At 28.9% G+C, this 115,343-nt stretch carries 88 protein-coding genes, 2 tRNA genes, 1 other RNA gene and 1 pseudogene (2 of these 92 running past the window's edge); 25 read left to right on the forward strand and 67 right to left on the reverse strand.

What is annotated here, in order from left to right; translation table 4 throughout:
• The 4 genes from Q349_RS02300 to Q349_RS02315 form a co-directional block, all read right to left on the reverse strand.
• Positions 1 to 8,375: the 5' portion of an SGNH/GDSL hydrolase family protein gene (locus tag Q349_RS02300; protein ID WP_036464670.1), read on the reverse strand. It extends 4,015 nt beyond the left edge of the window; 8,375 of the gene's 12,390 nt are visible here — the first part of the coding sequence; its start codon is at positions 8,373 to 8,375; the stop codon falls past the left edge of the window.
• A 123-nt stretch (positions 8,376 to 8,498) separates the two neighbouring features.
• On the reverse strand, positions 8,499 to 9,638 hold the full coding sequence (thiI, locus tag Q349_RS02305; protein WP_036464672.1) for a tRNA uracil 4-sulfurtransferase ThiI: 1,140 nt from the start codon (positions 9,636 to 9,638) through the stop codon (positions 8,499 to 8,501).
• A gap of 1 nt (position 9,639) precedes the next feature.
• The gene (locus tag Q349_RS02310; protein ID WP_036464675.1) at positions 9,640 to 11,178 is read right to left on the reverse strand and encodes a hypothetical protein; all 1,539 of its coding nucleotides are present in this window, start codon (positions 11,176 to 11,178) and stop codon (positions 9,640 to 9,642) included.
• Positions 11,178 to 12,032, reverse strand: a complete 855-nt coding sequence (locus Q349_RS02315) for a Cof-type HAD-IIB family hydrolase (RefSeq protein WP_036464677.1) — start codon at positions 12,030 to 12,032, stop codon at positions 11,178 to 11,180. Before Q349_RS02315 ends, Q349_RS02310 begins: the two co-directional genes overlap by 1 nt.
• A gap of 156 nt (positions 12,033 to 12,188) precedes the next feature.
• On the opposite strand from Q349_RS02315, the gene Q349_RS02320 reads away from it, so the two are divergent.
• The 9 genes and pseudogenes from Q349_RS02320 to Q349_RS03470 all read left to right on the forward strand — a co-directional run bounded on the left by Q349_RS02320 (position 12,189) and on the right by Q349_RS03470 (position 19,117).
• The gene (locus Q349_RS02320; protein ID WP_036464680.1) at positions 12,189 to 12,659 is read left to right on the forward strand and encodes a hypothetical protein; all 471 of its coding nucleotides are present in this window, start codon (positions 12,189 to 12,191) and stop codon (positions 12,657 to 12,659) included.
• 64 nt (positions 12,660 to 12,723) lie between these two features.
• The gene (locus Q349_RS02325) at positions 12,724 to 13,062 is read left to right on the forward strand and encodes a hypothetical protein (protein ID WP_036464684.1); all 339 of its coding nucleotides are present in this window, start codon (positions 12,724 to 12,726) and stop codon (positions 13,060 to 13,062) included.
• Between the two features lies 1 nt (position 13,063).
• Complete coding sequence (locus tag Q349_RS02330; protein ID WP_036464687.1) at positions 13,064 to 14,479, forward strand: Mbov_0396 family ICE element transmembrane protein; 1,416 nt, start codon at positions 13,064 to 13,066, stop codon at positions 14,477 to 14,479.
• Complete coding sequence (locus Q349_RS02335; protein ID WP_036464690.1) at positions 14,466 to 15,998, forward strand: hypothetical protein; 1,533 nt, start codon at positions 14,466 to 14,468, stop codon at positions 15,996 to 15,998. Before Q349_RS02330 ends, Q349_RS02335 begins: the two co-directional genes overlap by 14 nt.
• 399 nt (positions 15,999 to 16,397) lie before the next feature.
• Positions 16,398 to 16,727 (forward strand): hypothetical protein, encoded by a 330-nt coding sequence (locus Q349_RS02340; protein WP_156932522.1) that lies wholly within the window; start codon positions 16,398 to 16,400, stop codon positions 16,725 to 16,727.
• Positions 16,728 to 17,087: 360 nt separating this feature from the next.
• Positions 17,088 to 17,228: a hypothetical protein gene (locus tag Q349_RS03385; RefSeq protein ID WP_156932523.1), complete on the forward strand. Its 141-nt coding sequence runs from the start codon at positions 17,088 to 17,090 to the stop codon at positions 17,226 to 17,228.
• Positions 17,229 to 17,417: 189 nt separating this feature from the next.
• On the forward strand, positions 17,418 to 18,023 hold the full coding sequence (gene dcm / locus Q349_RS03425; RefSeq protein ID WP_198763713.1) for a DNA (cytosine-5-)-methyltransferase: 606 nt from the start codon (positions 17,418 to 17,420) through the stop codon (positions 18,021 to 18,023).
• 146 nt (positions 18,024 to 18,169) lie between these two features.
• Positions 18,170 to 18,376, forward strand: coding sequence for a DNA cytosine methyltransferase (locus Q349_RS03465; RefSeq protein WP_281171157.1), 207 nt, complete (start codon positions 18,170 to 18,172; stop codon positions 18,374 to 18,376).
• A 121-nt stretch (positions 18,377 to 18,497) separates the two neighbouring features.
• Positions 18,498 to 19,117: pseudogene (locus Q349_RS03470) on the forward strand (hypothetical protein).
• A 38-nt stretch (positions 19,118 to 19,155) separates the two neighbouring features.
• Here the strand turns inward: Q349_RS03470 and Q349_RS02360 are convergent.
• Positions 19,156 to 19,365: a hypothetical protein gene (locus Q349_RS02360; RefSeq protein ID WP_036464699.1), complete on the reverse strand. Its 210-nt coding sequence runs from the start codon at positions 19,363 to 19,365 to the stop codon at positions 19,156 to 19,158.
• A gap of 197 nt (positions 19,366 to 19,562) precedes the next feature.
• Here Q349_RS02360 and Q349_RS02365 point away from each other — a divergent pair, with 197 nt between their 5' ends.
• Positions 19,563 to 20,051 carry a hypothetical protein gene (locus Q349_RS02365; RefSeq protein WP_156932524.1) on the forward strand — a complete coding sequence of 163 codons (489 nt, stop codon included), beginning with the start codon at positions 19,563 to 19,565 and terminating at the stop codon, positions 20,049 to 20,051.
• 815 nt (positions 20,052 to 20,866) lie between these two features.
• Here Q349_RS02365 and Q349_RS03300 read toward each other — a convergent pair.
• The 15 genes from Q349_RS03300 to mutM form a co-directional block, all read right to left on the reverse strand.
• A complete protein-coding gene (locus Q349_RS03300) occupies positions 20,867 to 21,280 on the reverse strand; it encodes a hypothetical protein (RefSeq protein WP_051616768.1) in 414 nt (137 codons plus the stop codon).
• Positions 21,281 to 21,772 carry a DUF4231 domain-containing protein gene (locus Q349_RS02375; protein ID WP_036464705.1) on the reverse strand — a complete coding sequence of 164 codons (492 nt, stop codon included), beginning with the start codon at positions 21,770 to 21,772 and terminating at the stop codon, positions 21,281 to 21,283. It abuts the gene before it with no gap.
• Positions 21,765 to 22,235: a DUF4231 domain-containing protein gene (locus Q349_RS02380; protein ID WP_036464707.1), complete on the reverse strand. Its 471-nt coding sequence runs from the start codon at positions 22,233 to 22,235 to the stop codon at positions 21,765 to 21,767. Before Q349_RS02380 ends, Q349_RS02375 begins: the two co-directional genes overlap by 8 nt.
• A 73-nt stretch (positions 22,236 to 22,308) precedes the next feature.
• Positions 22,309 to 24,222, reverse strand: a complete 1,914-nt coding sequence (locus Q349_RS02385; protein WP_036464711.1) for a prolipoprotein diacylglyceryl transferase — start codon at positions 24,220 to 24,222, stop codon at positions 22,309 to 22,311.
• 179 nt (positions 24,223 to 24,401) lie between these two features.
• Positions 24,402 to 25,442, reverse strand: a complete 1,041-nt coding sequence (locus Q349_RS02390; RefSeq protein WP_084270843.1) for a ZIP family metal transporter — start codon at positions 25,440 to 25,442, stop codon at positions 24,402 to 24,404.
• Between the two features lie 2 nt (positions 25,443 to 25,444).
• Positions 25,445 to 26,173: a YebC/PmpR family DNA-binding transcriptional regulator gene (locus tag Q349_RS02395; protein ID WP_036464714.1), complete on the reverse strand. Its 729-nt coding sequence runs from the start codon at positions 26,171 to 26,173 to the stop codon at positions 25,445 to 25,447.
• 14 nt (positions 26,174 to 26,187) lie between these two features.
• Positions 26,188 to 26,979 carry an NAD(+) synthase gene (gene nadE / locus Q349_RS02400; RefSeq protein ID WP_051616770.1) on the reverse strand — a complete coding sequence of 264 codons (792 nt, stop codon included), beginning with the start codon at positions 26,977 to 26,979 and terminating at the stop codon, positions 26,188 to 26,190.
• An 86-nt stretch (positions 26,980 to 27,065) separates the two neighbouring features.
• Positions 27,066 to 29,885 (reverse strand): endopeptidase La, encoded by a 2,820-nt coding sequence (lon, locus tag Q349_RS02405; RefSeq protein WP_084270844.1) that lies wholly within the window; start codon positions 29,883 to 29,885, stop codon positions 27,066 to 27,068.
• A 10-nt stretch (positions 29,886 to 29,895) separates the two neighbouring features.
• Positions 29,896 to 32,226 (reverse strand): class I tRNA ligase family protein, encoded by a 2,331-nt coding sequence (locus tag Q349_RS02410; RefSeq protein WP_036464717.1) that lies wholly within the window; start codon positions 32,224 to 32,226, stop codon positions 29,896 to 29,898.
• Between the two features lie 8 nt (positions 32,227 to 32,234).
• A complete protein-coding gene (locus Q349_RS02415; protein WP_036464719.1) occupies positions 32,235 to 33,032 on the reverse strand; it encodes an MPN527 family putative ECF transporter permease subunit in 798 nt (265 codons plus the stop codon).
• Positions 33,033 to 33,659 (reverse strand): uracil phosphoribosyltransferase, encoded by a 627-nt coding sequence (gene upp, locus Q349_RS02420; RefSeq protein WP_036464721.1) that lies wholly within the window; start codon positions 33,657 to 33,659, stop codon positions 33,033 to 33,035.
• Positions 33,660 to 33,780: 121 nt separating this feature from the next.
• Positions 33,781 to 34,203 (reverse strand): large conductance mechanosensitive channel protein MscL, encoded by a 423-nt coding sequence (locus tag Q349_RS02425; protein WP_084270845.1) that lies wholly within the window; start codon positions 34,201 to 34,203, stop codon positions 33,781 to 33,783.
• A gap of 9 nt (positions 34,204 to 34,212) precedes the next feature.
• A complete protein-coding gene (locus tag Q349_RS02430) occupies positions 34,213 to 34,569 on the reverse strand; it encodes a Smr/MutS family protein (protein ID WP_036464723.1) in 357 nt (118 codons plus the stop codon).
• On the reverse strand, positions 34,569 to 35,111 hold the full coding sequence (locus Q349_RS02435; RefSeq protein ID WP_036464725.1) for a cysteine hydrolase family protein: 543 nt from the start codon (positions 35,109 to 35,111) through the stop codon (positions 34,569 to 34,571). Before Q349_RS02435 ends, Q349_RS02430 begins: the two co-directional genes overlap by 1 nt.
• Complete coding sequence (gene mutM, locus Q349_RS02440; protein ID WP_036464727.1) at positions 35,101 to 35,961, reverse strand: DNA-formamidopyrimidine glycosylase; 861 nt, start codon at positions 35,959 to 35,961, stop codon at positions 35,101 to 35,103. Before mutM ends, Q349_RS02435 begins: the two co-directional genes overlap by 11 nt.
• 82 nt (positions 35,962 to 36,043) lie before the next feature.
• Here mutM and Q349_RS02445 point away from each other — a divergent pair, with 82 nt between their 5' ends.
• Together Q349_RS02445 and Q349_RS02455 are read left to right on the forward strand one after the other, a co-directional pair.
• A complete protein-coding gene (locus Q349_RS02445; protein ID WP_036464729.1) occupies positions 36,044 to 37,426 on the forward strand; it encodes an ATP-binding cassette domain-containing protein in 1,383 nt (460 codons plus the stop codon).
• Between the two features lie 500 nt (positions 37,427 to 37,926).
• Positions 37,927 to 40,542, forward strand: a complete 2,616-nt coding sequence (locus Q349_RS02455; protein ID WP_036464733.1) for a GA module-containing protein — start codon at positions 37,927 to 37,929, stop codon at positions 40,540 to 40,542.
• 73 nt (positions 40,543 to 40,615) lie between these two features.
• Here Q349_RS02455 and pfkA read toward each other — a convergent pair whose 3' ends face one another.
• From pfkA to Q349_RS02470, 3 genes are read right to left on the reverse strand one after another with little or no spacing between them, the layout of a single operon-like run.
• On the reverse strand, positions 40,616 to 41,593 hold the full coding sequence (gene pfkA / locus Q349_RS02460) for a 6-phosphofructokinase (protein ID WP_036464735.1): 978 nt from the start codon (positions 41,591 to 41,593) through the stop codon (positions 40,616 to 40,618).
• A 15-nt stretch (positions 41,594 to 41,608) separates the two neighbouring features.
• Positions 41,609 to 42,436: a bifunctional 5,10-methylenetetrahydrofolate dehydrogenase/5,10-methenyltetrahydrofolate cyclohydrolase gene (locus Q349_RS02465; RefSeq protein WP_036464736.1), complete on the reverse strand. Its 828-nt coding sequence runs from the start codon at positions 42,434 to 42,436 to the stop codon at positions 41,609 to 41,611.
• On the reverse strand, positions 42,424 to 44,907 hold the full coding sequence (locus Q349_RS02470; protein ID WP_036464741.1) for a valine--tRNA ligase: 2,484 nt from the start codon (positions 44,905 to 44,907) through the stop codon (positions 42,424 to 42,426). Before Q349_RS02470 ends, Q349_RS02465 begins: the two co-directional genes overlap by 13 nt.
• Positions 44,908 to 44,996: 89 nt before the next feature.
• Here Q349_RS02470 and Q349_RS02475 point away from each other — a divergent pair, with 89 nt between their 5' ends.
• Positions 44,997 to 46,739, forward strand: coding sequence for a hypothetical protein (locus Q349_RS02475; protein WP_036464744.1), 1,743 nt, complete (start codon positions 44,997 to 44,999; stop codon positions 46,737 to 46,739).
• A 143-nt stretch (positions 46,740 to 46,882) separates the two neighbouring features.
• On the opposite strand, the gene ftsZ is transcribed toward Q349_RS02475, so the two are convergent.
• The 19 genes from ftsZ to Q349_RS02565 form a co-directional block, all read right to left on the reverse strand.
• Positions 46,883 to 48,502: a cell division protein FtsZ gene (gene ftsZ / locus Q349_RS03305; protein WP_051616772.1), complete on the reverse strand. Its 1,620-nt coding sequence runs from the start codon at positions 48,500 to 48,502 to the stop codon at positions 46,883 to 46,885.
• 22 nt (positions 48,503 to 48,524) lie between these two features.
• On the reverse strand, positions 48,525 to 49,706 hold the full coding sequence (locus tag Q349_RS02485; RefSeq protein WP_036464748.1) for an MAG3720 family protein: 1,182 nt from the start codon (positions 49,704 to 49,706) through the stop codon (positions 48,525 to 48,527).
• A gap of 15 nt (positions 49,707 to 49,721) precedes the next feature.
• On the reverse strand, positions 49,722 to 50,621 hold the full coding sequence (gene rsmH, locus Q349_RS02490) for a 16S rRNA (cytosine(1402)-N(4))-methyltransferase RsmH (protein ID WP_036464751.1): 900 nt from the start codon (positions 50,619 to 50,621) through the stop codon (positions 49,722 to 49,724).
• Between the two features lie 4 nt (positions 50,622 to 50,625).
• Positions 50,626 to 51,051, reverse strand: coding sequence for a division/cell wall cluster transcriptional repressor MraZ (locus Q349_RS02495; protein ID WP_036464753.1), 426 nt, complete (start codon positions 51,049 to 51,051; stop codon positions 50,626 to 50,628).
• Between the two features lie 221 nt (positions 51,052 to 51,272).
• Positions 51,273 to 53,108, reverse strand: coding sequence for a dihydrolipoyl dehydrogenase (gene lpdA, locus Q349_RS02500; protein ID WP_036464755.1), 1,836 nt, complete (start codon positions 53,106 to 53,108; stop codon positions 51,273 to 51,275).
• A gap of 1 nt (position 53,109) precedes the next feature.
• Entirely contained in the window at positions 53,110 to 54,036 is a 927-nt protein-coding gene (locus Q349_RS02505; RefSeq protein WP_036464757.1) for a 2-oxo acid dehydrogenase subunit E2, read from the reverse strand.
• Between the two features lie 15 nt (positions 54,037 to 54,051).
• Positions 54,052 to 55,050 carry an alpha-ketoacid dehydrogenase subunit beta gene (locus Q349_RS02510; RefSeq protein ID WP_036464760.1) on the reverse strand — a complete coding sequence of 333 codons (999 nt, stop codon included), beginning with the start codon at positions 55,048 to 55,050 and terminating at the stop codon, positions 54,052 to 54,054.
• Positions 55,050 to 56,174 carry a pyruvate dehydrogenase (acetyl-transferring) E1 component subunit alpha gene (gene pdhA / locus Q349_RS02515; RefSeq protein WP_036464770.1) on the reverse strand — a complete coding sequence of 375 codons (1,125 nt, stop codon included), beginning with the start codon at positions 56,172 to 56,174 and terminating at the stop codon, positions 55,050 to 55,052. The genes Q349_RS02510 and pdhA overlap by 1 nt, the downstream gene beginning before the upstream one ends.
• Positions 56,175 to 56,343: 169 nt before the next feature.
• Positions 56,344 to 56,713: a transfer-messenger RNA gene (ssrA, locus tag Q349_RS03350) on the reverse strand.
• A 1-nt stretch (position 56,714) separates the two neighbouring features.
• The gene (smpB, locus tag Q349_RS02520) at positions 56,715 to 57,155 is read right to left on the reverse strand and encodes an SsrA-binding protein (RefSeq protein WP_036464772.1); all 441 of its coding nucleotides are present in this window, start codon (positions 57,153 to 57,155) and stop codon (positions 56,715 to 56,717) included.
• A gap of 81 nt (positions 57,156 to 57,236) precedes the next feature.
• Complete coding sequence (locus Q349_RS02525) at positions 57,237 to 59,342, reverse strand: ATP-dependent Clp protease ATP-binding subunit (protein WP_051616774.1); 2,106 nt, start codon at positions 59,340 to 59,342, stop codon at positions 57,237 to 57,239.
• Between the two features lie 125 nt (positions 59,343 to 59,467).
• Positions 59,468 to 60,478, reverse strand: a complete 1,011-nt coding sequence (locus Q349_RS02530; RefSeq protein WP_036464775.1) for an MAG0770 family lipoprotein — start codon at positions 60,476 to 60,478, stop codon at positions 59,468 to 59,470.
• Between the two features lie 2 nt (positions 60,479 to 60,480).
• Entirely contained in the window at positions 60,481 to 61,197 is a 717-nt protein-coding gene (locus Q349_RS02535) for a pseudouridine synthase (protein WP_036464779.1), read from the reverse strand.
• A gap of 1 nt (position 61,198) precedes the next feature.
• Positions 61,199 to 62,287, reverse strand: coding sequence for a nicotinate-nucleotide adenylyltransferase (locus Q349_RS02540; RefSeq protein ID WP_036464781.1), 1,089 nt, complete (start codon positions 62,285 to 62,287; stop codon positions 61,199 to 61,201).
• 7 nt (positions 62,288 to 62,294) lie between these two features.
• Positions 62,295 to 63,554, reverse strand: coding sequence for a Y-family DNA polymerase (locus tag Q349_RS02545; protein WP_036464783.1), 1,260 nt, complete (start codon positions 63,552 to 63,554; stop codon positions 62,295 to 62,297).
• The gene (locus Q349_RS02550; RefSeq protein ID WP_036464784.1) at positions 63,535 to 63,963 is read right to left on the reverse strand and encodes an iron-sulfur cluster scaffold-like protein; all 429 of its coding nucleotides are present in this window, start codon (positions 63,961 to 63,963) and stop codon (positions 63,535 to 63,537) included. The genes Q349_RS02545 and Q349_RS02550 overlap by 20 nt, the downstream gene beginning before the upstream one ends.
• The gene (locus tag Q349_RS02555; RefSeq protein WP_036464786.1) at positions 63,953 to 65,098 is read right to left on the reverse strand and encodes an aminotransferase class V-fold PLP-dependent enzyme; all 1,146 of its coding nucleotides are present in this window, start codon (positions 65,096 to 65,098) and stop codon (positions 63,953 to 63,955) included. Before Q349_RS02555 ends, Q349_RS02550 begins: the two co-directional genes overlap by 11 nt.
• An 8-nt stretch (positions 65,099 to 65,106) precedes the next feature.
• Positions 65,107 to 65,364: a hypothetical protein gene (locus Q349_RS03390; protein WP_156932527.1), complete on the reverse strand. Its 258-nt coding sequence runs from the start codon at positions 65,362 to 65,364 to the stop codon at positions 65,107 to 65,109.
• A gap of 211 nt (positions 65,365 to 65,575) precedes the next feature.
• Positions 65,576 to 66,079 carry a transcription antitermination protein NusB gene (locus Q349_RS02565; RefSeq protein WP_051616775.1) on the reverse strand — a complete coding sequence of 168 codons (504 nt, stop codon included), beginning with the start codon at positions 66,077 to 66,079 and terminating at the stop codon, positions 65,576 to 65,578.
• A 350-nt stretch (positions 66,080 to 66,429) separates the two neighbouring features.
• On the opposite strand from Q349_RS02565, the gene Q349_RS02570 reads away from it, so the two are divergent.
• Complete coding sequence (locus Q349_RS02570; protein ID WP_036464791.1) at positions 66,430 to 74,703, forward strand: phosphatidylinositol-specific phospholipase C domain-containing protein; 8,274 nt, start codon at positions 66,430 to 66,432, stop codon at positions 74,701 to 74,703.
• A gap of 54 nt (positions 74,704 to 74,757) precedes the next feature.
• On the opposite strand, the gene Q349_RS02575 is transcribed toward Q349_RS02570, so the two are convergent.
• Together Q349_RS02575 and Q349_RS02580 are read right to left on the reverse strand one after the other, a co-directional pair.
• Positions 74,758 to 76,713: an ABC transporter ATP-binding protein gene (locus Q349_RS02575; protein ID WP_036464792.1), complete on the reverse strand. Its 1,956-nt coding sequence runs from the start codon at positions 76,711 to 76,713 to the stop codon at positions 74,758 to 74,760.
• Entirely contained in the window at positions 76,706 to 78,484 is a 1,779-nt protein-coding gene (locus tag Q349_RS02580; RefSeq protein WP_051616777.1) for an ABC transporter ATP-binding protein, read from the reverse strand. Before Q349_RS02580 ends, Q349_RS02575 begins: the two co-directional genes overlap by 8 nt.
• 267 nt (positions 78,485 to 78,751) lie before the next feature.
• Between Q349_RS02580 and Q349_RS02585 the strand changes: the two genes are divergently transcribed.
• The 3 genes from Q349_RS02585 (at position 78,752) to Q349_RS02595 (ending at position 79,346) form a co-directional block, all read left to right on the forward strand.
• Positions 78,752 to 78,837, forward strand: a tRNA-Leu gene (locus tag Q349_RS02585).
• A 6-nt stretch (positions 78,838 to 78,843) separates the two neighbouring features.
• Positions 78,844 to 78,919, forward strand: a tRNA-Lys gene (locus Q349_RS02590).
• A gap of 76 nt (positions 78,920 to 78,995) precedes the next feature.
• A complete protein-coding gene (locus tag Q349_RS02595) occupies positions 78,996 to 79,346 on the forward strand; it encodes a hypothetical protein (protein WP_036464794.1) in 351 nt (116 codons plus the stop codon).
• Positions 79,347 to 79,448: 102 nt separating this feature from the next.
• Here the strand turns inward: Q349_RS02595 and Q349_RS02600 are convergent, their stop codons facing one another.
• The 10 genes from Q349_RS02600 to Q349_RS02645 all read right to left on the reverse strand — a co-directional run bounded on the left by Q349_RS02600 (position 79,449) and on the right by Q349_RS02645 (position 94,745).
• Complete coding sequence (locus Q349_RS02600) at positions 79,449 to 81,827, reverse strand: phosphoketolase family protein (RefSeq protein ID WP_036464798.1); 2,379 nt, start codon at positions 81,825 to 81,827, stop codon at positions 79,449 to 79,451.
• A 255-nt stretch (positions 81,828 to 82,082) separates the two neighbouring features.
• Complete coding sequence (locus Q349_RS02605; RefSeq protein ID WP_036464801.1) at positions 82,083 to 83,054, reverse strand: ABC transporter permease; 972 nt, start codon at positions 83,052 to 83,054, stop codon at positions 82,083 to 82,085.
• The gene (locus Q349_RS02610) at positions 83,054 to 84,673 is read right to left on the reverse strand and encodes an ABC transporter permease (RefSeq protein ID WP_051616779.1); all 1,620 of its coding nucleotides are present in this window, start codon (positions 84,671 to 84,673) and stop codon (positions 83,054 to 83,056) included. The genes Q349_RS02605 and Q349_RS02610 overlap by 1 nt, the downstream gene beginning before the upstream one ends.
• On the reverse strand, positions 84,666 to 86,924 hold the full coding sequence (locus tag Q349_RS02615) for an ATP-binding cassette domain-containing protein (protein ID WP_036464803.1): 2,259 nt from the start codon (positions 86,922 to 86,924) through the stop codon (positions 84,666 to 84,668). The genes Q349_RS02610 and Q349_RS02615 overlap by 8 nt, the downstream gene beginning before the upstream one ends.
• An 18-nt stretch (positions 86,925 to 86,942) precedes the next feature.
• A complete protein-coding gene (locus Q349_RS02620) occupies positions 86,943 to 88,289 on the reverse strand; it encodes a BMP family lipoprotein (protein WP_036464805.1) in 1,347 nt (448 codons plus the stop codon).
• 182 nt (positions 88,290 to 88,471) lie between these two features.
• Positions 88,472 to 89,728, reverse strand: coding sequence for a serine hydroxymethyltransferase (glyA, locus tag Q349_RS02625; protein WP_036464808.1), 1,257 nt, complete (start codon positions 89,726 to 89,728; stop codon positions 88,472 to 88,474).
• 10 nt (positions 89,729 to 89,738) lie between these two features.
• Positions 89,739 to 91,904, reverse strand: a complete 2,166-nt coding sequence (locus tag Q349_RS02630; protein WP_036464810.1) for a phenylalanine--tRNA ligase subunit beta — start codon at positions 91,902 to 91,904, stop codon at positions 89,739 to 89,741.
• On the reverse strand, positions 91,904 to 92,581 hold the full coding sequence (locus Q349_RS02635) for a uracil-DNA glycosylase (protein WP_036464812.1): 678 nt from the start codon (positions 92,579 to 92,581) through the stop codon (positions 91,904 to 91,906). The genes Q349_RS02630 and Q349_RS02635 overlap by 1 nt, the downstream gene beginning before the upstream one ends.
• Complete coding sequence (pheS, locus tag Q349_RS02640; RefSeq protein WP_036464813.1) at positions 92,571 to 93,524, reverse strand: phenylalanine--tRNA ligase subunit alpha; 954 nt, start codon at positions 93,522 to 93,524, stop codon at positions 92,571 to 92,573. Before pheS ends, Q349_RS02635 begins: the two co-directional genes overlap by 11 nt.
• Before the next feature lie 15 nt (positions 93,525 to 93,539).
• Positions 93,540 to 94,745: a replication-associated recombination protein A gene (locus tag Q349_RS02645; RefSeq protein ID WP_036464814.1), complete on the reverse strand. Its 1,206-nt coding sequence runs from the start codon at positions 94,743 to 94,745 to the stop codon at positions 93,540 to 93,542.
• 217 nt (positions 94,746 to 94,962) lie between these two features.
• Here Q349_RS02645 and Q349_RS02650 point away from each other — a divergent pair, with 217 nt between their 5' ends.
• A complete protein-coding gene (locus Q349_RS02650; protein WP_036464815.1) occupies positions 94,963 to 95,430 on the forward strand; it encodes a Sua5/YciO/YrdC/YwlC family protein in 468 nt (155 codons plus the stop codon).
• A gap of 35 nt (positions 95,431 to 95,465) precedes the next feature.
• Here the strand turns inward: Q349_RS02650 and Q349_RS02655 are convergent, their stop codons facing one another.
• Complete coding sequence (locus Q349_RS02655; protein WP_051616780.1) at positions 95,466 to 96,860, reverse strand: phospholipase D-like domain-containing protein; 1,395 nt, start codon at positions 96,858 to 96,860, stop codon at positions 95,466 to 95,468.
• Positions 96,861 to 97,249: 389 nt separating this feature from the next.
• Between Q349_RS02655 and Q349_RS03450 the strand changes: the two genes are divergently transcribed.
• The 4 genes from Q349_RS03450 to rpsR are packed head-to-tail and all read left to right on the forward strand — an operon-like array spanning position 97,250 to position 98,754.
• The gene (locus Q349_RS03450; RefSeq protein WP_220094694.1) at positions 97,250 to 97,492 is read left to right on the forward strand and encodes a hypothetical protein; all 243 of its coding nucleotides are present in this window, start codon (positions 97,250 to 97,252) and stop codon (positions 97,490 to 97,492) included.
• A 55-nt stretch (positions 97,493 to 97,547) separates the two neighbouring features.
• A complete protein-coding gene (rpsF, locus tag Q349_RS02665; protein WP_036464819.1) occupies positions 97,548 to 97,952 on the forward strand; it encodes a 30S ribosomal protein S6 in 405 nt (134 codons plus the stop codon).
• 14 nt (positions 97,953 to 97,966) lie between these two features.
• Entirely contained in the window at positions 97,967 to 98,479 is a 513-nt protein-coding gene (locus Q349_RS03310) for a single-stranded DNA-binding protein (RefSeq protein WP_051616782.1), read from the forward strand.
• Between the two features lie 8 nt (positions 98,480 to 98,487).
• Complete coding sequence (gene rpsR, locus Q349_RS02675; RefSeq protein WP_036464820.1) at positions 98,488 to 98,754, forward strand: 30S ribosomal protein S18; 267 nt, start codon at positions 98,488 to 98,490, stop codon at positions 98,752 to 98,754.
• Between the two features lie 18 nt (positions 98,755 to 98,772).
• Here the strand turns inward: rpsR and Q349_RS02680 are convergent, their stop codons facing one another.
• On the reverse strand, positions 98,773 to 99,915 hold the full coding sequence (locus Q349_RS02680; RefSeq protein ID WP_169734567.1) for a hypothetical protein: 1,143 nt from the start codon (positions 99,913 to 99,915) through the stop codon (positions 98,773 to 98,775).
• A 605-nt stretch (positions 99,916 to 100,520) separates the two neighbouring features.
• Positions 100,521 to 101,501: an aspartate--ammonia ligase gene (locus tag Q349_RS02685; RefSeq protein ID WP_036464823.1), complete on the reverse strand. Its 981-nt coding sequence runs from the start codon at positions 101,499 to 101,501 to the stop codon at positions 100,521 to 100,523.
• 353 nt (positions 101,502 to 101,854) lie between these two features.
• Between Q349_RS02685 and Q349_RS02690 the strand changes: the two genes are divergently transcribed.
• Positions 101,855 to 102,808 carry a LacI family DNA-binding transcriptional regulator gene (locus Q349_RS02690; RefSeq protein WP_036464825.1) on the forward strand — a complete coding sequence of 318 codons (954 nt, stop codon included), beginning with the start codon at positions 101,855 to 101,857 and terminating at the stop codon, positions 102,806 to 102,808.
• Between the two features lie 24 nt (positions 102,809 to 102,832).
• Here Q349_RS02690 and Q349_RS02695 read toward each other — a convergent pair whose 3' ends face one another.
• Both Q349_RS02695 and Q349_RS03475 read right to left on the reverse strand, forming a co-directional pair.
• Entirely contained in the window at positions 102,833 to 103,858 is a 1,026-nt protein-coding gene (locus Q349_RS02695) for a TMEM164 family acyltransferase (protein WP_036464826.1), read from the reverse strand.
• A gap of 35 nt (positions 103,859 to 103,893) precedes the next feature.
• On the reverse strand, positions 103,894 to 104,016 hold the full coding sequence (locus Q349_RS03475) for a hypothetical protein (RefSeq protein WP_036464827.1): 123 nt from the start codon (positions 104,014 to 104,016) through the stop codon (positions 103,894 to 103,896).
• Positions 104,017 to 104,134: 118 nt separating this feature from the next.
• Between Q349_RS03475 and ffh the strand changes: the two genes are divergently transcribed.
• Positions 104,135 to 105,496 carry a signal recognition particle protein gene (gene ffh, locus Q349_RS02705; protein WP_036464829.1) on the forward strand — a complete coding sequence of 454 codons (1,362 nt, stop codon included), beginning with the start codon at positions 104,135 to 104,137 and terminating at the stop codon, positions 105,494 to 105,496.
• A 62-nt stretch (positions 105,497 to 105,558) separates the two neighbouring features.
• Here ffh and argS read toward each other — a convergent pair whose 3' ends face one another.
• The 8 genes from argS to Q349_RS02740 all read right to left on the reverse strand — a co-directional run bounded on the left by argS (position 105,559) and on the right by Q349_RS02740 (position 114,219).
• A complete protein-coding gene (gene argS / locus Q349_RS02710) occupies positions 105,559 to 107,241 on the reverse strand; it encodes an arginine--tRNA ligase (RefSeq protein ID WP_051616784.1) in 1,683 nt (560 codons plus the stop codon).
• 110 nt (positions 107,242 to 107,351) lie between these two features.
• Positions 107,352 to 107,747 (reverse strand): hypothetical protein, encoded by a 396-nt coding sequence (locus Q349_RS03315; protein WP_051616787.1) that lies wholly within the window; start codon positions 107,745 to 107,747, stop codon positions 107,352 to 107,354.
• Positions 107,748 to 107,821: 74 nt separating this feature from the next.
• Complete coding sequence (locus tag Q349_RS03320) at positions 107,822 to 108,853, reverse strand: amino acid permease (protein WP_220094695.1); 1,032 nt, start codon at positions 108,851 to 108,853, stop codon at positions 107,822 to 107,824.
• Between the two features lie 247 nt (positions 108,854 to 109,100).
• A complete protein-coding gene (locus Q349_RS03480; RefSeq protein ID WP_169734569.1) occupies positions 109,101 to 109,601 on the reverse strand; it encodes an arginine deiminase family protein in 501 nt (166 codons plus the stop codon).
• Between the two features lie 173 nt (positions 109,602 to 109,774).
• The gene (locus Q349_RS03485) at positions 109,775 to 110,380 is read right to left on the reverse strand and encodes an arginine deiminase family protein (RefSeq protein ID WP_036464830.1); all 606 of its coding nucleotides are present in this window, start codon (positions 110,378 to 110,380) and stop codon (positions 109,775 to 109,777) included.
• Between the two features lie 187 nt (positions 110,381 to 110,567).
• Positions 110,568 to 111,755 carry an elongation factor Tu gene (gene tuf, locus Q349_RS02730; protein ID WP_036464832.1) on the reverse strand — a complete coding sequence of 396 codons (1,188 nt, stop codon included), beginning with the start codon at positions 111,753 to 111,755 and terminating at the stop codon, positions 110,568 to 110,570.
• Positions 111,756 to 111,932: 177 nt separating this feature from the next.
• Entirely contained in the window at positions 111,933 to 112,955 is a 1,023-nt protein-coding gene (locus tag Q349_RS02735; RefSeq protein WP_036464833.1) for a hypothetical protein, read from the reverse strand.
• 118 nt (positions 112,956 to 113,073) lie between these two features.
• Positions 113,074 to 114,219 carry a trigger factor-related chaperone gene (locus tag Q349_RS02740; protein ID WP_036464835.1) on the reverse strand — a complete coding sequence of 382 codons (1,146 nt, stop codon included), beginning with the start codon at positions 114,217 to 114,219 and terminating at the stop codon, positions 113,074 to 113,076.
• 76 nt (positions 114,220 to 114,295) lie between these two features.
• Here Q349_RS02740 and ligA point away from each other — a divergent pair, with 76 nt between their 5' ends.
• On the forward strand, positions 114,296 to 115,343 hold the start of the coding sequence (ligA, locus tag Q349_RS02745; RefSeq protein WP_036464837.1) for an NAD-dependent DNA ligase LigA. Its footprint extends 1,154 nt past the window's final position; the window shows 1,048 of its 2,202 coding nt (coding positions 1-1,048); the start codon lies at positions 114,296 to 114,298; its stop codon lies off the right edge, out of view.

A 115,343-nucleotide genomic window follows, 5' to 3' on the forward strand; every position in this document is an offset into this window, starting at 1 on the left:
AAAGAAACAACAGTGTTATTAAATTGTTCATCAGGTATATTAGTTAAAATGTTATCAATAATAGTGATAATATCTTGTTTGCTTTGAGTAAATAAATTACTTGTTGCGAGTCCTCTAACAATTGCAACAACCTTACTTTCGGTGTTTTCCGCTAAGGAATCTCTAATTCCATTAAATAAGTTTGAAGCAATTGAAGAAACATTACTAAAGTTGGTTCCATTAACTTTAACATAATCAATAAAACCATTAAAGATAATGTCACTAATTCCTAATTGAGCATCAAAAATGTCATATACTCCAATGAGATTTTTCACTAATTCTTGTTTATTTGTTATTCCAACTAAGAACTTATTGATATTTTCATTATCTAAAAAATTAGTAATAACTTTTGCTAAGACATCTTTGGTTGATTCTTTATTTAAAATGATATTTAATAAAGCCTTAAAATCTGGTTTGATTAATGCTACAAAATCTTGATTTGAGGCAACTTGTTTCACAAGTTCATCAAATGAATCTGCTGCCCCGTATTCTGGAGCATGTTCAATAGCATAATCAATTACTTTATTAGCAAGTGATTTGATTTGTTCTGATTGAAGAATTTCTCTTAAGGTTGAACTAATTTCTTCTTCAGTTAAACCAACTACCTGACTAATTTTATCTTTTGGAGTTAAATCAATAATTTTTTGGATATTTTGATCATTGTAATATTTATCAAAGAAGAAGTGGGCAATCTTTTTAAGTTCTGCTTTGTTATTATCTGTTCAAATATCAGCTTGCAAGATTGTCTTAACGGTACTATATTGATTTAACCTTAATCTTTGAACTAATTGAGGCTGAATTTGGCTGATTAAATCTTGGAAGTCATTTGCATTAGCAATTTTGTCGGCAACTAAATCAATAAATAAAGAAATTAGAGAGCCATCTAAAGTTGAATTATTTAATTGAATCAATAAACCTTGAATTCCATTAGCTAATTCTTTAGAAATGCCATGTTCATATCCTTGGTCAGCTAAAAGTTTAGAAAGTGCTTTTTGAATTGTTAAGTCAAGTTTTTCAAAAGTTAAGACTCTTGAAAGAATTAAATTGAGATGATTCTTATCAAGGGTTAATAAGTTTGAGTTTTTAAGTAAATCAAAAATTAATTGTCCAACATTGCCTCAATTTTGTACTCAATCTTGGTTCTTAATTGCATAATCTAGTAAGGTTTGCGTAATTGGTAATACATTATCTTTTGTTAAGATAACATCAACAAGTTCTTTGAGTGAATCTTTATCTACATAAGCTAAAATATCAGCACTAAGATTATCGACTAAACCTTTAACAAGGTTAGTTAATACTTGATTGTCAATTAATTTACCAATAATAAATTGCCCAAGTTTGACTACATAATCATTGTTATTTCTAATAATTGCATTATTAAGAATTTTGGTAATAAATTCTTTTGGATTCTTATTGAATTCTCTTTGAATAACTTCAATAAGCGCTGCTGGTAATTGTCTAAGAACTTCTTGATAATTTGGATTATTTTTCAGTTTAGCTAACTCTTCAAAAGTAACATCAAGCGCTGGTTGGTAAATATTTAATTCTTTTAAAAGAGCAACAATATTTTCAACTACATCACTAATGAATTGATTTTGATTTTGATCATGTAATTCTGGAAAATTATGTTCAATAACATTATTAGCTATTTGCTTAAGGATCGCTTTAAAATGATCATCAGCATTAATTTTATTAATTAAAGTATCAAGTAAAGTTTTTCCTTGTGAAGCAAAATCAATTTTGCTAAAGATTAATTGAATTAATTCATTATAGCTATTAGCTTGGTTAATTCCTTGACTATCACTTAAAGTGGCTTTAATTGCACTTAAAACTAACGCTTTAACTTCTGGTGTTTCTAAAATAAATTTAAGGACGTATTTTTGATCCTCAACATTAAGATATTTATTTAATTCTTGTTTAAGATTATCGGGTAAATAGTTGTAAATTGTATTGAATAAATCAGTATTTTCAATAAATTTGTCATAAATATTTTCAAAAATTTGACCAAATTCTTCTTTATGTTTAGCCAAAACAGAATCATTAAATAAGTGGATTAATTTAATAATTGTCTTTTCTTGATTTTCAGGGCTAAATAGCTCGCTAAATTGTCCCAAAATATTTTGCGAAAGCTCTTCTAATGAGCTTGCATTTGATTCAGAAAATTCTTTTAAAGCATTAAATAATTTATTAATTACCTCAAATTCTTGATCAAGGATATTAATTAACTTCAATGCATCGACAAAGATTTTATGAGGCTGTTGAACTTTATTAAAAATTCAGCTAAATTGTGTCTTGCTAATTTGTTGACTTAATAATTGAGCAAGAAGTTCTTGAATTTCTTCGTTGGTAAGAACTTCTTTTAATCATTTTTTAATAGTTTCTTCAATGCTTGAAATAAAGGCTTGGTTTCTTAAGACTTTAAAGGCCAACTCTTGATAGTTATTACTCAAAGCCAATTCACTAGCATTATCAATAATAAAATTAATTCCTTTTTTAAGAACGTCTTTAATTTCCTCGCTTCTTAATTTAGCTTTAATAAAGTTATTAATTGCTTGTGTTTGTTCAGCGGTGAAACTAAAATCAGGAACCAATTTAGCAATATCAAATTGATCAACTAATTGATTAAAGGTTTCTTTTGAAGTAAATTGATCAATAAAACTTTGTAAAACACTCTTTAATGTTGCAGTATTTTTGGTAAATAAATTAGAACTTAAAAGATATTTGACAATTTTAAAATCTTGTAAATTAATTAATTTAAGCAATTCTTTTGGTAATTTTTCAACAATTGAATCAATATCTTTTTCTTGTTTTGCTACGCTAAAGACAGTATTAATTAATTGATCTAATAATCCAGTGTTTTCTAAATATGGAATCACCGAGCTTAGTAGGTTTTTTGCAACGGTAGTTAATTGGTTTTGGTTAAAAGTATAACCATTGTCAGTGGCAAATTGGTAAGCTACTTTTCCAAGAGTTTTTTGTAACTTGTTTTGTGTTAAAAGATATTTTAAAAGAGGCTTAACTAAGGATTCAACTTGATCTAAAACATTTGGCATACTAATAATAGCATTAGCAAAATCTTTGGCCGAATCTAAATGGTCTAATCATGCGGTATTATGAATTAAACCATCGATTAATCCAAAAATAAAGTTTTTAAAGTTTGGGTTTTCGATAGTTTTAATTAATAAATCACCAATTTCTTCAGCATCGACATAATTTGCAACTGGAGCTTTTGTTAATTGAGGAATGACTTGGCTTTCAATTAACTTTTTAATGGTTCCATTTTCTGATAAGACATTGTAAATTGCTTTAATTAAATCAACAAGTGCTTCCTTGTTATTTTGGAAAATATTTAACTTAATAACTTTTCTAATAAAATCTTTTGGATTTTTAAAAACAATATCAGAAACTACATTACCTAAACGTTTTGGTAATTCAGCTAAGACTTCTTGTGGTTTATCAGCTTTGGCAGCTTCTGTCAAATTATTAAATAAAGTTTCAATGAGTTGATTTTCAAGCCCAAATTGATCCAAAATCTCTTTTAATGAAGTTGATAATTCTTTAATAAATCTTGCATTGTATTCAGTTTCAGGATCTAAGTGAACAAATTTATATAACTCTTTGAAAATGCTTTCAAATAATGGGGCAAATTGAGCATTGCTAATGAGTTCTTTAAATAATTGTTGAGTTGGTTCTTTGATTGAATCAAAATCCACCGCTCTGATGACTTTTTTGACTAAATCGCCTAGATTTTTGGCATTTTGTATGCTAGCAATATTATCTAAAAGACGATCCTTGATCGTTACAAGAATATTTTGAGTATCATCAAGCGAGAAGAATAAATTAACCATCTCATTGAATTTTTCAGTACCAATAGCATTAGCAATAAAAGTAGCTACATTATCTGGTAATTGTTGATATATTAAATTGCCAATAGATAATTCAGGTAATTTAGCAATAATATTTCCAAGCAATTGTTTTAGATAATCTTTATTTTGGTTAATAAATTCTGATGAAGTAATTTCATTAATTAATTGGACAATTTTTGAATAATTTTCATCACTTTCTTGATTGAAGATATGATTTGCGGCCGTAGATAATGACTCATTAATTACTTTTGTAATTGAACTTGCTCCATAAAGATATAAATTATCAATAAAGCGATCAACAAATGTTCCAATAAAATCATTAACCAATTGGTTTTCTTTTACAAAAGTAATTAAGTCTGAAACAGCTTGATCAGTTTGTTCTTGTGTTAAATTAGTATCTAAATGGTACTGTACTAAAAGTTTATGTAAAGTTTGAGCAAGAATTTTCTTTAATTGATCATTATTTAAAATCGATTTAACAATGGCTTTAATATCTTCATTGAGGGTTTTTATAAAGTCATTATTTCTAGTAGCTAAATCAATTAAATGATTAAACGAAGTAGCTTGAGCCAATAATTGATGTTGATCAACAAAATGTTTGAGTACTTTTTTGATAAATTCAATTAATTTATCGTTAGTTAAAAAGTCATTGATAAATATTTTGGACTCTTGATTTGATAATCCTAAATTTTCAAAGATTAAGCTCAATTTAGTATCTTCAATAATTTTGTCTCTATTAGCAGTGGTTTTTAATTGATCTAAAAGTGAATTGAGAGTATTTTTAAAATCTTGTGCATGTTCACTAACAAGTGAAGAATTTAAAATTGCTTTGACAAATGCAAAAATAGTATCTTGATCAATTAAACTTGGTAAGGTTGAACTAATTTGAGGAATAATATCTTCAATTGAAGTTGCCTGATTAATAGCTTCAAAAAGCTTGGTAAATAAATTATTAGTAAAATCTTGGTTTTTAAAGATATTAGCCAAAATTTCATTAATAGAATCCCCTAGTTTTTCAAGTTGATCTAATGAAGCGCTAAGTCCATAAGGCTCAATTAATACATTGATGGTTTTAGCAAAAGTCTTAGCAAGTTTGCTTTGTTGTAAAAGAGGAACTAATACTTTAGTTAATTCCGGCTTGAGCTCGTTTTGTAAATTAACATTTTGGAGGAATTTAAAGATAAAATCTTGGAAATTAGTTACTTGATCATCTTGTCAAAGTTCAGAGGTAATTGCACGAGTTGCTACAATATCTAAAATTTCAATGGTTTGATCATTGTGAAGCAACTGTGTTGCAAGGTTTTTTATTTCATCTAAGTCTAAATATTTGCTAAAAATCTCAGCTTGTGCATTTTTATCAATTAATTGAGCTACTAAATCATCAAAAGTATGTTGTTCATTGAGATATTTCACCAATGCTACAACAACCTTTGCAAAGGCACTTTTAACATCAAAATTAGCAAATAAATCTAGATTAATTAGTCCTTTAGTAAACTTAAATAAATCTTTTGTAAGTGAATCTTGGACAATTTGTGCTAAAACATTTGGAATGCTTTTTATTAAACTCAGTGGATCTGCTGATTGTTGAGCCTCTTTTAGTTTCTCAAATAAAGCATTTAATAATGGTTCTTGTAAATTGAAATAATCAATTAATTGTTTGAAATTATTACTTAAACCGTTAATTAATTGCTCAAGTCCTGCTTGGTTTGAATCAACTCCAATTTGGTTAAATAACTTGCTTAAAGTACTTTTTAAAATTGGCTTAATTTCTTCTGAACCTAAAATTGTATTAATAAGGTCATTAAGATCACTTTTGACTTGATCTAAATCAAAAAGAGTAAGTGATTTTCCAACTAATTCAGTAATACTATCAAACTCTTTGAGTTTATCTGAGTGTTCAATTACATTTGCAATTATTTTTTCAACCAAATCTTTAAGTTGTGGTTGATTTAAAACAAACATAAGTAAATCTTGGAAGTTTTTATCACCAATTAAATGATCAATTTGTGACTTAATTTGTTCAGGTAAAACACTTTGAATAATTGATTGAAGTGAAATTTTATTTGAATAAAGAATATTATGAATTAATTGTTTTAAAAAGTCTTTGTTATTAAGTAATAACCCCGAATTAAAGACTGATCTTAATAAATTAGCTAATTTATCATTTTGCTCAAATTTAAAGAATTGTGCAATAGTATTGCTTAAAGCTTGATTTAAAGCACTTTGTAGATCAAAATAATTCTTTTGATCGCTAATTATTTTAAGTAATTCATTTAAAAAATCACTTAATAAAACTTGTTCAATTTGTTGATCTTTTAGAACTTTTAAAAGATCTTTTGTAAAGGTAGTGGTTTGCTCTTGGCTAATTTCAGTCGCTAAATCATTGTCATTTAAAAATTGGTAAAGTAAATCTCCAAGTAAATTTTGGATTTCTTCATCATTTAAAAAATATTGAGCCACTTCAGATAATGAATGCGCTAATTCATTAGTTTTGTCCTGATTTTTAAGAAGCGCTAACACCATATCGGTGTAAGTTTTGGCTTGTGCAAAGCTTTCAGAATTATCAACAAAGTTGCCAGCAAGTGTTTGAGCAATATTTTTAAAGTACTGGTCATGAACCACTTTAGATAAAATCATTCTAAGCTTATCATCTGATAATTTATTCTTGGTAACTTCGTTAATTGCTTTGATTACAAAATCCACTAATTGGTCACCATAAATATCAATTGCATTAGCAACAATATCATTTAAGGCATCTTTTAAAGGTTCTTTAAAATCATTAACCAAACGAGATTTAGCAAAAGCTGCAATTAAGCCTACAATATTATTTTCATTAACTACTGCACCTAGTAAAATTTGCGGTAATTCTTTAATTTGAATCTCGCCTTGTTTTTTTAGGGCAGCTAATTTATTTTGAATATTTAAAGCAGAATTAGTAAAAATTCCACTTTCAATGAGTTTATCTGCTAAATCATCAATTAAGTCCTTAGCATCTGTTTGGTTGATTAATTTAGCAAGTTTTTCTTGCGGATCTAATTTATGAAAGAAAGGTTGTGATAATAGTCAATTAATTCCTTTGTGAACACCATCTTTTAATCAATTAGCAATGATTAAAAGTCTTTTTCCAAAGTTAATAGGATCTCTTAAAGGAATTAAACTTTTTTCAAAATCAGTTGCTTTATCAATGTATGCTAATGTATTTGTTCCTAAAACTTGTTCTGGTGTTTGAGTAACTTCGATTTCATAATTAATTGTGCTAGCATCATCAAGTAAATATTTTTCATTAAAATCATATGCTTGATATGAACTTAAACCAAAAGTAGGAGTGGTCATTTTTAAATATAAGTCCATTGCCATCTTTTTGTATCCAAGAGTATTTGGGTGGATATCTAAAAAGACACTTCAAAACTTATCATCAAGCTCATCTCAATAAACATCATTGTAAGCTAAAAAGTAATCAATACCAGTTAAAGAAGCAACACTTTTAAATCCGGCATCTAAAATTTCCACAAGGTAATTTAATGGCTTAATTTCAATTCCAAATCCACCTAATAATTCTTTTGCTCAATTATCAATAGCTTTTTTAAGACCTAATAATGGCGGTCCATAACTTACCATATTGATATTAGCATTTGGAGCTAAAGTTTTAATCTTAGATACTAAAGTAATTAAACGTTTGTTAACTTCTTTTAATGATGAACCAATAACATCATTAACAAAGGTAACTAATTCACCATAAGCTGGTTGTGGATTTTGAAGTTGTTTTAAAACTTTTGAAAAATCATAATGAGTAAGTTTATCAATAACTAAACGAAAGAAGTCATTTGATCCAAGAGTAAAAGTAATTAAGTTAGCGCTGCTTAAGCGATTTTTAAAATCTTGAGCTACTTGAGCGTATTCTGCGCCATGCTTAACTTCAATACTATTAGAATTATTTTCAGTGGTTGGATAATCTACTTCTAATAAGTTAAGTCAGTCTAAAATAGTTGATCCAGAAATTGCAAAGTTTTTAAACTCTTGAACTCTATTATCAACATTTAATAAATTGGCTAAAAAAGCAGGATATGAAACGCCCTCAATTTTTCCATTTTTTAATTCACCTGGGTAATCTTTTGGTAATGTTCCGTCAAATCCTGCTGTAATAGAATCACCAAAAGCAAGATATTTAATTTTTTCATCAGCTGAAATAAAATGTTTTGATTTAGGTTTTGGGCTATTTGAATCAACAACATTACTAAATACAGGAACTGGAAAATCACTTGGTTTAGTGATTTCTGTAGAATCTTTATTAGAATCTATCCCTGGATTAACTAGGTTGGGATCACGTTGAGTATCTTCCTTGATAGAAATTTTTGGGTCCTCAGATTTAATTGGTTTTGATGAACCTGGAGCCGCACAAGAAGATACATAAGCACCAGCAATTGTCACTAGTGCTACCCCATATCAAATGCTATGATTTTTTTTGGCCATATTTTCCTCCTTGTATTTTTTATAAAAATACAAATATCTAAAATATGGTTAATTATACAATATTTCTTTTGAAATTTAAATTGCCTCATTTTTGCTAAAAAAAATAAAAAAATAGCAAAAATGCTATTCTGGTTTAATTTCTAAAACTTCTATTTTATGCATTAATAAATCATCTTCAAGCTCAAAAATTTGACTTAATTCAGCTTCTAATTTTTCAGCTGTTTCTATATTTGGCTTAGTCACAGGTTCTTTAGGGGCAAATAACTCACAAGTCTCATTAGCTTTTAAAATTGAAATACCATGAGTCCCGATAGCTTTGGCAATATCGATAATATCATTTTTATCATAAGTAATTAAAGGGCGTAAAACAGGTGTTAAAGTTGTATTTTCAATTGAATAAATTGATTCTAATGTTTGCGAAGCAACTTGACCTAAATTTTCGCCATTCGAAATTGCCAAATTTTTTCTTTTTTCCGAGAATTTTGAAGCAATTCGGTAAAAACTACGACGCATTAAATTAATTTTGTAGCTTGGTTTAGATACAAAAGAAATATAGTTCATTAAGTTTGAATAATCAGCAAAATATAGACGCGAAGAAACCTGATATCTTGATAAAACTTTAACTAAATTGATAATTTTTTCTCGAGTTTTTTCATCTGTTTGCGGCGGTGTTAAAAAGCATAAAAAATCAACTTTAACACCGCGTTTCATCATTAAATAAGCAGCTACAGGTGAGTCAAAACCACCACTAATTAAATGAGTAACTCTTCCTGCAATTCCAGTTGGTAAACCACCTAATCCTTTAATGTATTGACTAAAAATATAGGTTCGACCATTTCTAACTTCGACAAAGAAAGTTTGATCTGGATGGTGAACATCAACCTTTAAATTGGTATTTTTTAAAACAAATCCACCCAAAGCATGATTAATTTGATCTGAACTAAGTTCAAACTTTTTGTAATTTCTTCGAGCTGCAATTTTAAAGGTTTTTGCCTTTGGATCAATAAGTTGTAAAATAGCATTTTTAAATGCATCTAAGTCATTATCTACCACCATTACCGGCGAATAAGAACTAATTCCAAAAACATAATTAAGCTTTTGAATTGTCTCTTTATTGTATTCAAGATACATACGGTCAAATTCAGTTTGTGGTTTATATCCAGTAATTTTTTCAATATTATATTCAAGTTGTTTAATGAATTCTTTACGATTTTTCTTCTTTAAAACAAGCTCTCCATAGCGGATTAAAATTTTACTATACATATTAAATTTGAGCTTTTAAAAGTTTAAAAGCTTCGACATATTGTGACCTTTCCATAAGATTATGAATTCGTTGCTGAAAACTATGATCATATTGCAAGATGCTCTTTTCTTTTTGTTTTAAAGCAACATATAAAAACTCGCAATATTCTTTATATTGTTCATTTAAAGCAATTTGTTCAATGAAAAACGCTAATAGTTCAACTCAAGCATTTCAAATTGGTTTAAGTTCTTTGAGTGTGGTTTTATTTGAAAAGTAGTTTTGGTATAACTCTTGTAATTGTTTAATTTTATCACGAAATTTAGAACTATTTAAATTTGATAAGACTAAATTATGTTGCATAATTTCAAAATATCATTTAATTGAGTCTTGAATTTCTTGATTATTTGAATTTTCTCAAAATTGCAATCTTTGTCGTTCAAATTTTTCTTGATTGAGCAATATTTGTAAATTAAAAAAGGATTCTAAAAAACTCTCTAAACTAGTGAAATATTCTTCAAAATCACGTTCTTCAAGAAGAAAATCACGATAATTCATGAGATCATTTAGCTCATTAATAATTCGAATGTTAGCTAAATCTAAACCTTTGATAAATTGAAGCGATTCAACAATTTCGTTAATAATAGGAGAATAATTTTCTTTAAAAAGTCTTAAAGTTTTTTGTTTAGTATCTTCAAGATATTGTTTAAAGAAATAGCGATAAAAATCTTTAATTTTAAATTCCAACATTGCTAATTCATATTGATTAAAGTTATTTTGTAAAGCATTAAATTCGTTTTTAACTTTAAAAAATGAAGTCATTTCTAGCTCATCTAAATCTTTTTGATAGCAATGAAAAAGATAAGGCAAATGCACAAATAAACTAAATTCAATATTTTTGGCGTGATTAAGGTATGTAAAAAAGTGATTGATTTGATTTTGTAAACCATCTAAAGTTTGATTAATTTGTTCAAAATTTCCTTGATTAACTAAGCTATTATCAATATTTGTTAAAGTACTTGAATAATTTTTGACTTGATTAAATAACTCACTGTAAATGTTGCTTAATATTTTTTGGTTACTTTCTAAATAACGTTTCGCTTGGGTTAGTTGAGTTAGCAAAATTGAAATATCACTATCAGTGCTATCTCAATCACTTTTGAGACCTTTGGCGATTTCTTTGTATTTTAAAATATTGCTATTAAAATAATTTCTCTTAATTAAATAGATTTTTTTTAACTTGGAAAGATTAAAAAGACTTTTTAAATTTAAAGCCAAAATTAAATTTTGATAAGCAACATCTAATTCGTTTTTTTGCACTTCTACAAGACTATTTAAGGCATTAAGAGCTTTGTATTCTTGAGCAAAAGCTTGGTTTTGATTACGAATATTTTCAATGCGTTTAAGAGTGAAAATTAAATTATTTTGGTCTTGATTGGCTTTAGTTAATTCATTATTAAGTTGACGTTCGAGTTTTCAAAGTCAAAATTTAATTAAAATAAGCCCGAACAAAATCAGGGCTATAGTACCTAAAATACTTGCAAAAAGAATAATTCAAATCATTATTTTTTCTTAGTTTGTTGCGAAATTTGCTTCTTAAGCTCAAAATCAGAACGGTATAAATAATCATCAACCGCTTCAGCAAAACCATTTTGCTTAACATCAGATGTGTAATACTTAGCAATGTTTTTTGTTAAACGGTCAGCATTATCCATAGCATATGAATATCCTGCAATTTCTAACATCGAAATATCATTAGGGCTATCACCAATGGCCATCACATCATCAATACTACATTGGTAGATATTTTCGCACACTCATTTAAGCCCTGAGGCTTTTGAAACTCCTCGTTTGGTAATTTCAATATGTGTATTTAAATTAACGATATTTAAATCAATATCATGTTTTAAAGCTTCATCATAAAAAGCTTGAATTAACTCAGGTTCGCCATATACTTCAACTTTATGGATATTATCCACAATTTCACCATGCGTAATAAACTCGTAATATTCGGTAAATTTTTCTAAGAATTGTTGTCATTCTAAAGACATGTCTTTAAGGTAGTATTGTGTATCTCCAAAATAATATAGTGGCGCTTTAACAATATTAGATACTTTTCATACTTTTTGAAGTTCGCTTAAGGGCATATGCTCAACAAAAGCGGGCTTTTTATTAATATTATCAAAAACCATTGCACCATTTGCGCAAATGATGTAATCGCTATGTACTTTTTCAGCTAGTTTTTGAATTTTAGCACTTGCTGGATTACCTGTATTTAATACTACAGGAACCCCTTTTATTTTTAATTCCTCAAATTTATCTAATGTTTCTTTTGTAAAATTTTTATCTGGAAAAGGATAGATTGTACCATCTACATCAGTAAAAACTACGTGTTTTTTTTCACTTAAATGTTTCATGAATTTATTATATCAATTTATCCATTATTTATGAGTATTGTGAAAGTATGGTGATAACAGAAGTTATCATCTTTTTTATTCCTTGGTAGAAAGGAGAATTTTAAAAGATAGAAATTACTTTTTAACCTTGTTTTAAAAATTTTGAAAGGATTATCAATGCCGCAAAATCAAAAGCAGATCTTAATTAAACAAATAATAAAAGATCTACACAAAATTCAAATTTATCCTGAAAAAGCACTACAAACTGATAAAAGAGATTTCTTTTTAGATAGATTTTTCAAAACCTCTCTTAAAGATCAATATTTGATACTTAATTTATTTTATCAATTGCTAAAAGAAATCGAAGAACCTAACACCACCACTTTTAGTGAATATATTAGAAAAATATTCGATTTAAAGAATCTCTTTTTAATCTTAGATATTAAAAATGATCAGAAATTATCTAATGACAAAATAGAACTTTTTCATGAAACAATTTTAGATTTTCTTATAAATCCTTCAAGAATTCCAGAATCATTTAGTTTTCAAGATAAACAATTGCCCAAGTTAATGAAGAGATTTACCAAAGAAGAATTTAGATCACTTTTAGAAGAATTGCCGGGAATAATTCAAAAATTTTATCCTTAATTGCAAATTCAAACCCGTATTATCAACTCTTCTAAAATCACTTACATAATAGAAAGGACAATAAATGATCCAAAATATTACGGCATTTTTTGAAGAAACGGGTGGTTCCTCAAAACTTAACCAAGTTAAAAAATCAATTTCCTCAATTGTCAATGAAGGTATGCAGCTGATTCTCATTTGTATTACCCCGATTTTAATTCCAATTGGAATGTATTTAATGATGGTCTATGGCATTGCTATTTACAAAAACTATCGCGTTTTAACCAACAAATCTTCACAAAATAGCGATTTAACTAACGCTAAAAAAGCAGTTAAACTTTCAGCAATTGGGCTTGGTGTTGGTTTATTAATTGTGGTAGCTTCTACGGTATTATTACAAACATTAAGTTTATTAATCCAATAACATGTTTCAATGATTAATTAATTCTATTTTATTTGCACCAGCATCAATTTTTTATGTCATTTTTATTTGATTCCCATTTATGGTGACTTTAATTTTAGTTGAGGTGTTTAATTTTATTACTTTTGATTTATTCAACTTGCTCTTTTTTGGCAAATCAAGAGACCAAATTCATAGTATTTATGATTTAAAACCTAATCCCATTTATTTATTATTTTTAGCACCGGTGGCTATTTTAGCCATTATTATCGGGGTTTTAGCAATTTTAAAACAATTAAAAAATCCAGAAACTCCATATTTTCGAAGCTTCTTGCGGGCATTACCTCGATATTTTCTAATTGCCTTTTTGCTGCCAATTCTAATTTACTTTTCTCAATGAGCTTTAAAGTTAGTGTTAGATTTTTTCTTATCATTATTAGATTTTAAAAGTGCCCATGATGAGATGTGACAATTAGTTCGCTTCCCTGAGTGAAATGCCAATCGTGGTTGAGATGCTCAAGCATGGTCAAATTTGGCCAATTCAAATTACATGTGAGATAAAGGTCATTGAAGTACCACACAATGAGGAGATACAATGTTATTTTTTATCTCAGGATTGCCTAAAATTTTGATTCAACTCATGATAGCTTTAAACTTTACTCTTGCTGGGACAAAAATTATTTTTAACTTATTTTTAAAATTAACTTTTGCCCCTTTAATTAATATTCAATTACTTCGAGGTCAAGAGGCACAAACCAAGGCTTTTAATCGCGAAATTAAGAGTTATGTTTTATCTTATTTTCTAACCACGGTAGGTTTTACCATGATGCAATATCTCAATATTTATGTTGATGAACTTACATCAATGGCTGCTGAAAAAGTTTTTGGTAAAAGTGACATTTTACAAAAAGTAAGTTGGTTAGTGAGAACGATTTTAAGTGTGGTAATTATGTTTTCCTTAAGTGCGGTCTTTAGTAAATTTTTAGAAAAATTTGTTATTTATATGGGTCTAGATAGTGAAGTGGACTTTTTAGCAGGAAATAGAACTATTTCAGCTATTGGAGGAATGATCGTCCCTAAAATACCCTTTAAAAAAGGATCCTCTAAACAAAGCTCTAAAACAATGAAAAACAAAACACCAAAGCCAATATCTTCATCAGCTCCTGCACCTTTGCCGTCAATGCCTGCACCTGCACCAAAATATTCTCCAAGTTTAAGTTCATTGCAAAAACCGGGATCTTATTTTGAGACCATCAAATCCAACTTATTAAAGCCTAAATCCAAAGAGGCAAATGCTTTAAATAAACCAATAGCCCAAGAAGCAATTAAAGCACTTTCTCCTCAAGAAATCAAGGTTAAGGTTGAATTAGAAACCAAAAACGAAAATATTCAAGCACAAACCAAAATTGAAAAGGAAGAGAAAAAAGATGCTTCAACCTAAAAATATAACCGACAATAATGTCAAGATTTTTGATGGAAAAATCAAATTATCCGACGTGATTTTTATAATCACCACAGTTGTTTTTAGTTTTGGTCTTGGAACTATTGCTTATCCATTTAAAGGTTGAATAGCTACTTTAATTATTTCTGTTTTTATTTCGGTATTAATTTTAACTTTTGGAATGACTAAGTTATCTGACAAGCGTAATTATCGTGTAGCTTTATCGGCAATTTCGTTTTGATTTTCTAAAAAACACCTGAAAGTCACTGACTTACAATATGCCTTGCCAGTTTCAAATATTGATCAAAACGGAGTCATTATTTGAAAAGACAACTTATATTACTTAGTAGAAATTAAAGGATTTGATATTTGAAAGTTTTCAGATGCTGAAATAGCTAGTTATCAAAGAAAGTTGCATGCTTTTTTGGCCAATAATTTTGATGCTATAAAGTTTTTAAAAGTTAATATGAACCAAAATTTATTAGCTAATATTAATAATTTAAAAACTTCTTTTGCTAGGCTATCACCAGAACAACAAAAGCAAAGTTATTACAACAATTATTACTCAAATGCTTACCAAGAATTAAAGCGTTTTGAACGGGATCAAAATACCTTAAAATACTCCTATTTTTTCATGGTTCAAATTCCTAAAAATTACACACATTACGACTTTTATCACAAATTAAAGCATTCATTACAAGCAATTAAGAATTTAGATCCGCAAATTATCACTTCTCAAGAAGACATTGCTAACGTTTTTTCGAATCTATTTCGTGCTCCGATTAAACTTGATAAAGACATTGTCTCTTTTGATAGTGGTGATTGAATTATTGCAAAGGATCATATCAAAAGCAAAACCGAATTACTTTCTATTAGTGCTTTTGAAGAATTGCCAATCTTATTGCAAGATGAATTTTTAAGGGATTATTTTAGTAATAAATATTCAAATTTCATAGTGGATTTGCATGCTTTATCTCATGAAAATACCGTTAAAGCTTTTGATAAAGCAACTAGGATTTTAAATTACAAGCAGTTTAATTCCTTATCAATTGTAGAAAGTCACCAATTAAATTCTGAAGAACAAGCACTTGAAGAATATATTGCTGAATTTAATAAATACCAAACTCGGTTATACAAAGCTAGCTTTATTGAGATTACTTATGCAATGGATGATAAGAGCTTTAAAGATGCTTTAGTAATTCAAGAACAAATTAATAAAAGATTTCAAATTAGCCAATCCCCAAAACAGTATAGGCAACTAAATAATTTAAAAACTCTTTTTGAGCAAAATGGAAGTTTTTATGACAAATATACCACAACCTTTTCTTTGCTAAATATCGCCAGAAGTTGGCCATGAACTAGTGAATATTTTAATGATCATGATTACTTTATTTTAGGTTCACAAGCTTACGCAAATGGGCTATTGTTCTTTGATGATATGAAAAAGACCGCTAAACGGCCTTCATCATCAATCTTTTTTATCGGAGAAACCGGAAGCGGTAAAACAGCTTCAAGGTAAAACTACTAACAACTATATTCTTTATACACCCAACAAAGTATATTTCGCATTCACATATGGCTTTAAAAAGTTAAATATGTTTTTGCCGATATTGAAACTTGCTAATTTAAAAGCTAAACCTAAGCAAAGCAAGAAAGAAAGTTGATTAAAAAACAAAATCAAAAAAATTAGACAAAAACTCTAATGATTTCAAAGGCAAAAAATACGCTTATAAAATTACTTAAAAAACGTGGAACAAAAATTTGAACACTATAAAAGTAAAATGTGTGTTTCGCGTTTTGATACGTCGTTGATACCAAGTACGGGACTAAAAAAATTCAAGCCGTTCACAACAACGTGTTTAAAGACTTGAATTTAAGTAAATATCAAATCAACAACTTCTTTAAGCTAGTTGGAAAAATGTTTAAGAATGTTCTTGCGGTTAAGAGACAATATCTCAAAACCGAAATGCGTATTCATAATTTCATCAGTATTAGCTTTCATGCTAATCAAGTAGAAATCGAGACTTTAAAGAGTACCTTAATCATTCTTGCTAAAAAAAGTAAATACCAAGATTACAAATTTTGATTTCCTAGTCGCTTAATCAAGTTATCAGATAAATCAATTGTGTTAAATTTTACTGATGAGTTTAAATTTACTTTATTTAAAACTGCTAAACAAAACAACAAGTTTATTCACACGGAAAAAATAGAAGTGAATGCTCAAACTATGCTAGAAAACTACTCTTAATTCCTAAACAACACGCTAGGGTAAAAACCTAGCTTTTATTTTGCTTCAAGAGCATGGAATTATTTCCCTACTTTTAGCGAAACAAACAACCTTTTATAATATATACTCAACAAGATTTCTATGATTTTAAAGATATCTCATACAAAATGTCGCAAGATATATTAAACGAAGTTTTAGCAAATTTATGTTCGGTACCTCCATTAGCAGTCATTACTAGAATTAGTTATTTAAGTGATAGTGAGCTAGTAGATTATATTGCTTCGTACGATGATGAAAATTGACTAATTAGGAATGTTAAAGGTTACAAAAGCTATCAAGATATTCAAGCATTAAGTTATGAAGAAATAATTAATAAACTTAATGAAAGAGAAATATTGAAAAGATTACTACGATAAGAATCCGTCTGAATTATATGAAGCAACCGACTACCCTGAATGAGAAAAAGAGCAAGAAGTTCAAGAAAAGAAACAAAAAGAAGATGAGTTAACTTTAGGAATGTAGTAGTTGCTTCATTCTATTATTTACTATCATTTGATAATACAAAATAATTTAATTAATTATGTATATTACTATGTAATATAACTTTAACATAGTTATTAGAAAATAATATTTTAGATTATTTAATAGTATTAAATTTAATATAATTTTAATAAAATTAAGTTTCATAAGTTTCAAATAAAAAGGAGTTATATGAAATTTTTTGATTTTTGTTCTGGGATTGGTGCTGGTAGAATAGGATTAGAAATGAATGGTTTAAGTTGTGTGGGACATAGTGAAATTGATCCAAAAGCATCCGCAACCTATAAAATATTTTTTAATGATGAAAGAAATTATGGTGATTTAACTAAAATAGACATTGAAAGTTTACCTGAATTCGATTTTATGATAGCAGGTTTCCCATGTCAAACATTCTCATTAGCAGGAAAGAGAAAAGGTTTTAATGATGAAAGAGGACAGATAATTTATTCTTTGATTAAAATTCTAAAAGAAAGAAAAATAAAATATTTTTTATTCGAAAATGTAAAAGGCTTAGTCAATCATGATAAAGGAAAAACGCTTAAGATAATTTTAAGTGAATTAGAAGAAGCCGGTTATAATGTTTTTTGAAAAGTGTTGAATAGCTTTGAATATGGTGTACCACAAATGAGAGAAAGAGTATATATAGTAGGTTTTAGACAGGACTTAGGAATAAATGAATATAATTTTCCAAAACCTGTAAAACGCGAAATATTATTCACTTATTATTTGGACAAAAAAATGAGCTACTATTTAATCCACACAACAAAACATTTTTAAAATACTTATCCAATAAATACAATAATAATAAATACAGTATAGATGAAATATTAGCAAAAGAGAATCATGTAATTGATTGAAGACAATCCGACTTAAGATTATATAATTCAGTTTTTCCTACGTTAAGAACTGGAAGACATGGTTTATTATATGTATATCATGGAAAAATAAGAAAATTAAGTGGTTATGAATCTTTATTATTACAGGGATTCCCAGAAGAAATAGCTATAAAAGTTAAAGAAAATAATTTAAGTAATAATATGATTTTATCACAAGCAGGAAATGCAATGACAACATCAGTTATAAAAGAAGTTGCTAGCAAAATGCTAGAAGCAACTAAAGGAATTAAATAAAATCAATAATACTAGTTTAGGTTCTCAAATTGCAAAAAATGGATTTAAAAATGAACAAGATGTAGCTGACAAATTTAACAATTGAAAAGTTGATGTTGATGCAAGAAAATGATTAGAAATCATGAATTATGATTTAGGTAATATCGAATACGTTAAAGCAGTTGTAATAACTGGTTTTAAGGCAGATGTTAATGTAAAAGTACAAATTAAATTAAAAGATGCTATAGACGTGGAAAATATTCAAGTGAAATTGGTAAGTAATAAAAGAGGCTTTAATCAAGTTGATAAAAGAAAATTATCTAGTTATCATAAACTATGAAACATTCCTGATGACGTATTAAAAATTCTTGAATATTTTACCGGAGAAACGCCACCGTATAAATCAAAAAAGATAAAAGAAGAATGTTTATGACTGAATTTTCTGAAAGTGAACAAAATAAATTGATAAATTGAATTAACAAAAACAAAATTCTAATTGTTGCTGATATCCTTAAAGGACGTGGTGAGTTTAGTGCAGAATGAGTGCTGGTAGCACAAAAAATTCATAAAGATGCTAAATGAGTTTTAAAAAATATAAATGAAGTTATTAAATATTATTTTGATGACGGTAAAGTAATTATTAGTCCAAAGGACTCATTAAAGCTTGGTAAAATAACTATACAACGTAAAGGTGGTGACAGGGGAAAGCCATCAGCAAATATGTTACAATTTAAAATTGATCCCACAGAACTGTTCGATTAAATTTATATTAAAAAATACCAGAACAAAGCTGGTATTTTTTAATATTGTTTAATAATAAATTCAATTAGTTGTGAGCGTGAGAAGATGTTCCCTTTGGCTTCATTAATATCATCAAGCTTTCTAAGTGCTTCTTCGCTAAGTGTAATACTAATATTCTTTTTTAGTTTTTTAACGTTTTTTGAACTAGTTTTTTCTGCGTTTGTGTTGTCAATGTTTAGTTCTTTGACTCTTTTTTGTAATTCATTCATATTTACTCCTTAAATTAAATTTTTAGTGATTCAAAATATTATTTGAATACATCTTTGTAAGCATTACGTTGCTTACAAGCTAATAAAGGTGCATTGTAAGTTAAAATGTATTTTCTTGGTACTTGTGAATTTTTAATCATGTGTTTGGAAATTGGTAGTTTCTGATAAGTTTCTTTTAATTTAGTTATTAAATCTTTTTGATATTGTCAAAATCAGGTAATTTATTTAGTGATAACACTAAAGAATTTAAAGCACTGGCTCGGTATTTAAATGCTGATTTTATTTTAGATACTTACCATCTAGGGAATTCAATTTTTAAATTATTGATGCATCGAGCAAATGAGAAACACCCAAATTCAAATAAGTATGCTTTTCAAGCTTTTAATAAGTTTTACCAAATGAATGTTTCCCAAAAAGCTAAGCACTTATGAAACAAATTTAAATCTATTAAGATTATGTGAAATTTCGTTAAATATCTTTTATGAAAAGGAAAAACTTTAATTCCAATCTCCAAAAGAAAGCAATTAAAAGCTTTCTTAATTAATTATGATCAAATTTCATCATGTTATGTTGATAAACAAACAGCTTGAGCAGAAAGTTTGGTTTCAAAATATAAATATCAAGTTTTAAGATATCGAAAAGTCTATACATTAAATTCAATCGAATACATCTCCTTATTTGCTTAATTTTTAAGTAATAAAAAAAGACACTTTAATAAAAGTGCTTTTTCAATTAATTTTTTATAAATGTAAAAAATGATTTAAAATCATTTAACCAAGAGATTGTTTTAATTTTGATATTTAGTTTGTTGATACTGATTTATATTATTTTATTTTAAATAAAAAGATTTAATATTTCAAGTTAGCTCAAATGTATATAAAAAAGATGGGTTGAATAGCCAAGCAACAGCCCCCATCTTATTAAACACAAGCAACTTTATTTTATTTTAGTGTGGTAATGCTCACAAGTATGTTGTTCTACTTAATTTTCAGATTTTAATATCATCTTACTAATTCACACACTAAAATGATAGCAAAAAAAGACGAAAAGTTTTTTAAATTTAAAATGTTATTTATGTTGCTATTTTTAGGTTTTTTATTAAATTTAATCAATATGTTTTTTAAATTGATTAATGCACCAAGCAAATAAGAGATCTAAATTCAAATAAGTATGCTTTTAAGCTTTTAATGAGTTTGACAAAATTAATGTTTCCTAGAAAGCCAAGCATTTATGAAACAAATTTAAATATATTAAAATTATCTGAAGTTTTGTCAAATATCTTTTCAGAAAAGGAAAATTTTAATTCTAATCTCTAAAAGAAAGAAATTAAAATCTTTCTTAATTAAGAAAATGCTTTTTTAATCAACATTTTTTACAACTTCCAACAAAATGAGGTATAATGATGTTAACCTTAGGAATTTACTTTTTGGTAACTAACCTAAACACCTTACTTTCGGAATTCCCATGAATATAAAAAACAAGCTTAAAAGCTTGTTTTAATTTAAAATGTATTTAAAATTTGATCTATTTCATCACGAGTAATTTTTTCTTTGTTTTGGATTTTGTCAATCATAGATTGATTGGTTTCGATATTATTTTGGAGATTATTTTTTGAGTCTTTAATACTCAAAAAAGTTTGCACAGACAAAATAAAAGAAATAGCAACCGAAATAATTGAGATAATAAGAAAAAGAACCATTGTTTCTTCTGGAAATGGATTGTACCGCATTCCAAATAAGTTTAAAACAATAGTTGCAGCAGCAATGGTAATTGCAATAATATTGAGAGCAACAAAAACGTAATAACTTTTAAAATATTTTTTACTTGAAACATTCAAAATCTCATGATATTTTTTTTGATTTTCTGCACTAAGATGTTTTGGAGGATTGTTTTTATCAAGTTTATGTTTATTCATCTAAGCTCCTTTGTTGCTAGGAATTAAATTTTCCCGATCATACTTGTCATTTTTTAGGATAAAGAAAATTCTTTTATAAAACAAATATTCGGCTTCTTGTTGGTTAAGTTCTTCATAATAAAGAGATTTATCTTCAAAAATAAGGTATTCTAGCTTTAATTTTTGATAAATTGATTTTTGATCTTTAAAAGAAACATTAACGACAAAAAAGGACAAAAGACTAGTGATAACTGATGTACATGCAGTGATAAAAGCAGTTAAAATAACATAGTTTTTTCCTTCTGTTAATCAAGCAAATTCCTGTTTAAATGGATTGATGCCATTAGAATAATTCCCATTTACTGATGCAATAAATAAGGCAGCAATAACTCCTGAATAAAGAGCTAAACTAATTGAAGAGATATTCAAAAAATAGTAAGTAAAACCTAAAAGATACAATTTCAAAATGTTGTCACGTCTAGTCTTTTTAATAAAATTATCGATGCTATACATTCTTCCCTCCTGATAATTGTTCCTTAACTACATTGCTAAAGGCTACTTTATGTTTTTTATTTAATTTATCATATAAAACATTTAAATATTGAGTTAACTCTTCTTCACTAATAACACCACTTTGATATTTAATTCCTAAATCAATTAGAGTGTTTTTGATTTTTTTATAACGATGATACTTACTGTTTGCCCGATAAATTGCAAGTACAACGGTTAAAATAAAGGATGAAATAATAAAGATAACTAAAATCAGCAAGATAATAAAAGAAGGCTCAGAAAAGGTGCTTTGTGTTTCTAAACCTTTACGAACAAGGATGACTAATGTGGTAATGGCAACACCAAGTAAAGATAAATTTAATAATAAAATCGAAATACTAAATAATTTATCAAGCAAGAGGATTCTTTTTAAATTTACTTGATCTTTTGTGATTTTTTCTTTTAATGCTCGTAAAAAACGTTCCATCATGCTCCTTTGAGGTTATTGATAGTATAAATAAAGCCACAAAATCATTTGCGGCTTTATATTTCTTTAAAAATTAGTTAGTTTCTGTTTCGGTTGTTGTACTTGCTTCTTTATCTGATGAAGAAGTTTCGGCTTCAGTTTCAGTTTCTTTTGAAGGTTTTTCTTCATTATTTGCCACTGCTTCTTGTTCAGCTTTTGCAGATGCTAAAGCATCTTGGTATGATTTAAAGTATTTGCTTCAATCATTTTTAATTCTATTTGAGTAATATCAAACTCTATCTACTGGAGTTTTAAGAGTTTTGATTAAATCATATCCTCATTCTGCTTCTGGTAATACTGTGTAAAATGCAGGTCCTCAAATATTAATGTATGCTCTAGCTAAAAGATCTTGTTGTTTTTGTTGCTCTTCATCATTAATATCTAATCCTTCATAAAGTGCTTTTGCAGCGTGTAAAGCTTTTCTTGCATTTTCAAGCGCTTCAAGAACTTTAGGATCTTTATTTGTTTCATTTTCTAAGTATAAATCTAAGAAATCATTTAATTCTGAATTGAATGTTTTTTTGTTGTTATCAACTTCTTTTTTACGTCTATCTTGTTCGGTATCTTCTAAGGCTTTAATGGCTTTATCGTATTTAGCTTTTTCTGTTTCAAATGAATCTTTAACTTTGTCAATAAAGTCTTTAACGGTTTTAGCGTCTGATGAATCTTGACCTTCTTTATAAGTTTCTTGTGCTCACTTATAGAAATCAGCAACAGCTTTTAAATGCTCTTCTAATTTTGCTTGATCAAATCCTTCTACTGAACCATCGTAATATTTACCAAATTTTTCTCTTAATTCTTTAACTTTTTCTTCACCATTAACATCTTTTAATCAAGGTTTTAATTTACCAAATTTTTCTTTCATTTGATCTAATAATTTTAAAACTTCTTCAAGTTGTATAAATTGTTCATTATAGAAAGGTAAGTTAGTTACGATTTGGTAAACATTTGTTTTTTCTGAATTTGTTTCATCATCTTTGTAGTAAGGGAAGATTGCTACAACACTATAATCTTTGTATTTAGCAGCTTGATCTTCACCAATTAATACAACTAATTCATTGTAGTAATCATCTAATACTTTTTTTCTATCTTTTAACTTAACAACGTTTTCTTCTTCTAAAACATTTTGACTAATGTATGAAGTGTATTTCTTTTTATATTCTTCAACAATTGGTTTAAGATCATTTGTTGTTTTTTTGTTGTCTAAAAATGAATATTGTCTTAAGTTATTTTCAATTTGGGCTTCAAAATATTTGGTGTAGTATGGAGAAACAGCATCTTTTAAGTTTTTTGCTTGTTTATCTAAATCATCTAATTTAGCAACGCTATATTCTTCTTTTGTTTTTACATTAACAAATTCTTTTTTACTTTCAAAATATGAGTATGCATCATTAATTTTTTTTGCATCTTCTTCTGAAACTGATTGTTGTTTATCAATGCTTTGAACGTTTTGATTTAAGATTTCAATAAGTTTATCAGCAGGTTTTGATGTTAATAATTCAACATAAAGTTTTAATTTATCAATTTGTTCTTGTTCTTCTTTTGAAAGCGCGTTTGGATCTTGTTGGTTTTCTTTTTCGGTACCTTCTTTAGCTTCTTCTGATTCTTTACCTTGAGTTTCTTCAGTGGTTGGTTTTGATTCCTCAGCTTCAGTAGGTTGTGCTGCTGCTTCACCATTTGCTTCTGTTGAAGTACCAGATTCTGCACCTGAAGTAGATTCTGTTGAACCTGTTCCTGAGTTTGTCGCTCCCGCTTCTGTTGAACCACCAGTTCCTGTTCCATCACCATCAGTATTTGAAGTTGTTGTTTCGCTATCTGTTAGTTTAACTTCAGCTTTAGCTTCACTTGTATTAGATGAACTTTGTGTTGGTTGTGTACATGCTACTGATGCAATTGAAACTGTTGAAAGAGCAAGTAATGCACCAAGAATTTTATTTTTGATTTTCATAGGAACTCCTAATTTTAAAATATTTTTAAATATGAATTTAAATTGAATAAAGTGTTAACTCTTTATGGTTTAAATTATAAACTTTTTTATCTTTTTTTGCACTATTATTTTTAACTTTTTAGTTGATTGATATAAAAATAAAATACCAAGTAATTATTGGTATTTTTTACTTACTAAAACTAATGCTTATGAATCGAAAGAATAATTACAGCAAAAATAACTCCGATAAATAAGCAAGTAATCACCGATAATCAAGTTTTTTTGTCCGTATCAGTATGATAAAACTCTGGGAAAAATTCCACCAAAGAAGTAAAGAGAAAAATTCCACCAATTGTTGAAAAAATAATCGATCTAATTTCTCAATTTTGATTAATGATATCTCCGCTATAAATCCCAATTAACATAAACGGAAAAAAAAGCATTAATCCTAAAAAAGAAATAAGAAGTGAGTTTCACTTTGAATACCCTCCGTCTCTTAGACGATAGTAAAAGACCAATTCTTCTGGAATTAAGTGTAAAATCAAACTAATAATAAAGGCAATCGAAAGTGAATTTGAACGATTTTGAACTAGTAAATTTAAGTTATAACCTAATAAAAGCCCTTCAGGAATCCGGTGAGTGAGTAATAAAATTAAGGCAATAATTTTAAGCTTGGCTTCAACTTTATCAATAAGGGTTTGTTCAGCAATTTCATTAGAATCTTCTCGGTTAAAAATGTAATCTTCATGTTTATGGGTGTGCGTATGTCCATGTTCATCTGAGTGTTCGTGAATAAAAACACGCGTTTTTTTGTTGCTCATTAAAGCTTTGTTAATTCGATATGAAATAACATATTTAACAAAATAAGCAAAAACAACTCCAAAAAGAACTCCACCACCAACTAAAAAGACATTGTAAAGATAAATATATAAATCGCGATGTTCAGTGAAACTAGGATCATTAGGAACAATTATAGCCGCATTAATTGAGGAAATTTCAAGCGATTCCCGAATAAATCCAAAAGTGGACATTACAATAAAAAACCCAGTTGTAAAAGCATATAATAAAACTTTTGATTTGCTATTTAAACGCGATTTAAAGAGAGGAAAAATAAAAGAAATGATCAAAGGAATAATTAAGAGAGCAAACAAAAAAATCAGAACTATAATAAACTTAGATCAGTTCTGGCTTCCTGTTGCTAACCATAATAAATCATAAAATTCTTTTATTTGTTGGTTCATATTTACTTAATCTCGATATTGTGGTATACCTCTTGCACATCATCATCTTCTTGTAATTTTTCTACAAATTCAAGAAGTTTTTGTTGTTTTTCGGCATCATATTCAACGTACATATTTGGAATGTAAGTGACTTCACATTGCATAAATTCAGCAATGTCAAAGTTTTCTTCAAGTGCATTTTTCAAGCTACTAAAATCACTTGGCACAGTAGTAAGAAGGTATGATTCTTCTTTGTTTTCAATATTTTCTGCTCCGTTTTCAAGTGCAATAAGCATAAGTTCATCTTCATCAATGTTACCTTTTGCAAATTCGATAACACCTTTTTTATCAAAAGCAAATGGAATCGAATTGGTTTTTCCCATTTGTCCATTTTGCTTATTAAAGTATGATTGCACATTTGAAGTAACACGGTTAATATTATCAGAAAGAGTTACTACAATAAAAACGGCTCCACCAGAAACGGTAGCATTAAAAATGGTTTCTACGTATGAGCTTGAGTTTTTATCTCCTTTAGCTTTAGCAATAGCTCTTTCAATATTGTCTTTAGGCATATTCTTACTTCTTGCCTTGGCAATAGCTAATTTTAAAGCAGGGTTATTATCTGGATCAGGCCCTCCAAGTGATGCTGCTACATAAATTTCCTTTGAAAGTTTTTGGAAAACTTTTCCACGAGCGGCATCTTGAGCCCCCTTCCTGTGGGCAATATTAGCTGCGTGTGAATGTCCAGCCATAATTATCTCCTTTTTTATTTAACATCACTTGGTGTAGGTGGTAAGTGACGTTTGTGTTCTGTTTTATAGTGTAAAGTTTGAATTTTGTCAATAACTTGTGGTTCAAGGTTTTGCTTAATTAATTCAAAATTATCTAAATGATTAAGGAAAAAGTCTAGTTGAGCATAACTAAATCCTAATTCACTTTCATCAGTTTGGCCTTCTCAAAGCCCAGCTGATGGAGCTTTATTTAAAATGCATTCAGGCACGCCAACTAATGAAGCTAAAAATCTAACTTCTCCTTTAGTAAGTTTGCTAATTGGTAATAAATCAGCACCTCCATCACCAAATTTAGTGAAATATCCCACATAAACTTCATCGGCATTATCTGTACCAAGCACAAGCGAATTGTTTTCCTGTGCTAAAGCATATAAGGTAGTCATTCTTAAACGTGGCTTAATATTTGAAAGCGCTAAATGATTATTTAAAAGCAATTGTTGTTGCAATGCTTGAAATACTTGAGTTAAATCAACAGTTTGGAATTTGGCATTTTGAGCCTTCTCAAGTTCAGCAATATCTGATAAATCGCTTGCGGTCATTTGTTTAACCGGCATAACAATTCCTAAAGTATTATTTGGAAAAACACGTTTGGCTAGCGAAAACACAAGTGATGAATCAATTCCACCACTAATTCCAACAATAAACCCACTTGCATTGGCTTGTTGAGCTTTTTCTTTTAAAAAGGTTTCAATTTCATTGATGTATGCTCAAGCTTTTTCTTTATTATAAATAGGTTCTAGACCTTTATATGTAGTAATTTTGCTCATATTTTCCTAATTATTTTAATTTTTATTATTTTACCATGAATTTAAGATTTTTTTTCAGTTGTAAAATAAAACCACCTTTTGTGGCTTTATTTAGTTGTAATAGTTTTTTTTGGTTTTTTGTTTTCAAATAAAACTTCGTAGATATCTTGATAGTTTTCTACCGGAATATAGGTAAGTTTTTCTTTAACCTCTTGTGGAACTTTTTGTAAATTTCTTTGGTTGTTTTTAGGAATAAAAACATACTTAATTTCGTTTTGGTAAGCAGCAAAAGATTTTTCTTTTAGTCCACCAATTTCTAGGACTCTTCCACGAAGTGTAATTTCTCCGGTCATTGCATAATTAGTTGGAATTGAAATATTTTTAATTGAAGATAAAATCGCAGTCGTAAAAGTTACCCCAGCACTTGGTCCATCTTTTGGAGTTGCTCCTTCAGGAACGTGAATATGAATGGTTTTATCATCAAATTCAAATTCTTCAATACCAAATTCTTTAGCATTTCCCCGTACGTATGAAAGAGCAATTAACGCTGATTCTTTCATTACATCTTTTAAAGAACCGGTTAATTTTAATTCGCCTTTACCTGGATAAATATCAACTTCAATTTGTAAGGTTGAACCTCCATATGAAGTATAAGCAAGCCCATTAACCACTCCTGGTACATATGCTTCATCTTTAGGATCTTGGTTAAAAATTGTTGGTCCTAAAAATTCTTCTAAAATTTCTGGTGTAATGACAAATTCTTTAATGCTTGGATCAAATTCAGTTTGTTTAGAAATTTTCCGTGCAATTTTATCAAGTACTTTTTTAAGTCCACGGACTCCAGCTTCACGTGTATAGCGTGAAATTAAAAATTCTAAATGCTCTTGACTAATTTGGAATAATTCCGCACTAATGTATGCTTGCTCAATTACCTTTGGAATTAAGTGTGTGCGAGCAATTTGTAATTTTTCACTTAATGTATAAGCAGGAACTTCAATTAATTCTACCCTATCAAGTAAGGCTTCAGGGATGCCTTCATAATAATTAGCTGTTGCAATGAAAATGACTTTTGAAAGATCATACTCATGCTCAAGATAGTTATCTTGGAATTTAGTATTTTGCTCAGGATCAAGAACTTCAAGCATTGCTGAAGCAGGATCTCCTTTATTGGTTGAGCCAATGGCCATTTTGTCAATTTCATCTAGTAAAATCACCGGGTTAGAAACTTTAGCTTTCATAATTGCTTTGATGATTTTTCCAGGCATAGCTCCAACATAAGTTCTTCTATGTCCACGTATTTCTGATTCATCATGCACACCACCAAGTGATACTTTAATAAGTTTTCTTCCTAATGCTTCAGCAATGGCTTTAGTTAAAGAAGTTTTTCCAGTTCCTGGAGGACCAATTAAAGTAATAATTGGAGTATTGTTAAATTGATAAGTATCTTCTTCTTTTTCTTTGAATAAATTCATATCAATTTCAGTTTGATCATCAACTGAATAACGTTTTAGTTCGGTTTCTTTAGCAACCCTTTTGGCTTTAATTAATAAGGCTATATGCTCAATAATTCTTTCTTTAACATCATCTAAACCATAGTGATGTTTGTCAAGAATCTCTTGTACAGTATGAATATCAATTTTTTCTTTTTGTGTAAGTCTTCATGGAAGTTTTTTCAATAACTCAATGTAAGTACGAGCAATATTAGCATCAGGAGAAGAGCTCATCATTTCACTAAGACGTTGTTCTTCTTGGGCAATTGATTTTTGAATAAAACTTGGATAACGTTTTGAAAGAGTTTTATTAGCAATTGTTTTTTGGTATTCGTCTTTTTCTTGATTTCCTTCAACGGTTTCTTTAAGGATTTTATATTTTTCCTTAATCATGTATTCTTCTTGTTGATTTTGAAAACGGTTTGCAATTACTTTATCAAGAGAAACCTCATTTTCAAGCATCATCGACATAGCATGAGATAAGATTTTTTCAATTTCTTTAATTGATTCTAAATTAAAATCATGTAACAATTTATATTTAAAAATTGGAGGAATGGCTGCATCTGAAAGAACACCAAATAAAGTAAGGAGTTTAGCAAGATACACTTTATCTTCAGCTACTAACTTCTCTTGCTTAATGTATTTTTCAATCAGTGCTTTATAATCTTCAAAAGTTCAAAAAACAGATTGGTTTTCTGGATCGCTATAAACTAAAAATGGTTTGTCATTAAAAATCATTTTTCTAAGATATTCTTTTTCTCTTGTTACAGGGTTTTCTACAAATGTTTCAGTGGTTTTTAAAATTCCCATTGATTGTAGTTCTTCAGTGCGACTTCATAAATCAGAATTAAGTGCAGTATTAATATCTAAATCTCCGTATGCAAGATTATTTTGAATAACATTAAGTGCTTCTTGGTTAAGTTTATCAGGATTTGTAGTGTTAATTTGTTCTCAGAAATTAACTTCGCCAGTGACTGTTTTGTTGGTAATTGAGTCGCACATAAATGGAGCAACTCCTTTGTAAGTAATTACACAACGACGATCTTTAAATTCAATATTAAGCACACGAACTGCTAAACCAGTATTAAAAATCATATATTCACTAGCTTCAGTTTCTTCAATTGCCATATCCATTGGCCGATCATTAACTAAATGCCCTTGAATTTCTTGAATTTGCCCTTTGAATTCTTCGACATTAAAACTACGATATAAAATAACTAAAACATCATCGTATTCATTAATTTTATTACGCTTGTCTAATGGTGTTTTTTCAAGTAAATACTTAAACATTAATAATCGATCATAATCTTCGGGACTAATAAAATTTCCATCTATAAAAAGTTGTCCAATTCCCTCAGGATAATTTATATTGCTAATTTCGGTTGTAATATACAAGAATCCTTTTTGTTCTTTATCTTTTGGGTTTGAAAAGTTCATTTTCTCTCCTTTATTTAATTACTAAATTAACTAATTTTTGTGGAACAAAAATTTCTTTAATAATTGTTTTTCCTTCAAGTCATTTTTGCGTGCTTTCTTTAGCTAATAAAATAACTTGTTCTTTTTGGGTATTTTTGTTAACGGTTATTTCCGCGCGTACTTTACCGTTAATTGTAATTGCATAAGTTACTGTTGAAACCTCAAGTGCAGCATCATCAATTGTAAAATCAGTTAAATTTTCTAAATTAAAATGTTCTTTTGATAATTCTCATGCAATATGTGGAATAAATGGTTCTAAAATGTGTAAGACAACATAAAACATTTCAGTAATTAATTTAGGATCACTAACTTTATCATAAGCATTTAAAGTTTCCATAGTTCACGAAATTAAAGTATTAAATGAATATTCACTTTCTTTATCTTCAAAAATTTCTTTTTCTTTCTTTAATCCTAAATACAATTTGTATCTTGCTTGTTTTTCGTCTTGATTTAAGCTTGAATGATCAATGTTTTTAAAATCTAAGCTTGAATCAATTTCATAAGAACGTTCTCAAAGACGTTTCACAAACTTAAATGATCCATTAATTCCGGCATCACTTCACTCAAGTTCTTTTGCTGGTGGAGCAGCAAAAAGAATAAATAATCTTGTTGTGTCGGCACCATATTTGGCAATCATTTCTGATGGTTCAACAGTATTACCTTTTGATTTAGACATTTTAGCACCATCTTTGAGGACCATTCCTTGAGTAAGAAGGTTTTTAAATGGTTCTCTAAAATTAATAAACCCTAAATCTGCAAGTGCCTTGGTAAAGAAACGAGCATAAAGTAAGTGTAAAATTGCATGTTCAATTCCACCAATATATTCATCAACTTGATTTCAATATTGAACTCTTTGAGAATCAAACAAGTGATCTTCACGAAGATCTTTTGGAGTTGAGTATCTTAAAAAGTATCAACTTGATTCAAAAAATGTATCAAGAGTATCAGTTTCTCTAGTTACTGGACCTTCACATTTAGGACATGTAGTTTCTTTTCATTCTTGAGCAAAATCAAGAGGATTCCCTTGTCCTGTGAATTCAACATTAGCCGGTAAAGCAACTGGTAATTTATTTAAATCCTCAGGGACAGTGCCACATTTTAAGCAATGTACAAGCGGAATTGGTGTCCCTCAGTATCTTTGACGAGAAATTCCTCAGTCACGAAGTTTATACTTAATTTCTTTAGGAATTTTAATATCATGGTTACTTGAAGTTTGCTCAATACTTGGAATTTTATTTGTATCCATAAAGGCTTTGTGGGTTTTATTTAAATGCGTTCCTAACATAGCATCTTTATGAGCATGAATACTTGCAAAATCAGCTATATAAATTGGTAAGCTTGCACCGGTATATGGATTTTTGGCTACTAATGGTAATTTAAGAGCAATTTTTTCTCCAAAAACTTTATTAGCAAAGTTTTGAGAAATTTTTTCAATTAAAAGAAGTTGAATATCATTAAAGTAATTTTGTTCTTTTAAAGCTTTAACAATTTCGTGCTTATTGCTTAAAGCAAGAAAGTCAGCATTAAAAATATTGTCTTTGCTTGCTTCAAAAACATCTAATTGAAAGGTTTCATTATTTTTTAAATTAGTAACATCAAAAGTTACCTTGTATTCTTCGCTTCTTCCAATTCAGTTTTTTTGCATAGTAAGAACTTGTTGCGGTCAATGTCCTTCAAGAGTTTTTAAATCTTCAATTAACTCATCAGCATAGGCAGTGATTCTTAAATAATAAGTATCCATTTCTTTTTGAATAATGTTATTATCACATCTTCAACATTTTCCATCAAGCACTTGTTCATTAGCTAAAACAGTATTATCAGTTTCGCAGAAATTAAGTGAAGATTTTTGTTTGTAAATAAGACCTTTTTCTCAAAGTTTGATAAAGATAAATTGTTCTCATTTAGTGTAATTTTCATCAGCAGTAATTAATTCATGATCTCAAGCAACTGAAATACCAAGTTTTTTAATTTCTTGATTCATAGAATGAATGTTTTCATATGTTCATTTTTTTGGATGAACCTTATTTTTAATAGCTGCATTTTCAGCTGGTAAGCCAAATGCATCTCACCCAAATGGATGGAAAACATTATAACCTTTACGACGATAATAACGAGCAATAGCATCACCAATTGAATAATTACGCACATGGCCCATATGAATTTTGCCACTTGGATATGGAAACATACTTAAAATATATTTCTTAGGTAAAGTGAAATCTTCTTGTGGTTCATACATTTTATGATCAAGTCAATAATTTTGTCACTTAGCATCAATAATATTAAATTCATAATCTCTTTTCATAGTGACTCCTAATAATAATGATTGTATTTCTTTTTGTAGTTAGTAATAATTTTGGTTTTTCAATCCAAAATTCAAATTAAAGTTAAAATAACAGAATTAAGTGCTAAATTAATTAAATTAAACGAAGCATAAATAACAAAGGATCCCAGGAAATAATTTGAAATACCTAAAAAGAGTGGACGTAAAGTTTTTTGATAATTTTGAAGCATAGTTGATAAATTTGGCTTAATGTTTCAAAATAATTTTAAATAAATTAAATTCACAAAAAAGGTATTAACTAAAAAAATAGCACCAATAGCAGCGACCATAGCTAACATAGTTGAGACAAAATAAGATACTATATTGATTCAAAGATAATTATAGTGATGTCTTTGTATTTGCAAATTTATTCTTGGATGTGAAACTCCGCTAGCTAAATAACAATTATACGCAAGAACAAAACCATTTTTGTTTTTTTGTTTTTGGTAAAGAAACTTAAAACTATAAATTTGCGTAACTATAAAGGCAGATTGAACTACTAAAATAGTAAATCTCCCTAAATAATCAATAGCTAATCCTCCTCCACTTATTAAAAGTGGTGTAATGATAAAATTAGCAATTAAAATAGTTCATCCATATCCTCAACCAACAACATAAAAGCCAAATAAAATTGGAATTAAACTAAAATTAAGACCTAAAAACCCAAATAAATTAGGAATAAATCTTGATAAATAGCTAATAATAATAGCAAAAGATAAAATTACTCCAGCAATAGCTATTTTACTAATTGAACTATAATCAGGACTTTTTTCAAAAAAGTATTTCATTTATTTAGTTCCAAAAATCCTATCTCCAGCATCACCTAGACCTGGCTCAATGTATCCTTGGTTATTAAGTTTTTCATCAAGAGAAGCTAGATAAATTTGAAATTCTTGGCCAAATTGTTTTTCAATTGTATCTACTCCTACTTGAACCCCTACCAAACATACTAATTCAATATCTTTAAACCCATCTTCTCTAAGTCGCTTTATAGCTTCAGCAGCTGAATTTCCTGTTGCTAGCATTGGATCAACAACAATAATTTTGGAATCTTTATCAACATGCGGAATTTTGTAGAAATATTCCACCGGCTGTAAAGTTTCTTCATTTCGATAAATCCCAATGTGTCCAACTCTTGCTTGCGGAATTAATTCTAAGATTCCATCCACCATACCAAGACCAGCTCTTAAAATTGACACCACTACTACATCTTTATCAAAAGTTTTACCAATAAATTCCTGATTTAATGGAGTGGTAATTCTTTTGTCTTTGGTTTGGTAATTGCGCATTATTTCATAAACCATTAATGAAGTTATTTCATTTAAGTTTTTACGAAACTCTAAGTGACTTGTGTCTTTTGAACGCATTTTTGTAAGTTTTATTTCAATTAGAGGATGAGAAATGACTTTTAGCATGTTGCTCCTTAAAATAAATAAATATTTATTTTATATTATAAACTTTTTTATTTTATTTTGGTCTTGAAGTTAAAAAAAGACCCAAAAGTTATCTCTTAGGGTCTTATTGAACTTTTTAAAATTATTTTTGACTTAACTTTTCGTTTAATTGTTTAAGTTCAGCTAAAATTAATTCTTCAGTAGTTGGTTTTGGTGCTTCTGGTTCTTTAACAGGAGTTGGATTTTTAAGTTCTTTACGGTAAGCGATGTATCTAATTATTAAAAAGTAAATAAATAAGAATAGGAAAACAAAAGCAGTAACTACTACAAAATAAATTAAAGCTCCTAAGAATTTTCCAATATTCATACCTGAAACAACTCATTCATTGTTATCAGGGATATTTGCAACATGCTTAATAAATCCCATTAAAATATCATTAGCAAACGAACTAACTAAGGCACCAAATACAGTTCCTAAAATGAAGGCAACAGCCAACATAAAGATGTTACCTTTTTTTAGGTGTCCTCTGGCGTCTTTAAAAGCATTCTTAAAAATATTTTTCATAGATTTTTATTATACTTTATTTTTAAAAATAGAGAAAAGATCATCAATTTCCTCATTTGTGATCCCTTGATCTAAGAAGATATTGTTTTCCTTTTCATAAACAAGTTCGTCATATTTGTAATTAGGAACTGCTTTGTTGTTGATAGATAAATAGCAGTAAATAGCACCATTATTATTTTGCAAATGATAAGTAATGTCATTTTGTTCAAGAATATCACAAGCCAATTCACGTAATGTCGCTGTTCCATTACCGGTGATTAATAAAAACGAATTAATTTGGTCATTTTTAAGTTCTCTAATTAAAAAGAGAATTTTAGTTTGAGCTTCTTCCCAAATTAAGCCGTGTAAATCTATTTGTTTATGCACTATTTAACAATCACTCCGGCAAGTTTAAGAATTTCTAATGCTTTTTCTTGAAATTCTGCTGCACTATGAGTAGGGGAATCATAAGTTGCTACAAACTTAGAATCAATAATAATGGGTTTATCCATTTTGATTTTATTAAAGTAAGTACGCATACTTAATGCTAGTTGTAACACACAAATATCAGTGCAACAACCCATTAATTCGAAACTATCATATTTATCTCAAAGAGAACTTTCAATATCTCAAAAAGCATTTGTTGTATTTTTATAACGAACATTGATCTGATCATCAAGAACAAAACTTTTCAATTCATCAACAACTTCTGATTCTTCACTCCCTAATTGACAATGCATTGGTCAATTATTCATTTCAAGATCATCTTCTTGGTGTGCATCACATACAAAAAGAATGTTATTTGGATTAACATCCTCTAAAGAATTTGCAATATTATTTGCAATTGCTTTGACATTTGAAGAAGCAAGAGGCCCAAAGTCGGCAAATCCTTTAAGCATATCCACTATTATATAAAGTTTAGTTTTCATAGGGATTTTTCTGACACACCGGACAGAAACTAGTACCTCTTCCATTTGGTTTATAATCAAGTTTGACTTTTACAATTTCGCTTTTTTTACATCTAAGACAGACATTTTTAACTTGTCCATAAACCTTGAGTTCATTTTGGAATTTTCCGTCAATTCCATTAACTGCTTTGTAAGTATGAACAGAAGATCCGCCTAATTTAATGCTACGATCCATAATCTCTTGAGCGGCATTTAAAATTTCTTGTAATTTTTCTTTAGAAATATCTTTTGCTTTGGTCATCGGATAGACACAAGTAGCATATAAAGACTCATCAGCATAGATATTACCAATCCCTAAAACAAGCGATTGGTCTAAAAGAATGGTTTTAATTGACTTATTTGATTTTTGTAACTTTGCATAAAGTGCCTCTATATCAACGTCTTTGGGAAGTTGCGCTAGATTTTTTAATTGATAAATGCTTTGGTTTTGTTGGCTTTGGTCTCATATTTCAAAGCTACCAAATTTACGAGTATCGTTGTAACATAAAACTTTATTGTTATCTAAATAAAAATATAAGTAGTCATGTTTAAAATGATATTTATCTAAAATTTCAGCATCACGAATGTAATATTTTCCTTCCATTCTTAGATGCGAAATGACTCTTTTTTGATTACTAAACTGAAAAACTAAAAATTTTCCAGTATTAGAAACATCAAGAATTTTTTCTCCTTTTAAATAATTGATAAATTCATTTGCACTTGCATTTTTTACGAATTTATTATCTCAAATTTTGATATCAATAATTGTTCGTCCATTAACTTCATTTTGAAGAGTTTTACGAACAACTGTTACTTCTGGGTATTCAGGCATATTATAAATTATAGATATAAAGTTAATTTATATATTAAAAAATATATAATAAAATAAAATAGTTTATTATATAGGGAGCATTGTGTTATTAAAGGTAAATAATTTAAGCAAGGTTTTTACAAAAAATCAAAAGAATCAATCAGGAATTTTCGATGTATCTTTTGAAGTTAATAAAAGCGAAATTCTTGGATTAATTGGTGAATCAGGTTCAGGAAAAACAACTATTGGCAAAATTTTATCACTCTTGTATAACAATTTTGAAGGTGAATTCATTCTAGATGGAATAAGCTACAAACAAAATAATTTAGATAAAGAAAAAATTAAACAACTAAGACGTAATTTACAAGTAGTTTTTCAAGATCCTAATAGCTCTTTGAATCAAAATGAAACTGTTTTTAACATCCTTAAAGAACCTATTTTAGTGCATAAAAAATATACAAAAGAAATTGAACAAATTCTTTTGGAGCATGAAAATTTTAGTTTTGAACTATACAATGATAAAGTTAGTAAATTTAATCAATTCGTTATTCAAAATTTTGATCAAGACTTTTTAAACCTCAGCTACAAGATTAATAGTTACCAAAATTATTTAGACTTTTACACACAATTTAACTATAAATTAGGAAAAATATATCTTTTTTTAGATGAAATTAATACTTTAAAATATGCAACCCAAAAATATAATAATATTTCAAGATATTTAAAAACGACAAAGTTGGAAAATATTTATAAAAGCGCCACTAAAAAACAACCTAAATTATGGAGATTTAAATTAAAAAAAGCCGAGAAACTTGAATTTTTAGAACTCAAAAACAAAACTATTGAACTAATTAAAAAAATCGAGAAAAAATTAGTATTTATCGGAATCTCCAAATATGATTTTTGACTTAAAAATTTAAAAACAATTCACTCAGAAACTAATGCAATAGTTTTGTGAAAGAAAAAACAAGCTTTAAAAGAATACATAATTGAGGAAAAAGTTTTTAAAATTCTTGAAGATGTTGGTTTAGAAGGTGATTTTGCTTTTCGTTTAGTTTCTGATTTTAGTGGTGGTCAAAAACAAAGAATAGCTATTGCTAGAGCTCTTATAGTAGAACCTAAAATCATCATTGCCGATGAACCCATTTCATCTTTGGATTTATCAATTCAAGCCCAAATTATTAACTTAATCAATGATTTATGCACCAAAAAAGAAATATCTGTGATTTTTATAGCTCATGACTTAAACATGGTTAAGTATTTAAGTACAAAACTTGTAATTATGTATAAAGGTAAAGTTGTCGAAAGAGGCAATACAAAAGATATTTTCGATAATCCAATGCATCCGTATTCGCGCATTTTAATTAACCCTAAATCTACAAATAAAAATTTTGAACAAATTGATAATTTAATGAAAAATTCTTCTAATGAATATATTCAAGTTAGCCCTAATCAATATGTATTAAAATCAAAGGAGGCTAATTAATGTTTACTGAATTATTCCAGTATCTTTGATACACTCTTAAAAAAGAGGTTAAAACATTTCGGTTTTATTTGTTAACACTGATTTATTTACTTGTTTTTTGTGTTTTTCTATTGCTTTTTTATTTTTCAAATGCATGAAACTCTCAAAATGCCTTAATTAATGGGCTAGCATTAAGTTTCTTAATGACGGCTTTGATGATTATTGCTACACTATTTTTACGAAGATTTATCCGAAGAAAAAGAAAAACAGACCAGTTACGTAACATGTATCGCAAGAAAAAAACATTCCAAAAGCTCAACGAGGAAGAAAAGAAAATTTATTTATCTTTATTAGAAGAAAAGAAAAACCCTTTTTTAAACGAAAAAAGAATTATTACGGACTGATGTTATTGATTAAGCTTTTTGTGATACTTTATTGGATTTGTAATAACACTAATTATTGGGTTAACTTAAATTAAATTAATAGCTTGAAAAGAACATTTTAAAAAAGAAAGGAATATTATGAGATCAAGAAAGTTTATTACAAATTTAATTACCTTCCCCTCTGCTTTGGCAGGTTCAATTGTTTTTGTTTCTGCACAATCTTCAACTAAACAAATTGATTTAAATGAGCAAATTAACCAATCACAATATTTATCATCAAAACAAAAAGAATATTTTAAAAATCAAATTCAAAATCTAAAAAACCAAACTAAAGAATCATCAAATTTATCTAATTATTGAAAAGAAATTCTTCAAAACAATAATGTTGAAGGTCTTAAAAAAATTGAACAAAATTTTAAACAACAAGAGTCAATAAGAAAAAGCTTAAAGGAATATTTTAAAAGCAAACAATATAATGATTTTATCAAGAAAAAACAAGAAAACCTTGTTCCTAATTTAGAAGAATTTAAATTAAAAATGGAACAAGCATCAATTTATTTATCCGAAAGTTATGATCCTTTTGATTTCTTGCTTAAATATAAGAATCTACCTTCCAAAGACCTCATGTTAGAAATTTCTAAAGCTATAGAAACAGCTTCAAAAATTTATAATGATATTGTATTAACTACTAAAACTAAATATAATTCAAATCTAGAAAAAGAGGCAGAAGTAAAATCCTTTTTATCAACTAGTTCATACTTTGAGGCTTTAAAATATCATATTTTATTATTAGCTAAAGATAAATTTTTAGACAAGCAAGAATATATACAGGACATTAAAAACTCTAGTAACGAAAAGCAATTAGAAGAAGTAATTAAAAAATACAATTTAAAATCAAGCATTGAAAATTTTGAAAAGACATTAAATGATTATGTAATGAAAACAGGAAATCAAGACAGCACAATTACTGAAGAACAAAAAGAAAGAATCCTTACTTTCTTATCAAATGAATTTCCTGATTTAAAATCAAGTCAATATTACAATCAATTGTCTAGAGCAATAGAACAATATAATAATAACAATATGTATAAAGCACATTATTTCCCTGAATTGGCTAATGTTATTTTAAGGAATTTGCTCTACTTATCAACTAATTATTTAACTGAATATTTATCAGAAGAACTAGATCGAAAAAACTTGGATTTAATAATTGAATATGAATTAAAATATGACACTTTATCAAAACAGCAAAAACAAGTAATTGAAAATAAAATATTTGAAAATTTTAAGAAAATATTTAAAAGTAATTTAGAAGAACAAATTAATAAAAAATTAATCAATCTGACCCAAGAACAAGCCAATAATTATCTAGAAAAATTAAATCAAACAACAAATGTTAATTCATGAAAAAAAATAATTACTAACGCTTATTTAGAAAATGCTAGTAAGTTAAGACCAGAAATCAAGATAGATTGACAAGCAACAAAATTAAAATCACCCAAACAAATTCAAAAGCATTTAATTAGTAATTTAATTGATAATGCTCCTTTTGCCATCTTAAAGGAACAAAAAAATGCTAATGAATCATTAGATATCTTATTGGAACAAAGTAATTGAGCATATAACTCTTTTAAATTTTGGCACCAATTCCAAATAGATAATTGATATGTGCAAATTAGTAATCCGGAATCACTTTTTATTGATGATAAATCTAATCCTTTACCGCTAAGGAAAATTGATCAAAATATATTTAAGGCTCTAAAAGAAACTGTTGCTAATGGTAAATACCAAGGTTGATTAAAATATGCTAATTTTATAAACCAAGATAAGAAAGATGAAATTAATAAAATTTTAAATGAATCCCAAAATCCTTTCCAATTAAACCAAAACATTATCAAAGTTTATAAAAGCATCATAAAAGATCTTGCTTTAAATGATTATTTTATTTTAAATCAAAACAAAATTGAACAATTAAATATTTGATTAAATAAAATTACAAATTATGTCCAATTAAATATTTTATGAAGTAAATTAAGTATTTTAAATAACAATTTAATTCCAAGAGAAGATAAAAACACATATTACCAAATTATTGATAATTTAAATGATTCATATAAAGCAAAAAACATTGCTTTTTATAGCAATATTCAAAATATTCCTAAATTTGACAACAAAGAAAATTATTTAAATGCATTAAAATCAGAAATTGTTTCTTGAAATCCTTATTTTAATCCTATATTGTTATACGCTAATTCTTTATTAGATTCATTAAAAAAATTAACAAACAATCAAAAAGATAGTTATAAAAACCAAATTTACCAAACTTGAATTCAAAATCCAAACCAAGAAGGATTAATACACAAAATTTTAGCTAAGGCAAAAATTAATAACTTACAAAACTTAACTCAAGAAGAGCAAAATAAATATATTCAAGAAGTAGAGAGCTCAAGAAAAAGAAATCAAATTCCAGTTATTTTGTTAGATTCAGAAGTTAAAAATATCCAAAACTCTAATTTAAATGATAAAGAAAAAATAGATTATATTAATAAAATATCAGAGTTTTATGGGTTAAATGAAAAAGTAATAACTGATCAAAAAAACAAAAAAAACGAAGAACCATCAGATGAAATTCCTTCTTGAATTTGATCTATTATAATTGCTTTGCCATTCTTTACTTTGGCGGTTATATTACATTTTGTATATAAGAAAAGAACAAAGAATAATAAAGACAACTTAAGTAATACAAATAAATAAAACTTAATAATCCAAGTATTTTATTCTTAAAAAATAAATAAAGAAAGAAAAACCTAAGTTCAACTTAGGTTTTTTATCTACTTTGATTAATTTTATTGAACTTAATAGCTCTTTCTTGGGCTTTTTCTTTACCTTTATTTATCATACTTAAAGCTTCTAAAATAGGTGTTCCAACAATATCATTATTAAGTACACCAATAGCTAAACCACTTTTACCTTCAACAATATATTCTACTGCTTTAATCCCCATTAATGATGCTCAAATTCTCTCTTGAGCTGTAGGTCTTCCTCCACGTTGAATGTGATTTAAAGGGTTTGAACGGGTTGTTCATCCGGTAGTTGCCTCAACTTGTTTTTGCATTTGAACAATATCGTAGCATTTTTCAGATACTACAATAATGATGCTTCTACGACCTGGCTGTTTAGTTAATTCAAGTGCTTTTTGAGCAATTTCATCAATACTTGGTTTGTAATCACTTGTTGCAATAATTTCAGCGCCAGCAGCTAAACCACCATAAAGTGCTAAATCACCGCACATATTTCCCATTACTTCAACGATCATAATTCTTTGGTGACTTCTTGCGGTATCTCTGATTCTATCAATAGCTTCTACCACAGTATTTAAAGCTGTATCATATCCAATAGTAAAATCACTTGAAGCAATATCATTATCAATAGTACCTGGCAATCCAATAGTCTTTACACCTGATTCATGAAGTTTTTGAGCTCCCATATAGCTACCATCTCCCCCAATAACAACAAGGGAATCGATATTACGATTCTTAAGGTTTTGAATCGCAACTTCACGAATTTCTGGGTTCTTAAATTCTGGGAAACGAGCTGAATAAATAACTGTTCCTCCTTGTGAGGAAAGAGTTTCAAGCTCTAATGAATCAGCTTTAATAATTTGATCATGATAAAGACCTTTGTATCCTTCTAAAACAACATAAGGCTCTAAATCATATCTTTTAGCAGCTTTAGTAATTGCTGCCACAGCGGTATTCATCCCTGGTGCATCTCCACCAGAAGTTAATATAGCAATTTTTCTCATAATTTTCTCCTATTTTTATTTTAAAGTATCAATTAAGTTTTTTAATAAACAAACAACAGTCATTGGACCTACACCACCTGGAACAGGGGTAATTGCTGATACTTTATCTTTAACACTTTCAAAATCTACATCACCACAAATTTCATCGGTTACTTTATCATCTAAATTAGTTCCTACATCAATAACAATGGCACCTTCTTTAACATTTTCGGCTTTAATATATTTAGCTACTCCAATGGCTACAATTAAAATATCACCACTTTCAATACCTTTAATTCCGGTATTTTCGTCAAAAGTAGCCATTCCAGCATCACGCCGCTTAATAATGTGTGCAAGTGGTTTTCCTACTAAATGGCTTCTTCCTACAACACAAACTTTTTTCCCTTGAACATCAATGTTATATTCTTCCATTAATTCCAAAACAGCTCTTGCTGTTGCTGGTACAAAGTGTTTTCCTGCATCGTTATATAAATTAAATTCATTACGCGTTGATAAACCATCAACATCTTTTTCATAAGGAACTGCATCTAAAATAACCTGTGCTGGGATGTGTTTAGGAAGTGGCAATTGAATAATAACACCATCAGCTCATTCATTAATATCATCCATTTTCTTTAATAAACGATCTTGACTAATGTTTTCTGGGTATTTAAAAAGTTTTCCTTCAATTCCTACGTACTCACATTTTTTAAGTTTTTGAGCAACATACTTATTTGAAGCTGGATTATCTCCAACTTGAATAATGGCCAATCTTGGTTTACGAATTAAGTTTAAATCAGCAAGCTCTTGTTTTAGTTTATCCAGTTCTCTTTTTGCTAATTCTTTTCCACTTAGTATTTGCATGTTAACTCCTTCTGATATTTTTCTAATTCTTCTTGGTATTTAGTAAGTTTGTCTCTTTCGGATTGAACTTTTTCCTTTGGTGCTTTAGATACAAATTTTTCATTAGCTAAAATTCCTTGAGCACGTTTAATTTCAGTTTTAGTAAATTCGATTTTTTCCAATAAAAGAGCTTTATTTTTTTCTTTTAATGCTTGATCTACTTGAATATAAAGATTGTTATTATTAAGGGCAATTAAAAAATCTTTATTGTCCAAATAGTTAGCAAAAGCCATTGTATTGATAATCTTAATCATTAAATCACTAATTGGTTGCTCTAAACAATAATTTAAGATCTCTTTCTTTGAAATTTCGTTAATTTCACGATATTTACGCAATTCAGTTACAATTTGGATTACTTGATCAATATAAGCAACATTTTCATGAGTTTGAATTTCCATTTTTTGTTCCAATAACTCACTATTGAATAATTCTGAGTGAATCTTATCAGTAATAAATGGCAAGAATGGATGTAAAACTAAAAGCACTTTTTGTAAGATTTTAAGTGCATGACTTTTTGAAGGATTATTTTTAATCATTTCAATATATCAACCACTTAAATCAGTAAATAAAAATCTTTGAATTTCAGAACCAATAATTGCAAATTCATAAGATTCCATCGCTTTATCAATAGTTGCTTGTAATTTAGCTAATTGATTTTCAATTCACAAGTCAGCATCGCTTGTTTGCGCTGATTCTCCTTGAATCGAATTAATAAAGAGGGCAATATTTCATAGCTTATTGTTAATTCTTCAAGCAGACTGAACTTTCTCAGTTGAGAATTTAATATCCATTCCTGGTGAAGTGTTAGTGATTAAGAATCATCTTAATGAATCTGAACCGTATTGTTCAACCATATCCATTGGATCAACTCCATTATTAAGAGATTTAGACATTTTGCGACCTTGTTCATCACGAATCAACCCATGTAAAAGCACTCTTTCAAAAGGTTTTTGATCCATAAATTCTTTACCAAAGAAATACATTCTAGCTACCCAAAAGAAGATAATATCATACCCAGTAACTAATAACGAGAATGGATAATAACGACTTAAATCATTGGTTTTTTCAGGTCATCCTAAGAAGCTAAAAGGAGCAATTCCTGACGAGAATCAAGTATCAAGTACATCAGGATCTTGTACTCACCCTTTACCTGGACTTTGTTGTTGCACTTTAATATTTCCATTAGCATCATATCAGGCAGGAATTTGATGTCCTCATCATAATTGACGCGAAATATTTCAATCATGAATGTTTTCCATTCATTTAATCATGGTTTCTTCAAAACGTTTTGGATAAAATTTAACACCTTTGTCAGACTTGATATCTTCTAAAATTAATTTAGCAAAATGTTTCATTTTAACAAACCATTGTGGTAAAACCAAAATTTCAACAGGAGTTTTTGAACGATCACTAACTCCAACATTAGATACAACTTCTTCAACTTTTTCAATAAAGTTATTTTCAAGTAAATATTGAGCAATTTTAACTCTTGCATCAAAACGTTCTAATTTGTCAAATTGGCTTTTTGGCGCATTAATGAGTCCATTTTTATCAATAGTCTCACGAATCTCCATTCCCAGTTCTTGAATAATATTAATATCGGCCTCTGCATGCGCTGAAAGCTTCATTAATCCTGTTCCAAATTCAGGATCAACATACTCATGTCCAATAATAGGTAATCTTTCACCAGTTAGTGGGTGAATTACATATGATCCTTCTAAATGTTTAAAACGCTCATCATTAGGATTAAAAACTACCGCAACGTCGCTTAATAAAGTTTCGGTTCTTACAGTAGCGATCGTTAAATAATCATTTGAATTTTCTAAAAAGTACTTAATATAATACATTTTTTGTAAAGTGGGTTCATTAATTACTTCAATATTTGAAATAGCTGTTTGCAATTTAACATCTCAACTAATTGCTCTTGCTCCACGGTAAATAAAGCCTTTATTATATAAGTCAATAAAAACATCATTAACAGCTTGGTTTGCTTTAGCATCTAAAGTAAAACGTTCTTTTGAATAATCTAACGCAAGACCAATTTTAGCTCATTGTTCTTTAAAAATGGAAGCATATTCATCTTTTCACTCTCAAATCTTATTAACAAAAGCTTCACGGCCTAAATCATGTCTTGTTTGTCCAGTAGTTTTATATAAAACATCTTCCACTTTACTTTGAGTTGCAATTCCTGCGTGGTCCATCCCAGGAAGTCACATTACATCAAAGCCTTTAAGTTTTTTATAACGAATAATTGTGTCTTGAATATACATATCAATAGCATGTCCAAGGTGCAATTTTCCGGTTACATTTGGAGGAGGCATAAGGATTGAAAATGGTTGCTTTTTAGGGTCATGATTTGAAAAATATCCCTTTGTTCTTCATTTGATTTCAATACCAGCTTCAACTAATTTGTGATCATAATTTTTTAGCATATAAACCTCCAAAAATGTATGTATTTTATCAAAAAATATAAAAAATAATAATATTTTATATTATACCTTAATTTTGCTAAAATAAGCTTATGAAATCAAAACCTAACTTTACAAAATTATGGAAAACCATTTTTCCTATAATCACTCTTGCTTCACCAATGGCCATTATTTCTTGCGCTAATACAACCAATAATACCACTGAAGCTAATAAAACAGATAATTCGGATAAAAATAAAAACGATGAGGACACTAACAATATCGTTGCTAATTCAGAAATTGCCAAAGAACTAAATTTATACAACGAGCAAATTAATAAGTTCTTTAAAGATGCTTTTGCTTTTGGTAATAAAGTCAATGATAATAATAAAGAACACTTCCAAAGTCAAATTAATGATATTCTAGGTCAAATCAAACAAGCCAAAAACCAAGTTTTAACTATTATTAATGAAGGCTTAGAAAAAATAGAAAAAGCAAATGAACTTAAAGATAAGATGGATTCTCAAATTAATTGATATTTACAAAGCGGACAAATTATTGATTTTCTTAATGGGACAAACCAATTAACTAAAAGTGCTGAAATGTGAGTTGAATCACTTACTCAACACTCAGAAGAAGGTTTAGTTCACACTCAAGAATATCAAAATCTTTATAATGATTATTTCCGTGGTCAATTTGATATTTATCTTTTTGTTTGAATTTATCGAGTTGAATTACTTCAATCTGCAATTGAACTTCAACAACAGTTCTATAAAGACAAATTAAACGATCAGCAAAGAAAATTCATTGAAGATTCAAAAAATAAATCCCAAGATATTATCAAGAAATTCCAAGAAATTAAAACTAAAATTGATCAAGCTATGCAAGATAACAAAAAAAATCTAAGCAACAATGATTCATTCTTAAAAGAAATTCAAGTTAATGAAGATCTTGGAAAAGTAATTGAAGAGACTAAGAACTTTACAAATCAGTGAAAAGAACAAATTAACTCCATAATCTTTGAAGGTCGTCAAATAGAGCACCAAAATTCATTTGTATATTGAGAAACCGATTCTAATTCTTACTTTAACTTAGTAGATTTTCAAAATGAAATTCCAAAAGAAGAACTTGATCATTTACCTTTTGATTGATTTAAGTATAAAGATTTTGTTCAAGGTTTTATTAAACAAGATCACAACCAATTCTTTTCACGTTATTCATATGATAATGACTTAAAAGTTGATCATTTTCTAAAATCAAGATTAATTAGCCAAAACCAAGAAGTTTCCAAAGAAATTCCGCTTACAGTATATAAAAAAGAACAAAACGGAACATTACCAACATTAGAGGATGACTTTGAAAGCGATCTATACCAAAAGAAACTTTCAAAACAACTTGATACATTAAAAGGTGACTATATTATTAAATTTAGCCTTTCATTACAAGATATTCAAAATTTCTTAAATTTCAATGGAATTCAAGAAAATCAGCAATTTAATGAGTATTTAAATAATTACCTAAGCGATCCTGCTCATGCTAATGAAGCAGCAACGTTAAGCCAAATTACAAGCTTTTCAATTATTCAAAGTAATTTTATTCCTGCTGTTGAAAAAGAAACCTTAACTTTAACACCTCAAATTCTTTTAAAAAATAAAAGCTATGCTTTAGCAGAAGAATTGCAATTAGTAAATCCAGATCAATTCCAAAAAGAGTATGTTATCCTTAGTAAAAAAGGACTAAATTTAGACAATATTACCTTAAGTTACTTTATTGGTTTAACTAAAGAACAATACCAAGAATTAACAAAAAGTAACGATTCAAAAACAGAAAATATTTTTCCAATTAAATTTGCATAAGAAAAAGCTCCTTTTTAGGAGCTTTTCATTTTATGTAATTAAGCTACAACCGTCATTGTAGCTTAATTATGTTTTCTTGGTAAATTAACTAAAAAGATTTTTAAATCCTTATTTTCTAAGACATCAATTGGTGTTTTAAAAATTTATTTTCCAGTAATTCTACTTCAAAAACTTTTTCTACCCACTTCTTGGGTATTTTCACCTTTATCTTTAGAAAAACTAAACATGTTATTAAATTCTTTAGTAGTTCCCTCTGAAGTTTGACTAATGCTTTGATATTCATTAGTATTACTTTTTGAGAAAATGCTTTCGTAATTTTCATATTTAGAAGGAATTTCATCTGATGGTTCTTCGATGTATTCCTTCTCTGGTTCTTTTTGAGTTTCTAAACTTTGGTAATTAAGAACATATTCTTTTTGAGTCTCTTTTGAATTTTCATAGTGATCATCTACGATTTCTTGAGAGACAATTTGTGAATCATGTTCTTCAAAATCTACAACAGATTCTGGTTCTTGTTGCTGATATTCATTATAAGTGTAAATTGGTTCAATAATTTTTTTCTTTGGTTCTTCAACAACTTCTTCAATGAAGTTGGGACTTTCACTTTCGTGAAAGTCATTAGATAGCAAAGATTCTTCTTCAACTTTCTCTTCTACCTTAGTTTGATTAACTTCCTCATCAAATTCTTTGTCATTTGATTTATCAAGAACTAAAGTTCTTACTTTAGGATCGTTAGTTCCGGTTGCAATAACAGAAACTCTAAAAATTTCTGCTTCATCTTTTGAAATTTCAACAGGTTCTTGTCCTACAATAACCTCGAAATCTTCATCGTCATCATCATAAGAAGCACCAAATAATTGATAAACACGTTCGGTTGCTGTGTTGATTTCTTTTAATGGTGTTTTATTATCATATTGAATATTGACAATAATTTTGGATGCTTTTTTAATTCTTTGATCGTAAAGATCTTGTTCAAAAGCTCGATCAACAGCCTTGGTAGCACGATCTTTTCCGGTTGCAGAACCAATTCCGACCATTGTAAGTCCAGCATTACTTAAGACTTTTCTTACATCCTCAAAGTCGATATTAATTTTTCCAACTCTATATAAAATATCATGTAAAGCAAGGATAATATTTTTAAGGGTTAAATTTGAAAGTTGAAAAGTATCTTCAACTGGAATGTCTTGGAAGTTTTCAACTAACTTATCATTTGAAAGGACAATGTATGAATCGACATGTTTTGCAATGTTCTTGATTCCCTCTCTGGCGTATCTACGACGTTTTGGGCCTTCGTACATAAATGGCGTCGTAAGAATTGCAATAGTTAAGGCACCTAAGCTTTTAGCAATTTCAGCAAATACAGGAGCAGCTCCAGTTCCGGTTCCACCTCCAAGACCTGCAGCGATGATCACCACATCAGCACCTTTAAGTTTTTCTTTGATTTCTTCGGCACTTTCGCTAGCTAATTGAGCACCACGATCAGGATCAGATCCAGCACCAAGTCCACGGTTACCTTTTCCTAAAGCAATTTGTGTTTCACAATCATTAACTGCTAATGCTTGTGCATCGGTGTTTGCGACCATGAATTCAACATGTTGAAAGTTAGTTTTATCCATCATTTGAATCGCATTGTTTCCGGCACCACCAATACCGACAACTTTTAAAACAATTTCGGCGATATTTTCATCATGGATTTTTTCTTTCTCTTGATTGTTCAATTCTTTAATTTGTTGATGTTGTTGGTCTTTTAAATGATCAAACATAATCTTCTCCTTCTTAAAATTATTAAATGAGTTTTTTAAAGGCAAATAATTCTTTAAAGAAGAATTTTTGCTTTTTCTGTGGTAAGTCGAAATGACTTGAAATTGTATTGGTTGGATTTTGTTGATTGTTAATAAAAGAATTAACAAAAAATATAGCTCCTGAAATGGTGTTTTGAATTTGGTAAATACTTTTTTTATTAGTGCGAACACCAACTTTAGTAAATCCTAGTTTTTCAAAATAAGATAAACTCTGTAAACGATTATTAAGTGATTCTAATTCACCACTAAAAGAAACACTATTTAACCTTTTAGAATCTATAGTATTTTGATTAACAAAATCACTAATTGTTAAGGTTAACATTTTTAAGAAAGTATCAACCTCATTTGCGACTAATTTAAGATTCAAATCAGAAAGCATCTTGGGGTTAGCAAAATTCAGCACATAATTAATTTGTGGCAATACCAAATTTTGAGATTTATTTAAAATAGTTGCTACATCTGAAATTAAATTATTAGTACCCACTATTAATTTTTCATATTTTAAAATAGCACCATTTTTAACTAAACTTAAAGTAAAGTAATTGCCATTAATATCTACTGAAAGATTCAAGTTGCTTTCTGTCATTAAAGCAGCATAGATTTGACTTTTTAAAATAATATGAACTTTGTTGTTAGGTAAAGCAAGGAATCAACTCAAAAGTTCATAATTAGGATCTGTATTTGCAATTGTAAAATAAGAACTTCTTGCTTTAAGCTTCTCAAATTTCCGTGAGTAAGGAAATTGATAATAAGTTTTAGTAGTTCCTTTTCAAGACAAAATAAATTCATAGTTAATGATTTCACCTAACAAATGTAAATCATTTTTTTGTGTCTGATATTCAATATTGTTGATGATGAGTTGTTTTATATTAAAGTTTTCAAAATTAGTAATTTCACCATGTTGAATAAATGTATTATAAGTATGAAAATTTAAAGTTGTGAAAAAATCATCATCTAAAATAAGATTTAAATTAGGTTTGCTTTCAAGAGAGTTTAAAACTTGAGCGATTTTATACAAATGTTTTTGAAGTTCGTTTTTATTTTGATAATCAAAAAATAACTCACCTATCTGTTTGTCAAGAAAATAATCCCCATTATTTTCTTTAACCAAAATAAAGTGTATCTTATTTAGGCCAAGATAAACATTTGCAACACTCAAATTCATTTCCCTCTCCTATTATTATTGCTTGTATAACACTCGTAATTTTGCACTTTTAGAACGAGAATTTTGTTCTAATTCTTCTTTTGAAGGTTTAAACTGTTTAGCCACGTAATTTTTAGTTACGATAATAGGCATTTTCGTTGGATTTTTATCCTCAATTAGGTTTTTAAAGAAATTTTTCACAATTTTATCTTCTAAAGAGTGAAACGTGATAATAGCTAGTTGACTTTTAGGTTTTAAAAGTTCAACAGCATCAACAAGCATGTTTTTAAGGGACTCTAGTTCGTTATTAACTTCAATCCGGATTGCTTGAAAAATAGCCTTGGAAGGATTCTTTTGTTTCAATAATTTGGCAGGGTATGCACTTTTGATTACATCAACAAGCTCCAATGTAGTATTAATTGGACGAGCTTTTACAAGAGCTTTCGCAACTTGCCGAGCAAGCTTTACATCAGCATTATCTCATAAAATCTTCGCCAACATTTCCTCACTGTAATTATTGACAATTTCATAAGCACTCAGACTTTGCTGTTGATCCATACGCATGTCTAGTTTAGCATCTCTCAGATAACTAAAACCTCGCTCTGTTTGATCAATTTGCGGTGATGAAACACCTAAATCAGCTATGATTCCATCAACTTGGAAAATTCCTCTTTTGTTTAATTCTGATTTTATATCCTTGAAATCACTTTTAATTAACTCAAAATTAGGCGATACTTTTGCTAGGCGATTGCTAGAATACTCTAAAGCAAAATCATCCTTGTCAAAAGCATACAATTTTCCAGTTGTTAAATGTTTTAAAATAGATTCTGAATGCCCACCCATGCCCAGAGTTAAATCAACATAAATACCATTAGGTTGAATCTTTAATTCAGAAATTGTTTCTTTTAAAAGAACTGAATAATGTAATTTATCCATAATTTTATAATTCTGAAATTTCTTCAGCTAAATTCGCAAGATCTCCTTCAGTATACTGACTTTCAAAAGCCTCAAAACTTTCTTTTGATCAAAGTTCAATAATTGATCCGGTTCCCACAAAAACAACTTCTTTTTGGATAGCGAGCTTATCAATAATAAACTTTGGAAGTGAAATTCTTCCTTGCTTATCAAGTGATGCTTCGAAAGCGTTGGACATAATAATTCGAGTAAAATGTCTCACTTTTTGGTTAAATTGAGATTTACTTTGGAGCTGTTGAACATAAGCAAGAAAGTTTTCCTGGCTACGGAGCTCATAATTTTGATCAAGTCCGATAGTTATAAAAAAACTTCTACCTAGGTATTCTTTAAAAACAGGCGGCAAAACCACACGGTTTTTATCATCAACAGTTCGTGTGTGTTGTCCATACATACCACTTCCTCCCACTATCCACCAATATTTTACCTTATTTAGTATGCTTTTTTTAAAAAAATTGATGGTATTTTTTAAATATGGATACTTTTCCATATGATTAAAAATTCTCTTTGCGTACACTTGTATAAACGTAAAATAAAACTCTAAAAAAGAAGAAAAAAACGCAAAATAAAGTTGCGTTTTTTCTAATTTATAATAAGTTTAACCTAAGAAAAAGATTATTTTGCTCTAAGTTTAGCAAGCGAAAGTTTAAGACTTGCTGAACGAGCGGCTTCTCAAATAATTTCTCCATATGTTGGGTGAGGGTGAATTGTTTTAGCAATTTCATTAACAGTAATTTCTTGCTCCATTGCTAAAGCAATTTCTGAAATATAATCAGTAGCATGAGCACCAACAATTCATGCTCCTAAAATTTCACCAAATTCTTTATCAATAATAAGCTTAATAAATCCTTGGGTATTAACTGCAGCAATTGATTTTCCTAAGTATTCAAATAAGTATTTTGAAGTAAGGACATCTTTTCCTTGAGCACGAGCTTCTTCTTCGGTAATTCCAAGGAATGCGATTTCTGGATTAGTGTAAATACATCCAGCAACTGATTTAGGTTTATATGTTTCTTGATTTTTGTCACCTAAAATATTATAGATGGCAGTCATCGCATGTGCATACGCAACATGAGCTAACATAGCTTGACCAACAACATCACCAATAGCATAAACACCTTCAATGTTTGTTCTTTGGTGATCATCAACAATAATTTCTCCTCTTGAACCAAGTTTAATTCCCGCTTCTGCTAAACCTTGAGTATTAGGTGTTCTTCCGGTAGCAGTAAGAATTAATTCTTGCTCAAGAATTCTTTGTTCACCTTTAACATTAATATGTAATTTGTCATTTTCAAATTTTTCTGTTTGTGCTTCAAAAAGTACTTCTACTCCTAATTTATCAAGCATTTTAGCTAGTTCTTTTGAAACATCCTTATCTGCAGCAGGAAGAAGCCTTTCGGTATTTTGTACAATAACAACCTTAGTTCCTAGTGAAGCAAAAATGGTTGCAAATTCAAGCCCTATTACTCCCCCACCAATAATAGTTACTGATTCAGGACGTTTGTCTTTTCAATTAATAGCTTCTTTAGAAGTGATAATTTTTTTATCTTGATATCCTTGTTCAAATCCAGGAATCTTTAGTAATTTATTAGCTGTTGAACCAGTGGCAATAATAAGGTTTTTAGTACGGTATACTTTTCCATTAACTTCAACTACACGATCTCCAAGAATTTTTCCCTCACCAAAAACAGTTTTAGCTTTTGATGATTTCATAAGCATTTCTACTGAACTTGAGATTTTCTTAACAACTTCTTCTTTACGAGCATGCATTGACTGTCAAGTTTTATCATAATCAATTGCCGCTGTTTTTTTGAAGGTAATTCCATATTCTTCAGCATGTGTAATAGTTTTAACTACTTCTGTTGATTTTAAAAGAGCTTTAGTTGGAATACATCCGGTATTTAAGCAAACTCCTCCTCAAAATGATTTTTCAATAATCATTGTTTTAAGCCCGCTTTTTCCGGCTTCTTCGGCAGCTAAGTATCCACCAGGACCTGAACCTAATACAATAACATCGTAGTCTTCATCAATTTTTCCATTATAAGGCTTAACTGAATTATTTGGTCCTTTTGATTCTTGTGTAGGAGCCGCTGAAGCTTTAGCAAAACCAGAAAGATCAATAAGATCATTATTAACAACAGCTTCTCCAACAACCGATGCCCCGGTTTCGGCTTTTGGCGCTGTTTCCGTTTCTGTTTCTGTTACATTATCACCTGATCCATCATCAATAAGAAAAATTTCTTGACCAACATGAATAACATCGCCTGTATTCATCATGATCTTACTGATTTTTCCATTAACTGGAGAAGTGATATCAGAAGTTACTTTATCAGTTTCAACACTAAATAAATTATCACCTTCTTTAATATCTTGACCTTCTTTTACGTAAATTTCTGCAACTGTACCTTCGTGAAGTCCTTCACCAATGTCAGCGAATTTAAATTTATACATCTTAGTACACTCCTAATACTTCGGGTTTTTCTAATAATTCTTTAATCCGTGAAGCAAATCTTCCAATTTCTGCACCATCAATTCAACGGTGATCGGCAGCAATAGTAATATACATTGCTTTACCTGCTACAACTTGTCCATTTTTAACCATCGCTTCATCCACAATAGCACCTACTCCAGCAATTGCTAATTCAGGATAATTAATAACAGGAACTCCTCATAAACTTCCTACTGATCCATAATTAGTTACAGTAAAGGCGGCACCACGCATTTCATTGGGCTTGATGGTTTTTTCTCTTGCAGCTTTGGCAAGTCTTGCAATTTCTTTGGCAAGATCTAAAATTGAAAGTTGATCAGCTCCATTGATAACAGGAACCATAAGTCCTGCTTCGGTATCAACTGCAAATCCTAAATTAATTACTCCAGGAAAATCTAAAGTATTTTTTGCTTCATTAAATTTAGCTGTAAATTTTGGAAATTCTCTTAGTGCAATAGAAACAGCTTTAAGAATATATGGTAAGAAAGTAAGTTTAACATTTTCGTTTTTCAGTACAAGATCTTTGATTGAACTTCTTAAATTTCAAAGCGCAGTCATGTCAATTCTGTGGACTAAGTTAACATAAGCAACATTATCTCACGAATTAGTTAAAGCTTTAGCAATGGCTTTTCTAATTGGGGTAATTGGGGTTGAATACGGTTCACCAAAAGTAATTTGTTTTACCGGCGCAGCTGCAGGTGCTGTCGATTCACTTGAAGTAGGTTTTGGCGAAATTGTTTGAGCACTAGCTTTTGATTGTGACTGAGCTAAATATGCTTCAACATCAGCCACTAAAATTCTTCCGTGATCTCCTGAGCCTTGAACTTGTTCTAAATCAATTCCAAGTTTGGCAGCTTTAGCTCTTGCAATAGGTGTTGATTTAATTGGCATTTTTTCTCCTTCTAATTAAAATTTAAACGACATTACTTCTTTAACTTTATCAATGATTTTTTCATCATTAATTGCGTGGAAGTTTTCGCCTTTTGCAAGTGGCACAGTAATATCGTATCCAGTTAAACGAGCCATTGGTGCTTTAAGATATTCAAAAGCTTTTTCGTTAACTCTAGCCATAATTTCAGATGAAACAGAAAAACTTCTAACTGCTTCATGAACAACTAATAATCTTCCTGTTTTTTTAACCGATTCAACAATGGTAGCGTGATCAAGTGGTTTAATGGTTCTAAGGTCAATAAGTTCGATTGAAATTTCAGGATTTGATGCTTGAAGTTTTCTCATTGCTGCAAGTGAATCGTGTACTTGCGCACCATATGTGACCAAAGTTAAGTCATTTCCAGAAACAAGAACATTAGCCTTTCCGATTTCAACCTCATAATATTCAGCTGGAATTTCTTGTTTTCCAGCACGATAGATTTTTTTAGGTTCCAAGAAAATAACAGGATCAGGATCATTTAAAGCAGCTAATAAAAGACCTTTTGTATCATATGGAAAAGCAGGCATAACTACTTTAGTACCAGGAACATGTGAATAAATGGCTTCAAGAGCTTCTGAGTGGTGCTCTAATGCTCTAATTCCTCCACCCATAGGCATACGAATAACAATCGGTACATGTAAACGACCACGAGAACGATTTCTTAAACGAGCTGCATGTGTAAAAATTTGTTGCATTGCTGGATATGAAAATCCTTGAAATTGTAACTCTCCAATAGGTTTAAGACCAGCAAGTGATGCTCCAATTGCTACTCCGGCAATTGCAGCCTCTGAAATTGGGGTATCAAAAACACGAGCTACGCCATATTTTGCCTGAAGTCCTTGAGTTGCTCTAAAAACCCCTCCTTCAAATCCGGCATCTTCTCCAAAAAGAACAACATTTTCGTCTTTTTCCATAGCTAAATCAAGAGCATGAGTGAGTGCTTCAATGTTATTTACTAATAATTTTTCAGCCATTATTTTGCTCCTTTTTCACTTCAAAACTTAATAGCTTCTTGTTTTTGTTCGATTAAATATTCAGGTAATTTATCATAAGTGTAATCAAAAATATCATCAAGTTTAGTATTGATTTGGGTCATACTTTCTTCATAAGTCTTTTTAACTGTCTCAAGACTTGAAGCTCAAATTTGTTCTTTTTGAGCTTCATCTAAAGCACCAATGCTAAAAAGATAGTTTTCAAAACGATGCATTGGCTCTCATTTTTCATGCTCTTTTTCTTCTTGTTCACTACGGTAAACTCTTGGGTTATCTGATGTAGTATGAGGTCCTTGACGTCATGTAACAAATTCAACAATAATTGGTTTATTTGTTTCCCTTGAATAAGTTATTGCATCTAAAATAGCTTCATAACTTGCTAAAAAATCATTCCCATCTACTCTAATTCCAGCACATCCAAAAGCTGCTGCTTTCATCGCAATGGTAGCTGATACTGATTCAAAATGGTTAGGAGTCGAAATAGCTCATTGGTTATTATTTACACAAAATACTGCAGGTCATTCTTGAACGGCGGCAATATTAACACCTTCAGCAAATTCCCCTTCTGTAGTTCCACCATTACCAACAAAAGTAACAGCTACACCACCAGTTTTTTTCTGTTTCATTGCATAAGCCATTCCGGCTGCATGCGAAATTTGAGATGCAATAACAATATTAACTGGTAATACTTTTACATCTTCAGGAATATTGCATCCTCATTCGTTACCATTTCAGTAAAGCATTTGATTTAACATAGGCACACCAAGAGCTAACATAGTTGCATTTGATCTAAAAGCTGGTAAAAATCAGTCTGTTTTAGGATTCATAGCAAAAGCAGTGGCTACCTGGAGTGCTTCTTCCCCTAAGTTTGGAACGAAAGTTAGCATTCTTCCTTGTCTTTGTAATTGAAGCATGTAAGTGTCTTGCTGACGCGAAAGCACCATTCATTTATAAGCTTCAACTAATTTTTCTTTTGACAAAGAAGGTTTATATTTTTTATCAATTAATTTACCATCAATATCAAGAATTCTAATCATTTCATTAGGATCTGACATTACTGTGTAATTTCCCTCTTTATCTAAAGCATATTTATACTTATGTGACATACTTTAAGAGTCCTTTCAAAGATATTCAATTTATCTAATAAATATTATAACTTTATTTTAGAAAAATTAAGAATTTTCCACATATTCCCATATCGTATAAAAATAAGACGAAATTGTAAAAAATAAAGAAAAAAGCACAATTTGTGCTTTTTTGGTCGCTTTTGCGTTTTGGTGGAGATGACGGGAGTCGAACCCGTGTCCGCATATAAACTTAAATTTGCTTCTACAGTTTAGTTTGTTTTTCTTTAGAAAATCATGCTCAAAACAAACAAAAAGAAACATGTTTTCTTTGACTATATTTCGCTTAATAAATCGTCAGTTTATTGCTATCCCGAAAGCCCGTTATTAAATTGTGGGAGCAAGATAATAACGACCAAACTTTATTAAAATGCGAAAGCTTGGGTTTGTGGTTGCATAAACATAAAGTTTGATGCTTTTTCTTCTTTAGATTTTCCGTTTATTAAAACCTAGAAGTCGTTAAGGAGACCAATCCACTGCCACAAAAATTCATCCATACACGTCGAAACCATTACACCCCCGTTAATAGTAACTTTTAAGCGTTTTTAAGAGGCGCTTTTGAGATTCTTCTTTGGCGATTTTATCACGCTTATCATATTTTTTAAGTCCACGAGCTAAGGCAATTTCGACTTTAATTTTACTTTGGTTATTAAAGTAGATTTTGAGCGGAACTAATGTTAAGGGTTGCGATTCAAGTTTGAATTTGATTCTTAGAATTTCGTGCTTATGCATTAATAACTTACGATCTTGTCTTTCATTAACTTTTAATAACATATATTGCTTAAAATAAGCATCTTTAAGATAAAGTTCATTTTTGTAAATTGAACAATAAGCATTACTTAAATCAACTGAATTAGCACGAGCAGTCTTAACCTCTCAGCCTTCTAATTTAATGCCTGCCTCAAATTTATCTAAAATTTCATAATCTCGTAAGATCTTTTTGTTGTTATTAATGATTTTCATATGCAACTAAATTTTAACATAAACAAAACTAAATTAGTAAATGTAAAAAAGCAACAAAAAAAGCAACTAAAGTTGCTTTTTTTATTTAATGGTAAATTTGTTTTTCTCAACTTCCACTTTTCAGTTTTTGTTGCTATTTTGTGATTCGATAATATAAAGAGCAATTAAACTTTCAAGATATTTTTGAATATAACGTTTAATTGGGCGCGCTCCATATTCAGGATCATAGCCATCTTTAATGATCTTTTCAATAACTTTATCATCAAAATCTAAATGAATTTCCTTTGCAGCTCAAACACGATTTTTAAGTTTCTCAAGTTCAATTGTAATAATATCTTTAAGAGCCTTTTCACTAAGTAAATTAAAGGAAATAATTTCATCAATCCGATTGATAAATTCAGGTTTGAGGAATTTTAATAAAATTGATTTTAATTTAGTTTCGCTTAAAGTGTTTTTTGAATCAATAATCTCTTTAGCTCCTAAATTAGTAGTCATAATAACAATTAAATTACGACCATTGATTTGTTTTCCTTTTGAATCAGTAATAATCCCATTATCAAGTAATTGTAAGAATATATTTAAAACATCTGGGTGTGCTTTTTCAATTTCATCTAATAAAAGTATGCTGTAAGGATTTTTCCGAATACGCTCTGAAACGTGTCCACCATCATCAAAACCAACATACCCTGGAGGAGCTCCAATAATTTTGGCAACTGTGTGTTTTTCCATATATTCAGACATATCTAAACGAATCATTTGTTTTTCACTATCAAAAAGATCTAACGCAAGTTTACGCGCTAATTCAGTTTTTCCCACTCCTGTTGGCCCCATAAAAAGGAAGCTTGCTAATGGACGGTTAGGATCATTAATATTAGCTTTAGTACGTAAAATAGCTTGTGATACCAATTTAACAGCATGTTTTTGTCCGATAATTTGCTTGTTTAAAGTTTTTTCTAAACTAATAAGTTTGCTTTTTTCGGCTTCAACAAGCTTAGATACTGGTATTTTAGTTCATTTTGACACAATCATAGCTACTTCTTCTTCTGAAACTGTGTCTTTAAGCAATTGGTTATTATTGCTTTGCTCCAAATTACGTAATTCTTGTTCTACACTTGGTATTTCAGCGTATTTTATTTTTGAGGCAAGTTCATAATTAGTTTCATTTTCTGCTTTTGAAAGTTTAAATTTAAGATTAATAAGTTTTTCTTGTAATTTAGCAATCTTAGTAATGTTTGCTTTTTCTTCGTTTCATTGTTTGGTTAATTTCTCTATTTTATCGTTAACTTCTTTTAATTCATTTTCAATTTCATTTAGCCTTTTGTCTTGGTTGTTTTTGCCTTTAATGGCGTGTTTTTCGACTTCTAATGTCATTTTTTGTTGTTTAGCTTTTTCTAAGGATTCTGGAATAAAATTCATTTGCACTTTAATGGTTGCTGCTGCTTCATCCACTAAATCAATTGCCTTATCAGGTAAAAAACGATCGGTAATATAACGATTTGATAAATTAGCAGCAGCTACAAGTGCAGCATCATCGATTTTAACTTTGTGAAAATTTTCGAGAAATTCTTTAATTCCACGCAAAATAGTAATAGTATCACTAACACTTGGTTCATTAACATCAATTCGTTGCATTCTTCTTTCAAGAGCTGCATCACTTTCTATATATTTACGATATTCATCAAAAGTAGTTGCCCCTACAAGATGTAAATTTCCACGTGCCATAGCTGGCTTAATGATGTTAGCTGCATCCATACCAGAATTAGAACCTGCTTTTCCGGTTCCTATTAACATATGAATCTCATCAATAAATAAAATAATTTCTTGCTTGCTTTCGTCAATTGCTTTCATAACTTCTTTAAGACGTTTTTCAAATTCACCTTGATATGAAGCACCCGCAATTAAAGCTGCTAAATCTAACTCAATAACTTGAGCATCAAGTAAATTTTCAGGCACTTGTTTTTCATTTATTTTTAAAGCAAGTCCTTCTACTATAGCGGTTTTCCCAACTCCTGGTTCACCTACAAGAACTGGGTTATTTTTAGTTTTACGACTTAAAATACGGACCATACGACGAATTTCTTCATCACGACCAATAACTGGGTCCAGTTTATTTTGTTTAGCCAATTCAGTTAAATTCTTTCCATATTTAACTAATGGATTTTGATTTGGTTCTCATGTTGCATTCATAATATGCCCCTTTCCTTGTTAAATAGTTATAATTATTATAACATATTTTTTAGCAAAGTAAGTAATTATTTGCTAAATTTTTTAAAATAAAAAAACACAACTAAAATTAAGTTGTGTTTTTATCGTTAAAGCCCTTTATAAATATTAGAAATTTCTTTTCAAGAATTAAGCATTTTAGTAAAAGGTGAATTGTCAGCAAAGTAACCTAAAAAATCACTACTTGGATATTCACCTCCATATTGGGATACTACATCTTGGATTGACTGTACATAATTAGAATATCCATTATTTAAAAGATTGATTTGTTTTTTTAATTCATCCGGTAGTTCGCTTAAATGATCATTTAAATAATCTATAAAACCTTTAATTTTTTCATTAGCTAAACTTTTTTCATTAGCCACCACAGCACTTCATTCTTTTACAATATTACCTAAAGCATGAGTGTGTTCTGAGACTGTAGTTTCACCAGCGTTATTATCAACTTTAATTTTTTTAGCCAATTGAGAATAATCAATTTTGGTTAATTTAGGATTATATCAATCTCTGTGATACTGACTTTGACCCTTATTTAGTCCTAGTGCCTCGTTGCTTCCGATATAAAATGTATCATCAAAGACTGAGCTCTTTTTAAAATTATGAACGAGTTTGTCGATTCTGTCTTTGGTTACATAAAAATCATTATTATCACTATTGAATTGATTAGTAAGATCTGTGATAATGCTTTTTAATTCAGTATTAATTGAAGCAAAACGAATAAAAGCATCTATATAAGTTTTAATTTCATTTAAACTCAAATCAGTTTCTTGGTAAAAATTCTCTAAAATTTTTTGTTTTAACCCAAAGTTATTATCTTGATTTTGAATGTATTTATTAATTGAATCTAATGATGAAATAAGACTTGATGTTTTCTGGTTAATATCTTTATAAAAGAAATCAATATTTTCGGTTTTTATCTTGTTTTTGTTTCCTAAAAAACTTTCAATTCTATCAAATTGCTGATTATATTGTGTTTGAATTTTTTGTACTTCTTTTTGTCTTGTATCACTAGCTTTATCAAAATCGCTACCACATGAAATTGAAAGCGGAATGATTGATACAACCGACAAAGGAGCTATTCATTTAAATATTTTTTTCATAATTATTCCTCTTCTCTTGAAGTAAGTAATTTAAGATTCTTAATTTCCTTTAAATTAAGCCTACGATATTCACCCACAGGAATTTTTTCAACTGTAATTCCGGCATAAGCAATTCTTTTTAAATTAATAACTATCTTATTAACCGATTCAAAAATTTTTTTAACATGATGGTATGTTCCAACATGTAAGATTACTTCATAACTTTTTGGGGCACCTTCAATTGGTAAAACAACCTGCTGTGAAGGTTTACCATTAATAATTAAAGTTTCATTTAATTTTTTTAATTCACTTTTAGTTAAAGGGAGGTTTAATCTGGCTCGATAATTACGTGTAATTTTATACTTAGGATGAGTTAATTTATTAGATAAATCGCCATCATTGGTTAAAAGTAAAACTCCAGTAGTATCATAATCTAAACGACCAACAGGAAAAATTTTATGTGGTGTATTAATTAAATCAGTGACAATTTTGCGTCCTTCTGGATCTTTTAAAGTACAAACATAACCTTGAGGTTTGTTTAACACAAAATAAACTAAATTTTCTTTTTTAATTGGTTTGTTATCAACAAGAATATGATCATTAAAACTTGCTTTGCTTCCAAGTTCAGCAACTTTTCCATTGACTTTAACACGTCCACTTTTAATAAAAATTTCCGCTTCACGACGCGAAGCAATTCCTGCTTGCGAGAGAATTTTTTGTAATCTTTCTAATTTTTGCATATTATTCCATGAGCTTTCTATAAATTTGTTCTTGTCTTTGATCAAATACGATTCCTTTGTTTATGTTGAATTGATAAGTTCGTTTGACAACCGCTTTAAATCCTTCATCCAAATTCTCAAAAACAAGCTCTCTAAGTTTTTGTATACCCTCAAAGCGACGACCTTGGCAAATTTTATCAGCAATAAAAACAATTTTATCCAAATCACTAATTTGCATATTTTGACGATCATCTAAAGTAGTATGAACTAAAATGGCATGTAAAATTGCTTGATCTTGTAGCTTATATTGGTGCTTAGCTCAAATATAACCGCAAATTTGGTGAAGTTCGTGCCGTTTAGCCGAGCTAAATTCAGGAGCAAATTCCTGAATGTACAGTTTTGCTTGCTCTGGATCTCATTCTTTGGCAATATCATGCATGATTCCAGCTAAATATGCTTGACGAGCATTAAAACCGTGTTTTTTGGCTAATTCAGCAGCAAAATCTCCCGTAGCTAAACAATGCTTAGCTCTTTTGGCACTTAACATTGAATGAATAATTTTTTCTAAATATAGACCATGTGCTTGAATATAATCAATAACTTGCTCATCAACGCTATCTAAATAGCCTTTTTTAAATTCAGTTGAAGAAAAATCTCAAATTGGATTATTTAAAATGATTGCATTAAATTTCTTAGCATTAATTTTGTTAACTTTCTTTTGGCGTTTGAAAATAACAATTTGTGCTAATTTAGAAATTTCATCGATGTTTTTTCATTTATCTAATTTCGGTAAATTATCGCTTCCTACAATTAAAAATAATTCATCATTAGGATATTTGTGTTTAAAATATTTTAAAGTATCAATGGTGTAACTCACGCCACCTCTTTTAATTTCAAAATCACTAACTTCCATTTTATCTTTAAGCACTAAATTAATCATATTTAATCGATCTTGTGCTTTAACTGCTTTAATTTTAGATTTAAAAGGTGAAATGTTAGTTGGCACAAAGATTAATTTATCTAAATTTAGATTCTCAATGGAATATTGAGCAACATTAATATGTCCTTGATGAATCGGATCAAAAGATCCTCCATAAATTGCTATTCTCATAGTTCTCCTATCGTTTTTTAAAAACAAATCCTTCAAGAGCATACTTATTAACTCTTGCTTTGATATTTTGTCTTTCTTGAATGTTTTTTAACGTTCTTAAAAGTGGTTTTTTCATTTGCCTATTAACTTGTGAAATAATACGATTAATGGCCATATTAGAGGCATTCTCGCTAGAATGCGAACTAAATAACTCTATAGATTCTTGGTTATTGAAGTAAAAAATTAAGTTGCTAAGACGAATTCCTAAACCAATAATATTTGATTCAAGATAATACTTATCAAATAAGTATTTAGCAATTTGAAATATTTTTTGATATTCATTAGTGTAATGGTCAATTTTATGATTTTTTAAAACTCATTTTTTGTTATCAAAGCGCACACATAAAGTAATGACATTACCAACCATACCTTGTCTTTTAGCTCTAAATGAGACTTTTTTAGATATTTCAATAAGTGAATCATATAAATTAATTTCACTTAAGTTTTCTCTATCAAAAGTAATCTCGTTGCCTATTCCCTTTGGTATATTATTTTGCGGCATTAAGTGCTCATAAATTGATGGGTCAATATTTTTTAATCATGTTTTATAAACAATACCAAAAACCGACTGAAAAACATAATCATTAATTGGTTTTTCAACTAAGTCTTGAATTTTAAAAATCCCAAGTTTTTTTAATTTAGAGCTTGAGGCTTTTCCGATGCCATGAAAATCACTAATAGGTAAATTAAAAAAATGCTCTTTGTAATTAATCTCGTTAGTTAAGCCAACTCCAAAAGGTTTAGAAATATTGGTTGTCATTTTAGCAAAAAAAGGCTTATATGAAATACCAATAGTAATTGGAATATCAAATTTTGCTAAAATTTCTTTTTGGATTTTTCTTGCAATTTGAATTGCATGATGATCGTCTAAAATATTTTGTCTCAATTCAATATAACACTCATCAATTGAAGCAACATTAATAATTGAAGCATAATGCATTTCTAAATAATCAAAAATATTGGTAGATATTTGAGTGAATAATTCAAAATTTGCTTCAACAAAAACGGTTTTAGGCTCAATTTTTAAAATTTCAAAGCGGTTCATGCCTGCTTTAGCACCTTTTGAACGCAAATCATAACTTACTGATGTAGCAATTGATTTATAATTTGGTTTGCCAATTGCTAGTGGGGTGTTTTTTAAATCAGTTCGAACAGTTCGAATAGCACTAACAAAATATGAGTCAAAATCAATATGAAAAATATAAGGTTTATTTATTTTTGTATGCATCTAAGAAATTTTTGGCAGTTAATAAAGCACAAGTAGTTCGATTTAAATGCACTTTGACATTAAAGAAAACCCAAAGATCACCTAAGGAATTAATTTGTTCTTCACTTATAGGTTCTTGCATTACAAATCGAGTAAAGTCTTCAATTAAAACTTGAATTTCTTCTTTGGTTTTGCCTAGCGCTTGTTTAATAAATAAATCTGTAGCAGCTAAAAACACAGCACATCCATGTCCGTCAAATTCAGCTGATGATAATTTATTATCAATGTAACTAGTTTTAAGGATTAATTTATCTTGACAAGTAGTACTAAAAAAAGTAGGCTCTTGTTCTGGATCTAATTTTGTCTTAAATTCAGGTTTTGTATAATGCGACATGATAATTTCACGTGCTTGATTTGAATTAAAACGCATAAAAATCACCTCCATTTTTTAATGCTTCAACGAGCATATCAATATCTTCAAAAGTATTATAAATACCTAAACTAATTCTTAAATATGAATAAGTATCTTTAATATTGCGAAGATAGTGAGCACAAAAAATTCCGGCAATAGTATAAATGTTTTTGGTTCCTAAATACGTTGCTACATCTTGAGAATTAATCCCTTTAACATTCAACAAAACAATATAATCACCAGGTTGTGAAAAAACTTCAATATTATCAAGAGAATTGAGTTTTTGATGCAAATAAACACTTAAATCATTTAAGATTTTTTGAGTTTGCTCATATCCAATACTAAAAAAATAATCAAGAGATTTATTAAACATAAAAAGGCCAGCTAAGTCGGGAGTTCCTGGTTCAAAAACACTAATTGTGTCTTTTTTTGTTCACTCTAGATTTTTTTTAATCTCAGAAATTGAACCTCCACCAAATTTGGCTGGTTTTAGATTGATAAGCAATTCCTTTTGAATAGCCAAAACACCTAATCCTGTTGGGCCATAGAATTTATTTGCACTAAAAGCAATAAGATGGCTCATTTTTAGGCTTGTTTTACTATGAGCAATGCTTTGGGCTGCATCATTAATAAGTAAAGCCCCAACTTGTTCCGCCTTTTGATAAATACTATCAAGGTTGTATGAAACTTTAAAATTATTTGATTCTTGAGATAAAGCAATAATTTTGGTTTTGGAATTAATCAAGGGTTCAAGATCTTCTGCAACAATAACTTTTGCTTTTGTTTTTAATGAAATCTCGTGTCAAGGAATCATATTTGAAGCATGGTTATAAGCGCTTAGTAAAATTTCATCATCAGGTTGCAAAAAGTCACAAAGCATAGTAGCAGCTAAATTTAATGATTCAGTTGTACCTGAAGTAAATATAATTTCAGATTCTTCAGCATCAATTAAATTAGCCACTTTCTGACGAACTTCATTAATAGCTTGATTAACCACATTTCCAAGTGGAGTATCAGCAGTGCGAGAAGAAATTGAAATATTACTATAAAAATTTGTAATAGCATCAATTGCAATTTGCGGCTTTAAAACTAAAGCTGCTGAATCAAAATAAATAATCTTATTTGCCATTGGAAAATCTTTTTTAAAATTCATATTAACTCCTATTTAACTGCTCTAAGTAATCGAATTAAAATTGGATTGTACCCAGGAATTAATTTAAATTGATCCAAAAAACAAAAATAGTATTGCCGTTTTTGAGCATTAACTTCAATTTTGTTTTGCTTTAAATAAGGCTGAGTAACTAGATAAGGGATTTTTAATTTAGCAAGAGACATTTTATATGAAAGATGATAAAAAGTAAAAAAATAAAAATTTCTAATCATTTCTTGTTGTTCGTTTGTAGAATCTTTCTTAAACATTAATTTTGAATTAAATTCATTGATGAACTGATCTAGAGTGTCTCATTTTTTTTCATAAAAATTTGACAAAAACTGATGCTCCGTTTGCTCAATAAGGCCAATTTGCTGAAACTCAAATAATGTTAATTTGATAATTTTTTTTCAAAAGAAAAAATAAGATCGATATTTACGTGAAATTAAATATTTTTTTACTCAATTAAATTTGAAAAAATTAAGAAGATTTGTTTTCAAGAGAAACTAATAATTTGTAGTAATTTTGTAAAATAGCATTAACAAAACGATATTGTTTTAAATCATGTTCATTAATAACTTGATCTTTTTCATTGTATATCTTTTCTGGCACAAAAAAGCTTTTAGTAATTTCAATTGCTTCATTAATTACTATTTTAGGTTCTATGTAAAACATCTCGCTTGCTCCGTTAAGCAAAATCGCTCTAATAACCGGAGAAATTCTAGTTCATTTTCAATCATAATCTAGAAGCGAAATTAAAAATCCTTTTAGTGTTTTGTAATTTTTTGCAATAGTATCAATTTTTTGAATTTGTGATCGATCTAAAAATTCATAATTTTCAAAAACATCGCTAATTTCAATATTTTCATTTAAAAGTTCATATTTGTAAAGAACTTGAATTACTTCTAATCTTGATTTTCTACGGCCTTTTTTATTATTATTTTTAGTATGATGTATTTTTTTGGTTGTATCAGAAGATATCATGATAAACTCCTTTCAAAATCACTTGATAATTTGATAAATAATTTATTTTAATTTTATATTTTTTTAATCTTATTTAAAAAATAAATATAAAAATATAATTCATTTTTTATTTGGAATTTTTAATCAAAATCAGGCCTTTTACTTTAAAGTAAAAAGATTGTTAAATTTGAATTTATGGGCCTTAAATTAGTGATTTATTCAGCAAAAATATCACAATATTTTCATTTTGATTAAAAAAGTAATTAAAAATAAAATTTATATTACCGATATTTCAAATAAGTTATAAAATTTAAAGTTAATACACGCATAAAGAAAAATAAAAAAGGAATTTTAATTTTAAAGGAGAGTTTATGAAAAAAACCAGTAAACAATCAAAAATTATTATTGGAACAATTGCTGGAGGTTCAATCATGGGAATCGCCATTGCTTTAGGAGTTGCTTACGGTAATATACCTAAATTGAAGGTTGAAAAAAATGAACCAAATTTATTCCCAAATCCTGGTCCTCAACAACAAGAAAAACCTACAGTTACTATAAAACCTCAAGATACCAACTCTAGTAAACCTAATAATCCTATAAAAATCGAAAATCCAAATATTGAAAATAATAATGATAATTCAGATAATTCAAATACTTCTGAAAATGACGAAAACACTCAAGCAAAATGAGAAAAACTAAAAGCAGAAGAACTTAAGAAATTAAAAGAAATCGCCAACAATATTGTTTTTGACTACCAAAATAAAAACACTGTTTACCCTGGTTCAGATACTAATAATAAACTAGAAAAAATAAAACTAGAACCTAGTTTAACAGAGCAAAATTGAATAAAAATAGGAAATCAAAAATATAAAAAGAATAACGTAATCTTAGAAATTTTAGATTTCTCTAATATTAATGCAGTTAAAGGAAATGTAGTTGTTAATTTTAGATTAACCTCAGATCAAGATGGATTAAAAACCATTAATTTTGAATCTCAAAAGGAAATTTCTGGTTTTTTAAATGAAGTTGGTCGTCTAAATCAAATAATTACTCAAAATATTGGTCATATTTTTCAAGATTTAGCATCAATGCAAGATAAGCAAAAATCTGCATCTATTTTTTATAATAAATTAAAAAATAAGCTTGATGATTACCTTCAAAAACAAGGTTATAATGCCATAACAAATGATTTGCACGCTGAAATTTTTAATAATTTTGGTTCAATTAAAAACATTAGCTTTAAATTACAATCAACCCTATATGCAAACCAAGTTTCAGACATAGAATGATTTGCACAAGAAATAACAGGTTTTGAAGAAGATGATAACGAAGTTGGTCGTCTTCGTGGAATTGTTGATAATTTAAGAATTTCATACCAAAACAAAGAAAATATTATCCCATATAAAACTAGAGATTTAAATTTAGATGATCTAATAATTCAAGGTAATTGACAAAAAATCAATAACCAAAGCTATGAAAATACCGAATTAAATGCCAAAATTCAAAAAATAGCCTTTAATGAAGTTGATCCAAAAAATGGAGTTATTGGAATTGAATTTGAAATTGAATCTACTAGAAATGAATTTGAGGGAGTGACATATCAAAACCCATCAAAAAGAATTGATGGATTTAAAACAGAATTTGCAAGAGTAGATACAATCGCAAAAGAATTAAACGAAACAATTGATTTTAATCAGTTAACAAGTAACTTAAAAAACCGTTCAGCTAAATATGCTAATTCACAACTTTTAAGCTTAATTAATGATTCATTAAAAGCTCAAAATGTAGTTGTAACTAAGTTTTCTGATAGCGTAAATAATGATGAAGGAAAAATCGAAAACATTACATTTAAATTAACATCATCAATTCAAGGTTTAAATGATGTTACTAGTGCTTGATACATTTTTAATAAATCAGCAATTGGATTTAAAAATAAACAAGATTTATATAACCAAATAAATAAAACCAAAATTTATTTTGATTATCAAAATAAGGCAAATACAGTTGTTTATAGAATTAATGATTTAAATGAAAACGAACTATATGTCGAATCAGACAAATCTAGTGTTGTTTTAGCATCTTATGAACCAAGAGAAATAAAAAACACAAACCAATCTTGAATCCGTAATAATAATGGCTTTGAAAAAGGGAATCTAGTTGCAAATAATTTCGTCTTTTCTAATTTAAATAGCTCACTAGGAAGTGTCTCTTTATCATTTGATCTTTCTGTTAGTGACCTAGATTTTGATGATGTTTTTGTTAAAAAAACCCAAAAAATTAGCTCATTTAAAACAGAAGTTCAACGTCTTAATGATTTAGTAGGAATTATTAATAATAAATTTGAAAGCAACCCTAATTTATTTAATGAATTAATAGCCTTTACCAAAAACCGTTCAGCTAAATACGCAAACGAAAAATTAAAAGAAATATTAAGCAAATACTTAGAGTCTCTTCAAATAAATGCTCAAATTAATTCTCTTACAACTACTTTAGATAACGAAAACGGAAGCATTCATGATATTAAATTTGACTTAAAATCAACAATTGCTGGTTATGAAAATACTGTAAGCACAATAAAAACAAATGCCCTAAGTGCAAGTGGATTTAAAACTAGAAATCAATTATTAAACCAAATTAAAACTTTACAGTTAAATTTTGACTACAAAAACAAAGAAAACATTGTCCCTTATGGTTCTGAAAGCCTAAGCATTAACAATATTAACTTAGGAAATAATTGAAAAAATAATCAAAATCAATTTGTTAAAAACCAATTTACAATTGCTAATGTAAACTTTTCAAATTTTAATCCTCGTTTAGGAACTGTAAATGTTGAATATGTAGTACAAATTCAAGATCCTGATTTTAGAAATGTAAATTGAGCAACAAGTTCTTCAATTTCTGGATTCAAAACTGAAATGCAAAGATTAAAACAAATCAGCGATTCATTACAAAGTAACAATGTAATACGTGATTTATTTACAAATCAAGAAAAGCAAAATACATTTGCATCTGAAATAACAAAAAATCAAATTTTAGAAAAACTAAATAAAAAACTTAAAAACCAAAGTGCTCAGATTCTTGATTCAAATTTAACTATATCGGCAAATAATGAATACGGACAAATTACCCTAACCTATCAAATTAATTCAACTAAAGCAAATCTTAGTGATCTTAAAAGTTCAATTAATGATAGAGATAATTTAATTAGTGGTTTTTTAAGTATTCCAGTTGTATTAGCAAAACTTAATTCAGAAAATATTACATTTGATTTCCAAAATAAAGAATCTATTTTACCTGAATTTAACTGGTCAACACAAATTCCTTTTGAGAAAATTTCATCATCTGATACTCAATGAATTAAGCAGGATAATACTTGAATTAATAGAACTAAAAAAATGAAGGTGAAAGATTTCCAAATAATCAATGTAGATCCAAAGCTTGGAGAGTTAAAAATTCAATACAAAATCATTTCTACCATAAATCCTTCTTTAAACATAGAAAGTTCAACCAAAACAACAACTATTGTTGGATTTAAAACTATTTACCAAGTGCTTCAATCATACGTTGAAAGCTTCCCTCAATGATCATCACTTTATTCAAAAGAAGAAAAACAAAGAAGTGCAGAGTCACAAATTACAAGCTTAGAAACAAAAATTAAGGCTTTCTTAAAAACAAAAAATCAAAATAACCAAGATAAATACCCTAATATTGAAGTTCAAGATTTTTCTTACGATAATGCACAATTAAATAACGGAATTATAGGGAACATAAACTTCAAGATTGCTTCCACAATAGCAGGCCTTACAGATGTTAAAGTACAAGTTCAACCACAAGAAATTAGTGGCTTTTACACTCGTGAACAAGAACGTAATCGTTTAATGAAATTATCTAAAGAATTAAGATTTGCATATCCAAATAAAGAAAATATCGTACCTTATGAAAAAGCTTCAATTCAGGTCGATGAAATTAAAGTATCAAATTGAAATAATCAATTAGTTAATACCCAAAGAAAAGCTCAGGTAGAAAATATCACCATAACTGAAGCTGACCCAATTGAAGGTGATATTAGATTTAACTATACTTTAAAAAGTAAAAATCAAGATTTTAGTGATTTATCAATCGAAAATTATTACCAAATAAGCGGATTTAAAACTGAACAAGCAAGACTTGATTCAATTATTAGCAGCAATGCTCTTCCTGTTTTAAAAGATTTATTTAATACAGAAGAACGTAAACAATTACCTTCATCAGCATATGCTTCACTTAAAGATAAAATCAATGCTTGATTTACCCAACAACAACAAAATGTAGAAATTCAAGATTTAAAATTTGTTGTAAATAATAGAATTGGTGCAATTGAAAATATTTCTTATAAGTTAAAATCAACTAAAATTCCTTCAGTTATTTCAAATAGAAGAACATCACAAATTACTATAAATGGATTTTCAAATAGTACTAACGAAAGCGCTCGTTTAAATCAAATTTCAACAAACTTTACCATAAATTACCAAGGAAAAGAAAGTATTATCCTTTATGATTCAAGTGCTATTCAACTGGACAAATTAGAAATTGAAGGTTGAGAGAAAAACCAAAGCAATGAATTTGTTAACAATAATTTACAAGCTAAATTAACCAATATTCGTTTTGGAGCAGCAAATCCTTTATCTTCTGAATTAACAGTAACTTATAATATTCAATCAACAGATCCGCAATTTAGTCAAAGTAAATTAGAAAATCAAACAAAAACAATTTATGGCTTTAAAACAGAATATCAAAGAATTAATGAAATTACAATAAGTCTACAATCAGATTCTCAAAGTGAAGCAAATAATTGATTTAGTGCTCAGGAAAAAAATAATAATACAAATGAAGAAATTTCTAAATTACAAGAAAAAATTTCTTCTTGAATTAGTGAAAAAGCACAAAACGTTACTTTAACTGATTTAACATATTTAAATTTTGCCGACGAAGGTAAAATCAAAAATATAAGTTTTAAAATTCAATCAACAAAAGATAATTTAACAAATGTTAAATCAACAAATGCAATTAATGTTGAAGAAATTTCAGGCTTTAAAACTTCAAATTCTATTAAAGAAGAACTAAATAACACAACAATTAATTTTGACTACGATAATAAAACAAATGTTGTTCCATACTTTAGTAATAAAATGGATATAAATGGATTAAATTCTTCATTGCAAAATCAAGGATGAAATAAAAGTTCAAATGATTCAAATGTATATAATAAAAACAATATTGAATTAAGATTATTAAATTTCAAAGATGCCTCACCTAAAGATGGAACAATAAAAATCGATTATACACTTAGTTCAACTCTTCAAAACTTCAATTCTATTTCTGTTTCTAAAACAGCAACAATTAACGGTTTTGAAACTGAAGTATCAAGATTAAATAAACTTGTTGACAAACTTGAAAGAGAAAGAAAAATTGCTACATTAATTAATAACCAACAAAAAATGTTACCTTCACAACTTGATAAAACTACAATTCTAAATAAATTTAATGAAAATCTAAGTAGTGAAAATGCAACTTTAAAAGAAAACAATCTAACCATTGTTGCTAATGATAAAAATGGTACCTTGACAATTACTTATGCTTTAACTTCAAAAATACCTAATAATAATGATTACATTTATTATGAAGATATTGTTTCAAAACAAAATAATACAGATAATGTAATTCAAGGCTTCAAAACCAATTATGATATCTCTACCGAAAAATTAAACACCCAATGAAACACACAAAATATCGAAATATATTTTGAAGATAATCAATTAAAAAATACAACGACTGTTGATAATGCTTCAGTTTGAGATAAAGCAAAATATAAATATAGATCAATTTCATCACCAATTTCCAACAATTTATCAGCTAATATTTTAGGTATTTTTGGATACGATTCTATAAATGGAAAAGTAGTTGTTGCTTATCAAATTGTTGATAACGAGGAATCACATAGCAATGCTTCAGGTCAAAAACCAACATCTAAGACATACTTTAAAGTTATTGAAGGATTCTTGAAAGAAAAAGACCGTATTAATAGCCTATTAAGTACAACAGTTAATCAAATATCATATACAAATACAAATAAAGAAAATACATTCCCTTCAACAGTATTAAGCTCACAAATTCAAGTTGATAATAGCCAGCAAAGCACTCAATTAATAAAAATAGAAGATTTAGCTCAAAACAACCTTACTGCCAACGATGATAATGGAACATTAGCAGTTCAATATAACTATATTTCAACCAAAACACAAGATCAATTATTTAAATTTGCACAAAATTTAAATTCAAATACATTAACTGAAAATGATTTAACTTCCTTAAGAAATCAACAACAAGAACTTGGGTTTACTCAACCAAATGCTAATAATTTAAGTGTAACTTCAACAAAACAATTTGATGGCTTTTTAAGTAGACCAATTTATTTACAAAGAAGAAAAAATCAATTACTTGAGCTTGAACGCAATAAAGAATATTTAAACAATAGTGAAGACTTTTACTTTGAAACTGAAATTAACAGTGCTGCAAACTTAGAATATAATAGCGCTATTACTAAATTTGAACAACTAGAAACTCAAATTAACGAGAAAAATCAACTTAAGCAAAATACTATAAACCAATATACAAATATGTACACATCACTTAATCAAAGCACAAAAGACAAAATGATTAGTGATATTCAAAATTGAAATACAACAGCAGAAAATGCAAATCAAGCATTAGAAACAATTAAAAACACCTATCAAGAGATTAATGATTTCATTAATAATAATATCCAAAGTAGCATTAACAGCCTAAATTCTGTAAAGCAAAATGAAAATATTTATGCGCATGCTTATGATGATACTAAACAAAAATATGAACTTTTAATTGATGCACTAGATAAATATCTTAAAAACCAGTTTGTTAATATTTCAAGCATCGACGGAACTATTTGAACTGCAGATGTCGCAAAACCAAATGATACTTTATGAAGCATTGAGCAACTAAGAGAAGCAAATGAAGCAGTAAATAGATTAATTCAAAAAATGACTGAAACTACAAAAGAATATAACGATATAATGCAAAAAATTAACAGTCAAGAAAAATTAACAAACGGAGAAAAACAAGCTCTAAAAGCAAAATTAGACATTGCTAACTCAATATCAAGTAGAAATAAAGTAGCTTCTCTAGCCGAAGGAATAAATTACAAAAAAGGTAAATTTATTGCTGAATTTTTCACAAACAATACTGCATTTAATGAAGCACAAAAAGCTATGTTTCAAGAATACTTAAATACAATGATATGAGAAGATTCTGAAAATAGTTTAATAATTGATGAGGTCAAAAAATTAGAACCTAATGCTAAAACCAATGAACAAATTCAAATTATTGCTACTCCTTTAAATAGCGAAATGAAAAAAATAAGAAAATTAATTGAAGAATTTAAAGGAATGACAAGCAATCAAAGTAGCAAAATTCGTTATAATATGGCTTCATCTAATTTCCAAGATGCTTTAGAAGCAACTAAAACAGCAGCTGAAAAATTAATAAATAATGAGAATCCACAGATTTCTACTATAAAAACTTGAAATACTCAAATTTCACAACCTGAAAATAGCAACTGATCATTAGAACCAACAAAAGAATTGTCTAAATTATTTGACAAAGCAAATGATGATTTAATAAAAAATATTGCTATTAAAATACTTATTGATGCAAATGATTTAAAACATTGAATGTCTCATGTAAACGGAAATAAACGTTTATCAGATTTAAGCATACCTGGAACACACGATAGTGCTATGTTTAGCGGAAGAGGGATTGCTTGAACGTTTGGAAGGGCATGAGCAAGAACCCAAAGTCTTTCGTTCCAAAACCAATTAAACATTGGAGTGCGTTTCTTCGATATTCGGATTAAAGATAATGATAATTTAGAAATAGGTCACGGAGCTTCTTGAGCTGATGGAGTAAGTTTAGAAAACGTTTTAAATATAATGAAGAAATTCTTAGCTGAAAACCCTTCTGAAACAGTTATTATCAGAATGAAAGACGAAAATATGAATGTATCGTCGATGAGCTTTGAACGTAAAGCATTTTTAAGAAACAAGATTCAAAATACACTAGATAAATTTGAACAAATACTTTGAAAAAATCCAACACCTAATGATAAAGTTTGAAATGTAGGAAATCGACAAAATCCTACGTTAAATGAACTTAGAGGTAAAGTATTTATTATGAATAACTGACATGATCAAATTTACTATTCAAATAAATACGGTATTTACTTTTCAAGTTATTCTCAAAATAACTTTAGAATGCAAGACTTTTGAGATCTAGAAGTACAAACTAAAAAAGAAGTAATAGTTGATCAATGAAAAGTTTGAGCAGACGAATACGAAGGCACTAAGCAAAAGATAAGCGACCCTAATAGATGAGAGGTTTTCATAAACTTTACTTCGATGTCACATAATAATAGTCAACCATGATGAACAGCAGAACAAATTAATCCTTACCTTAAAAAATATATAGATGATCACCACAGGGATATAACTAGATCTGGAATTATGGTATTTGACTTTGTTGATAAAAGTTTAACACTCCCTGTTGTTTACTACAACATTACCGAGAATATTTAATTTATTTAAGTTTAAATTAAAAAACGAATAGAATATAGTCTATTCGTTTTTTAATTATGCTAATTCGGTTAATTTTTTTCAAAGATTATAATAAAAGCCTTTTTGACTAATTAATTGATCATGTGAACCCGTTTCTATAATTTCTCCATTATTTAACACAATTATTTTACTTGCGTTTTTAATAGTACTTAAACGGTGAGCAATAATAAAACTTGTTCGATTATTCATCAATGAATCCATTGCTTGCTGAACAAGAAATTCAGTTTTTGTATCGATATTAGAAGTAGCTTCATCTAAAATCACAACAGGAGTGTCTTGGTATGAAGCTCTAGCAATAGATAATAATTGTTTTTGCCCTTGAGAAAGCTCAGAACCGCTTTCAAGCAAGTAAGTATCATACCTATCTTGTTGATTCTCTATATAGTAAGAAATATTGGCTATATTAGCACTTCTAGCAACTAAATCATCAATAATATTGTCAGCTCCATATCCAATATTATTTTTTATAGTATCACTAAATAAATTAGTATCTTGCAAGACCATAGTTAAAGATTGGCGTAAAGATTTTTTATCAATATCTTTAATATTAATCCCATCATAATAAATATTACCTTGCTGAATTTCGTAAAAGCGATTGAGCAAATTAATAATTGTGGTCTTTCCAGCACCAGTAGGACCTACAAAAGCAATTTTTTCTCCTGGATAAGCGTGCAATGACACATTTTTAAGAATCATGTTTTGATCATTATAACCAAATCAAACATTCTTAAATTCAACTTCTCCTTTAACTAATTCATATTTAAATCCATTATTAGTTGGTATTTTTCATGCATATAAACTAAAAAGATCACTTCTTGGTTTTTCAATATATTTGTTATCAGTTTTTAAAACCTTAACCAAAGTTATTTTACCTTCATTATTTTCAAGTTGTTCATCAAAAATATCAAAGACTCTTTTAGCTCCAGCTGTTGCCATAATAATCACATTTGATTGTTGAGCCACACTGACAATAGGTCTAGTAAATGAGCGTACAAACTGAGTAAATGATACTAAAGTTCCGATACTAAGCCCAAATAATTTAATAACTTCTGGATTTTTGCTAGTAATAATGAGACCACCAATAATTGAAATTAGTGCAAAAATAACATTTCCTCAATTATAAATAATGGGGAACATTAAATTAGCAATATTGCTAGCCTTGCGTTCGCTAGTATATAATTTTTTGTTAATCTTTTGAAAACTTAAAAAAGATTCATCTTCATAATTAAAAGCTTTAATAACTTTTAGCCCAGCAAACATTTCTTCTGCAAAACCACTTAATTGTCCATTATCAATTTGTCTCTGTTGGAAAAACTTCCCTGTCTGCTTTCCTAGAATCTTGATTATAAATAAAACAAAAGCAACCAAAAGAATTGTAATAATAGTTAAAATTCAACTAAATCAAACCATTAGAGAAAACGAAACCACAATAGTAATTAGTGCATTAATTGTAACAGGGATACTTTGGCTTAAAAATTGCCTTAAAGTATCAACATCACTAGTAAATCTTGTTAAAAGTTCACCTTTTTGTTGCTGGTCAAAATATTTAATCGGTAACCCTTGAATATGTTTATATAAATCACGTCTCATTTTAGCAATGGTAACATAAGTGATTTTAATACTAATTCATTGGTACATTAATTGTGAAAAAATCGTAATTGCAAAAAACAAAATAGCAAGAAAAACTCAAATTCAAAAATTGTTTCAATCAAAAACATCATACATGTTTTGTCCTAATTGCCGTGATTGCTCAAATGCAGGAGTTATAAAATTATCAATAACAATTTTTCCAATAAAAAGCTGATTAAAAATAGTTCCTAGATTATTCAAAAATACAAAAAAGAGAATTTGAATAAGACCTAATTTATGATTTTTTCATAGTAATTGAAAAGATCTTTTAAGAGTATTTGCTACATATTTAGCATCAGTTTTTGATCTTTTTAAATTCTGCAAATTATTTCTTTTACTCATCAAGGCTCCTTGAGGCTTGTTGTGATTGATAAATTGATTTGTAAAATTCATTGTTATTAAGTAATTCTACATGGGTTCCTTGTGCAATAATGCTTCCGCCTTCAATAACAATAATTTGATCCGCGTGACTAATTGAATTAACTTTTTGAGAAATAATAATTTTTGTACAATTTTGTACTTTATTTTTTAAGGTTTGCTTAATTAATAACTCTGTTTTTGCATCAAGTGCTGATGTAGAATCATCTAAAATCAAAATCTTAGGTGATTTTAATAAGCTTCGAGCTATGCATAATCTTTGTTTTTGTCCACCACTAAAATTTGTACCACCTTGTTCAACTATTGTATCGAGTTTGTGTTCTAAATTGCGTACATAATCACCAATTCCGGCTTGATCTAATGCTTCAAAAATTTCTTGGTCAGTTAGATCTTTTTTAGCTAAAAGCATATTGCTTCTAATTGTTCCGCTAAATAAAATATTTTTTTGAAAGACAAATGAAACAGCATCTCTAAGGGAATGGATATTATATTCTTCAACAGGCGTTTCTCCTACATATACTTTACCTTCTGTTGCTTCATAAAAACGTCCAATGAGCGAAATCAATGTGCTTTTTCCACTACCTGTACGCCCAATTATGCCTAATGTACTTCCAAAAGGTACTTCAAGATTGATGTTGCTAAGAGAATATTCTTTATCATTATTGTATTTAAAAAAGACATTTTTAAAATGGATCGAGCCATCAACAACTTCTTTTTTGCCATTTAAATTTTCATCAATTGAAGGGGTTTCATGAATAATTTCTGAAATTCTTTTTAAACTTGGTCCTGCAATTACAATGGCCCCTGTTACCATAATTAAAATTAAAATCGATCCAGATACTTGTCAAATATAAGAAGTAAAAGCTACAAGATCTCCTATTTCTATATTACCCATTAAAATAAAATTAGTTCCTTGAATTGCTAAAAAAACAATAGCAGCATAAATAATAAATGAAAAAGAAGGGGTTCCAAAAGCCACTATCTTTTCTGCTTTTACAATAATATTGTTAAGTTTATCAATTTTGTCAGAAACTTTAGAGTATTCCAAATCTTCTGTTACATAAGATTTAATCGTTCTCATACCTTGAAAGTTTTCTTGAATTTTTTGGTTTAAAAGATCGTAATTTTTAAACATTTTTTGATATAAAGGGAAGGCTCTAAATCAAATAATGACAAATAAAATAATTAAAGTAGGAATGAGAACCAAAAACATAAGAGATAATTGTGCATTAGTTGTAATTGAAAAAACAAGCGATAAAATTAACATAAAAGGAGCTCTAACCAATATTCTCAATGATTGATTAAAAGCATTTGTAATATTAACCACATCGTTGTTTAAACGATTAAGCAAAGCTCCTGTTCTAAACTTATCGATATTTTCATATGAAAATTGTGTAACTTTATAATATATAGAATTACGTAAATTTTGACCATATCCAGAAGCTGCTTTTGATGAAGTAAAACTTGAAATGATCCCAAAAATTAATCCTAAAATAGCTAATAAAATTAAAATTAGCCCATTTGAAAGTACCGCATCAAAATTAGTAATTGTGCTCTTTGAAATAGGATCATATTTTGATATTCCATCTTTAATTAAATAATTAATAAAAAAAGGCATCAAAACATTACAAATTGTTTCTAATAAAACTAAAAAAATTGTTAAAAATATTAACTTCCGATAACCATATGTCAATCTTCATATCACATTCTTTTCTAAGTGATTGTAATTAATCATAACTCTCCTTTCCTATGGTTTTATTTTTATCTTAAAACATTCCATATAAATATGTAAATTTTATTTATAAAGTATCATTTAATTGTGGTATATATTTCACAATTTAAAATAAAAATAAATTCTTTTAAAAATGAATTTTTTTATTTATTTATTTTTATTTATGCTATAATAATTTTGCACCCGATAAAGATGCTAAAAAAATAAAAAAATTTTTAAAGCATTATTTAAAAAATGTGCTATAATATTGTTAATCACTTTAAGTGATATGCCCAGGTGGCGGAATGGTAGACGCAAGGGACTTAAAATCCCTCGGTCGTAAGACCGTGCTGGTTCAAGTCCAGTCTTGGGCACCATGAAATGCGTCCTTAGCTCAGCAGGTAGAGCAAATGGCTTTTAACCATTGGGTCAGAGGTTCGAATCCTCTAGGACGTACCATTTCAAGAAATTGACCAAACACTCGTAATGAGTGTTTTTTTTATAATTTTAAATACTTTTTTGATAAAATAAACATATGAAAGATTTACTAGGAATCAAAAGAAAAACCAAAAAAATTATTGATAACCTCCAAGAAATTGGCGTAAAAGATACTAAAGAAGAGATTAAAAACGACAACAAATTAAGTGATGAAACCAGAAACATTATATATACCGAAAATATCGTTTATCCTTCGGAAATGAGCTTTGATGATCGCCAAAAATATGCAACAGACATTGTTAATAACGTGTCTGATAAAATGAATGAAATAAAGCTTAAAACTTTAAAAAAACAACGTGGAATGTACGGCTTAGCAATTTTATCAGTTATAATTATTTTAAGTGTTGTAATTACTTTGATTTCACTCCTAGTTATAAATAAAATTTAATTAAGTGAAAATTATTTTTATAGTAAGAAACACAAAAAAGACACAAGTTATGTGTCTTTTTTTCTTGTCGATATTTTTTGGTGGTTTTAACTTATTTAGAAATTATTTTTTTACACCTGTTCATTTTCATTCACGAACTTCTGGCATATCAATTCCATGTTCTTTAATGAATTTATTGTGTTTTTCAATTCTTGCTTTCATTCTGTTAACAAAGTTAACTGATTGTGACTTAAGAGCTGCTTTAGCAGCGGTCATTGACATGTGGAAACGATCCATTTCTGACATTAAACGAATGTCAAATGAAGTAGTGATATCTCCATTTTCACGATATCCGTGTGTGTAAAGGTTTTTATTAGTTCTTAAGAAGAAGATATCTCTAAGAAGAGCTTCATATCCATGGAATGCAAACACAATTGGCTTATCTTTTGTAAATACTGAATCAAACTCTGAATCACTAAGACCTCTTGGATCTACACTTGGATGTCTTAATCTAAGAAGATCAAGTACATAAACAAATCTAATTTTAAGTGAAGGGAAAGCTTCATGTAGGTAAGAAATTGTTGCAAGCGCTTCAAGGTTTGGTTCTGTACCTGATGCAGCAATAACAATATCTGGTTCTTCATTACGTTTAGCAGTTGAAGCTCAATCAATCACTTTGTATCCATTTTTCATCATTTGTTCTACTTCTGAAACAGAATATCATTGTTCACGAGGTTGTTTTGAGGCAACAATTAAGTTAATTACATCTCTTTCTCTAAATGATTGGTCAAGAACAGCTAAAAGTGAATTAGTATCAGCAGGTAAGTATTCACGAATTAATTCAGGTTTTTTATCTGCTAAATGACCTAAGATACCTGGATCTTGGTGGGTGTATCCATTATGATCTTGTTGGAATGCTGTTGAAGTAGCAATAACATTAAGCGAAGGATAATCATTTCTTCAGTGAACTTTTTTAGCTTTAGCCACTCATTTCATGTGTTGTGTAAGCATTGAATCCACAACTCTTAAGAATGATTCATAACTAGCAAAGAATCCATGACGTCCCGTAAGTACATATCCTTCTAAAAATCCTTCAGCTTGGTGTTCTGAAAGTTGTGAGTCAATAATTCTTCCAGCTGGTGAAAGTGCTTCATCAAGTTCTAGGTTAATTGTTTCCATTCATTGGCGATTAGATACTTTAAGAACTTCAAAAAGACGGTTTGATTTTGTTTCATCTGGTCCAAACACACGGAAGTTATCTGGGTTTTGCTTAATAATTTCCGCTACAAATTTACTTGCTTCAGCCATATCTTGTGCTTTAACTGAACCTGGTTCTACATCAAAAGTAAATTTTCTTCAGTCAGGCATTACAAGTGGTTTTGGATTGATTCCTCCATTTGTAATTGGATTCATAGCCATTCTTCGATTTCCTTTTGGAGCAATTTCGGCAATGTCAGCATTGAATTTTCCGTTTTGGTCGAATAATTCATGTGGACGATATGATGAGAGTCAATGTTTTAAATCATCAAGATGTTTAGGGTTTTCTGCGGTAACAGGAAGAGGAACTTGGTGAGCTCTAAAACTTCCTTCGTATGTAAGTCCACCAAATGAGTGTGGTCCAGTTCATCCTTTTGGTGTTCTAACAACTAATGCAGGTCATAATGGACGAATAGCTGTTTCTGCAGAACCACGACGAGCATTACTTTGAATTTTAAGAATTTTTTCAATAGCTCTATCGAATTTTTTGGCCATTTTTGCATGTACAGTTTCTTCTTCTCCAACATTAGCTTCAACAAAAATTGCTTCTCAACCAAATCCTCTAAGTAAATCAGCAATTTCTTCATCAGTTTTTCTTGCTAAAATGGTTGGGTTTGAAATTTTACCACCATTAATATGTAAGATAGGAAGCACAGCACCATCATTTACAGGGTTAATAAAACTTGATGCGTATCATCCAGCCATTAATGGTCCTGTTTCAGCTTCTCCATCACCAATTACTGTCGCAGCAATAACAGAAGGGTTATCTAAAATTGCACCAACAGCGTGCGAAATTGAGTATCCTAGCTCTCCTCCTTCATGGATTGATCCTGGAGTTTCAGGAGCCGCATGAGATGCAGTTCCTCCTGGGAAACTGAAACGCTTAAACATTTGTTTCATCCCTGCTAGATCTTGTGTAATTTCAGGGAATAATTCTGAATATGATCCATCTAAGTATGAGTTTGAAATCATAACTTGACCACCATGTCCTGGCCCTTCAATATAGAACATATCAAGATCATATTTGTTAATCACACGATTTAAATGTGCATAAATTAAATTTTGCCCAGGAATAGTTCCTCAGTGTCCAATTGGATAAAGTTTAACATCTTCTGGTTTAAGCTCATCTAAAAGAAGAGGGTTATCTTTTAGATACATTTGACCAACACTTAAATAGTTAGCAGCTCTTCATCAAGCATGTATTTTTTCTAAGTATGATCTTTTATCATAGGTTTTTTTCAACATATTATCCTTTCACTTACTAAAAAATTATTGAAATTATTTCGAACATATTTACTTTTTTGCATCTAAATTTAAATAAATATATTGTAACAATATTATACCAAAATTCGATTACTTTCTCGATTGTGGAAATTATTACCACATTGCAAGAATTTTATTTTTTCTTTGCATAAAATATGGTTTTTTTACCATTTCAATTGAGGAAATAAATCAAAAAGAATAAAAATACAATGAGCAAATTCTCATTGTATTTTAAAATTAACGTTTTGATTTGTCATATGGTATTCCCGCCGCGGCTGGTCCATATGAGTTCTTGCTTTGAAAAATAATCACAATCAAAGTAAGTAAATAAGGAATAACTAATAATAAATCTGAATATTTTTCAATTGATGGACCAAATAAAGAAATACCGTAACTAGAAAATGAAATCATTAACGAGAATAAGAATGATACAATAATTGAAATACTAATTTTTCAACGTGAAGTAATCATAATTGCTAAGGCAATAAATCCAAGCCCGGCCACATCATTGGTTGCACTAAATTCTACAATATTACTTTGAGCAAAGAATGAACCACCAATTCCAGCCACAATTCCAGCTAGAACAACTCCCTGTCATTTTTTAGCATTAACATTAATTCCGGCCACATCAGCAGCTTGTGGATTTTCACCAATAGCTCTAAATCTTAGTCCTCAGCGAGTTTTTCTTAAAGCAAATCACGAAATTCCAGCAACAATTAAAGTTACTATAATTTTAATTGAGAGTAAATTAGATCACTCAGAACGGTTAGTTGAAAGTGCTAATTCACCTCTAAAAGGTAGCGTTAATGTTGTGGAAGCTTTTTGCACCGCTAATAAAACAATCACTAAAAGACCAGTAATTCCAACAACTAAGATATTAATAGCAAATCCTGATACAGTTTGGTCACTTTTTAGTTTAATAGTTGCAAAACCAAATAAAAGAGAAAATAAACCGGTAGCAAGTGCACTAATAATGATAATTGGTATTTGAAGTCAAGAGCTAATTTCTTTTTCGGCAGATTCTGGATAACTAGATAAAATAATATGACCAATAATAATAGATAATGTGGCATAAATTAATGCCCCAAAAATTAAGAAACCATTAATTGCAATATTAACAATTCCAGCGCGTTCAGAAAAAATTCCCGAAATTGTTCCTAAAAGCAACACACAAAAATAAAGAACTGCAACATTAAATATAAGTGCCATTAGTTTGCTTTCCTTTCGGGTTCATAAGAATGAATTCATTGGATAAACTTGCTAGTAATATTTTTTTGCAATGAATTTTGATATTTAGTTTCTTTAAAGTTAGTATATTCTGTTTTTAATTCAGACTTTGCAACTTGGTATCGGTTTTTTTCTTCGTTATATTTTCCGATTCCAAGTGATTCTTGCGAAGCATTAAATTCTTGACGTTTTTTTGATATTTCTGAATACATTTCAAGAATTTGTTCATTATTATAATCTTTAGAATTATTAATTAATAAAGCAATCTCATTTTCAAAATTAATTCGAGCTTTTCGATTTAATGTTTTTAATTTAATTTCATTAAAATGAGTTTTTGTCACTTTTATCTTTTTACTAAAAATAAGCTTGAATTTATCTTTATAGTAAGCAAAGAATTTTATTCAATACTCTCTTGTAAAAATTAAATATGAATATTTAAAAGTCGTTCGCAATGGTCTAAATTTATAGAAAAGAATGGCTAAGGCGGCCATAAAGACAATTAAACCGGTAATTAAACCGAAAAATTCTGGTTTAAGACTTTCTGAACCTGGTCTAAATTGAAAACCAATTGCACCGTTTTTAATTATCGCAAAAACAATTGAGGTTAGCCCTACTCCAATAGCAGAATTAAGACCAATAAGAGAAATGGCAATGGAATCAAATCCAATCGTAGCAACATTTTTAATTCCATCAATTTTACTAATATAAAGAACATAATAGTAAAAACCTGCAATTCCAGCAAGAGCACCTGAAAATCCCATTACTCCAACTGTTAGTAATTTTTGATTAATACCAACATAGCTTGCATTGCTTTTGTTAATTCCGATCATTCTAAGAGAGTAACCGAGTTTTGTTTTTTTGTAAACAAAGGTCATAAAAATAATTAAGACAACAAATAAAGTAAGTCCAAAAATAATAAAAGTTGTTAAAGTTGTTTCTTCTATAAAAAGTCCAGCAGTTCCTTCAATTTCATTAAAGTAATTATATTTTTCTGCACCTTCCATAAAAACATTATTTTGACCTCTAAATAATCATGCACTAAGAAAAACAACAATTCAGTTAACAAAAATAGTTGAAATAACTTCGTGAACATTAAAAAATGCTTTGAGAAAACCTGAGAAAGCACCAGCTAACATCCCGATAATTATTGAAACAAAAAACATCGAGAAAAGAAAGCTATCAGATACTCCATCTTCAAATGGACTTCGATTAATGATTAAAATCGAAAAGAACAAAATTGCTGGAAGCAACATTTGCGAAGGAATACCGATATTAAATAATCCTGATTTAAAGGAAACAGAAACAGCAATTCCTGAAAAACCTAAAATAATAATCAAAAGATAAAATTTAGGGAGTAATGTTGGGTTAAAAGCATTATCAAATAATGCTGTAACAAAAGTAAAAAGTCCCGTTTCTTCAGGGTGTTCACCAGTTCTTCCGATAATAACGTAAATAATCGAAGTAATAAAGAAACCAAAAAAGACCGCTCAAAGTGAGGCATAAACTTTTTTTCGACCAACTTGACGATCTTCAAAAGTAATAAAGGAAGTTGCTTTTGATAAACCTTGTTTGATAATGTCTATCTTATTGTTTTTATTCACTAACACCTCCTTTATGTTGTTTATTTGCCATATAAACTCCAATATCTGTTCGTGTGAGTTTATCTGCGTTTTGAATTGTTACTAATTGTCCTTCGTTTATAACAGCAATTCGATCAGCTAAAGCAAAAACTTCATCTAGCTCATACGAAATAAGCAAAATAGCTTTTCCGGCTTGTTTTTCTTTAATGATTCGTTCGTGAATATTCTTAATCGCACCAACATCTAACCCACGTGTTGGTTGGACAATTAAAATAAAATCATGTGGAGTTTCCATTTCACGCCCAACGATGAACTTTTGCTGGTTACCCCCTGATAAAGAACGTGACTTAGAAATACCATTTCTTGCACCACGAACATCATATTTATCAATAATTGATAAGGTTTCTTGTTTAATTACTTTATCTTTAAAAATCCCAAAGAATGTATATTTTTTATCTCATAAACGTCTTAAGACTGTATTTTCTTTAATTGAATAATCAAGTGCTAAACCATGTTTATGACGATCCGAAGGAATATACGATAGCCCTAATTGAGATGCTTGAAAAACATTTAAATCATTTAATTCAACATAATCATTATTTTTATTAGTTCTTTGAATAATAATAAGTGATGTACTTACAATAAATAACATTATTCAAAAAATTAATAAAAGAAGGAAACTAAAAATAGTTGTAAGAATTCCTAAAATCTTAATTGCTTGCCTTCCGATAATAATTGCCGAAAAGAAAAGCACAAAAAACGAAAGAACTGACACACTATAAATTAAGACATCATTAATTATTTTTTTATTTTTTAATTGAACATGCATCTTAACTTTTTTGTGATAAATAGCAAAATTTAAGAGAATAAATATAAATGATAAAATTCCTAAACCTAGCGAAATTCCGCCAAAAATGGTGTAGTAATTATCAAATAACTTGGTAGATATTCCGATTAAAAAGATTATAAAGATAAGACTCAAAAGAATAAGAGTATTATGATTCATAATTTTTTGGAATGTTAGTTCCTTTTTGTTGAATAATTTTTCATAATGTATTTTGCCATCTAAATAAAGGCTTTTGATTCGACTACCAAAAACTTGCTTAATAAAAAGAGTTCCTAAAACAAAACCAAAGATAACTAAGATAATTCCATAAACTATTTGAACACTATTATTAAGTAAATTAGTAGAATTGATTGCAAAAAGAGGAATTGAAGAAATTAAAAATAAGATAGAAAGAACTAAAAAAGATATTTTTTTGATTTTGTTTATCTTGTCTAATTCGGCAAATTTTTGTTTAACAAATTGAGTTTTTTTAAGAAGAACTTTTCCAGAGGCAATTTCTTTCATACCAGAAATAGCATACTCTAAATCGGTTTGACCATTACCTTCTACACCTGCAATAGCAACTATTTCACCTGAGCGAATATCTAAATTAAAGTTTTTGATTGATTTTTCTCCAATAGTTGAAACGTTGCTTATTTTTAAAATAACATCATTATTTGAGCTATCACTATATTGGTTCTTGATAACTTCAACATCACCACCTACCATAAGTGAAGCAATTTCTGGGATTGAAAGAGAGGCAACATTAAAATTACCTTTAACTTCACCATGTCTAATAACAGTGGCATTATCGGCAACTTCCTTAACTTCAAGAAGTTTATGAGAGATAAAGATGATGGTTTTGCCTTCTTTTTTAAATAGTTTAAAGGTATTTAACAAACCTTGGATTTCTTCATCAGTAAGAACTGCTGTTGGTTCATCAAAAATAAGAATATCAGAATCACGATAAAGCATTTTCATGATTTCGACTTTTTGTTGAGTTGCAACAGTCTCTTTTCCGGTTAAATTATTTAAGTCAAAATATAAATTAAATGTTTCTTGAATAGCTTTAATTTTTTTAATAGCTTTTTGTTTATCGATTGTACGAGTATTTTTATTATATGGTTCATCCCCTAAAATGATGTTTTCTAAATTGGTATAAACATCAACTAACTTAAAGTGTTGGTGCACCATTCCGATACCCAATTTATTAGCATCGTTTGGGCCATTAATAATAACTTCTTTTCCATTAACTTTAATATGACCCTTATCAGGTTGATAAAGACCAAATAAAATTGACATTAAGGTACTTTTACCAGCACCATTTTCACCAATTAAAGCGTGAATAGAACCTTTTACGACTTCAAAACTAATATTTTGGTTAGCTTTTATTTCTCCAAAATGTTTTGAAACATTAACAAATTCAATAGCGTTAATTTTTTTCATAATTTAAAAATCTTAAAACTATTTGTTAACTTCTTTTCTAAGCTCTTCTACTAATTTATCTTGTTCTAAATCTGCACCTGATTGAGTTGCTTTGTTACTAATGAGAAGATCTCTATCTTCTTTTGTTAAAGTATTGAATTTTTGAATTGCTTCTTCAATAAATTTTTTCATTTCTGCGTTATCTTTTTCGTCTTTAAGATGTGGTTCAGATATATCTACTCATTTTTGTTGATATCCTAATTTATATTTTCCATTATCCGATTGAACACCTTTAAGGTTTTTAGGTTCTACAGCAAAAACATGTCTAAGGATTGTTTCATAAACTGATTGACCAATTCCTTTGGTAATGCTTGTAATGAATCTTTCGGTATTTGCAGGGTTAGCTAAACCTTGGTCTACGTCAACACCAATTATCTTGGTATCATTTTCGTTACGTGTTTTAAGAAGATCTGCTAATTTATCTGTTGCTGGTCCAGCCACAGGTAATACAACATTTGGTTTTTCTGAATTAAGCATATTTTCAATTGCTGAACTCATTGTTGAATCTGGAGCAAAACCTGTATTTAAAGGAACTGAATTTTTATTTGTAGAAACTTTTTTATCTGCGTGTTCTTTGTTATATGCAGCCATTCCTCTATAAAATCCAGTCATAAAGTCTGTAACAGCATTAAATGGAGCTCCACCAATTAATCCTACTTTTCTCTTTTCAGCTGTTTCGGTTGGGAATTTGTATGCTAAATATAATGAAGTTGCATACCCAGCTATTCAAGCAGCTTCTTGAACATAGTATTGTAATGAGTAAAATCTTGTAAATCCATGTAAATACTTATCTTCGGGTTTAGGAAAGTCTACCGAGATAATTGTTACACCTGAATCCTCAAGTGTTTTTCCATTGCTTCTTAAAAAAGTTTTAATTGGTGTTTCGTGACCAAAACCTGAGAGAACTCAAACTTTTTTCCCTTGAGCTAAGGCATTTTTATAAGCTTGATCATATTTTGCTTGTTCAATAGCATCAATATAGGTTGTTTCACCTGATTGATCATAAATTTGAAGTAATGCTTCTCATGTTGATTGATTAAATGAACGGTCCTTTATTCTTCCTGAGTCAGCAATAACAACCATTGATTTATTTTTAGCATCTGTAATTTTAGAAGCATCAAATTGATCATCGGTATGAATCAGTGATACTCTTTCGTTTTTATTGATATAAAATCCAGGTTTTTTAACTTTAGCACCTGAACTATCATTTGAATTTGTTTCAGAAGAAGTAGTTTTACTATTAGAACAAGATGCCGAAATTGCAACTGATGTTGCTAGTGTAGCAAAAGTTGAACTAAATAGTAAGAGATTTTTAAGTTTTTTCATGATTTCCCTTTTCTTGTTTAAAGCAACTACTAACTGTTAAAATGCTATTCTTGTAATTGCTAATTTAATTATATTATTTTAGGTACTTTTTAAAAGACTTTAACATTCAAAATCGGTGTTTTTCATACTTTTTCCACATATAAAAAGAAAAAATAGACCACAATAAATGGTCTATTACGAACTTAAATATAACTTTTTAAAATTGGGTAATTAAGCAACATTGCTTTAACTTCATTTTGGATTTCAACAAGCTTATCAGAATTATTTTCCAATTGAGAAAAATTTCTTAAAACATAATCTATAATGTTGGCAAGTTTTTCTCATTGATCAAATTTTCTACTTGTCATTGCTGCTGTTCCTAAACGGATTCCACTTGCTACTGTAGGTGAGAGACTATCAAAAGGAATTGAGTTTTTGTTGATTGTAATATTGACTTTTTCTAAAATGCTTTCTGCTTGTTTTCCAGAAATATTATATGTTTGTTTAACGTCAATCATAAACAAATGATTGTCTGTTCCGCCAGAAATAATTTTGGCACCTTTATCTTTAAATGCTTGGCTAAAAATTCTTGCATTTTCAACAATTTGTTTAGCATATTCTTTAAATTGTGGCTGCATTGCTTCATAAAAAGCAACAGCTTTTCCGGCAATAGCATGAAATAAAGGTCCACCTTGATAACCCGGGAAAACTCAACGATCTACCTTTTTAGCAATCTCTGGATCATTGGTCATAATTACACCCCCACGTCCACCACGAAGGGTTTTATGGGTTGTTGAGGTAATAATATCGGCATAACCAACAGGAGAAGGGTGCACACCACCAGCAATTAAACCGGCAATATGTGCAATATCAGCCATTAACTTAGCCCCACACTTATCTGCAATTTCCCTAAAACGTTTAAAATCAATAATTCTCGGATATGCTGAATATCCACAAATAATTAAATCCGGTTTTTCTTCAAGTGCTTTTGCTTCAATGGCATCATAATCTAAAAATCCATCTGCCCCAACATCATAAGTAACTGAATCATAAAAGATTCCACTAAAAGAAATTTTATAACCATGAGTAAGGTGCCCGCCTGAAGAAAGACTTAAACCCATTATTTTTCCTTTTTCCGGAACTACACTAGCAATTGCTGCAGCGTTAGCTACTGAACCAGAATATGGTTGGACATTGGCATAATCGACATTAAAAATTAATTTTAAGCGGTCAATTGCTGCTTGTTCTACAATATCAACATTTTCACAACTTCCATAATAACGACGCCCCGGATACCCTTCACCATATTTATTTGTTAAAACACTTCCTTGTGCAACCAAAACATCTTCTGAAACATAGTTTTCAGAAGCAATTAATTCTACATGTTCTTGTTGTCTCACTAATTCATTATTAATGGCATCTTGAACTATTTGATCATTTAGTTTAATTTTTTGGTACATAATCACCTACTTATTTGTTGTAAATTTTATCTAGTTTTTCAATTTGTTCATCTTCACCTGAGATTCTTAAAGTAACAAAACGGGTATTAGTTATTTGCTTATAAAAATCGTCAATTTGTTTGATACTAAACACTTGTGCTTGAGATTTAATTTGCTCAATTCTAGCGGCAATATGCTCATTAACTTGTAGCTCAAAAGTTAAATCTAAAACCTTAAGAGGATTTGGGTTTTCTGGCGAGAATTTAATTGATTTTTTATCTTTTAAATTATCAATAAATTCAGCAAATAAAGTTCCACTTGGATCTAATGATGGGTGAAGTTTTCCGATTCAACCGACCATCTTTCCTTGGTAAAGGATTTTTGCTGATGTGTTATAGTGAATATCTTTATTATCTACAAAAGGCACCAATTTTACATCTAAATTAACCAAATCAAGAATATCTTGAGCAAAAGTTTTAAAATCCTTGGTTGTGGTTGCAAAACCATTAACAATAATGTTATTGTTAATCATTCCTTTTTCAAAGAGATTTAGATCAAAAATTTTCTTTTTGGCGTTATTTTCTACAACCTCTAAAAGTGATGTTACTATTGAATTTCTTATTACTTCTCGTTCTTTGGAAACAAAAGTAGCTAATGTAACAGATTTATCAAAGTTAAAAGGATTAAAGTTGGCTTTTTCTTGAGAAACTAAGGTAAAGGTCCGAGTTTCAAAATATCCTTTTGAAGCAGCTAAATTTTTAAAAATATCTCTTGGTTGGGTTAGAATTGGACGGTTTTTATATGGTGCAGGCTTGAAGTTATCATATGAATAAAATCTAAAAATTTCTTCAATAATACCCGCAAAATTATCAACATCATAACGATAATTAGGTACTAAAACAATATCTTTATTAAATTCAAATCCTAAATGGCTAAGTTGTTTTTTAGCAACTTCAAATTCAGACATATCTAAATTTCCGCTATATAAGTCAAAAGTTTTTTGATCTCACTTAATTTCTTTTTTAGTAAGCTGATCAACTTCATTAATAATATTTGAATATTCTAAATCATTAGCTTGGCTTTGTAAATACTGCATTCCAGTTAAAGCAACTTCTTTTGAAATAACTCTAGAACCTTGTGCAGCTGAATTTGACATTAATTTAATCTCTTTTGCTGAGTGTCTTACTAATTTTGGATCAAAAATACCTATTTCAAAAAGAAGATTTTCAGTATCTGCGCTAACTTTCGTTGCTTCTAGACCCATCGAACAAGCAATTGAAATTGGACGTTTTTGGTCTTTGTCCTCAATAACTAAAACATCATTAACTTCAACTTCTTTTTGCCCTAAAATCTCTAATTTTCCTGAATATAAATTATCTCCAAGATTATTTGAAAGAACATCCTTATTGTAAACATGAGCAGGGGCTCCAGTTTCAAGTAGACATAAATTGGTTAAATTAATTGCTCAGCAATGTTTTGCATCAATATTATGTTTTGCTAGCAATAAACGATCTTCTAAGTTTGTTTGTTTTTGGCCTTTTACTTCTAAAAACATCAATCCTTGTGATTTAAGATCCTTAACTTTTACTTGTGATTGAAAACTAGCTTTAATTTGATTTTTAGGTAAAGCTAATTCGGTTTGATAATATGCAGCAAGTTCTTTTGCAATAACAAAATATGAATTAGCGTCATTTCTATTAGCTGTAGTACTTAGATCGATTATAAAATCATTAAGACCTAATTTTACATGCGGATCGTCTTCAAGGGTTGCAAAATCATCTTCAAAAAAGACAAGATCATCAACTGGGCTTAAATTTTCTCAAGCATAACCAATTTCGCTTCAAGAAGCAAACATTCCTTGTGATTCTACACCACGAAGTTTGACATTTTTAAAAACTTGATCTCCATTTGAAGAGCCAGCGACATAACAAATAGTCATTTTGCCAACTTCTAAAGCTTTTGAAGTAGTTTGTATCGTTAAAATGCCATCTTTAGTTTGAACTTTAGCAACAGTTAATTTATCTGAATTAGGGTTTGGATAAATCTCTAAAACCTTAGCAAAAACAACTCCTTTAGCATCGCTAAAAGGATAAAAATCTTCAACTTCAAACCCTAATTTATTAAGAGCAATCGTTACCGATTGATCTAATTTAATCTTTGGTAAATATTCATTTAAATGATTAAGAGACAAAAGCATTATTTATCCTCCTTTGATGGTTTTGATGGTAAAGATCAATTAATCGGGGTCTTCTTTTGCTCTTCAAGCATTTCATTGATTTTAAGAAATAGATGTGAGTTTTCAAAACCTTTTTTATATGATAATGGGCTTGGGTGAGATGATTCAATTAAATATTTAGGCTTAATACTTAATTTTGAAACAAACTTTTGAGCTTTCTTACCAAGTGCCACCACCACAACATTTGGATTTTTACTTAGAATTTCTAAACAAATAATTTGGGTAAATTTATCTCAACCAATATGTTCATGAGCAAGAGGTTGTTTAATAACACCAGTTAGATATATATTCATCAACAAAACACCTTGCTTAGCTCATTGCTCAAGTGAATTAGTTTCTAAAATTGCATTTGGATAATCTTTTTTGACTTCTTTGAAAATATTGCGAAGCGAAGCTGGTGCTTTATCTAATTTGGTTGAAAAAGCAAGCCCATCAGCTACGTTTTCACCAGGATAAGGATCTTGACCTAAAATAATTACTTTGGTATCTTTAACTTGAAAATATTCAAATGGACGAAAAATTTCAGTTTGATGAGGGGTTGTTTCAAATTGTGAGTTTTGTCTTAATCCTTCAATGATTTGTTCAAAATATGGTTTTTTACCTTCACTTTGTAAAATTTCTAAAAAACTATCTTTCATATTTAAATTGCTCCATAACTCTAAGATCATTACGATAAAGATCTCTAATATCTGTAAATCCGTATTTAATCATTGTAATTCTTTCAATCCCGATTCCGGCTGCAAATCCATTGTATTGCTCGGTAAAGCCCGCCATACTTAAAACATTTGGATGTAACATTCCAGCCCCTAAAATCTCAATTCAACGACCTTTATAGAAAACATCAACTTCAACACTTGGTTCTGTAAAAGGAAAATACGATGGCCGAAGACGAATTTCAACTTCTTCTTCTAAAACATAACTTAAAAGTGATTTTAAAGTTCAAATTAAATTAGGGAAACTCACTTGTCCAACAGAAACAAAATCTACTTGAGTAAATTGGTGAGAGTGAGTAGCATCATCTTCATCATTACGATAAACTTTTCCAATAGCAAATGTTGAAACTTCTTTATTGGCGTTTTCTTCAAGCACCATGGCCGTAATTCCAGTGTTGTGAGTTCTGAGTAAAGTCGTCGCATTTAAATAAAGCGAATCGTGCATTGTCCTTGCTGGATGATCAGCAGGAATATTAAGGCGTTCAAAATTATAAAGATCTGAAACAATTTCCCCTGATTGTTGTTCATAGTAACCATGTTGATAGAATCAATCTCTTAATCGATTTTCGATAATAGAAATAGGATTTAATGCCCCTTGCGAAGTAATTGGTTCAGTTACATCTATAAATTCGCTTTCCAATTTTGCTTGAACTTCTAATTGCTTAATTTGGCTTTCGGCTTCTTCAAAAAAAGCTTGGTATTGATTTTTTAATTTTGTAATTTCTTGTCCAATTATTTTTTTCTCTTCTTTGGGTGCTGATTTTAACTTAGCAGTTAATAAAGCAATTTCTCCTTCGTTTCCGTAAATTAAATTTTTTGCTTTCTTAAGATCCTCAAGAGTCTTAAAATCTTTTAATTTAAATTCCATATTCTTCTCCTTTGCCTAATTCTTATTTTTAATTTTACTTCAATATTTTTGGTATTTTATTTCATTATCATTTGCTTGAAAGTCAAAAAACCGAATATCTTGAATTTCATCTGGCAAGTATTGTTGTGACACTCAATGATTATCAAAATCATGCGGGTATTGATAATTAATTCCATTACCTAATTTTTTTGCTGAATTATAATGGGAATCTTTGAGATGTTTAGGTATTTCAAAAACATTACCTTGATCAATCAAATCGCTAGCTTTTTTCATTGCTAAATAAACTGAATTAGATTTGGGCGCTATGGCCAATTCAACTAAAGCATTGGATATAGCAAGCATACCCTCTGGTAAACCTAATCACTCAAATACTTCAATAGCATTTTTAACTTTAATAGCTACAAGTGGATTAGCCAATCCCACATCTTCATATGCTGAAGCTAACATTCGACGAAACAAACCATCAAAATCACCGCTTTTAACAATTAAAGTACCATAATATAAGGTTGCATCAATATCCGAACCTCGAATTGACTTATGCAATGCTGATAAAAAATCATAGTGAAAGTCGCCATTACGATCCGAATGAAATTGAATATTAGGTACAATTGCCTTTAAATGCTCCTTTGTAATATTTTGCTCATCAATAAGAGATAAAAGTTGCAAATTATTCAAGGCAGCACGGAAATCTCCGCCACAAAAGTTACAAAACTCTCTCAATAACAAGTCACTAATATTGATTTTTGGAAAATGTTCTTTAATTATTTGCTTTAATTTATTAAAAATCTCTTCTTGTTTGAGTTTATAAAACTGTAGAATCTGCATTCTGCTTCTTAGTGCCGGATTAACCCTAAAATAAGGATTTTCGGTAGTTGTAGAATAAACAACAATTTTATCAAATTCAATATATGAAAGTAAAATATCTTGCTTGTCTTTATTTAAACGGTGGATTTCATCAATAATGATTAAATCCTTTTTTTCTAAAATATCAACCATTTTTTGTTTAGAATCAATTGCAGAATTAAAATAACCATATTCAAGTCCTAATTCATTTGCAAGCACAATAGCAGAAGAAGTTTTTCCCGTTCCTGGAGGCCCATAAAATAAAAAACTTGTTTTGAGCCCTAAGGAAACAACTTTTTGAAACAATTTTTTCAAATGATGCTGACCGATAATATCATCTACTTTTTGAGGTCTTAAAGTATTAGCAAGATTTTTCATAGTATTTTAAAATTATACTTAAATTTTAAACTAGTTTTTAGTTTCTAAAATAAAGAGTTAATTAATTCTTAATAAAATAAACTTTTTCAATAACTTAACGATAAATAAATATAAGACTTTATACTTATTTATTTCAATAAAATTATTTATTACTTTTTTTAATAATTGTCACTAAAGCTGATAAACTTTGAGCTATTTTAAGTGGTAAAATTATTTTATGTCTTACGATTTTAGTAATATTTATATTTTTTCTACTGATACTGTTAATGGAATAGGTGGAAAAGTCTCGGATTTGGACACTTTAGAAAAACTTTATTACTTAAAAAAACGTCCATTGGAAAAAAAGATTATGATTTTAGTAGGTTCGCTTGAACAAGCACAAAAATTTCCGCAATGGACCAATAAAGCAACAACAATAGCACTAAAATATTGGCCAGGTCCGTATTCAATTATTGTTAATAATCAGGGTTTTAGAATGCCAAATAATGCTCAATTATGCGAATTTCTAATTAAAAACGGTCCTATGTACACTACGAGTTTAAATATTTCAGGAAGCGATCCAATCCAATTAAAAGATGCTTCGAACTTTTTTCCTGAGGTAAAAAATATTCTTGATTTTGGTCAGCCAAAAGGTATTCCAAGCACAATTATTAATTTAGATACAAATGAAATAATCAAAAGATAAGCTCCGAAGTTTTTCGGAGCTTATTTATTAATTTATTAAATTATTGGTTTTGCTCAATCATAAAAGAATTTGGTTACTTTACTAGGTTCTTGCGAGTAAGTAGGGTGGTCATTTATATCAATTGATATCTTGTGATATTGATCAATAATTTGACGGATATATTTAATGCTGGTTCCACTAAAAATATCCATGCTTTCATATTGAGAAAACATACTTCTAGAGTCCATGTTATTTGAACCTGTTCAAGCAATTTTACCATCTACAAGACCAATTTTTGAGTGAACAAAAACATCAGAACAAATGCGAATATTTAGACCGTAAACTTGTAATTCTTTTAATTGAGATAAACTAATACTATGAACAATTTTCTTATCAGGAAGCCCCGAAAAATAAATCGTTATATTAACACCGCTTTTAAGTGCAACAATAATTGAATTTTTTAGTGATTCAGTGATTGAAAAATAAGGAGTGACAATTTCAATTGTATCTTGAGCTGAACCAAATAATTTAATTCAATATAATTCTGCTTCTGAATGCGGAGTATTTGGGGTATCAAAAACAGAAATAACATCATTTTCGAAATTATTTAAATCATAATAAAAATCAAAAAAGAGATATTTTTCAATTTTTGGCACTTCTTTTTTGGTAACAACATGTCATGTCTTTAAAAAATTTAAAGTATAACGATTAACGATAGGACCAACCAAACGGTAATTAAGGTCGATTCAATGTCCAAATTGTGGAGATAAAGAAATATATTCATCTGAAATATTACTTCCGCCTGTATAAACAATTTTAGAATCTATAATAAAAATTTTTTGATGATTACGGCTAAAACTTTTTGCATTAATAAATGGATAATAAATTTTTCCTAAAATAGAGTATTCTAAACCGAATTTTTTTAATCCGCGAATTCTTCCTTTAGCTCAAGTAGTTCCACCAAAATCATCAATAATTCACTTGACTTTAACACCTTCTTCTAATTTTTGTTTCAGTAAGCTATAAAGATGATCAAAAATCTCACTTTTACGGACAATATATGAAACAATAAAAATACTTTCTCGTGCTTGCTGGATTTGTTCAAACAAATCCTCATAATAATAATGTCCTTCTTGAAAAAACTTAATATCAGCTGGATAATAATTATTCCCTTCAATGTGCGCTAATTGATTAATAACTTTTGAAGCTCTTTCTGAAGATTTTACAATTCCTTTTTGCTCGTAAAAATCAAGCTTATATTTGTGATCTTCATCTAATTTATTTGCTAATTTATTCTTATAAATAAGGCCAAAAGTCAGGAAAATAATGTGACCAATAATAGGCAGAATAATAACCAAGAATAATCATTGTAATTTTTTATGATCATTACGATTTTGTGCGTACAAAATGATAACAACAATAAAGTTGTGAATATAAAGACCAATAAACACAAATCAAATATAGTCCTTACTTATTGAATATGATAGAAAAACCATAGCAATAATGAAAGCTATAATTCCGATAAGTTGCAAGAGTAAAACAAGGTACTTAATCCAATTGAATCCACGTTTTTTCATAGTTATAATTTTACCGAAATTAACAAGTAAAAACGATATAATTTTTTTATATTATGTTAAATAAAGTCTTCTTAATTGGATATATTAGTAGCCCGATCTTTTACACTCAAACATTCAAAAAAGTTGATACAGTAGTTTTTAAATTAAACACTAAAGATAGGAAAAATAATCAATTTTGCTATCTAATAGCTTGGGATAATATTGCTCGCTATATTCGAGAAAAATTAACCTACGGTAGTTTTATTGTTGTTGAAGGTTCGCTAATGGATTCGAAATATTATGGGGGATGAAACAATAATTATGCCCCAAATATGCTGGTAAAAATCGAACAAATAGAAGCATATTCTTTTCGTAAAAATTACTCTATACGCCCTATTTTCGTTAATATTCCAATTTTAGACTCTGAATTTCATGATCATATTGAAAATCATTTTTACAATAAACCCAAAAGCGATCAATTTTTTGATATTCCAGATCGTCATTTTGATAAAAATGGTAAAATATAAAGGAGTATTTATATACTCCTTGGCTGTATAGCCCTGATGACCATAAGGAGAAGACATGTCAAAATACGAAATTATGATGATTGTTGATCCTAAAGCTGATATTGCAATTGCTGAAAAACTTCTTAAAGAAGTTTTCGGTAAAGGTGTTCAAAAAGCTGAAAAGCTTGAAAGAACAGATTTAGCTTACGAAATCAACAAATCAAAACAAGCTCAATACTTACTTGCTGAAATTACTTCACCTAGTGATTTAATTGCTGAATTTACTCGTAAAGCAAATATCTTAAAAGAAATTTGAAGATTTTTAGTAATCAATTTAGATACAGAAAAAGGATTCGGAAAAGAATTCAAAGTTCTTGGAAGAAAAAAAACTGATGCTCGTCCAGGAAAAAAAGAAGAAGCAACAGAAGAACCTAAAAAACGTGCACCAAGAGTTAAAAAAGAAACCAAAACACAAGAATAGTTAGGAATTAATTTATGTTTAATAAAGTTTTGTTAATTGGTCGCATTGCTAATGATTTTGAAATTCGTAAAAGTAGTCGCGGAGAATCTTATACAAATTTTAATATAGCTATTAACGATCGAAGTAAGTCTAATCCTTCAACAGTGTATATACGTTGTGTTGCATTTAGACAAACTGCCGATTATATGAATAATTATCTATCAAAAGGCGCACTTGTGCATATTGAAGGTTCACTCAACACAAGTGAATACACCGATCAAAACGGAATAAGAAGAACAAATACTGATGTTATTGTTAATTCATTAATATCATTAGAAACTCGCACTAAAAGAGAAGGGCAAGCAAGTTATAATCAAAACAATTATAATAACTACACTAATAACTCTTCTACAACAATGAATGAAGAGCCTAAAATTCCTCTGCAAAGCCCTGAGCAATATCAATCATACAACCAAAATCAAAACGATAATATTCCAATCGAAGAATCACCTGTTAGCGACATTTTCGGTGACGGTGAATGAAATTAGGAGAAACTATGGCTTTTAATAAAAAACGTAAAAAAGGTTTTAATTCAAGAAAAAAATATTGTGATTTCTGTTCAGAAAAGGTAACTTACATTGATTACAAAAATACTGATACATTAGCAAAATTTGTTTCAGCTACTGGACAAATTAAACCTAAAGCAAATACAGGTACATGTGCTAAACATCAGAGAAAATTAGCAACAGCAATTAAAAGAGCAAGATTTATGGCTTTAATGCCTTACACAGTTGTTAGAGTTCGTGTACAAAAACAAGCTTAATAACATGTTATAAAGCACTTAGGTGCTTTTTATTTCATCAAAATACCAAAAATAATACAAAAAAGCAAGAATTAATCTTCTTGCTTTTTTGTTATTAGAAAGATCATTAAGTAATGATTGATATTGATCCAGTAAGACTGATATATCTCTTTTAATGTGCAGTGGCATTGAAGAGTATAGTCTGATAAATTGTTTACTATTGGTTCAACTAAATAAAGCAATTAAATCATTAACTTGTGGCATCAAAGCTTCTGAATTATCAATTTGAAAACTTTGTAAAATTTGATTTTTGTGAGCAATATTTTCTAGAAATAACGAATTTGATTTAATTAAATTTCGGTAACTACTAAACATTTTTAAAATAGAAACCGTTGCAACAATTCCAACCACGTCTCAAAAACTACCTTCAACCACGCTTTTGTAAATTTTGGTATTTTCAGGAATATCAGTTTGAATGTGATATGAAATTCACATTGCAAGCATTACTGTAAAAAATGCAAACGTAGTATAAAGAAAGATATTAAAAAAATTAGAAAAACGAAATTCAACTTTAGTTTTAGATTGAAAATGCTGAATAATTTGCCTTTGAACATCCGCAATTTTGTCAATTTTTGCTTGTTCATCATGAATTCTTTTGACTAAGTCAAAAGCAAGAGCTTGGTGATTAAAATATAAACGACGCAGATCTTTTTTACTCCAAATTGAAACCACTTCAGAAACCGTAACTAAATTATAAAAATTCAATAGGTATTCTTTGTACTCTTTATTTTCAAACTCATGAACATATTTTTTTACTTTTGATTTACCAACAAAATACAACGAATAATAATAAATGCCACTTCAAAATAAAAAAAGAAAAATCAAAATGGTTGTAGAAATTCAAAGTAATTCCACAAATAATAAAACACCAGAAAAAATATCATGGTGATCCATAAAATCAAAAATATATTCAAACAAAACTAAAGCGACCATCATCAACATCATTATGCAAAACTTAAAAAAGGCTATCAAAAATAAATGATGTGTTGCTTTAAGGTCGTAAACTCGGTTTTTTAAAAAGAAGTCATTTAATTTTGCAGCATCCTTGATAAAAATTAACCTAAATAGACTAAATTTTTGAAACGAATGATTTGAATTAAAATTAAAAATTTTTTTAAGCATGAGATTATTATAAGACAATTTTGTCAAACCTAAAAATAAGAAATCTTAAGATATTTAAACGCTACTAAAAAACTTGAAATGCCATTTAAACATTTCAAGTTTTTTAAAAAATAACATAACTCTTAATTATTTTCAATATTTGGATTTGAGTTCATTTCTTTTATGTTTTTCTTTGCACAAGAAAAAATCATAATATGAGCAATAAAAGCACAAATAGGTATAAAAAAACCAATAACTAAAAGAATAAAAGAAATTTCGTACTCATTTTTTATGTTTTTAATATCATTAACATTAATTATAAGTAAGATATTAATCACAAAACGAGCAATTTAAACCATAACAAAGATAATAATAGCAAAAATAGCAAAAACTCCCAAAGCAGAAGCTTGAATAACTTTTGCCCCTATTGCAGAATACATATCACTGAAATTTACCCCTAATAAAGTTAAACAAATAATAAAAAATATAAAAAAGAGAATATTAGAACTAAAAAGTATAATTTGGGCTAATGAATAACTTTTTAAAAGATTAATTTTTCTAAATAAATTTTCCATATTGAAAAATTATATCAATATACCGAAAAAGATTAACTACTAATTATTGGTTTATAAAAGCTCGATTCCTTCTGCTTTGCATTTAGCAAGTGTCTTTTCATCTCATGTTGAAACTTGAACCTCACCAATGTGTTTCTTTTCAAGTAAAAGCATCGAAAGACGGCTTTGACCAATCCCACCACCAATTGTGAATGGAAGTTCTTCGGTTAAAATTTGTTGGTGATATTCACCTAAAAGATTTTCATTAATGTTAAGTAATACTTTCTGCTCGGTCATTGCTTTTGCATCAACTCTAATCCCCATTGAAGAAACTTCAAGCGCGGCATCATTTTGCTTATCATAAAAGATTAAATCACCATTTAAATTTCAATCATCATAATCAAAAGCTCTTTTTGATTGTGGCAATCCATCTGGCAAGTTATGCCCAACTTGAATAACAAAAAATGCTTTTACTTCTTTAGCAAATTCATTTTCTCTTTCTTCGGCAGTTAAATTTGGATATTTACTATAGAGTTCACTTGAAGTAATAAAAGTAATTTCTTCAGGAAAATCATAAGTAAGTTGAGGAAAATCAAGAACAAGTTCTCTTTTTACAAATTTAATTGATTCATAAATCTTTTTTACTGTTTCTTTGAGAAAGTCTAAATTACGATCTTTTTTATCAATAATCATTTCTCAATCTCATTGATCAACATAATAAGAATGTTTATAGTCTAAATTTTCTTCACGACGAATCGCATTCATGTCAGTATATAATCCTGTATGTAATCCGAATTGATATTTTTTAAGTGCCATTCTCTTTCATTTTGCTAATGAATGCACAATTTCATGTTGCTCATTAATATTTTTAGGAAAGAAAGAAACTGGAGTTTCTCCATTTAAACCATCATTTATTTTGGTATCACTTTTAACAAATAAAGGTGCAGAAACCCTTGTTAAATGTAATCTTTTGTGAAGTTGCTTAGTAAAATCAAACTTCAAATCTTGAATTGCTTGTTGTGTCTGGTGAATGTTTAAAACTGATTTGTACATATTTATTTCCCCTTTGTTTTTTAGTAAAGCATTTAAGCAAAATATAAAAATAAATATTAAATAATTTCAATTAATTTTACACTTTTTGAACGGTTATTTATTTTAATTTTGTCAAAAATCATCAATATTCTTTATTTAAAGAAAAACGAAATATAAAGAAGAAAAAATATTTTTACTTTTTATTTTTGTGTTATAATTTTATCGATGCTTGTTATTAAAACAAGGTTGAGACACGTAAAGTGTCGCTGCTTGAGATATAACCCTCCTTTCACACTAATAATTGTGCCTAAAAGGCACTTTTTTTATTTTTTACTAAATATGAAAACTTTTCACATTTAAGGTATAATTTACATATGAATAAAAAAAGAGATACTTATAAAGACATAGCAAGACTGGCAAAAGTTTCAATCTCAACAGTAAGTCGTTATTTTAGACGTGGTTATGTTTCAGAACAAACTAAAAAGAAAATTAGAGATGTTGTTGAGTTACTTAATTACTACCCAAATCATGGTGCAACCTTGATTCGTGGTAAAGATCCGTCAGTTTTTGTAATTATGCCTGCTTGAAATCAAAATCCATATGCATCTATTGTTAACGGGATTGTTTCAGCAAGTAAATTACACGATAAAAGAGTTAACGTTATTTATACAAGCGAAGGAACAAACGAATACATCGAAACAATTAAATACATCTTATCTTGAAATGCTACTTCAATTGTTATTTTTACACCTAATAACGATCAAAAACTCTTTGAATTCCTTAGAACTATCGAAGAAGATGTTTCAATTGTAATTTATGAACATCAAGTTCACGGATTAAATTGAATCAAAATTGATGAAACATCAGCTTTTAATGCTCTTACTAAAGAATTTAACAAACATATTCGCGATAGTCACAAAAAAATCTTATTTTTAAATGATGCTAAGTTAAACGAAACACAGACTAATGATCGCTATTCAGGATTCTTGCTAGCTTGCCGCGAAGCAAACATTGAGCACCAATTCTACACAACAACTTTTAAAAACGCTAAATTTGTCAGTGATTTTATAACATATACTCGCAAAAATAATATTTCTAATATTGTTTGCTCTACACACGAAGCATATATTTCACTTGCAGTACTTGGTGATACAAACTTGCGTCTTACTGACATTGGATATCAATCAATTTATGATAGAATTCGAAACTATAAAGCTAAAGTCTTTATTGACTATCCTGCAATTGGGGTTGAAATTGAAACCATGTTGAGAAATCACGAAATTAAAAAAACTCCAATCAATAAACTTATAAAAGTCAAAATTCTATAATAAAATCTCCATGCATATGGAGATTTATTTTTTTAAGATTTGTTTATATCAAAAACTTGAAAGAGAAAACTTAAAATCTAAATATGATTCATAAAAATAATCAACCTTAGCGCTAAAACGGAAAATAATTCTAAGGCCGCCTTTAAATTGAAAGATAATTGCATCTTGATAAAGATAAATCACTGTTGAAAGATATATATAAAGAATAGCCAATAGATATTCTCAAAGTAAAATATTAGGTCATCTTCCGATAATAGGAGCAAATTGTTGAAGTAAAGGAACAGTTGCATAACCTAAATAAAAGTAATTGCTCTTTCATTCTAGTTTAGCATACTGGTTAGTTAAAAAATTAACAACAAAAAAGAATGTAATTAAACCAAGAAAAATACCTAATGTTACATTTAAATCTTTAAAACTTCACTTGAATGGAAACAAGATTCCCAAAACAAATGGCGCTAAAAGAACAAATATATGCGCTAAAAAATAATCATAGAAAAAGTAATTTTTTCAGGTAAAGTTCATAATGTTTTCACCATGAACTAAAATAACGTTTTTAATAACATCAAAATCCGCACCATTATAAAAATATAAAACTCTAAGTTCAGGTATACTTAATGCCATCATAGCACCTAATACAGAAGGCATTGCTAGATATTTTACTCATTGAAGTTTTTTTAGCATTAAAATGAGCCCAAATCCAACAAGCATTAAACGACAATAATGAAGCGGAAGTGCTTCTCACATATTGGGAAAGTTAGTTCCAATTAGTAAAATCGAGCGTAATAATACACAAATTAAAACAATTACTCCGCTTAGTTGAATTAAAAAGTTATGTTTTTTAGTTCTTAATAGATATTGATTATGATAATTATAACCAATTGGTCTTTTATAAATTCACAATACCAAAACACTAAGAAAACTAAGAATAATTAAGGTTCATTTTAAAATATTTGAAACCCAAAAATCATGTGAATCTAAAGAAAAAATACTTAAATCCCCATGATATGCTACACTTGGAGATGTATTGCCAAATCACGTTCAAAAACTCATTTTGATTTCTCCAGAAAATAAAAAAACAATTATTACTAATTGTTTTGTGCTTCTGCTTCTCTAGCAGCTCTTCTTTTTGCTCTAGCTAATTCAAGTGCTAATTTGTGAGCTCTTTTTTCTGCACGTTCTTTGTTTTTTCTTCTAACAATTTTACGCATAATATGTCCTTTTAATTTTAATTGATATGTTTTTGTTTTAAAAAATTATAAAAATCTTTTAGTATGTATATTTTAACAAAAAAAACCATTTTTTATACTTTTAAGTATAATTTAAATTATGACTAGTTTTTTAGAAAAAAGATTACAAAAAAGTTTGGCAAAAATGTCAAAAAAAACACAACTTAAAGAAGAAGATATTCTTGAAGTAATTCGTGATGTTAAAATGTCGCTTCTTGAAGCTGACGTTAATCTTAAAGTTGTTAAAGAATTTACAAATAAAGTAAAAGAACAAGCACTGAAAGATGGCGAAGTTATTGGTAAATTAAACTCATCACAAACCATGATTAAAATTTTCCACCAAGAACTAATTCATATTTTAGGTGATAAAGTTCAAGAAATTAAAATCGATAAAAAACCTTATGTAATTATGATGGTTGGATTACAAGGATCCGGAAAAACTACAGCCACTGCAAAATTAGCATATTATCTAAGAAAGAAAAAATATGTTCAAAATCCTCTTGTAGTAGCTGCTGATATTTATCGTCCAGCAGCTGTAGATCAGCTTGTTACTCTTGCTAAAAGCATTACTGTCGGATACTTTGAACAAGGAACAGATAAACCAGTAGTGGAAATTGTACAAAAGGCTTTAGAATACGCTAAAGAAAATAATCATGATTTAATTTTAATTGATACCGCCGGACGCTTGTCAATTGATGAAAAATTAATGCAAGAACTTAAAGATGTTAAAAAAGTATCTCATCCGAATGAAATTTTCTTTGTTGCAGATGCTCTTTCAGGTCAAGATATCATTAACGTTGCTTCTACCTTTCATGAAAATTTAAAATTAACTGGAACAATTATTACTAAATTAGACTCTGATGCTCGTGGTGGGGCTGCTTTATCATTAAGACAAGTATTAAATTTACCAATTCGTTTTATTGGTACTGGCGAAAAAGTATCTAACCTAGATTTATTCTATCCTGACCGTATGGCAGATAGAATTTTAGGAATGGGTGATGTTCTTAGTTTGATTGAAAAAGTTCAAGATACCATCGATGAAGATAAGGCTATGAACATGATGGAAAGAATGTTTACTGGCCAATTTAACTTAAATGATCTTTTAGAACAAATTAAACAAGTACAAAAACTTGGGAAGTTTTCAAAAATTCTCAAAATGTTGCCTGGAAACATAGCATCCAAGGTAAAAGAACAAGATCTTGAAAAAGCTGAACACAAGTTACATGTATACCAAATTCTTATGTCATCAATGACTGCACAAGAGCGCAATAATCCTAAATTACTTAAAAATGCCAATAGAAAAGAGAGAATTCTTAAAGGTAGCGGAAGAAGCGCCCAAGAGTATAACAAATTAATTAATGAATTTGAAATGATGTCCAAAAGACTCAATGATATGAGAACCAAATTAAAAAACGGAAGTTTTGGTGGCGGTGACTTAGGTGGTCTTGGAGGATTATTTTAAAGAATGTTAAGCACAAAAAAGACACAATTAATGTGTCTTTTTTATTTAATACAAAAATATTTTTACATGCTCTCAGGAGCTGACACCCCAATTAAATTTAAACCTGTTTGAAGAACTTTCTTAGTTGCTAAGGTAAGGGTTAAAAGTTGTGTCTCTAATTCTGAACCAATAATTTTATGTTCAGAATAAAAACTATTATAAAGACTGGCTAAATTAATTAAATATGTCGTCATAAGTTGTACCTTTTGAGTGGTTGCGATGGTTTTAATTAATTCAGGAAATAAATCTAATTGTAAAATTAATTTTCTCATTTTGGGATAATTTGCAAAGTTAGCGTTTCAATTAAGTTTAAAAGCTTTAGCTTTTTCTAAAACCGAACATGCTCTTGAATGTGCGTATTGAACCGAAAAAACAGGATTGCTTTGATCAGCAGAATTGCTTTTATCAATATCAAAATCAAATTTAGTATTAGCATCACGAGTTAGCATCATAAAACGAACCGCATCTTTTGAAGAAGCTTCAAGTAAATCAGCTAAAGTAACACTTGTTCCGGCGCGTTTTGACATCTTAAACTCGCTTCCGTTTTTAATTAAACGAACAAGTTGAACAACAAGAACTTGCATAATATCCTTTGGGTACCCTAAACATTCTAAAGCAATACTCATTCTAGCAACATAACCAGAGTGATCTGCTCCTCAAATATTAATAAGTTTTGAAGAATTACTAATTTTTTGTAAGTGATAAGCAATATCAGGAGTAAAGTAAGTTCTAGTTCCGTCGCTTTTAATTAAAACACGATCCTTATCATCGCCAAATTCAGTAGTTTTTAAGAAAGTGGCACCATCTTTTTGATACGTATATTGACTTAATTTTGCAAGCGTTTTTTCAATTTGTCCGCTTTTAGTTACTGCTAATTCTGAACTAAATAAGTCAAATTCAACACCAAAATCTTTTAAATCCGATTCGATTTTCTTAAGTAATGTTGATACACAAATATCTCTAAACTCGCTATATTGAGCTTCAAAGTTTGTTAAAAAACGATCTTGATATTGATTTTTGATTTGCTCAGCAAGCCAAACAATATCTAAACCACGATAGCATTCTTCAGGCATTTCCATTTTAATGTTATAAAGTTCATTGTATCTTACTCTTGCAGAAGCTACTAAATTGTCAATTTGATTTCCGGCATCATTAACATAATATTCAGCAGTGACTTTATACCCAAAGTATCGCATAATTTTAATTAAAGAATCTCCAATAGCTGCACCACGTGCATGTCCTACGTGTAAAAAACCAGTTGGGTTAGCCGAAACATATTCGACATTAATTGGTTTTTCATCTTTTTTTGGAAGATATTGGTTTGAACCATATGGATGCGTTGAATTTAAAACATTACTAATAACTAGTGAAAAAGCAACATCACTAAAGGCCATGTTAATAAATCCTGGTTGAGCAATATCAACATATTTAAAAAGCTTTTGGTTTTCATAAGTGGATTGCTGAAGATGTTTTTGAATAAATTCGGCAAGTTGCATTGGTGTGCTTTGTGAATGTTTCTTTAAGATAAAAGCTAAGTTGGTTGCATATTCATAATTTTTAGTGCTTTGGTTCCCTTGGTTAGGTTCATTCAAAATGAAAATAAGATCTTTAAATTCCAATGAACTTGAAACCAAATCTTCTTGTTGCATTAACTTAAAAATTTTTTCTAACTTAACTCTAATTAATTTATTTAATGTATAGCTCATAGTCCCCTTCTTTAATTAAATTATGTATGTATTTTAAATTTTAACACTTTTTAACTTTTTGAAAATGACACTGAAAAACAAAAAAGCAACATAAATGGTTGCTTTTTTGTTTATATTCTTGTGTAAGTTAATGGTTTCTTTTTCTTTACAAATCTTGAAAACAAACTAGGTAAAATCATAATAACAACAAAAGATATCAAAATAACGATCAACATTGTATTAGCAATAATTGCTTCTTTTTGTGCGCTAATACTGTCAAAACTATTGCTAGCAGTAATTGCAATAATAAGATCAGCAAATGGTTGAATCATACTTAAAAGCATTGAAGAGAAGACTAAAACAACCGCAATAATTCCAGAAGTGACAAAATATTTATTTTGAATAGTGGCAACTCTTTTAGTTTTTCGATTAATTAATCCACCAACAATTGATGTAGCAATAAATAAGAAAGCAATAACGGCACATCAGTTAGCCATCAAATCAGCAGAGAAATATGATCGAGCCATACTTGTTGATGAACTAATTTCATAAAATCCTTGATATTCTGAACCAGGAATATAAGTAAGAGCTCCAATAATGGTTAAAATAATAATAAAACCATAAGATAAAATGCCACAACAAATGAACCAACAATAGGTTTAAAATCATGAAGTTGACTTTGATATTTTTTAGGTACTCAAAATTCACCAACTTTAATAAGATCCTCGATAAATCTTGGGGCCCACATTGAAAATCCATTAATAATACCTAAAACACCAAAAGCAATACAAATATTCACCAGTCCAAATAATCAACTTAGTCGATGCGAATCTAATCAATCTCCAAAATTAAAGAATTTTCCGCCTTGAGTTCCAATTGACATTGAAATAGCAATTACAAGATAAATTAATGTAATAATTCCAAGACCAATGACAAGAGCAACGGGTAGTTTTTTAGGTTCTTTCATTTCTGATTTAACACCAGCAGTTACATAAAATCCATCAAAAGCAAAAAAGATCGCTGCTAATGATCCAAAAAGCCCAATTAGTGGTGAAATTTTAAAAAACGTAACTTCAGATGAAGGCGCTCTCCATATTTTAATTGAATCTAAATTTTCTGCTTTTCCAGTTTTTGACATCACAACAAAGCCAATCACGGCAGCTACCACTAAAGGGATAAATTTCACTGACAAAATAACAATATTATGTATATTCCCGATTTCACTAAATACACCGGGAATAAAAATAAATCATGTTGAAATAACCAATGAAATTAATGTTCAAATAATTCAATCATAATTAGTGCCAAAATTATTAATTAATCCAAAACCTCCTAAGCCATCTTGAAACGATAAAATTGCATAAAGAGGCATAAAGAAATAAGTAAGAGGTAAATAGATATACACCATAAAATTCTTGCACATTTTATAAATATGCTTAGAAGCAAAAGTTTGATTTCAACCGATCATTCAGAGATTATAGTTACTTCCACTTGAAATTTCTACTAATGCAAGCGCAAGAGCAATAACCGCTATAGCAGCGATAATTCAACTTATAATGACAAAAATTAAATTACCACCTGAATATTCTAAAACTCTTGCTGATTTAAAAAAAATCCTACTCCAATGCTTGATCCGATAACCATCAAGATCACTGAAATAAAACCAATTTTCTTAGTTGTAGAAGCTTTTTGGAATGATAAAACAATGTTTTTACCAATAAGTGGGCGATTTTGAACATGTAAAACTTGGTTTTTGGATTTTTTAAGTCAATTAATAAATCAAGTAAATAATTCACTTCTTCAGTGGTTAAATTAAGTGCAGAATCTAAACTGCTACCTTTTAAATTTAAAGGGATAAGTTTCTCCTTAAATATAAAATTTTATTTCAAATCTTCACTGATCAGAGGCATAGACACACATCTAGCAGAACCCATTCCTAGAGAAAGTTGATTTCCTCGGAATCCATATACTTTAACACCAGCTTCTTCAAGAGCCTTTTGTGTTTTGTGGTTACGATCATAACCAACTACTACTCCTGGACAAATTACTAAATAATTGGTTGCATCAAAATTAGTTTCAATATTAATATCAATGAAATTAGCATCTTTTCCAGCTACAGGAATAAGAATTGGCTCTTCATCAATAATTTCTAGAAGTAATTCTTTTAAATTTTTGTTAATTATTTTTTTACGAACCTTTCCTTGACTTAAGTCAAAGTATCAAATTTTAAGTAAAGAAATCATATTTGATGAATATAAAAACTTGCTTCTATCCACAATAGTCAATCAAGTATCTAAATGCATTAAATTAGGCATATGAGGAACATTAATTGCATAAATCCTTTTAAATGGTCCTTTTTGGAGAATTATTTCTTTTGCCATTTTTTCAATAGCTGCTAGTTTAGTGCGCTCTGATACCCCACAACAAGAGTATCTTCTCCATAAACAAAAACATCCCCACCCTCTAAGGTTAATGTTTTATATCGTCCGTTATGCGATACTTCTTCATCTGTTGGCTTAAAATATTTAATAGTGTCTTTATAAATTGGATGATGTTAAAAAATAAACTTGCTAAAAATAGTTTCTCTTTGTCTTACTGTGTATTTCATCAAATGCATTGTAATTCCGTTCCCTACTGAGGCAAACGGATCACGAGTAAAATAAAGATTAGGCATCGGATCACAAAGAAGTTTAACCGGGCCTTGAACTGCCAAATCGCTAGTTAGAATTCCACCAATCATGAAATTCACCATATCAATAACCGAATTTCTGCTTATGAGAAAACGTTTAACTTTCTGGCGTTCTGAACTTCCTAAAACTGGACTAGATTCATCCAAAAAAGTTTCAATAAATTCTTCACAAACCTCTCGTGAACTAGCTTCAAAAGTTTCTGCAACCAAATCTACTAATTCAATAACTTTAACTCCTTGATCTTTTAAAATTTTGGTAAACCGATCATGCTCTTTACGAGCAGTTTCTGGTTCAAGAACCGCCGAAAAAAGTAATTGTTCAAGTCGAAAAGGATCGATAAGTTCAATTTCTCTTCCTGGTCGGTGAACCAATACTTCTTTAAGAGTGCCGATTTCGCTAAAAACATTAATTGCATTTTTAAGCCTTGAGCTTGTATCAATCACTTTACGAGGCAAATCCAATAGAGACATAAATGTACTTCCCTTCGAAATAAATGTATATTTGTTTATACATAAAAATTATATTACTTTAGCATATAAGAATCATAAATGTGGAAAAAAGAGTCATATTTTAATGTCAAAATAAAGTTATTTTTGGTTTTTAAGGGTTTTTAAAAAAGAAAAATAGATCCTCACTAGAGAATCTATTTTTTTAATATTATTTAATAATTTTGGTTACTGATCCAGCACCAACAGTTCTTCCACCTTCACGGATAGAGAATTTGGTTCCTTCTTCAACAGCAATAGGAGCGATTAATTTAACTTTTAAGTTAACGTTTTCTCCTGGCATAACCATTTCACGTCCAGCTTCAAATTCAACTCCACCAGTTACGTCAGTTGTACGGAAGTAGAATTGAGGTTTGTAGTTTTTAAAGAATGGTGTGTGACGTCCACCTTCTTCTTTTTTAAGTACGTAAATTGCAGCTTCAAATTCTGTGTGAGGAATAATTGAACCTGGTTTAGCAAGAACTTGTCCACGTTCTACTTCTTCACGGTTTACACCACGAAGTAATAATCCAGCGTTGTCTCCAGCCATAGCTTCTTTAAGGTTTTTACGGAACATTTCGATTCCAGTAACAACAGTTTTTTTAGTAGGTTTAAGACCAACGATTTCAACTTCTTCGTTAAGTTGTAATTTTCCACGTTCTACACGACCTGTAGCAACAGTTCCACGTCCTGTAATTGTGAAAACGTCTTCAACAGCCATTAAGAATGGTTTTTCAAATTCTTTAACAGGAGTTTCAATGTATGAGTCTACTGCATTCATAAGTTCCATAATTTTTTCTTCGTATGCAGCATCTCCGTTAAGAGCTTTAAGAGCTGACCCACGGATAATTGGAGCGTTGTCTCCGTCAAATCCGTATTCTGAAAGAAGTGAACGAACTTCCATTTCAACAAGTTCGATCATTTCTTCTTCACCTTCAAGCATATCAACTTTGTTTAAGAAAACAACGATACGAGGAACACCAACTTGTTTTGAAAGAAGAATGTGTTCACGTGTTTGAGGCATAGGTCCATCTGTTGCAGCAACAACTAAGATAGCCCCGTCCATTTGAGCAGCCCCAGTAATCATGTTTTTAACGTAGTCAGCGTGACCTGGACAGTCAACGTGAGCATAGTGACGTTTTTCTGTTTGATATTCGATGTGAGCTGTGTTAATGGTAATTCCACGTGCTCTTTCTTCTGGTGCGTTGTCAATAGAAGCATAGTCACGAGCTTCTGAAAGACCTTTTTTAGATAAAACTGTAGCAATAGCAGCAGTTAAAGTAGTTTTTCCGTGGTCAACGTGTCCAATGGTACCAACGTTAACGTGTTCTTTACTACGATCAAAATCTAATTTTGCCATAATAATTTCCTTTCTAATTTATTTATAAACTATAAATGTATAATAATCGCTTGTTAAGCTTTAAAATGCGATTGTTTTAGCGCTAAAACCACCTAAGTCTAGCCTTTCAACTAGAACCCATCCGTTTGAAATTAGCACTTAAATTTTACCATAACTTAAATTTTTTCTATGCGTTTTTTATACATTAGCATCAGCAAGATTTGTCTTAGTTTCTCTAAGAGTAATTCCATTTTCTTGAGCGTTTTTCTTTAGTAAATTAGATAAATCTTCTTGGAATTTTCTAAAACGTTCAAAAATGGTGTCATTTTTATCGATTTGATATTGATTGATTTGACCAATTAAAGTATTTAATTGGTTTTTTAATGTTTCAATTAAACTAGTCATTTTGTGTTCTTCATCTAATTGAGTTAATTTTGCAATGATATTGTCAACGTTTGCTTTAGCAGCTAATAATTTTAGATTTAAATAAGCAGTGTAGATGATATTACCAAATGAGTGTGAGTGATGGTGTTCTTCTTCTGCTGTTTTATCGTCATGATCATGATGATGACCATCATTTAGCAGCGCATCAATTTGAGCATCTTTTTGTTCTTTATCATAGTAATTTACATCAAAATAAGTATTTGTAATAGCTTGATTCAAGTTATTTAAAGAATTATCAATAAAGGTTCTAGTTGGTTGACCATTTACTTCTCTTGAGTTCTGTTCAAGTGATTTAATATATGCACTTAATTCATTATCAGCATTGTCAAAAGGTGTAAAATCCATTGAACTGCTAATTTCTTTAACATCTTCTACAATATCATCAAGTTTATTAAATAAAATTTTTGAAAATTCAGGTAATGCTTCGTGAAATTTTGTTTTAGCTTGTGCTGCATCATTATCTAATTTGACGATAATTTGTTCTACAGTAGTTAAAATAGAACTTTCATTTCCTTTTACTTGATTAAGTAAATCAAAAATATCTCCATGAGCATTTTCTGATTTAATAAGTTCTTGAACTTGGGTTTTTGTCTCATTGTTTAATTGAATTAATTCTTGGGCTGATTGAATTTTGTTTCTTGTAATACTATCAATTGAATTATTATCTGAGCTAGTTGTTTTAGAATTTTGGCTTGGTTGGTTACAGCTAATAGCCGCTAGCGATACTATCGGTGCATTAATTAATGCTGTTACTATTAATAATTTTCATTTTTTCATAATCTCTCCTTATAAATATATTACTTTATAGCAATATGATTATATTACATTATTTTAACCAATTAAAATAAAAAAAGCAAGGAATTCCTTGCCTATATCAAAAAAGTCTTAGATTCAATTAGATTGAAATAATGAAATAATTTTTGTTGTTTTTATAAAACTCTGGATCATATTTACTAAGGTATACAAGTCCTAGTTTTTTAACTAAAATAGCATTTAATACAAGCGGAATTTGAATGTTTTTTTGTTCTTCTTCGTTCATAAAACTTAAAACAAATTGCATTTCCTTTTGAAATTCTTCATTTGAAATATCGAAATTAAAGTGTTTTTTAATAATAGTATGTCAAAGAAATTCGAAGATAGCTGAAAAAACCAATTGTTCCTTACTTAAGTTAGTTCCTACTGGCGGTTGACTAAATGAGTCTAAGTCGGCTTTAATTAATTCTTCAGGAATATCAATAAGATCTTTATTAATTTCCATTATTTGGTTTAAAATCGCATTTCCATAATTAAAGACTGCATCATTCATAACCTGCTCTTTTGTAGTTTTGTAAATATCAGCTTTAACATCTTCAAGATTTTTAAAGTTTTTACCAAGAATTAAGTGTGCATTTTGATCTGTAATTTGGTCTTCAACAAAGTAATATGCATCAACAATTTTTCCAACTAAACTTGGTCCATATTTTTCTAAACTAAATTCATCACCAATTTTTTTACCCACTACAAAGGAATTAAGTTCTTCGGTTTCTTTTTCGGATGATGCTAAAATCCTATATGTATGTTGGTTTTCTTTGTTATTCGTATCTTGTACCAAAACCGAGACTTCATCACCGGATTGGATTTTATCTTCGCGTTTAAATCTAAAGCGATATTTTTGAATAAATTCGGCCGTAAAACGCTTAATATCGTCTTCAAAGTTTGGTCTTGGCTTAATTGGTTCTGCTGGTTTGAAATCAAAATTAATTTGCTCTAAAGCATCAAAATAATAATATTTTGCATTAATTTGCAATTGATCAGGGTTATTAGTTAAAATTGTGGCAATAGGCTTAAGATACACACCTTCATTTTGTTGTAATAATTCTTGTCATTGTTTTTGTAAAATTTGATCCATAGCTAAATTGGCAGCAACATCAAGAATTTCTTTTTGACCAAATTTAAAATTAGGATCTTCTTTTTGACGTTGACTTAGTTGTTCCAAAGCTTTGTTTTGGTTTTGGATTCAATCTTGACCTTTAAAGTCAACTATTTTATATTCGAATTTCATGGTCACCTCTTTCTAAATGTATTTATATTTTACCAAATTCATATTAATTAAAATTACTTAAAGGTATAATTGAAACATGACTTTAAATGATAAAGAACAACTAGAAAAAATCAAAAAAAGAATGCAAGAATTAGCTGAGCAAATCAATCTTTGGGACTACCAATATTACGAACTAGATTTTCCTTCAGTATCTGATGCTCAATATGATTTAACCTACCAAGAATTAGTGGCTTTAGAAGAACAATACCCACAATTAATATCAACTAATAGCCCAACAAAAAAAGTCGGTAGCAAAAGTGCTTCTAATAAATTTAGCAAGTTTAAACACCTTAAACCAATGCTTTCTCTTGCTAAAGCCTACTCTTTAGATGATGTTAAAAAATTCATTAGTGATGGTTTAAAAAATACTCAACAAAAAGGCTTAACTTATAGTTTAGAACCTAAAATTGACGGTTTATCCATTTCACTTCATTATCAAGAAGGCCAACTTATTCGTGCCGTCACTCGCGGTGATGGGGTTGAAGGAGAAATTGTTACTGAAAATATCAGACAAATTAAAAATTTACCACAACAAATTAATTACCAAAAATCAATTGAAATTCGTGGAGAAGTATTTTTAAGTAAAAGTGATTACTTAAAAGCAAATCAAAGATTGCTTTTAGAACATGATTTAAAAAATAACTTAAAAACAATAGAAGAAATTGCTGCTCAAATTCAAAAAAACAACCCTTATAAAGAAAAATTAGAAAGTTTTATTACAAAACAAGAAAAACAAGATTTTGAAAATTTATCAGCTTTAGAAAATTGAGTAAATGAGGGAAAATCCTTAATTAACCAAAATAATTTTGTCTCGGTAAAACCTATTAATACACCTTTAAAACTTTTTGCTAACCCAAGAAATGCCGCTAGCGGAACTCTGCGTCAATTAAATGAAAAAATTGTTAAACAAAGAAATTTAAGCTACTTTGTTTATGAAATTGTCTCACCTGAAGAACATCATATTAGCACACAAATTCAGGCATTGGAATTTCTTAAAAACAATAATTTTAGTGTCAATCATTATACTTATCATGCTAAAGACGAAAATGATGTGATAAATCAAATTGAACTCTTTAAAGATATTA

The sequence above is a fragment of the Mycoplasmopsis sturni DSM 22021 genome (genome assembly GCF_000701485.1).
GTDB lineage: Bacteria > Bacillota_I > Bacilli_A > Mycoplasmatales > Metamycoplasmataceae > Mycoplasmopsis > Mycoplasmopsis sturni.